This is a genomic window from Gilliamella sp. B3892 (genome assembly GCF_026536305.1).
Classification (GTDB): Bacteria; Pseudomonadota; Gammaproteobacteria; order Enterobacterales; family Orbaceae; genus Gilliamella.
The window spans coordinates 1-115,343 of the sequence record NZ_JAFNOK010000007.1 but is presented as its reverse complement, the minus strand read 5'-3'; the positions used below and the strand labels follow the sequence as shown (position 1 = coordinate 115,343).

103 protein-coding genes, 1 rRNA gene and 1 riboswitch (1 of these 105 running past the window's edge) are annotated in these 115,343 nt (G+C 38.9%); of the genes, 52 read left to right on the top strand and 52 right to left on the bottom strand.

All coding sequences use genetic code 11. The features are described from left to right. From J3U74_RS08585 to pgk, 19 genes are all read right to left on the bottom strand, one after another. Positions 1-158 carry the beginning of an amidohydrolase/deacetylase family metallohydrolase gene (locus J3U74_RS08585; protein ID WP_267328802.1) on the bottom strand. Its footprint begins 997 nt before the window's first position, so only the first 158 of its 1,155 coding nucleotides appear in the window; it begins with the start codon at positions 156-158; its stop codon lies off the left edge, out of view. Positions 159-209: 51 nt separating this feature from the next. After that, the gene (locus J3U74_RS08580; protein ID WP_267328801.1) at positions 210-863 is read right to left on the bottom strand and encodes a DUF4310 family protein; all 654 of its coding nucleotides are present in this window, start codon (positions 861-863) and stop codon (positions 210-212) included. 13 nt (positions 864-876) lie between these two features. Further along, positions 877-1,629 carry a DUF4311 domain-containing protein gene (locus J3U74_RS08575; protein WP_220218200.1) on the bottom strand — a complete coding sequence of 251 codons (753 nt, stop codon included), beginning with the start codon at positions 1,627-1,629 and terminating at the stop codon, positions 877-879. Positions 1,630-1,644: 15 nt separating this feature from the next. After that, the gene (locus J3U74_RS08570; RefSeq protein ID WP_220218201.1) at positions 1,645-1,941 is read right to left on the bottom strand and encodes a DUF4312 family protein; all 297 of its coding nucleotides are present in this window, start codon (positions 1,939-1,941) and stop codon (positions 1,645-1,647) included. Positions 1,942-1,955: 14 nt separating this feature from the next. Beyond that, positions 1,956-2,324 (bottom strand): glycine-rich SFCGS family protein, encoded by a 369-nt coding sequence (locus J3U74_RS08565; protein WP_220218202.1) that lies wholly within the window; start codon positions 2,322-2,324, stop codon positions 1,956-1,958. Positions 2,325-2,350: 26 nt separating this feature from the next. Then, the gene (locus J3U74_RS08560; RefSeq protein ID WP_220218203.1) at positions 2,351-2,698 is read right to left on the bottom strand and encodes a PRD domain-containing protein; all 348 of its coding nucleotides are present in this window, start codon (positions 2,696-2,698) and stop codon (positions 2,351-2,353) included. A gap of 412 nt (positions 2,699-3,110) precedes the next feature. Further along, positions 3,111-4,052 (bottom strand): TPM domain-containing protein, encoded by a 942-nt coding sequence (locus J3U74_RS08555; RefSeq protein ID WP_267337971.1) that lies wholly within the window; start codon positions 4,050-4,052, stop codon positions 3,111-3,113. Positions 4,053-4,622: 570 nt separating this feature from the next. Next, positions 4,623-5,525, bottom strand: coding sequence for a TPM domain-containing protein (locus tag J3U74_RS08550; protein WP_267337970.1), 903 nt, complete (start codon positions 5,523-5,525; stop codon positions 4,623-4,625). A gap of 188 nt (positions 5,526-5,713) precedes the next feature. Beyond that, positions 5,714-6,706 carry a TPM domain-containing protein gene (locus J3U74_RS08545; protein WP_267328799.1) on the bottom strand — a complete coding sequence of 331 codons (993 nt, stop codon included), beginning with the start codon at positions 6,704-6,706 and terminating at the stop codon, positions 5,714-5,716. Positions 6,707-7,092: 386 nt separating this feature from the next. Beyond that, a complete protein-coding gene (locus J3U74_RS08540; protein ID WP_267328798.1) occupies positions 7,093-7,689 on the bottom strand; it encodes a LemA family protein in 597 nt (198 codons plus the stop codon). Between the two features lie 442 nt (positions 7,690-8,131). Continuing rightward, a complete protein-coding gene (locus J3U74_RS08535; RefSeq protein WP_267328797.1) occupies positions 8,132-8,443 on the bottom strand; it encodes an antibiotic biosynthesis monooxygenase family protein in 312 nt (103 codons plus the stop codon). A gap of 81 nt (positions 8,444-8,524) precedes the next feature. Beyond that, positions 8,525-12,742: a DNA-directed RNA polymerase subunit beta' gene (rpoC, locus tag J3U74_RS08530; RefSeq protein WP_220218209.1), complete on the bottom strand. Its 4,218-nt coding sequence runs from the start codon at positions 12,740-12,742 to the stop codon at positions 8,525-8,527. A 90-nt stretch (positions 12,743-12,832) separates the two neighbouring features. Then, positions 12,833-16,861, bottom strand: a complete 4,029-nt coding sequence (gene rpoB / locus J3U74_RS08525; protein WP_220218210.1) for a DNA-directed RNA polymerase subunit beta — start codon at positions 16,859-16,861, stop codon at positions 12,833-12,835. A 248-nt stretch (positions 16,862-17,109) separates the two neighbouring features. Further along, complete coding sequence (rplL, locus tag J3U74_RS08520; RefSeq protein ID WP_034901671.1) at positions 17,110-17,478, bottom strand: 50S ribosomal protein L7/L12; 369 nt, start codon at positions 17,476-17,478, stop codon at positions 17,110-17,112. A 58-nt stretch (positions 17,479-17,536) separates the two neighbouring features. Then, positions 17,537-18,034 carry a 50S ribosomal protein L10 gene (rplJ, locus tag J3U74_RS08515; RefSeq protein ID WP_220218211.1) on the bottom strand — a complete coding sequence of 166 codons (498 nt, stop codon included), beginning with the start codon at positions 18,032-18,034 and terminating at the stop codon, positions 17,537-17,539. A gap of 231 nt (positions 18,035-18,265) precedes the next feature. Continuing rightward, positions 18,266-18,967: a 50S ribosomal protein L1 gene (gene rplA / locus J3U74_RS08510; RefSeq protein WP_065635706.1), complete on the bottom strand. Its 702-nt coding sequence runs from the start codon at positions 18,965-18,967 to the stop codon at positions 18,266-18,268. A 3-nt stretch (positions 18,968-18,970) separates the two neighbouring features. Beyond that, positions 18,971-19,399 carry a 50S ribosomal protein L11 gene (rplK, locus tag J3U74_RS08505; RefSeq protein ID WP_034884321.1) on the bottom strand — a complete coding sequence of 143 codons (429 nt, stop codon included), beginning with the start codon at positions 19,397-19,399 and terminating at the stop codon, positions 18,971-18,973. Between the two features lie 191 nt (positions 19,400-19,590). Continuing rightward, entirely contained in the window at positions 19,591-20,670 is a 1,080-nt protein-coding gene (gene fbaA / locus J3U74_RS08500; protein ID WP_220218212.1) for a class II fructose-bisphosphate aldolase, read from the bottom strand. Between the two features lie 73 nt (positions 20,671-20,743). Beyond that, a complete protein-coding gene (pgk, locus tag J3U74_RS08495) occupies positions 20,744-21,907 on the bottom strand; it encodes a phosphoglycerate kinase (protein ID WP_267328796.1) in 1,164 nt (387 codons plus the stop codon). A gap of 227 nt (positions 21,908-22,134) precedes the next feature. Here pgk and rpsT point away from each other — a divergent pair, with 227 nt between their 5' ends. The 4 genes from rpsT (at position 22,135) to dtd (ending at position 24,432) form a co-directional block, all read left to right on the top strand. After that, positions 22,135-22,398, top strand: coding sequence for a 30S ribosomal protein S20 (rpsT, locus tag J3U74_RS08490; RefSeq protein WP_220218214.1), 264 nt, complete (start codon positions 22,135-22,137; stop codon positions 22,396-22,398). Between the two features lie 122 nt (positions 22,399-22,520). Continuing rightward, positions 22,521-23,135 carry an SPOR domain-containing protein gene (locus tag J3U74_RS08485; RefSeq protein WP_267328795.1) on the top strand — a complete coding sequence of 205 codons (615 nt, stop codon included), beginning with the start codon at positions 22,521-22,523 and terminating at the stop codon, positions 23,133-23,135. An 11-nt stretch (positions 23,136-23,146) separates the two neighbouring features. Then, positions 23,147-23,989 carry a virulence factor BrkB family protein gene (locus tag J3U74_RS08480; protein ID WP_267328794.1) on the top strand — a complete coding sequence of 281 codons (843 nt, stop codon included), beginning with the start codon at positions 23,147-23,149 and terminating at the stop codon, positions 23,987-23,989. A gap of 8 nt (positions 23,990-23,997) precedes the next feature. After that, positions 23,998-24,432, top strand: coding sequence for a D-aminoacyl-tRNA deacylase (dtd, locus tag J3U74_RS08475; protein ID WP_220218217.1), 435 nt, complete (start codon positions 23,998-24,000; stop codon positions 24,430-24,432). A gap of 152 nt (positions 24,433-24,584) precedes the next feature. Here dtd and J3U74_RS08470 read toward each other — a convergent pair whose 3' ends face one another. Further along, positions 24,585-25,964: a histidine-type phosphatase gene (locus J3U74_RS08470; protein ID WP_267328793.1), complete on the bottom strand. Its 1,380-nt coding sequence runs from the start codon at positions 25,962-25,964 to the stop codon at positions 24,585-24,587. A gap of 358 nt (positions 25,965-26,322) precedes the next feature. On the opposite strand from J3U74_RS08470, the gene dauA reads away from it, so the two are divergent. Both dauA and J3U74_RS08460 read left to right on the top strand, forming a co-directional pair. After that, a complete protein-coding gene (dauA, locus tag J3U74_RS08465) occupies positions 26,323-27,996 on the top strand; it encodes a C4-dicarboxylic acid transporter DauA (RefSeq protein ID WP_267328792.1) in 1,674 nt (557 codons plus the stop codon). Between the two features lie 190 nt (positions 27,997-28,186). Next, entirely contained in the window at positions 28,187-28,735 is a 549-nt protein-coding gene (locus J3U74_RS08460; protein ID WP_220218220.1) for an HdeD family acid-resistance protein, read from the top strand. 140 nt (positions 28,736-28,875) lie between these two features. On the opposite strand, the gene rsgA is transcribed toward J3U74_RS08460, so the two are convergent. Continuing rightward, positions 28,876-29,904, bottom strand: a complete 1,029-nt coding sequence (gene rsgA / locus J3U74_RS08455) for a small ribosomal subunit biogenesis GTPase RsgA (RefSeq protein ID WP_267328791.1) — start codon at positions 29,902-29,904, stop codon at positions 28,876-28,878. Between the two features lie 79 nt (positions 29,905-29,983). Between rsgA and orn the strand changes: the two genes are divergently transcribed. The 5 genes from orn to J3U74_RS08430 all read left to right on the top strand — a co-directional run bounded on the left by orn (position 29,984) and on the right by J3U74_RS08430 (position 35,941). Further along, positions 29,984-30,547 (top strand): oligoribonuclease, encoded by a 564-nt coding sequence (gene orn / locus J3U74_RS08450; protein ID WP_267328790.1) that lies wholly within the window; start codon positions 29,984-29,986, stop codon positions 30,545-30,547. Positions 30,548-30,552: 5 nt separating this feature from the next. After that, positions 30,553-31,818 carry a lipid IV(A) 3-deoxy-D-manno-octulosonic acid transferase gene (gene waaA / locus J3U74_RS08445; RefSeq protein WP_267328789.1) on the top strand — a complete coding sequence of 422 codons (1,266 nt, stop codon included), beginning with the start codon at positions 30,553-30,555 and terminating at the stop codon, positions 31,816-31,818. 15 nt (positions 31,819-31,833) lie between these two features. Continuing rightward, positions 31,834-32,820, top strand: coding sequence for a ferrochelatase (gene hemH, locus J3U74_RS08440; protein WP_267328788.1), 987 nt, complete (start codon positions 31,834-31,836; stop codon positions 32,818-32,820). A gap of 184 nt (positions 32,821-33,004) precedes the next feature. Then, on the top strand, positions 33,005-34,336 hold the full coding sequence (locus J3U74_RS08435) for a CoA-disulfide reductase (RefSeq protein ID WP_267328787.1): 1,332 nt from the start codon (positions 33,005-33,007) through the stop codon (positions 34,334-34,336). A 186-nt stretch (positions 34,337-34,522) separates the two neighbouring features. Next, positions 34,523-35,941: a cation:dicarboxylate symporter family transporter gene (locus J3U74_RS08430; protein WP_267328786.1), complete on the top strand. Its 1,419-nt coding sequence runs from the start codon at positions 34,523-34,525 to the stop codon at positions 35,939-35,941. An 82-nt stretch (positions 35,942-36,023) separates the two neighbouring features. On the opposite strand, the gene galU is transcribed toward J3U74_RS08430, so the two are convergent. From galU to J3U74_RS08405, 5 genes are all read right to left on the bottom strand, one after another. After that, entirely contained in the window at positions 36,024-36,938 is a 915-nt protein-coding gene (galU, locus tag J3U74_RS08425; RefSeq protein ID WP_220218227.1) for a UTP--glucose-1-phosphate uridylyltransferase GalU, read from the bottom strand. Between the two features lie 341 nt (positions 36,939-37,279). Further along, the gene (locus tag J3U74_RS08420) at positions 37,280-37,702 is read right to left on the bottom strand and encodes a hypothetical protein (protein ID WP_267328785.1); all 423 of its coding nucleotides are present in this window, start codon (positions 37,700-37,702) and stop codon (positions 37,280-37,282) included. Positions 37,703-37,839: 137 nt separating this feature from the next. After that, positions 37,840-37,989 (bottom strand): entericidin A/B family lipoprotein, encoded by a 150-nt coding sequence (locus tag J3U74_RS08415; RefSeq protein WP_255556151.1) that lies wholly within the window; start codon positions 37,987-37,989, stop codon positions 37,840-37,842. 30 nt (positions 37,990-38,019) lie between these two features. Further along, positions 38,020-39,213, bottom strand: a complete 1,194-nt coding sequence (locus tag J3U74_RS08410) for an aromatic amino acid transaminase (RefSeq protein WP_267328784.1) — start codon at positions 39,211-39,213, stop codon at positions 38,020-38,022. A gap of 722 nt (positions 39,214-39,935) precedes the next feature. Beyond that, positions 39,936-40,319, bottom strand: a complete 384-nt coding sequence (locus tag J3U74_RS08405) for a RidA family protein (protein ID WP_267329062.1) — start codon at positions 40,317-40,319, stop codon at positions 39,936-39,938. Between the two features lie 187 nt (positions 40,320-40,506). On the opposite strand from J3U74_RS08405, the gene ffh reads away from it, so the two are divergent. Then, positions 40,507-41,874: a signal recognition particle protein gene (gene ffh, locus J3U74_RS08400; protein ID WP_220218231.1), complete on the top strand. Its 1,368-nt coding sequence runs from the start codon at positions 40,507-40,509 to the stop codon at positions 41,872-41,874. A 104-nt stretch (positions 41,875-41,978) separates the two neighbouring features. On the opposite strand, the gene J3U74_RS08395 is transcribed toward ffh, so the two are convergent. Next, positions 41,979-42,848: an EamA family transporter gene (locus tag J3U74_RS08395; RefSeq protein WP_220218232.1), complete on the bottom strand. Its 870-nt coding sequence runs from the start codon at positions 42,846-42,848 to the stop codon at positions 41,979-41,981. 172 nt (positions 42,849-43,020) lie between these two features. After that, on the bottom strand, positions 43,021-44,007 hold the full coding sequence (gene ispB / locus J3U74_RS08390; protein ID WP_267329061.1) for an octaprenyl diphosphate synthase: 987 nt from the start codon (positions 44,005-44,007) through the stop codon (positions 43,021-43,023). Positions 44,008-44,164: 157 nt separating this feature from the next. Here ispB and J3U74_RS08385 point away from each other — a divergent pair, with 157 nt between their 5' ends. Continuing rightward, the gene (locus tag J3U74_RS08385) at positions 44,165-45,007 is read left to right on the top strand and encodes a TonB family protein (protein ID WP_267329060.1); all 843 of its coding nucleotides are present in this window, start codon (positions 44,165-44,167) and stop codon (positions 45,005-45,007) included. 106 nt (positions 45,008-45,113) lie between these two features. Here J3U74_RS08385 and pepP read toward each other — a convergent pair whose 3' ends face one another. Both pepP and J3U74_RS08375 read right to left on the bottom strand, forming a co-directional pair. Further along, positions 45,114-46,424 (bottom strand): Xaa-Pro aminopeptidase, encoded by a 1,311-nt coding sequence (pepP, locus tag J3U74_RS08380; protein WP_267329059.1) that lies wholly within the window; start codon positions 46,422-46,424, stop codon positions 45,114-45,116. Between the two features lie 27 nt (positions 46,425-46,451). Then, on the bottom strand, positions 46,452-46,994 hold the full coding sequence (locus tag J3U74_RS08375) for a UPF0149 family protein (protein ID WP_220218236.1): 543 nt from the start codon (positions 46,992-46,994) through the stop codon (positions 46,452-46,454). Positions 46,995-47,123: 129 nt separating this feature from the next. Here J3U74_RS08375 and J3U74_RS08370 point away from each other — a divergent pair, with 129 nt between their 5' ends. The 4 genes from J3U74_RS08370 to crr all read left to right on the top strand — a co-directional run bounded on the left by J3U74_RS08370 (position 47,124) and on the right by crr (position 50,162). Further along, positions 47,124-47,468, top strand: a complete 345-nt coding sequence (locus tag J3U74_RS08370; protein ID WP_267329058.1) for a hypothetical protein — start codon at positions 47,124-47,126, stop codon at positions 47,466-47,468. A 144-nt stretch (positions 47,469-47,612) separates the two neighbouring features. Then, a complete protein-coding gene (gene ptsH, locus J3U74_RS08365) occupies positions 47,613-47,870 on the top strand; it encodes a phosphocarrier protein Hpr (RefSeq protein ID WP_220218238.1) in 258 nt (85 codons plus the stop codon). 51 nt (positions 47,871-47,921) lie between these two features. Beyond that, positions 47,922-49,649 carry a phosphoenolpyruvate-protein phosphotransferase PtsI gene (gene ptsI / locus J3U74_RS08360; RefSeq protein ID WP_220218239.1) on the top strand — a complete coding sequence of 576 codons (1,728 nt, stop codon included), beginning with the start codon at positions 47,922-47,924 and terminating at the stop codon, positions 49,647-49,649. 9 nt (positions 49,650-49,658) lie between these two features. Continuing rightward, the gene (gene crr, locus J3U74_RS08355; protein WP_220218240.1) at positions 49,659-50,162 is read left to right on the top strand and encodes a PTS glucose transporter subunit IIA; all 504 of its coding nucleotides are present in this window, start codon (positions 49,659-49,661) and stop codon (positions 50,160-50,162) included. Between the two features lie 93 nt (positions 50,163-50,255). On the opposite strand, the gene pgi is transcribed toward crr, so the two are convergent. Further along, a complete protein-coding gene (pgi, locus tag J3U74_RS08350; protein WP_267329057.1) occupies positions 50,256-51,905 on the bottom strand; it encodes a glucose-6-phosphate isomerase in 1,650 nt (549 codons plus the stop codon). Positions 51,906-52,163: 258 nt separating this feature from the next. Here pgi and J3U74_RS08345 point away from each other — a divergent pair, with 258 nt between their 5' ends. Continuing rightward, positions 52,164-52,913, top strand: coding sequence for an IclR family transcriptional regulator (locus J3U74_RS08345; protein ID WP_220218242.1), 750 nt, complete (start codon positions 52,164-52,166; stop codon positions 52,911-52,913). Between the two features lie 55 nt (positions 52,914-52,968). On the opposite strand, the gene J3U74_RS08340 is transcribed toward J3U74_RS08345, so the two are convergent. Continuing rightward, positions 52,969-54,111: an iron-containing alcohol dehydrogenase gene (locus tag J3U74_RS08340; RefSeq protein ID WP_220218243.1), complete on the bottom strand. Its 1,143-nt coding sequence runs from the start codon at positions 54,109-54,111 to the stop codon at positions 52,969-52,971. Positions 54,112-54,333: 222 nt separating this feature from the next. Here J3U74_RS08340 and J3U74_RS08335 point away from each other — a divergent pair, with 222 nt between their 5' ends. The 7 genes from J3U74_RS08335 (at position 54,334) to yfaU (ending at position 63,019) form a co-directional block, all read left to right on the top strand. Then, the gene (locus tag J3U74_RS08335) at positions 54,334-55,251 is read left to right on the top strand and encodes a dihydrodipicolinate synthase family protein (RefSeq protein WP_267329056.1); all 918 of its coding nucleotides are present in this window, start codon (positions 54,334-54,336) and stop codon (positions 55,249-55,251) included. A 14-nt stretch (positions 55,252-55,265) separates the two neighbouring features. Next, positions 55,266-56,534, top strand: a complete 1,269-nt coding sequence (locus J3U74_RS08330) for an MFS transporter (protein WP_267329055.1) — start codon at positions 55,266-55,268, stop codon at positions 56,532-56,534. A gap of 28 nt (positions 56,535-56,562) precedes the next feature. Continuing rightward, complete coding sequence (gene ilvD, locus J3U74_RS08325; protein WP_267329054.1) at positions 56,563-58,275, top strand: dihydroxy-acid dehydratase; 1,713 nt, start codon at positions 56,563-56,565, stop codon at positions 58,273-58,275. Positions 58,276-58,762: 487 nt separating this feature from the next. Beyond that, positions 58,763-59,521 carry an IclR family transcriptional regulator gene (locus J3U74_RS08320; protein ID WP_220218247.1) on the top strand — a complete coding sequence of 253 codons (759 nt, stop codon included), beginning with the start codon at positions 58,763-58,765 and terminating at the stop codon, positions 59,519-59,521. Positions 59,522-59,548: 27 nt separating this feature from the next. Further along, entirely contained in the window at positions 59,549-60,754 is a 1,206-nt protein-coding gene (gene rhmD / locus J3U74_RS08315; RefSeq protein WP_267329053.1) for an L-rhamnonate dehydratase, read from the top strand. A 138-nt stretch (positions 60,755-60,892) separates the two neighbouring features. Continuing rightward, positions 60,893-62,158 carry an MFS transporter gene (locus tag J3U74_RS08310; RefSeq protein WP_267329052.1) on the top strand — a complete coding sequence of 422 codons (1,266 nt, stop codon included), beginning with the start codon at positions 60,893-60,895 and terminating at the stop codon, positions 62,156-62,158. Between the two features lie 54 nt (positions 62,159-62,212). Beyond that, complete coding sequence (gene yfaU, locus J3U74_RS08305; RefSeq protein WP_267329051.1) at positions 62,213-63,019, top strand: 2-keto-3-deoxy-L-rhamnonate aldolase; 807 nt, start codon at positions 62,213-62,215, stop codon at positions 63,017-63,019. Between the two features lie 237 nt (positions 63,020-63,256). Here yfaU and metA read toward each other — a convergent pair whose 3' ends face one another. The 8 genes from metA to J3U74_RS08265 all read right to left on the bottom strand — a co-directional run bounded on the left by metA (position 63,257) and on the right by J3U74_RS08265 (position 72,367). Further along, positions 63,257-64,189, bottom strand: coding sequence for a homoserine O-acetyltransferase MetA (gene metA, locus J3U74_RS08300; RefSeq protein ID WP_220218252.1), 933 nt, complete (start codon positions 64,187-64,189; stop codon positions 63,257-63,259). A 278-nt stretch (positions 64,190-64,467) separates the two neighbouring features. Beyond that, entirely contained in the window at positions 64,468-65,280 is an 813-nt protein-coding gene (locus tag J3U74_RS08295) for an ATP-binding cassette domain-containing protein (protein WP_267329050.1), read from the bottom strand. A gap of 22 nt (positions 65,281-65,302) precedes the next feature. Beyond that, positions 65,303-66,292: an oligopeptide/dipeptide ABC transporter ATP-binding protein gene (locus tag J3U74_RS08290; protein ID WP_220218254.1), complete on the bottom strand. Its 990-nt coding sequence runs from the start codon at positions 66,290-66,292 to the stop codon at positions 65,303-65,305. 2 nt (positions 66,293-66,294) lie between these two features. After that, positions 66,295-67,155, bottom strand: a complete 861-nt coding sequence (locus tag J3U74_RS08285; RefSeq protein ID WP_267329049.1) for an ABC transporter permease subunit — start codon at positions 67,153-67,155, stop codon at positions 66,295-66,297. Next, positions 67,148-68,077 (bottom strand): ABC transporter permease subunit, encoded by a 930-nt coding sequence (locus J3U74_RS08280; RefSeq protein ID WP_220218256.1) that lies wholly within the window; start codon positions 68,075-68,077, stop codon positions 67,148-67,150. Before J3U74_RS08280 ends, J3U74_RS08285 begins: the two co-directional genes overlap by 8 nt. A gap of 75 nt (positions 68,078-68,152) precedes the next feature. Next, complete coding sequence (gene rne, locus J3U74_RS08275) at positions 68,153-70,918, bottom strand: ribonuclease E (RefSeq protein WP_267329048.1); 2,766 nt, start codon at positions 70,916-70,918, stop codon at positions 68,153-68,155. Between the two features lie 788 nt (positions 70,919-71,706). Continuing rightward, on the bottom strand, positions 71,707-71,847 hold the full coding sequence (locus J3U74_RS08270) for a hypothetical protein (RefSeq protein ID WP_267346930.1): 141 nt from the start codon (positions 71,845-71,847) through the stop codon (positions 71,707-71,709). Between the two features lie 316 nt (positions 71,848-72,163). Next, entirely contained in the window at positions 72,164-72,367 is a 204-nt protein-coding gene (locus J3U74_RS08265; RefSeq protein WP_267346931.1) for a hypothetical protein, read from the bottom strand. 262 nt (positions 72,368-72,629) lie between these two features. Here J3U74_RS08265 and syd point away from each other — a divergent pair, with 262 nt between their 5' ends. Both syd and J3U74_RS08255 read left to right on the top strand, forming a co-directional pair. Further along, a complete protein-coding gene (gene syd / locus J3U74_RS08260; protein WP_220218259.1) occupies positions 72,630-73,169 on the top strand; it encodes a SecY-interacting protein in 540 nt (179 codons plus the stop codon). A gap of 108 nt (positions 73,170-73,277) precedes the next feature. Next, positions 73,278-74,453, top strand: a complete 1,176-nt coding sequence (locus J3U74_RS08255; protein ID WP_220218260.1) for an aromatic amino acid transaminase — start codon at positions 73,278-73,280, stop codon at positions 74,451-74,453. 196 nt (positions 74,454-74,649) lie between these two features. Here J3U74_RS08255 and J3U74_RS08250 read toward each other — a convergent pair whose 3' ends face one another. Then, a complete protein-coding gene (locus J3U74_RS08250; RefSeq protein WP_267346932.1) occupies positions 74,650-74,868 on the bottom strand; it encodes a hypothetical protein in 219 nt (72 codons plus the stop codon). Positions 74,869-75,695: 827 nt separating this feature from the next. Between J3U74_RS08250 and purB the strand changes: the two genes are divergently transcribed. The 5 genes from purB to J3U74_RS08225 are packed head-to-tail and all read left to right on the top strand — an operon-like array spanning position 75,696 to position 79,793. After that, positions 75,696-77,057 (top strand): adenylosuccinate lyase, encoded by a 1,362-nt coding sequence (purB, locus tag J3U74_RS08245; RefSeq protein ID WP_267329158.1) that lies wholly within the window; start codon positions 75,696-75,698, stop codon positions 77,055-77,057. After that, entirely contained in the window at positions 77,054-77,587 is a 534-nt protein-coding gene (locus J3U74_RS08240) for a GNAT family N-acetyltransferase (RefSeq protein ID WP_267329159.1), read from the top strand. Before purB ends, J3U74_RS08240 begins: the two co-directional genes overlap by 4 nt. Then, entirely contained in the window at positions 77,575-78,360 is a 786-nt protein-coding gene (locus J3U74_RS08235; protein WP_220218263.1) for an amino acid ABC transporter substrate-binding protein, read from the top strand. Before J3U74_RS08240 ends, J3U74_RS08235 begins: the two co-directional genes overlap by 13 nt. After that, positions 78,357-79,028, top strand: a complete 672-nt coding sequence (locus tag J3U74_RS08230) for an amino acid ABC transporter permease (RefSeq protein ID WP_267329160.1) — start codon at positions 78,357-78,359, stop codon at positions 79,026-79,028. The genes J3U74_RS08235 and J3U74_RS08230 overlap by 4 nt, the downstream gene beginning before the upstream one ends. A 12-nt stretch (positions 79,029-79,040) precedes the next feature. Beyond that, positions 79,041-79,793, top strand: coding sequence for an amino acid ABC transporter ATP-binding protein (locus J3U74_RS08225; RefSeq protein WP_267329161.1), 753 nt, complete (start codon positions 79,041-79,043; stop codon positions 79,791-79,793). A 55-nt stretch (positions 79,794-79,848) separates the two neighbouring features. Here the strand turns inward: J3U74_RS08225 and J3U74_RS08220 are convergent, their stop codons facing one another. Next, entirely contained in the window at positions 79,849-81,198 is a 1,350-nt protein-coding gene (locus J3U74_RS08220; protein WP_267329162.1) for an MmgE/PrpD family protein, read from the bottom strand. Positions 81,199-81,370: 172 nt separating this feature from the next. Between J3U74_RS08220 and folK the strand changes: the two genes are divergently transcribed. The 3 genes from folK to gluQRS all read left to right on the top strand — a co-directional run bounded on the left by folK (position 81,371) and on the right by gluQRS (position 83,382). After that, positions 81,371-81,856: a 2-amino-4-hydroxy-6-hydroxymethyldihydropteridine diphosphokinase gene (gene folK, locus J3U74_RS08215; RefSeq protein WP_267329163.1), complete on the top strand. Its 486-nt coding sequence runs from the start codon at positions 81,371-81,373 to the stop codon at positions 81,854-81,856. Positions 81,857-81,991: 135 nt separating this feature from the next. Further along, a complete protein-coding gene (gene dksA, locus J3U74_RS08210; protein WP_220218268.1) occupies positions 81,992-82,447 on the top strand; it encodes an RNA polymerase-binding protein DksA in 456 nt (151 codons plus the stop codon). Positions 82,448-82,485: 38 nt separating this feature from the next. Beyond that, a complete protein-coding gene (gene gluQRS, locus J3U74_RS08205) occupies positions 82,486-83,382 on the top strand; it encodes a tRNA glutamyl-Q(34) synthetase GluQRS (protein WP_267329164.1) in 897 nt (298 codons plus the stop codon). On the opposite strand, the gene moaA is transcribed toward gluQRS, so the two are convergent. From moaA to J3U74_RS08185, 4 genes are all read right to left on the bottom strand, one after another. Beyond that, positions 83,362-84,336 (bottom strand): GTP 3',8-cyclase MoaA, encoded by a 975-nt coding sequence (moaA, locus tag J3U74_RS08200; protein ID WP_267329165.1) that lies wholly within the window; start codon positions 84,334-84,336, stop codon positions 83,362-83,364. The genes gluQRS and moaA overlap by 21 nt on opposite strands. After that, positions 84,329-84,454, bottom strand: a riboswitch (molybdenum cofactor riboswitch). It overlaps the preceding gene by 8 nt. 32 nt (positions 84,455-84,486) lie before the next feature. After that, positions 84,487-84,900 carry a hypothetical protein gene (locus J3U74_RS08195; protein WP_267329166.1) on the bottom strand — a complete coding sequence of 138 codons (414 nt, stop codon included), beginning with the start codon at positions 84,898-84,900 and terminating at the stop codon, positions 84,487-84,489. Beyond that, entirely contained in the window at positions 84,837-85,490 is a 654-nt protein-coding gene (locus J3U74_RS08190; protein ID WP_267329167.1) for a hypothetical protein, read from the bottom strand. Before J3U74_RS08190 ends, J3U74_RS08195 begins: the two co-directional genes overlap by 64 nt. A 32-nt stretch (positions 85,491-85,522) precedes the next feature. Continuing rightward, positions 85,523-86,266: a hypothetical protein gene (locus J3U74_RS08185; protein WP_267329168.1), complete on the bottom strand. Its 744-nt coding sequence runs from the start codon at positions 86,264-86,266 to the stop codon at positions 85,523-85,525. Between the two features lie 224 nt (positions 86,267-86,490). Between J3U74_RS08185 and ppnN the strand changes: the two genes are divergently transcribed. After that, a complete protein-coding gene (ppnN, locus tag J3U74_RS08180) occupies positions 86,491-87,867 on the top strand; it encodes a nucleotide 5'-monophosphate nucleosidase PpnN (protein WP_220218273.1) in 1,377 nt (458 codons plus the stop codon). Between the two features lie 79 nt (positions 87,868-87,946). Here ppnN and radA read toward each other — a convergent pair whose 3' ends face one another. The 3 genes from radA to J3U74_RS08165 form a co-directional block, all read right to left on the bottom strand. Next, a complete protein-coding gene (gene radA, locus J3U74_RS08175) occupies positions 87,947-89,329 on the bottom strand; it encodes a DNA repair protein RadA (protein ID WP_220218274.1) in 1,383 nt (460 codons plus the stop codon). Between the two features lie 9 nt (positions 89,330-89,338). Then, the gene (serB, locus tag J3U74_RS08170) at positions 89,339-90,313 is read right to left on the bottom strand and encodes a phosphoserine phosphatase (RefSeq protein WP_220218275.1); all 975 of its coding nucleotides are present in this window, start codon (positions 90,311-90,313) and stop codon (positions 89,339-89,341) included. Positions 90,314-90,522: 209 nt separating this feature from the next. Next, positions 90,523-90,864, bottom strand: coding sequence for a winged helix-turn-helix transcriptional regulator (locus J3U74_RS08165; protein WP_267329169.1), 342 nt, complete (start codon positions 90,862-90,864; stop codon positions 90,523-90,525). Positions 90,865-90,969: 105 nt separating this feature from the next. On the opposite strand from J3U74_RS08165, the gene J3U74_RS08160 reads away from it, so the two are divergent. Further along, on the top strand, positions 90,970-91,512 hold the full coding sequence (locus J3U74_RS08160; protein WP_267329170.1) for an NAD(P)H-dependent oxidoreductase: 543 nt from the start codon (positions 90,970-90,972) through the stop codon (positions 91,510-91,512). Positions 91,513-91,567: 55 nt separating this feature from the next. Here the strand turns inward: J3U74_RS08160 and rsmB are convergent, their stop codons facing one another. Continuing rightward, positions 91,568-92,860 (bottom strand): 16S rRNA (cytosine(967)-C(5))-methyltransferase RsmB, encoded by a 1,293-nt coding sequence (gene rsmB / locus J3U74_RS08155; RefSeq protein WP_267329171.1) that lies wholly within the window; start codon positions 92,858-92,860, stop codon positions 91,568-91,570. A gap of 30 nt (positions 92,861-92,890) precedes the next feature. Continuing rightward, the gene (locus tag J3U74_RS08150) at positions 92,891-94,234 is read right to left on the bottom strand and encodes a Na+/H+ antiporter family protein (RefSeq protein ID WP_220218278.1); all 1,344 of its coding nucleotides are present in this window, start codon (positions 94,232-94,234) and stop codon (positions 92,891-92,893) included. A 421-nt stretch (positions 94,235-94,655) separates the two neighbouring features. On the opposite strand from J3U74_RS08150, the gene J3U74_RS08145 reads away from it, so the two are divergent. From J3U74_RS08145 to J3U74_RS08075, 15 genes are all read left to right on the top strand, one after another. Beyond that, positions 94,656-95,477: a sugar phosphate isomerase/epimerase family protein gene (locus J3U74_RS08145; RefSeq protein ID WP_220218279.1), complete on the top strand. Its 822-nt coding sequence runs from the start codon at positions 94,656-94,658 to the stop codon at positions 95,475-95,477. A gap of 46 nt (positions 95,478-95,523) precedes the next feature. After that, on the top strand, positions 95,524-96,396 hold the full coding sequence (locus J3U74_RS08140) for a shikimate dehydrogenase (RefSeq protein ID WP_220218280.1): 873 nt from the start codon (positions 95,524-95,526) through the stop codon (positions 96,394-96,396). A gap of 177 nt (positions 96,397-96,573) precedes the next feature. Next, complete coding sequence (aroD, locus tag J3U74_RS08135; protein WP_267329172.1) at positions 96,574-97,338, top strand: type I 3-dehydroquinate dehydratase; 765 nt, start codon at positions 96,574-96,576, stop codon at positions 97,336-97,338. 193 nt (positions 97,339-97,531) lie between these two features. Next, positions 97,532-98,380 (top strand): SDR family NAD(P)-dependent oxidoreductase, encoded by an 849-nt coding sequence (locus J3U74_RS08130; RefSeq protein WP_267329173.1) that lies wholly within the window; start codon positions 97,532-97,534, stop codon positions 98,378-98,380. Between the two features lie 111 nt (positions 98,381-98,491). After that, a complete protein-coding gene (locus J3U74_RS08125) occupies positions 98,492-98,782 on the top strand; it encodes a putative quinol monooxygenase (protein WP_220218283.1) in 291 nt (96 codons plus the stop codon). Between the two features lie 197 nt (positions 98,783-98,979). Further along, positions 98,980-101,022 carry an FAD-dependent oxidoreductase gene (locus J3U74_RS08120; RefSeq protein WP_267329174.1) on the top strand — a complete coding sequence of 681 codons (2,043 nt, stop codon included), beginning with the start codon at positions 98,980-98,982 and terminating at the stop codon, positions 101,020-101,022. 233 nt (positions 101,023-101,255) lie between these two features. Continuing rightward, positions 101,256-103,682 (top strand): glycerol-3-phosphate 1-O-acyltransferase PlsB, encoded by a 2,427-nt coding sequence (gene plsB / locus J3U74_RS08115; protein WP_220218285.1) that lies wholly within the window; start codon positions 101,256-101,258, stop codon positions 103,680-103,682. 324 nt (positions 103,683-104,006) lie between these two features. Then, positions 104,007-107,075 carry a formate dehydrogenase-N subunit alpha gene (fdnG, locus tag J3U74_RS08110; RefSeq protein ID WP_267329175.1) on the top strand — a complete coding sequence of 1,023 codons (3,069 nt, stop codon included), beginning with the start codon at positions 104,007-104,009 and terminating at the stop codon, positions 107,073-107,075. A 16-nt stretch (positions 107,076-107,091) separates the two neighbouring features. Further along, positions 107,092-108,066: a formate dehydrogenase subunit beta gene (gene fdxH / locus J3U74_RS08105; protein ID WP_294834285.1), complete on the top strand. Its 975-nt coding sequence runs from the start codon at positions 107,092-107,094 to the stop codon at positions 108,064-108,066. Next, a complete protein-coding gene (locus J3U74_RS08100) occupies positions 108,059-108,760 on the top strand; it encodes a formate dehydrogenase subunit gamma (RefSeq protein ID WP_267329176.1) in 702 nt (233 codons plus the stop codon). The genes fdxH and J3U74_RS08100 overlap by 8 nt, the downstream gene beginning before the upstream one ends. Before the next feature lie 86 nt (positions 108,761-108,846). After that, positions 108,847-109,755, top strand: coding sequence for a formate dehydrogenase accessory protein FdhE (fdhE, locus tag J3U74_RS08095; RefSeq protein ID WP_267329177.1), 909 nt, complete (start codon positions 108,847-108,849; stop codon positions 109,753-109,755). Between the two features lie 225 nt (positions 109,756-109,980). After that, positions 109,981-110,943: an ABC transporter substrate-binding protein gene (locus tag J3U74_RS08090; protein WP_220218290.1), complete on the top strand. Its 963-nt coding sequence runs from the start codon at positions 109,981-109,983 to the stop codon at positions 110,941-110,943. A 319-nt stretch (positions 110,944-111,262) separates the two neighbouring features. Next, positions 111,263-112,240, top strand: a complete 978-nt coding sequence (locus J3U74_RS08085; protein ID WP_267329178.1) for an ABC transporter substrate-binding protein — start codon at positions 111,263-111,265, stop codon at positions 112,238-112,240. Between the two features lie 59 nt (positions 112,241-112,299). Next, complete coding sequence (locus J3U74_RS08080; RefSeq protein WP_220218292.1) at positions 112,300-113,244, top strand: ABC transporter permease; 945 nt, start codon at positions 112,300-112,302, stop codon at positions 113,242-113,244. 1 nt (position 113,245) lies between these two features. Then, complete coding sequence (locus J3U74_RS08075) at positions 113,246-114,040, top strand: ABC transporter ATP-binding protein (protein WP_220218293.1); 795 nt, start codon at positions 113,246-113,248, stop codon at positions 114,038-114,040. 968 nt (positions 114,041-115,008) lie between these two features. Here the strand turns inward: J3U74_RS08075 and rrf are convergent. After that, positions 115,009-115,124, bottom strand: a 5S ribosomal RNA gene (gene rrf / locus J3U74_RS08070). Positions 115,125-115,343: the final 219 nt, after the last annotated feature.

The following is a 115,343-nucleotide window of genomic DNA, read 5'->3' as shown; positions in this document are numbered from 1 at the left end:
CAACCGGCACTGATATAGTGTTTATTGCGTAGATCCAACACCCGTTTTGATCGAGCTAAAATCGAATTTGCAATCTCAGCAATTTGACCTTGTTCTATAGCGATATCGACACACGTCTCATCAATGAGTTTGGCATTTTTTATTATTAAATCATACATACGTTGTTCCAAATCCGCTGTAATTTAACCAACGACAGCGGAGAGTTAACATCAGACAATAGGAAATATTCCACCGAAAATCATCGCACCTAAAATTGCGCCACCAGTAATTGGCTTTTTCCAAATATAGAAAATGAGTGCGCCTAGTAAAGACCCTATGCCAATTGGAATAGAAGCAGCCATTGCAGATAAAATAATCATTGGTCCTAAAAAACGCCCCGAAGCATTACCCGCCCCCATCATGACATCAGCGCCAAAAGTTGAACCACCAGCGCTGTTAATGGTGAATTTTCGGATCCAAATGATAACTAAACCAATTAAGGCGCCTAACACGAAGCCAGTTACTAAAGCGATAAAGAAGTTTTCAATGGGTAGTGTATAACCACCGGCCAATAATAAGGCGGGTACGCCAAGCCCAATACCGGTTTGTAAAGCGCCACCTATATCGAGTATGCCAACTAAAGAGCCTTCAATCACACGAGCAAATAAAAAACTTGCCCCAAATGCGGCCACTGCACCATAATCCCCGGTGCTCATACCCGATTTGAGCATGGCAACAAAGGCAATTTCGTTAAAAGCGCCGATACCATAAACATAAAAGGTATGTGTCCCGGCAAAAATTCCGGCGGATAATAATCCACAAAGAATAGGAAACGACCAATCGGCATACCAGAAACTTTTATTTAGTGCTGTTTGTGTATTCATAATCATTCCTATATTATTTAAACCAATAAGATAAACCGTCGCTAAATGCGTTTATCATCTTCATATCAAAGCCCCGGAAGTAGCCACTCATCACAAATAGCAAAATGACAGCAATTAACATAATTTTCATCATTCGATTCCAACCACTATCATCGACACCTTTACCGATAAGTATGCCTAACACCAGACCGGGAACGGCATTGCCCATAATTAACTGTGCCAGACCACCAAATAATGTTCCCCAAAATCCACTACGTCGCCCTGCATCTAAAGCTGCCAGCCAGAAAATAACCGGCATCACTGTTGCGACTAGCAAATTGGCAGCAGGCACAAGAACTTTTGTGGCAGTTATCTTTAACGAATCGGGAATAACCGATGTTGTTGTATTTAAAAACAGCACCACTATCATGCCGATGATTGCGCAGGCAATGGCCATTTTTTTAGGATCATGCAACGTTTCGCCAAGATTACGATTTTTAATCATCAATAAAGCGGCGCCCCAGTTTGGAATAATGCGATGATCAACATCTTGGGTAAACGAACCTGCGGCAACGGATGATGCCCAGGCATTAAAAAAGAACCCTAAACCAAATGAAAAGTGCGCAGCCGGATCGCCTTCACAAGCATTGAGCTCACCCAATGTCCGAAATGCCCCCATACCTTGATAAGTTGGGGCGTGAAACATCCTTGCCGCCCCGGCTCCAACCCCTAAACCACAAAGTCCACCAATAATGATTGACTTAAATGCAATGATGAGAATTTCCATAACTTTCCTTTTTTGTTATTGAGAAGTAAATTCAATATGACTTAAATCAACAAAACAAACATCAACAGCCACATCGAGTGTAATGTCATAAATGGCCTTTTTTCTGGGTAAAAAGATAAATAAAAATCGTTCAGTGGTGATCTTCTTTATTGCTGATACGATTCGAATATTCAGCGGCTCTATACGCAACATCATATTGGATGAATTTTTAAGCACCTGTTTTTGTACCTGACTTAATGCATTAGCAAATGCACGTTGCTTAGAATCACCTTGACCACTTACTCTTACTATTTGCTGTTGATTTTGTTTCATGCTGATGCGCCCTTTTACTCACGAGGATTTTTTTTCAAAAATGCTTTGGCGATACGTTGCCCTAGTTCTTCGGTATCCATAAAACCAAAACCCAGCACTTTACAGCCATCATTGATTGCCGTTTCTCCTTCTTCAATCGAACGCATTCCATGACGTTGGGTATAACCATATTTATTTTGGGCGGTAATTGCGCCAGCCCCACCACTACCACAAAATGAAAGACCTAAATCGGCATTTTCTTGATTCATCACATCTCCCAATTTCATATCGGCTGCCATACCGGGGATCACAATTGCTTGGCAGCCTTCTACCGAATTAATGCCTTGGGCAATTTTTTGTCCTTTTCCCATTCGATCGCCTATTACAATGATCACTTGAGCCATAATGTTTCTCCTTTCCATTTATTTTTTTAATTTTTGTTTATCGATTCATTTGCTTTGGCTACGTCATAGTGAATAGCCAATAAATATGCTTCTTCTATTGGTAAATTATCGAATAAATTTACTGTTTTTTGCGCTAACGCTAAGGACTCTTCAGATAGTTGGTCAAATAAAGTGAGATCGAGTTCAGGTAATTGTTCTAAAGTTTTAGCCCGTTGAACCATGGATTTAATATGGGAATAGAGCATCAATTTTTGCACCTCATTTTGTACAATTTGATGCTCAGCTAACCAAGTATTAATAATGTTGATTGTGTTTTCTGTCACCTCTTCAAGCGTCAGATCATCTTCGATCATGCGAAATTTTATTTGAGTCATAACCACTAGCATTGTCTGTTTTGAGAATGAATAAAGCCTAAATCAAACCATAAGCAATGTGGATAGAGAGTTTTTCCTTCAACAATAGGAAATTTTTTATTATGGGGGTTCTATCGTGGGACAAGCAGACTTAATCTTGCTTGATAGGTCAATTTTGATAAATAAATGATTGTTAATTTTGTGAGTTAGATCATAAAAATTAACACGATTTTTCTAAAAAAGACGATGAATCAATGGGCATATCAACACTGTTTTAACCAAAATTAAAGGCTACATAAATCAGAAAATGTTATCGCTGATTGCAGCGAGATATGTTGTGGCTAAATTTTTAAATAGGGAAGGATGGTAAAAAATAAACTACCATTAATCGATATAATTAAGGCGCATCTAGCGCCTTATTTTTTTATCCCATTTACCAGCTACCGGAAGCGCCACCGCCACCACTGCGGCCACCACCGCCGCCACTAAAGCCGCCGCCTCCGCCGCCTCTTCTGCCGCCTCCACTGCTTCTGTCGCCTCCGCTAGAACCACCAAAATAGTCACTTCTTCCGCGATTATTTCTTCGCCCTCTTCTTCTGCCAGCTCTGCGAATTACATAGTGGCTAGCAATGGTACTCAAAATAAATACCACAAACATGATATATACTATTATAATATGTAGATTGCGCACATGCCAAAAGGTGAGTCCACCAACAGATAGTGCATTAAATAAACTTGCACATAAACATTGTTTGGTTTTATCTTTACGATAAAATAAGTTAGCAAGTATAAGACAAATAAAAAATGACACCAGTGCATAATAAGCAAAGTTTTCTGTAAATAACCATCCAATGTTAAGGTTAGAGCCTTGTTCGTTATCTTCACTTTTCGGGGAAGGATTATCGATTTCTTGTTTCAGCACAGATAAGGCATTATCAATACCCTGATAATAGTTATTTTGTCGAAATTGTGGTGCTAATTGCTCACGAATGATTTTACTGGCAACTAAGTCGGTAATAGTTCCTTCAAGCCCATAACCAACCTCAATTCGCATGAGTTTATCATCTTTAACAATAAGTAATAAAATACCATTGTCTTGTCCTTTTCGACCGATTTTCCATTGAATAAAGACTCTATCTGCGTATTGTTCTACCGTTTCATCATCAAGTTTGGGAATCATTAAAACCGCTATCTGGGCACCATCTGTTCGAGGCTTTTCAAAGCCAATTAGGCTTGATTCTAATAACTCTTTTTGAGAATCGGTTAAAGTATGAGTCGTGTCGATAACACGATGTGCAAATTCCGGGATGTCAGTTAGCCCATAACAAAACCAACTGAATATTAACAATAAACTACTTAGAAAATATCTTTTCATTATATTTTCTGCCTCATGACTAACAACACTAAATAAAACTATTATATAGTTAAATCAAAATCTTACTATTAAAACTTAATGAGTATGATCTTTGTTCATCTCATTACCAACGACCAGATGCACCACCACTGCGGCCGCCACCTCCGCCTCGGCAAATTCTACTCGAATGGCTATATGAAGATCGACTGCTTCTGTCACTCCCGCTACGACTTCTTCATATGCCGTTTTTACGACAAATTCACTTTTTTCGAATTTAACCGTGAAAACGAACAAACAAAAAAAGAAAACACTTTCCAGCTTTGTTGAATAATCCAGTTAAACATCATATCTAACATTTCACTTAACCCAATTCTATGATTATTCTGGGCTTGTTTCTCTGGATTAATTTCATTACCTATTATGACATCTTTTAATACCGAAATTGCATCATTAATACCCTGATAATAGTTCTTTTGCTTAAATTGTGTGGCTTACTGTTCCCGAATGATGTGGCTAGCGATTGTTGTAAAAAATAAACTGCTATTAATCGATATGATTAAGGCGCATATAGCGCCTTATTTTTTATCCTATTTACCAGCTACCGGAAGCGCCACCGCCACCACTGCGGCCACCACCGCCGCCGCTAAAGCCGCCACCTCCTCCGAAGCCACCGCTAGAACCACCAAAACCGCCTCCTCCTCGATGATTTCCTCTTCCGCCACCAGCTCCGGGAGTGACAATGCGGCTGGCAATGGTACTCAAAATAAATACCACAAACATGATAAATACTATCATAAATATATCGCGCATATGCCAAAGGGTGAATCCACCAACAGATAGTGCGTTAAATAAACCTGTATATAAACATCGTTTAGTTTTATCTTTACGATAAAATAAGTTAGCAAGTGTAAGGCAGATAAAAAATGACACCAGCGCATAATTACTCAACATGGAAGTAAAATCTTCTGATGATAACAAGTTAGAGCCTTGTTCGTTATCTTCACTTTTCGGGGTAGGATTATCAATTTCTTGTTTCAGTACAGATAAGGCATTATCAATTCCTTGATAATAGTTATTTTGTCGAAATTGTGGTGCTAATTGTTCACGAATAATTTTACTGGCCACTAAGTCGGTAATAGTTCCTTCAAGCCCATAGCCAACCTCAATTCGCATACGTTTATCATCTTTTACAATAAGTAATAAAATACCATTGTCTTGTCCTTTTCGACCGATTTTCCATTGAATAAAGACTCTATCTGCGTATTGTTCTACCGTTTCATTATCCAGTTTGGCAATCATTAAAACCGCTATTTGGGCGCCATCGGTTCGAGGTTTTTCAAAGTCAATTAGACTTGATTCTAATGACTCTTTTTGAGAATCGGTTAAAGTATGAGTCGTGTCGATAACACGGTGTGCAAATTCCGGGATGTCGGTTAGCCCATAACAAAACCAACTGAATATTAACAATAAACTACTTAGAAAATATCTTTTCATGGTATTTTTTGCCTTATGATTAACAACGCTAAATAAAATTTTACTTTTTCTGTTTTACAACAAACAGTTAATTGCGATCCATTTTATAAAGCGTTGAGACAAGATATCGTTGGTTAACTAAAACTATTATATAGCCAAATCACAATCTTACTATTAAAACTTAATAAGTATGATCTTTGTTCATCTCATTACCAACGACCGGATGCACCGCCACCGCCACTGCGGCCGCCACCTCCATCTTGGGAATTTCTACTCGAATGATCAGATGAAGATCGACTGCTACTGTCACTCTCGCTATGACTTTCTATAGTACCGTTTTTACGACTGATAGCGGTAAATAACAAGTTAGCAAACACATAATTTATAGTGCCGTTTTTACAACTGATAGCGATAAATATAGCGATGATTAACAAGTTAGCAAACACATAGTTTATAACAAAAATAAAAACGACATCGGTCAGATCTAAGTCACTAAAACCGTCAACACACCAAGTTACAAAAAGGATAAACAAGCTATTTGATAGTGATGTGATAATAATGCGTTTAAATATATTTTTTTCGAATTTAACCGTTAAGGCTAAACACACAAGAAAAGAACACACTTTCCAACTTAATTGAGCGATCCAGTGAAACAACATATCTAACATTTCACTCAAGCCAATTGTCTGATTATCCTGGGTTTGATTCTCTAAATAAATATTATTACCAATTATGGCACTTTTTAATACCGACACTGCATCATCAATGCCCTGATAATAGTTATTTTGCTTAAATTGTGGGGCTAACTGTTCCCGAATGATGTGACTAGCGACTAAATCGGTAACAATGCCTTCAAGCCCATACCCCACTTCAATACGCATCTGTCGGTCATCTTTTGCCACTAACAATAAAATGCCATTATCCAGATCTTTTTTACCAATTTTCCATTGGTTAAAAACTCTCTGCGCATACTGTTCTATGGTTTCATTGTCGAGTTTTGCGATCATCAAAACGGCTATTTGTGCGCCATCAGTCCTAGAGTGTTCAAATTGAATTAGGCTCGATTCTAAAGAATTGACTTGCGATGCACTTAAGGTATTGGTTGTATCGATAATATGGCTATTAAACGCAGGAATTTCAGTCAAACCATAACTAAACCAACTCAACATTAACAACATACTCAATAAAACATATCTTTTCATTACATTTTGTCCAAAATGACCTGCTATAGAATAATATTATGACTTTTCAAAAGCGCATATCAAAAGCTAATCGACTCTATTTATTTCAGGTTTAAGTTATACAAGACATCAATTGATAGAAATGACTATTATATAGCCAGATAACAATTTTGCTATTAACATCTGCTTTTTTTATCAAGTTTTGCCGTCATGGATATTTGGCACGATTTATTTTGTATTGGGGAAACTCAATAGAGCATTATTGTGAAGTATATCTATGTGATCGAGTTAACGTATGGTCATAACGATAACTCGATTTTAAAGGAAGAGAATTTCAGTTGATTGATAGCTAAACCAACTGATGATTCACAGCAAACTCAACGCTCAATATTTTTTGACAATCTTGATTATTGAAAGTTAACTGCGGGTGCATTTGAAATTTCCTTTTCATTATCAACCGTAAATTGTTGTTTTGGCCCGGTACCTAAAAAGCCTGCTATCCAGTTATTCGGTATTTGGCGGATATAGATATTAAATGATTGTACTGCTTGTATATATCGTCCACGGGCAACAGCGATGCGATTTTCGGTGCCTTCTAGCTGACTCATCAGATCCTGAAAAAGTGAACTGGCTTTAAGATCCGGATAGTTTTCACTGACAGCAATTAAGTGGCTTAAAGCAGTGCTTAATTCAGATTGTGCTTGTTGGAATTTGGCAAATAAAGCCGGATCGGTTAGCTGATCAGCATTGATTTGAATTGAGCCAACTTTACTTCTTGCATCGGTCACTTGAGTTAACACTTCTTTTTCGTGTGTAGTATAACCTTTAACCGCATTAACTAAATTTGGGGTTAAATCTGCCCGACGTTTATATTGGTTAACGACTTCTGACCACGCAGCAGCCACGCCTTCGTCACGGGTTTGGATACCGTTGTAACGGCTAAAGCAGAAAAATGCCGCAATAATAACTAACACCAAAACAACTAATAATAATTTTGATTTCATTGTAGATTCCTATAAATAGTTGAATTTATGGATAGCTTAACAAATGAATACATCAAAAATAGAAATAAAATAAGCTATCTACGTACGTAATTAATAAACACTCAGTTATCACTTGAATTCAAATTTCATCAACAAATTTATTTACCCTATTTCAAAAAAAGAAGAATTAACTCGGTAAAATTAAAATATGTATGTTAATAATAGATAGTCTAACCAATACGTAATCGGTTATGTTGCAAGCTAATGTCAGCTAAATCCATTTAGTTTAGGATAATTTATTTCATATTATATCCATTTTTACATTGCATGCTATTTATATTGCTAATTTACTCATAAAAATAAGCCGCTTATTTTGTATTGTAGATCACAAAATGACGATTAATTATGATTAATGTCGATTTTATAAATTCACAAAAATAAGCGGCGTTCTATTTGAAATTAATTACAATACACTTTCAAAGCATTCTAATTGCGCTGGCTCATAATAGATATCATTATTGTTTGGTCTATTGCCAGTATTACGATGTGTATGTTTGAATTGTTCAGAATTCACCCAAGCTTCGAAATCGGCTTTCGATTCCCACTCGGCAAATGATGAAAATAACGTATAATTTTCGTCAGTTTTCCCTTTTAAAAAATAAAAACGATTAAATCCTTTCATCTCTTTTAAATGGCTATCACGGTTACGCCATATTTCAATAAAAGTATCTTCGCTACCTCGTTTTATTTTAAAGCGATTCATGACAATATACATATTAAAACTCCTTTTTTTATTATAGAGATAAAAAAATAGCACGTGCTTACACGTGCTATTTTAATAACTTAGTCTTACTGACTATTGGTTTTCTTCTGCAGAATTAAGTAATTCAGCTAAGTTAGCGCTTGCTTCTTCAGCAGAAACAGTTGTTTGAATTTCATCGCTTGCAGGTACTGCACGTTTACGTAAACGTTCTTTATGGTAAGCATAACCTGTACCAGCAGGAATCAATCGACCAACAATGACGTTTTCTTTCAAGCCACGTAATTCGTCGTTTTTACCTGCAACAGCTGCTTCGGTTAATACGCGAGTCGTTTCTTGGAACGATGCCGCAGAAATAAACGATTCAGTTGTTAATGATGCTTTAGTAATACCAAGTAGATCGTGTAAGTAAACAATAGGTTCTTTACCTTGCGCTTCAAGTTCACGATTAATAATCTTCAAGCGTGAAACTTCAAGTTGTTCACCGTCAAGTAGACGAGAACCGCCCGGATGAATAACTGTCGCTTTACGTAACATCTGACGAACAATAACTTCAATGTGTTTATCATTGATTTTTACACCTTGTAGGCGATAAACTTCTTGAACTTCGTTAACGATGTAACGTGTCACCGCATTTACACCACGTAAGCGTAAAATATCATGCGCTGATTCAGGACCGTCAGAAATCACATCACCACGGCCAACTTGTTCACCTTCAAATACGTTAAGTTGACGCCATTTTGGAATCATCTCTTCATATGGCTCACTACCATCTAATGGCGTGATAATTAAGCGACGTTTACCTTTGGTCTCTTTACCGAACGAGATAATACCGTCGATTTCAGCAAGAATTGCCGGTTCTTTTGGTTTACGTGCTTCAAATAAGTCAGCAACACGTGGTAAACCACCGGTAATATCTTTAGTACCAACCGATGCTTGTGGAATACGAGCAAGGGTATCACCGACATTGATTTCAGCGCCGTCTTCTAACTGCACTAATGCTTTACCCGGTAAGAAGTATTGCGCAAGCATTTCAGTGCCGGCAACATAGATATCTTTACCTTTAGCATCAACAATTTTGATTGCTGGACGTAAATCTTTACCGACACCTGTTCTTTCTGCTACATCTAAAATCACAATAGATGAAAGCCCAGTTAATTCGTCGGTTTGACGGGTAATAGTTTGACCATCAACCATATCAACAAATTTAACAAAGCCTTTCGCTTCAGAGATAACAGGCATTGTATGCGGATCCCAGTTTGCAACTGTTTCACCAGCATCAACCGCAGCGCCATTACCTTTAGTTAAAATCGAACCATAAGGAACTTTGTAAGTCTCTTTCATTCGACCTAAATCATCAATAATGGTTAACTCAGCATTACGAGAAGTAATAACCAGTTTCTTATCCGGGTTAGTCACAAATTTAGCATTGGTTAATTTAATGCTACCTTTATTTTTAACCTGAACACTAGATTCTGCTGCCGCACGTGATGCCGCACCACCAATGTGGAACGTACGCATGGTTAACTGTGTACCTGGCTCACCGATTGACTGAGCAGCGATAACACCGATTGCTTCACCTTTATTTACCAGGTGACCACGGGCTAAGTCACGACCATAACATTTCGCACACACACCAAAATCAGTATCACACGAAACCACAGAGCGAACTTTTACGCTATCAACAGATTCTGCTTCCAGTAAATCACAATAACTTTCATCAAGTAATGTGTTACGTGGAATTAAGATATCTGCACTACCCGGTTTTAATACATCTTCAGCTGCTACACGACCTAAAACACGTTCACGAAGTGGCTCTTTAACATCTCCACCTTCGATAACTGGTGTCATTACTACGCCTTCTAATGTGCCACAGTCATCTTCGATAACAACTAAATCTTGTGCCACATCAACTAAACGACGAGTTAAGTAACCTGAGTTCGCAGTTTTTAACGCCGTATCAGCAAGACCTTTACGTGCACCATGGGTAGAAATAAAGTACTGTAGTACGTTTAACCCTTCACGGAAGTTTGCTGTAATTGGTGTTTCGATGATAGAACCATCCGGTTTTGCCATCAAGCCACGCATACCAGCTAACTGACGAATCTGCGCCGCAGAACCCCGAGCACCTGAGTCGGCCATCATATAGATGCTGTTGAAAGAAGATTGAACTTCTTCTTTACCTTCACGGTTAATCACTTTTTCGGTTGATAAGTTATCCATCATGGCTTTAGCAACACGTTCATTGGCTGCCGCCCAGATATCGATAACTTTGTTATAGCGTTCGCCAGCGGTAACTAAACCTGATTGGAACTGCTCTTGAATTTCAGCAACTTCGATTTCAGCTTCATTGATGATTTGTAATTTCTTCGCCGGAATTTCCATATCATCAATACCAACCGATACACCTGAACGTGCTGCATAAGCAAATCCTGTGTACATCACTTGGTCAGCTAAAATAACGGTTTCTTTCATGCCTAGTTGGCGATAACAGATATTTAAAATACGTGAAATCGCTTTTTTACCTAATGGCTGATTGATAACTGAAAAACTCATACCTTTAGGCATGATTAACCATAAAATAGCACGGCCAACAGTGGTATCAATAACTGATGTTGTATCTTCCCATTCGCCAACGCTATTACGATGACTTTCAGTGATACGTACTTTAACTTTTGCATGTAATTCAACTAAACCTAAACGATACAGTTTTTCTGCTTCTTTAGGTCCGGTTAATACCATGCCTTCACCTTTAGCATTAATTTTATCACGAGTCATATAGTAAAGACCTAATACCACGTCCTGAGAAGGAACGATGATAGGCTCACCACTCGCAGGTGAAAGAATATTGTTAGTTGACATCATCAACGCACGCGCTTCTAATTGCGCTTCTAACGTCAATGGAACATGCACCGCCATTTGGTCACCATCGAAGTCAGCATTGAATGCCGCACAAACCAATGGATGTAACTGAATCGCTTTACCTTCAATCAAGATAGGTTCAAACGCTTGAATACCTAATCGGTGAAGTGTTGGTGCACGGTTTAGTAATACCGGATGTTCACGGATAACTTCATCTAAGATATCCCAAACAATTGCATCTTCACGTTCAACCATTTTCTTGGCTGCTTTAATGGTGGTTGCATAACCACGACGCTCTAATTTACCGTAAATAAATGGTTTGAATAATTCAAGTGCCATTTTCTTCGGTAAACCACATTGATGTAATCGTAAGTATGGACCTACAGTGATTACTGAACGACCTGAGTAGTCAACACGTTTACCTAATAAGTTTTGACGGAAACGACCTTGCTTACCTTTAATCATATCGGCAAGTGATTTTAATGGACGTTTGTTAGAACCGGTAATTGCACGACCACGACGACCATTATCAAGTAATGCGTCAACAGATTCTTGTAACATACGTTTTTCGTTACGTACGATAATATCCGGCGCCGCCAAATCTAATAAACGTTTTAAACGGTTATTACGGTTAATCACACGACGATATAGATCGTTCAAATCTGATGTTGCAAAACGTCCGCCGTCTAGTGGTACTAATGGACGTAAATCAGGTGGCAACACAGGTAATACGTTTAAGATCATCCATTCCGGTTTATTTTCTGATTGAATGAATGCTTCAATAATCTTAATACGTTTAGTCAGTTTTTTACGTTTAGTTTCAGAATTGGTAGTTGCAAGCTCATCACGTAGTGCTTCACATTCAGCTTGCACATCGATATTACGTAATAATTCTTGAATTGCTTCGGCACCCATACGAGCATCGAATTCATCACCAAACTCTTCTAACGCATCTAAATACTGTTCTTCTGTTAAAATTTGACCGCGTTCTAAGTTTGTCATTCCGCCGTCAAGAACCATAAATGATTCAAAATAAAGCACACGTTCAATGTCACGAAGTGGCATATCTAATAAAAGACCAATACGTGATGGTAATGATTTTAAAAACCAAATATGTGCAGTTGGCGATGCAAGTTCAATATGCCCCATACGCTCACGACGTACTTTGGCTTGAGTAACTTCAACACCACATTTTTCACAGATCACACCACGGTGTTTTAAACGTTTATATTTTCCACATAAACATTCATAATCTTTTACTGGTCCAAAAATACGTGCACAAAACAATCCGTCACGTTCCGGTTTGAACGTACGATAGTTGATTGTTTCAGGTTTTTTCACTTCACCAAAAGACCATGAACGGATCATATCAGGAGAGGCAAGGCCTATCTTGATAGCATCAAAATCTTCTGTTTTTGTTTGTGCTTTTAGAAACTTTAGTAAGTCTTTCACAATTGACTCCTATGGAGTTAAACCAATTAGATAACTTATTATTGCTAATAAGTTATCCCTATAAATAGAAATCATTTAAGTTAGCGAAGATTACTCTTCGTCTAACTCGATATTAATACCTAACGAACGAATCTCTTTTAATAATACATTAAACGATTCTGGGATCGCAGGTTCCATACGATGATCACCATCTACAATATTTTTATACATCTTAGTACGACCGTTCACGTCATCTGACTTAACAGTTAACATTTCTTGTAAAGTGTAAGCTGCACCATATGCTTCAAGTGCCCACACTTCCATCTCACCGAAACGTTGTCCACCAAATTGAGCTTTACCGCCCAATGGTTGTTGAGTAACAAGACTATATGAACCAGTAGAACGAGCATGCATTTTGTCATCAACTAAGTGATTTAACTTAAGCATGTACATGTAACCAACGGTAACCGGGCGTTCAAATTGTTCACCAGTACGGCCATCATACAATGTAATTTGACCTGAAGTTGGTAAATCACCCAGCTCAAGTAATGACTTGATTTCTTGCTCTTTTGCACCGTCAAACACTGGTGTAGCAAGTGGCATACCATTACGTAAGTTTTGTGCTAAAGTCATCACTTCTTGATCGGTAAATTCAGCTACATTGACTTTTTGTGCCGCACCTAGACCAAGATCATAAGCTTTTTGGATAAATTCACGTAACTTAGCTAACTCTTGTTGCTCTTTTAGCATGGTATCAATTTTTTGACCAATACCTTTAGCAGCCATACCTAAGTGAGTTTCCAGGATCTGTCCAATATTCATACGAGACGGAACCCCTAGTGGGTTTAACACGATATCAACCGGACGGCCTTTGTCATCATATGGCATATCTTCAATTGGGTTAATTTTCGAAATAACCCCTTTGTTACCATGACGACCCGCCATTTTATCACCTGGTTGGATTTGGCGTTTAACCGCTAAGTAAACTTTAACAATTTTAAGCACACCAGGTTGTAGATCATCACCTTGTGTGATCTTCATGCGCTTAGCTTCAAGTTTCTTGTTAAACTCAGCTTTGATCTCTTCGTGCTGCTCAGCAAGTTGCTCTAATTGCTCTTGCTTGCTTTCGTTTGAGATACCAATTGTTAGCCATTTTTCACGTGGTAGTGCATCTAATTTTTCTGCCTTAATTCCACCTGAAATTAACACATCACGAATACGAGCAAATAATGCTGCTTCTAAGATCTTAAGCTCTTCAGTCAGATCTTTTCGTGCTTGTTTAAGTTGCATATCTTCAATTTCAAGTGCACGTTTATCTTTTTGTACACCGTCACGAGTGAAGACTTGAACATCAATAACCGTACCGGAAACACCATTAGGTACACGTAATGAAGTATCTTTAACATCAGATGCTTTTTCACCGAAAATAGCACGTAGTAATTTCTCTTCTGGTGTTAATTGGGTTTCGCCTTTAGGCGTTACTTTACCAACCAGAATATCACCACCTTTTACTTCAGCGCCGATATAAACAATACCGGATTCATCCAATTTAGATAGTGCTGCTTCACCCACATTAGGAATATCGGCAGTAATCTCTTCCGCACCTAATTTAGTGTCACGAGATACACAAGATAACTCTTGAATATGAATCGATGTGAAACGGTCATCTTGTACCACTTTTTCAGAAACTAAAATAGAATCCTCGAAGTTATAACCATTCCATGGCATAAATGCCACGCGCATATTTTGACCAAGTGCTAACTCACCTAAATCGGTTGATGGACCGTCTGCAAGTACATCGCCACGTTCAACTTTTTCGCCTAATTCCACGCATGGAATTTGGTTAATACAAGTATTTTGGTTAGAACGGGTATATTTGGTTAAGTTGTAAATATCAATACCTGTTTCACCGGCATACATTTCATCATCGTTAACGTTAATAACAATACGTGAAGCATCAACATATTGTACTGTACCGCCGCGACGAGCAACCGCTGTTACACCTGAGTCAACCGCAACCGCACGTTCCATACCAGTACCAACAAATGGTTTTTCAGCTTTTAACGTCGGCACAGCTTGACGTTGCATGTTCGCACCCATCAAGGCACGGTTCGCATCATCGTGCTCAAGGAATGGGATTAATGAAGCACCAACAGAAACGATTTGTTGTGTTGATACGTCCATATAATGAACTTGTTCCGGGCTGTATAAACCAGATTCACCATTTAAACGACAAGTCACTAAATCTTCTTTAAAGCGACCATTGTCATCAAGGTTTGAGTTAGCCTGTGCGATAACAAATTCACTTTCGTCAATTGCTGATAAATAGTTAATTTCATCAGTTACAATACCGTCAATCACTCGGCGGTACGGCGTTTCTAAGAATCCGTATTCATTGGTACGTGAATAAACCGCTAATGAGTTAATCAAACCGATATTTGGACCTTCCGGCGTTTCAATCGGACAGACACGACCATAATGAGTTGGATGTACGTCACGCACCTCAAAGCCTGCACGTTCACGAGTTAAACCACCCGGACCTAACGCCGAAATACGACGTTTATGTGTTATTTCAGATAATGGATTGTTTTGATCCATAAACTGTGATAACTGGCTAGAACCAAAGAACTCACGGATTGCCGCTGAGATTGGTTTAGCATTAATCATATCTTGTGGCATTAATGAATCAAGATCGCCTAAAGATAGACGCTCTTTCACAGCTCGTTCTACACGAACTAAACCAATACGGAATTGATTTTCTGCCATTTCCCCGACGCTACGAATACGACGATTACCTAAATGGTCGATATCATCCACTTCGCCATGGCCATTACGGATAGCGATAAGTTTCTTCATAACATCAACGATATCACCTTTCGTTAAGACGCTTTCGCCTTCAATATCGTCACGTCCTAAAGAACGGTTGAACTTCATTCGTCCAACAGCAGAGAGATCATAACGCTCGTCAGAGAAGAATAAGTTGTCAAATAACGCTTCGGCAGCCTCTTTTGTTGGTGGCTCGCCCGGACGCATCATTCGATAAATTTCAACTAATGCACCTAAACGATCACGAGTTGAATCGACATTCAATGTTTCAGAAATGAATGGACCATGATCTAAGTCATTAGTGAATAAGGTTTCAATTTTCTTATGACCTGCGTTGGTTAATTCCAATAATAGTTCTAATGAAATTGGTGTATTAGCAGCGGCAATAATTTCGCCCGTTGCTTCATTGACATAATTTTTTGCCAGAACTTTATTAACGATATATTCAACAGGTACATCAATTTTAGTAACTTTGTCTTTTTCCAGTTCACGGATATGGCGCGCAGTGATTCGACGACCTTTTTCAGCATAAACTTTGCCTTTAGATTCAATATCAAATAGCGCTGTTTCACCACGTAAACGCTCCGGAACAAGATCCATTTTTAATTTTGATTTGCCAACTTCAAAAATGGTCTTTTCAAAGAATATATCTAAAATTTCTTCAGTTTCATAACCTAACGCACGTAGAATGATTGTTGCTGGTAGTTTACGACGACGGTCAATACGAGCAAAAAGATTATCTTTTGGATCAAATTCGAAATCAAGCCAAGAGCCACGATAAGGAATAATCCGAGCATTATATAAAACTTTACCAGAAGAGTGTGTTTTACCTTTATCACTATCAAAGAACACACCAGGACTACGATGTAATTGTGATACGATTACACGTTCTGTACCGTTGATCACAAATGTTCCGTTGTCCGTCATTAAAGGAATTTCGCCCATGTAGACGTCTTGCTCTTTAATATCTTTTACTGTTCCTTCTGGCGCATCTTTATCATAAATAACTAAACGTAATTTTACGCGCAACGGTGCTGAGTAAGTGATCCCTCTAATTTGACATTCTTTAACATCAAACACAGGTTCGCCCATTTTAAAGCTCACGTATTGTAACTCAGCGTTACCACTATAACTTTTTATCGGAAATATTGAACGAAAAGCGGCTTCTAGACCATATTGACCTTCCGGGTCTTGCTCAATAAATTTCTGGAACGAATCAAGTTGAATAGAAAGAAGATACGGTATATCCAAGACTTGTGGACGCTTACCAAAATTCTTACGAATTCGTTTTTTCTCGGTATAAGAGTAAACCATTAGTTCCTCAACTTGCTTATCTGCTATTTTAGCATGATTAAATATTCATCAGGGGGTACTACCTTTAAATAATAACGCCTGACACCTCATCGAAAATATCTATAAATATCAATTGATTAGGCTTAATAAATATACTATTTCTTTATTACTTCTTATTGATAATCTTAAAATAAAATTCTTTGACTTATTACAGCGCAAAAAGGCTGGAGGTAAAAAACCCCCAGCCATTTAGCTTGCTTTTGATAAACTTATTTAAGTTCGACAACTGCACCAGATTCTTCAAGTGCCTTTTTAAGTTCATCTGCATCAGCTTTGCTAACGCCTTCTTTAACTGTTGCTGGAGCTGATTCAACAAGATCTTTAGCTTCTTTTAAGCCTAAACCAGTTGCACCACGAACGGCTTTGATAACCGCTACTTTGTTAGCGCCAACATCTTTTAAGATTACATCAAATTCAGATTTTTCTTCTGCTGCTTCAGCTGGACCAGCTGCTGCAACTGCTACAGCTGCTGCTGCAGAAACGCCAAATTTTTCTTCCATCATTGATACAAGTTCAACAACGTCCATTACAGACATTTCAGCAACTGCATCTAAAATTTGTTCTTTAGTGATAGACATAATATAGTTTCCCAAATTTACATTTTTTTAATTGATAAAATTCACAATCACAGCGCTATTAAGCAGCTTGTTTTTGATCGCGAACCGCTGCAAGAGTACGAACCAATTTGCCAGCTGCGGCTTCTTTCATGGTTGACATCAAGCGAGCTAATGCTTCTTCATAAGTAGGTAATGTTGCTAAGCGATCAATGTTCGCTGCGGTAATCAACTCACCTTCAAAGGCTGCGGCTTTAATCTCAAAATTATCATTTTCTTTAGCGAACGCTTTAAAAATACGCGCTGCGGCACCTGGGTGCTCGTTTGAAAATGCAATTAGAGTAGGACCAACAAACGTATCTTTTAAACACTCATATTGAGTGTCCTCTACAACACGGCGTAATAGCGTATTACGAACAACACGCATATAAACACCAGCTTCACGAGCAGATTTACGTAATGCAGTCATTTTTTCTACAGTTACGCCACGAGAGTCAGCAACAACTGCAGATAGCGCACCTTTGGCGATTTCGTTAACTTCAGCAACAATTTCTTGTTTATTTTGAAGATTTAGTGCCATTGGTATTGCTCCTGGATTAAACTAGGCAAAGCCTAGACTGATTTTAACTAGTTACACACGTAACTAGCATAACCACGATGAGCAGAATTCCTGTATTATATCTTATCAGGTTCTGTCACCGTCTACGTAGGAAAATTAAGTAATCAAATATCAATTACACCTACGGTCTTGGACGGGGTCTGGTTAAGGCCAGACACCAACCGATTTTTTGTTTAACTGGCTAACAGCTAATTAAACAGTTGCATTTAATGTTGCTTGATCGATAGCAACACCAGCGCCCATTGTTGTAGAAAGGCTTACTTTCTTAATAAATACGCCTTTTGATGAAGCTGGTTTTGCACGTTTTAATGCAACAAGTAATGCTTCTAAATTCTCTTTAAGCTTATCTGCATCAAAATCAGCTTTACCGATAGTAGTATGGATAATACCATTTTTATCATTACGGTAACGGATTTGACCAGCTTTAGCGTTTTTCACTGCTTCAGCAACGTTAGGTGTTACAGTACCGACTTTAGGGTTTGGCATTAAACCACGTGGCCCTAAAATTTGACCTAATTGACCAACAACACGCATAGCGTCTGGAGATGCAATAACAACATCAAAATCCATTTCGCCTTTTTTGATTTGATCAGCAAGATCGTCCATACCAACTAATTCAGCACCAGCTTCTTTAGCGGCTTCAGCATTTGCGCCTTGTGTGAACACAGCAACACGAACACTACGTCCGGTACCATGTGGAAGCACGATTGCGCCACGAACGTTTTGATCTGATTTACGTGAATCGATACCTAAATTAACAGCAACGTCAACGCTTTCAGTAAATTTAGCAGTAGCAAGCTCTTTTAATAAAGCGATTGCTTCATTGATTTCATATTGTTTAGTCGCATTCACTTTTTCGCGGATAAGTTTAGCTTTCTTAGATAATTTAGCCATGAATTAACCCTCCACTTCCAAGCCCATTGAACGTGCAGTTCCTTCGATAGAACGCATCATCGTTTCAATGGTAGCACCATTCATATCTGCAGCTTTTAATTCAGCGATTTCGCGAATTTGCGCACTCGTTACTTTACCAACTTTTTTCTTGTTAGGTTCGCCAGAACCAGACTTGATTTTTGCAGCTTTTTTCAATAATACAGCTGCTGGTGGGGTTTTAGTAACAAAAGTAAATGAACGGTCAGAATATACTGTAATAACAACAGGAATAGGTAGACCTTTTTCCATGCTTTCTGTTTTAGCGTTAAATGCTTTACAGAATTCCATGATGTTAACACCATGTTGACCAAGTGCTGGACCAACTGGTGGACTAGGATTTGCTGCACCAGCTGCAACTTGCAACTTGATGTAGGCTTGTACTTTCTTTGCCATTTTAGGTTCCTTTTCTCGGGTGCAAACGCCTCTATTAATAACCAATATTAATAAATAGACAGCTCCCCTAAGTTAAATGAGGGCAGAATTATCCTACAACAAATAAAAAAATGCAAGTTTTATTTATTAAAGGATAAACCAAAAGCAGGGCTATCACCCTGCCTTAAGTTAATATGTTTAAAAACAATAAGTTAAAGTACGTTTACTGCATTAAGCTCTTTAAATGCAAGTTCTAAACGTGAAACTAAAGACTCTTGACCTTTACGTAACCATACGCGTGGATCATAGTATTTTTTATTTGGCGCATCGGCACCTTCAGGGTTACCTAATTGACCCTGTAAGTAAGCTTCGTTCGCTTTATAATATTCTAAGATACCTGCCCAGTTAGCCCATTGAGTATCAGTATCAATGTTCATTTTAACAACACCGTAACTTACTGCTTCAGCAATCTCTTCTGGTGTAGAGCCAGAACCGCCATGGAATACGAAGTTTAGTGATTTTTCAGGTAAATTGAATTTTTCTGATATAAATTTTTGAGAGTTATCAAGAATTTTTGGCGTTAATTTAACATTACCTGGTTTATAAACACCATGTACGTTACCGAATGCAGCCGCAATGGTAAAACGTGGGCTAATTGCGCTTAAACGTTCATAAGCGTAAGCAACGTCTTCTGGTTGAGTATAAAGTGCTGAACTATCCATATGGCTATTGTCAACACCATCTTCTTCACCACCAGTACAACCTAATTCAAGTTCTAATGTCATTTTCATTGCAGACATACGAGCAAGATATTGACAACAAATATCAATATTATCTTTTAATGTCTCTTCAGATAGATCGATCATATGTGAAGAAAATAGTGGTTTACCGGTTTTAGCAAAATGCGTTTCGCCAGCATCAAGTAATCCATCAACCCATGGTAATAATTTTTTTGCACAATGGTCAGTATGAACAATAACAGGCACGCCATATTTTTCAGCCATAAGGTGAACATGTTTAGCACCAGAAATCGCACCTAAAACAGCAGCTTCTTGCCCATCTAATTTCAATCCTTTACCTGCGATAAATTGAGCGCCACCGTTAGAGAATTGAACGATAACAGCAGAACCAACTTTAGCCGCAGTTTCAATTACTGCATTAATTGTATTAGTGTCAACACAGTTAACAGCGGGTAATGCAAAATTATTTTCACGAGCAACTTGAAACACTTTTTGAACATCATCACCGGTTACAACACCAGGTTTAACGACATCAGAAATCTTTGTAGCCATTTTAATACCTATAAATTTATTTATATAAAAATTAAAGGATGAGTGATTGACTCATCCTTCATATAGAAAACTATTACGCTTTTGCTCTCTCTTCTAGCATTGCAACAGCAGGAAGTTTTTTACCTTCTACAAACTCTAGGAAGGCACCGCCACCAGTTGAAATATAAGAGATTTTATCTTCAATACCAAATAAATCAATCGCAGCTAATGTATCACCACCACCAGCAATTGAGAAGCCATCGCTATCAGCAATTGCTTTAGCAACAATCTCAGTACCACGACGGAAATTAGGGAACTCAAATACGCCTACAGGGCCATTCCATAAGATCGTTTTGGCTTTTTTGATAATGTCGGCTAATGCTTCAGCTGATTTGTCGCCTAAATCAAGAATTTGTTCATTTTCTTTAACATCGGCAACTGATTTTTCAGTCGCTGTTGCTGTTTCGCTAAATTCAGTTGCAACACGCACATCAGTCGGGACAGGAATATGGCAGTTAGCCATTAATTTTTTCGCTTCAGGGATTAAATCAGCTTCATAAAGTGATTTACCAACATTGTAGCCTTCTGCTGCGATGAAAGTATTAGCAATACCACCACCAACGATAATTTGATCGGCAATTTTTGATAAAGAATCAAGTACAGTTAATTTAGTTGATACTTTTGAACCGGCAACAATTGCAACCATTGGGCGAGCTGGATTATCTAGCGCTTTACCTAACGCATCAAGTTCGGCGGCTAATAAAGGACCGGCACAAGCGATCGGGGCAAATTTACCAACACCATGAGTTGAAGCTTGCGCACGGTGAGCAGTACCAAATGCATCCATGACATAGATATCACAAAGTGCCGCATATTTTTTTGATAAAGCTTCGTCATCTTTACCTTCACCCACATTAAAACGAACGTTTTCAAGCACAACAAGTTCGCCTTCTTTAACATCAACACCGTTTAAGTAATCTTTAACTAAACGTACAGGGAAAGAAACATGCTCTTTTAAGTAATCAACTACAGGTTGTAATGAAAACTCTGGGTTATATTCACCTTCCGTTGGACGCCCAATGTGTGAAGTAACCATTACTTTAGCGCCTTTTTTAATTGCTTCTTCAATAGTTGGTAATGATGCTTTAATACGTGCATCAGAGGTTACCTTACCATTTTTGACTGGCACATTAAGATCTGAGCGAATAAATAAGCGTTTTCCTTTTAGATCAAGATCTTGCATTCTAATAATAGACATGAGACTTCCTCTTATAAATATAGATATAATAAAATTTTCACTATTCTAACATAAAATTTCTAATTAGGTTATAGCCATTATTGGCTGAATAGTAAACATTTATCATAATGATAAAAAATAGCAATTCTTAATTTTTTTTGTACAACGCCATTGACAATAGGCAGAAAATCAGGCATATTTTGCCGCCTTATTAATATGTAATTTTTTTCTAAACTTGGGAGTTGACTTTGGCTAATATCAAATCAGCTAAGAAACGTGCGGTTCAATCTGAAAAACGCCGTAAACATAATGCTAGTAACCGTTCAATGATGCGTACTTATATTAAAAAAGTTTACGCAGCTGTTGCAGCTGGTGATAAACAAACAGCTGAAGTAGCATTCAAAGACATGCAAGCAGTTGTTGACCGTCAAGCAGCTCGTGGCTTAATCCACAAAAATAAAGCTGCACGTCATAAAGCGAATTTAGTTAAACAGATTAAAGCATTAGCGTAATGTTTTATTGATCTGTTAACTATTAAAGTTAAAGAAAATTAAAAAAAAGTGGTGTAAGCCACTTTTTTTATTTGTAAACTACTCATCTAATAATTATTAACTAAAATACAAGAGAGTATATTGTGGTTCAGCGTGATTATGTGAGAAAAAAAAAGCGCCAAACAAAAAAAAATAAATCACAAAGCTTTTCCGGTTTAATGATTTTTCTTGCAATCATTATTATTGCGCTATTTTCTGCTATTTTATATTTTGTTTCGAATAATCATCCCAACAAACCCGTTGAGCCACCTAAAGTAAAAACGGAACCACCGGCGATAACCTTGCCAGAAAAACCGCAAGAACGCTGGACGTATCTTAAAGAGTTAGAGACACCAAACGCTAATCCTGGTACTAACGCAATTGCCAGCGAAAGACAACAGATCTTAGACAGTTTTGTGAATAATTCCCGTAATGTTCCAACAACGTCATCACAGCCAAAACCACCGACTACGTCTTCTCAATCGGCAACAGATAGCAAAGATGCAAATAAATGGTTATTACAATGCGGAGCCTTTAAAGAAAAAGCGAATGCTGATACGTTAAAAGCACAACTTGCTATGATTGGAATAAGTGGTAATATTGCCTCTGGACAGTTGTATCGTGTTACCGTCGGCCCATATACCAGTAAAAGTAACGCAGAGAAAGCACTAAATTCATTAAAAGGTAATGGGATCAATAATTGTATTATTTCTAACTAATAAGAAATTATATGAATATACTCAAACAAATACAGTCCTTTTCGATGATGTTGTGGTCTCGCCTTAATCATGACCGCTTGACCACTTCAGCAGCCGGGCTTGCTTACACTACGATTTTGGCTTTAGTTCCGCTTATCACTGTCATCTTTTCTTTGCTTTCTGCTTTCCCAATGTTTGATGAAATAAGCCTTTCATTAAAAAAATTAATTTACAGTAACCTTGTCCCTACCGCCAGTGATACGATACAAAATTATCTTGAACAGTTTATCGCCAACACCAAAAAGATGACCTTTGCTGGGGTCATTGGCTTAATAGTCACTTCGTTATTATTAATCAACACTATTAATACAGCACTTAACCATATTTGGAAAACTAAGCGTAAACGCTCGTTTATGTACAACTTAACCATGTACTGGACGATTTTAACATTGGGGCCGATTTTAGTCGGATCAAGTGTGGCAGTAAGTTATTATATATTTTCACTTAAATGGTTATCCGTCGCTGCCACCAGTAATATTTTACTGAGTATATTACCGTTTTTGATTTCTGTGGTTGGATTTTGGTTACTTTATAGCATTATTCCGACCGAATCGGTACCACTTAAAGAGTCGATGATTGGCGCAATTGTGGCAGCAATACTTTTCGAATTAGGAAAGCGCGCATTTGCACTTTATGTGACCTCCTTCCCAACTTATCAACTTATTTACGGTGTTGTTTCGTCGATTCCTATCATGCTGGTTTGGATTTACTGCTCCTGGTGCATTGTACTTTTTGGCGCAGAATTTGCCGCAACATTGACAGAATTTAATCGACAAAAAAAGCAGCCCTTTGAAAACCAGCCTCAACCGGAGTAAATCGTATTATGATCGCCTTAATTCAACGTGTTAAACAAGCTTCTGTTACTATCGATGATCACATTGTTGGACAGATTAAGCATGGCTTACTTATTTTACTTGGCGTTGAACAAGGCGATGACGAACAAAAAGCCAAACGTTTATGTGAAAAAGTGCTGGGATATCGGGTTTTCAGTGATAGTGACGGTAAAATGAATTTGAATGTCAGTCAAGTAAATGGCGAAGTGTTAGTGGTTTCCCAATTTACTTTAGCGGCCGATACCCAAAAAGGGATGCGTCCGAGCTTTACTAAAGGTGCTAACCCACAACTAGCCAACCAACTCTATCAATTTTTTGTAGAACAATGCCAAAAACAGATAAACACCCAAACCGGTCAATTTGCCGCCGATATGCAAGTGGCATTAATTAACGACGGCCCGGTCACTTTTTGGCTACAAGTGTGATCATCTGATTAAAACGCCTTAAATCTTACCAATAGTTAAAAATCCACCCATTAAAACCAACACTGATAGAATAACGTGTTGGTTAGGCAACATTATCTTTCTGTCACAAAATTTAGCGAAACGGTGACAAAACCGCTTTGGCAGCGGTCAAATCACTGCAAATTTTGTAACATTTTCATCATATTTTGGTTTTGCATTAAGCCCAATTTATTGAGCTTGTCGGTATAAAACTGTTTAACCTCATCCCAACGATAGTAAGGATAATTGACGGTGCTAATTGGCAGATGAACTTCTCGCTCATTTAATAATACCTTCACCAGTATCGGTTGGTTAGCCTGCTCGCTACGATAAAAAATCCATTGAATATTGGCGCCCATGGGCACAATTTTATCGGCTTGCCAAACGTTTGGATAATCAAAAATTGATGCAGCCACCGTTGCCGCCCCTTCGATTTCTAGTAATGTGGCTAACGGCGAGACAGTTTCAGCGTGAGCAAAGCGTAAATTGGCATCAATATGACCATTTTCAATGGCTTTATCGGCACTTGTTAACATATCCCATAATAGCGGCGCAGCGATTTTAATTTGAATACCATTTGCATCCCACGCCGGACCAATTTGCAGATAGTTTTTAGCTGTGACAACGGTATTTAGCCATGCGTTATCATCTACTGAAAAATAATCATCAAAATCAAGATGATTATCGACTAATACCTGTGAAGGTAATGCTAACAACTCTTGATAAAGTTGGAAAAGCGCAATCACAAAATCTTCCGTCTTAATCGGCGATTTATCATTAATTGAGATACCTTCATTTAACTGTGATAAAAACGCATCAGTAAAGATTTTTTTGCCTACCGTTCGACTAATTTCAATCGTTTTTGGGTCATGCTCAAGTGATGTTAAAGCCTGTTTAACAAGACCGCTTTTTTTATATTCATCGTAAGCCGGCGCATAGTTAAAAAAGCGCAGTAAAAATTGCTGATCTTCCGGCTGAGTGGCTATTTCAATATCAGGATATAGGGCTTGAAAAGCTTGCATAAAAATTTGAGCGGTCTGTTTTGCTCTTGATGACGTTGAGCTGAGCACCTCGATCTTCTGCCCTTTAAATACGGTTGGATTATTGGCTAGCATGCGCTTGCTAATTAACGCAATATCGTTGCGACCAAGATCGGTCAGCTCACCATAGTGCTTATTATTGAGCTGTTTAATAGCAGCAACTTGAGTAATTAACGCTTTACCTGCTGGGGTTAGCTGGTTATTTTTTTCTGCCAATATTAAAACACTATAGGCAATATCTTCATATTTTGCTTTACTGATATAGCGTGAACCATGCCGACCAACATGATCGATATAAAATGCACTATAGCCTTTTGGTGCCGGCGTTAGCATTTGCTGATTATCATATTGATAAGCCGATTTTGAGCCAGCTAATTGCGCAAGCGCAAACACCGATGAAGATAAAGCAAGTAACATAATTAATCCTATCGCTTTAAATGAATGTTTAAAAAATTGCTGCTTTGCAAACACCATAAATCGCTCCTACAAATCATGCAAGACAAGTGATAAAAAGAGAGGGTAGTTTTTATTTTTTAATAGTGACGAGTTAAGAAAGTACTCGGTAATAGATTAAAGCGAAAAGTGGCGCTAAACAAGCGATTTAATAAAACAATATTATTTACCACGGCTGATTGATTCATTAAATTAAACGGCAAATAGTTTTAATCAAATACCATTTTGTCGATCCTCAGCTTTTTACTCTCCAAAGCTAAATTTATTCACTTTATTTAATTACAAAATAGATTTTATTTTCACAACACTCTTTTAATTTTTTTAAAAAAGATTATCTTATTAGTATTCAAGTTATACCTCACTAATTGATTAAAAGATAATGAAATTATATGGCTTTTCCGGAACGCTAATTAGCAGTGCATTAATATCATCATGTATTAAAACCCCTTATACCACAACACGTTTTTTTAAAGACTTAATTGCAGGCATTACTGTTGGTATTATTGCTATACCGCTCGCCATGGCGTTAGCTATCGCTAGTGGTGTTCCCCCTCAACACGGTCTATATACGGCAATTGTTGCAGGATTTGTTATTGCCATAACTGGCGGTTCACGCTTTAGTGTTTCAGGCCCGACTGCGGCATTTGTGGTTATTTTATATCCGGTTTCGTTGCAGTATGGCTTATCCGGACTCTTAGTTGCCACCCTGCTTTCCGGTTTTTTTCTTATTTTAATGGGGATAATTCGTTTAGGGCGCTTAATTGAATATATTCCTTTGCCAGTGGTATTAGGTTTTACTTCCGGAATTGCAATCACCATTGCCACCATGCAGATCAAAGATTTTTTTGGATTAACCCTTGAGCATATGCCGGAAAGCTATGTCGGCAAAGTGATCGAACTGGTTAAAACTTTTCCAACAATTAATCTGGCTGATACTTTAGTCGGTTTAGTGACATTAGTTGTGTTAATTGTATGGCCAAAACTGAGGGTAAAAATTTCCGGTCACTTACCGGCATTGGTTGCCGGCATGATAGTGATGTTTATTTTAAATCAATTTAATTGTCATATTGAAACAATAGGATCTAAATTTAGCTATACTTTACCGGACAACACTATCGGTCATGGTATACCGTCTGTGTTACCGGAATTAATCTTACCTTGGCAACATGCCGATTTTAAATGGGATTGGTCAACGATTTCTGCCCTTACGCCAATCGCTTTAACAATGGCAATGCTTTGTGCGATCGAATCACTACTTTGCGCAGTTGTGTTAGATGAGATGACCCACACCAAACACCACTCAAATAATGAGCTAATTGGTCAAGGTTTGGGCAACATTATTGCACCATTTTTTGGTGGCATTTCAGCAACCGCCGCAATTGCACGCTCAGCGGCAAATGTAAAAGCGGGTGCGACATCACCAATTGCGGCCGTATTGCATTCAGTCATTGTCTTACTGGCGCTGGTCTGTTTTGCGCCAGTATTGTCGTTTATACCCCTTTCGGCAATGGCGGCTTTACTGTTAATTGTGGCATGGAACATGAGCGCTGTTCAGCGAGTAATTTATATTATCAAACGTGCGCCTAAAGATGATATATTAATCATGCTTATCTGCATGTCATTGACGGTATTGTTTGATATGGTCATTGCTATAACATTAGGCATTGTGCTTGCTTCAATTCTCTTTATGCGTCGCATTGCCAGCATGACTCGCTTAGTTGAACTTAACCGAAGTGATGATAAAACCTTAGTTCTTCGTATTAGTGGTCCACTATTTTTTGCTGCTGCTGAGCGAACATTTTTGGAACTGTACCAAAAAATAAATGGATACGAAAATATCGTATTACAATGGGATGCGGTGCCAATACTCGATGCAGGTGGACTTAATGCATTAATACATTTTATCGATGAACTGCCCGAACAGGTAAATTTATCGATTTGTGAATTACAATTTCAACCGTTAAAAACGTTGGCACGTGCCAAAATTTTACCTATTCCCAATAAATTAATGTTTTACTCAACACTAGATGAAGCACTGAAAGATAAAAATTAATTTTACAATTCGCTTTATTATGCTGAGTGATTTTTGTACAATTTAAATGCACTTAATCTTGCTATTTATCGTGTCTTTACGTTATCAATTAGTATTTTTCAATTCAGATTCAAGGCGTAACAACGTTAAATATGAAATGAAAAATACTGTTATTAACAACCATAAATCAATTATAAAATAGGAAATTAACATGATATCAAACACAAATAGTATTGAAGAGCTTAAACAAAAATCAGGCTGGTTTATTGTTATTGGTATAATTTTAATGATATTAGGTGCCTTAGCCTTAGGCTACCAGTTTATTGCAACCGTTTTTTCCGTCTATTTTATTGGAACTTTAATTTTAATTGCCGGTATTGCCCAAGCAGTCCATGCTTTTACGGTTAAAGGTTTCGGACAATCTGCGCTATGGGCAATAATGGGGATTTTATATATCTTTATTGGCGTAATGTCTTATTTCCAACCGGTGGCAGTATCTTCTGCATTAACGTTAGTTATCTCAATCTTATTAATTATGAGTGGTTTTACCCAAATATTTGCCGCCATGAATAACCGCCACTTACCAAGTTGGGGTTGGGTGTTAACCTCAGGTATCATTACACTAATTTTAGGCGTGATGATTATCGTCGGTTGGCCATATGATAGTCTTTGGGTGTTAGGCATGTTCTTAGGGATAGACTTAATATTTCAAGGTTGGGCATATGTGGCTATTGGTATTGCTCTGAAAAAACGCCCATAAGAGAGTAGATTAACTTGTTGCCCACCATTAATCACTGGTAGTTTGTGGGCAACAGTTCATGATAGCCATTCCCCCTCACCGCTTTAATCACCCGACGGTCAAACGTCTGGCTAGTGCAACAACCATTATTTTATAGCTAGCTATTTATAGCTTTTATTGGTTTTTGCTTTGACTTCTTTCATCGATTGTAAAATGCGATGATAATTATCTAATCTTGATGAAGCAATTTTCCCTTCAGCGACGGCTTGTTGCAGTAAACAACCGGGCGTATTTAAGTGATTACAATCACGGAACTGACAGCCCCCTAAATAGTCACCAAATTCAATAAAACCGGCTATCACTTGTTCCGGCTCCAAATGCCACAAACCAAATTCACGTATACCGGGTGAATCAATAATATCACCGCCATTAGGTAGATGATAAAGTCGGGTTGCTGTAGTGGTATGTTGCCCTAGTCCGGATAGTTGTGATACATCACCTGTCATGGCCGATTGCGTTTGATGCGGTAACAATCGATTAATAATACTCGATTTCCCCACCCCCGATTGCCCCACTAAAATTGAGATTTTACCTTGCAAAGCGGCTTGTAAAGGTGCAATACCCTGTTGATTTTGGCAAGATACATACAGCACTTGATAGCCAATTTTGCTATAAATAGCTAACTGTTTTTCAACAGCTGCTCGCTCATCGGTATTGAGCAAGTCGATCTTGTTTAGCACGATAATCGGGCGAATGTCGGTTGCTTCACAAGCAACTAAGTATCTGTCAATAATATTTAATGATAACTCGGGTAATACGGCTGAAATAATAACAATTTGATCGACATTGGCGGCAACCGGTTTAACGCCGTCATAAAAATCCGGACGAACCAGCTCCGAATGGCGAGGATGTACCGCCTCGATGATGCCATTGGTATTAGGCTCGAGGCTTTCACGCCACAAAACTCTATCGCCGGTCACCAGTGAAGGTAATGTACGCCGAATACTGCAACGGTAGATAAGCCCGGCATCGTTTTCAACGTCAGCAGATTTACCATATCGACTCACCACCACACCTTCGTAAGGCGATGAAAAGTTGGACAAGTTCTCATCTTGCTTCGTTGCTAAACGTTGTTGGTGCTTAGCTGCCACTCGCCGTTTCTGATTTTTTGATAGTTGTATTTTTGCCACGTCACTAATTTTGCTAAAACAGAGATTGACAGTTATGCTACACTAATGAGCACTAAAAAGAAAATTTCTGACGCAAATTATGACTAAACCATCACAAGCAAATAGTAATAATCTTATATGGATTGACCTTGAAATGACCGGACTTAATCCGGCGGTTGATCGCATTATCGAAATTGCCACTATCGTTACCGACACAAACCTCAACATTCTTGCAGAAGGGCCGGTAATTGCTGTTTATCAGTCAGATGAACAATTAGCATTAATGGATGATTGGAATAAAAATACGCATGGAAACTCGGGACTTATTGATCGAGTGCGTCAAAGTAAAATTAATGAACAACAAGCTGAGAGACAAACACTGGCATTTTTAAAACAGTGGGTACCGGAAAATTGCTCACCGATTTGCGGTAATACCATTGGTCAAGACCGCCGATTTTTATTCAACTACATGCCCGATTTAGAGCGCTATTTTCACTATCGTTATTTAGATGTCAGCACGGTGAAAGAATTAGCAAAACGTTGGAAACCGGAAATTTTAAAAGGCATCAGCAAAAAGAGTTCACATCAAGCGCTCGATGATATTCGTGATTCCATTGCTGAGCTAGTTTATTATCGCCAACATTTTTTTAACTTATCTCATTAATTGCTATGCAAATTTTATACACTGTTTTACTCTATCTTATTCAGCCGTTGGTATGGTTAAGGCTTCTTTGGCGTAGCCGAAAAGCACCGGCTTATCGTCAACGTTGGCTTGAGCGCTATGGTTTTTGTCAAAATAAAGTCAAAGCCGGTGGCATTTTAGTGCATGCCGTATCAGTGGGCGAAACCATTGCGGCTGTGCCACTAATTAACGCGTTAAAACAGCAATATCCACATTTACCTATTACTGTCACCACAATGACACCAACTGGCTCCGAACGGGTAAAATCACTGCTCAAAGATAGCGTTAATCATGTTTATTTACCTTATGACCTACCTTGTGCGCTTCGTCGTTTTTTAAACACTGTTCAACCAAAGCTGGTGATAATTATGGAGACAGAACTATGGCCAAATTTTATCAATCAGTGTTATAAACGGCATATTCCTTTAATTGTCGCTAATGCCCGACTCTCTGAGCGTTCGGCGAAACGGTACAGTAAACTTGGCTCAGCAATCAGTCGCCTACTGCGTAAAATCAGTGTGGTTGCTGCACAAAATCAGCAAGACGGCGAACGATTTATCCAGTTAGGTTTACCGGCAGATCACTTAGCCATTACCGGTAGTATAAAATTTGATATTGATTTAACCGCTAAACAACATCAGCGCATTGCTGAGTTGAAACAGCAATGGCAATTAAATCGACCGGTATTGATAGCAGCCAGCACCCACAGCGGTGAAGATGAAATTATTTTATCGGCATTTAAACGCTTAGTCCAAAACCACCCGAATCTGTTATTAATTTTAGTGCCTCGCCACCCGGAGCGTTTTAAAACAGTAGAAAAATTGATTATCGATAACCGATTGCGCTATATTAAGCGTAGCGCTGATCAAACGCCAAACGATCAAACGCAAGTGATATTAGGTGATACCATGGGTGAATTACTGGAGCTTTATGGTGTTGCGGATATTGCCTTAATCGGTGGCAGTTTAATTGAGCACGGCGGTCATAATCCGTTAGAGCCGGCTTTGCATCATATACCGATTATTATTGGCGAGCACTTTTTCAATTTTAAGGTTATTTGTGAACAACTAAAGGCAGCCAATGGACTGCTTGTTTGCCGTAACTCAGTAGATGAACTCTATTTAACCGTAGATGATCTGTTAAATCACCCAACTAAACGTAAACAGATTGGCGAAAATGCGTATCAAGTCTTAAAACAAAATCAAGGAGCATTAGATCGGCTTCTTGCCATTATTAACCGATATCTTAGCTAAATATAAGGATTGCTTGTGAATAAAAAGCATGGTTTATTACTAGTTAATTTAGGCACCCCTAGCGCCGCAACACCGGATGCAATAAAACAGTATTTAACTGAGTTTTTATTGGATCGGCATGTGGTGGATCTACCGGCCTTTTTTTGGTATCCACTACTAAAATATATCGTGTTACCTAAACGAGTGCCGTATATCATCAACCATTATCAAAAAATTTGGATCGACGGCTCATCACCTTTACTGCATTACAGCCGCTTACTGTGCGACAAACTACAATCGCAATTAACCGATGTGCAGTGCGAGCTTGCCATGACGTATGGTCAACCAGATATCCAATCCGCATTCAATAAACTTAAGGCGTGTAAAAAAATTACTGTATTGCCGCTGTTTCCACAATATTCCACAACCACCACATTGGCGGTTTTAGATAAATTAAGACAGATTGTGGCGAGCGAAAAAAGCAAACAAAAAATCCACTATATTCGTGATTATGCCGATCATCCAAGTTATATCCAAGCCCTATATCTACAAATAAAACAGGCTTTCAATGAGCATGGTCAGCCACAAGCACTTTTACTTTCTTATCACGGTATTCCGGAGCGATATATCCGCCAACGTCAAGATGATTATATAGAGCGGTGTGAACTGACCACGTTACTCCTTATTGAAAAATGCCAAGCAAAGGGTATCACCATACCGATACATATGGCTTATCAATCGGAATTTGGTAAAGGAAAATGGGTCAAACCTAAAACCTGCGATATGTTACAAGAAATGGCGAAAAAACAGATACATAATGTGCATGTTATCAGCCCGGGATTTTCGGTTGATTGTCTTGAAACGATTTATGAAATCGATCAAGAAAATCGGCAACTGTTTTTCGATGCCGGCGGTAAGCAATTTCATTATATTCCGGCACTTAATGACGAACAATTACAGGTAGATTTAATCAAAGATTTAATTAATTATACTAAAACATATAATGTTTCTGAAACTTCTTGACAAAATCGGTTACTATCAACATCAATTCAAACTATTTAATAGTCAGTTATTATTAGCTTAGCGTGAAACAGACAGCTTAAATTGACTAATAAAGATACCAAATCTTCATCAAAGTTAACCATAGGTTATAACCTATGATAGGATGATAGATAAGATTCTATCTGAGCACTAAGGAGAATAATAGATGAAAATAATCATTATTGGCGCTCAAGCTGCCGGAGCAAGTGCTGCGGCAAAAGCCAAACGGATGGCTCAAAATGCAACAATTCGTATTTATGAAAAGTCTGATATTGTATCGTTTGGAGCTTGTGGATTGCCTTACTTTATTGGCGAGCATTTTAACGATGACAACGAAATGATTTCCCGCACACCTGAACAGTTCGAAAAAGACGGTATTGAAATCAAAACTCGCCATGAAGTGATTGCTATTGATGCCCAAGCTAAAAAAGTGACGGTGAAAGATCTTAGCACCGGTCATAGTTTTGATGACAATTACGATCAACTACTACTTGCCGTTGGCGCAAGTCCTATTATGCCAAATTTTTCAAATGGTCATCTAAAAAATATCTTTACTCTACGTGATCTTTACGACGGTCAAGCCATTAAACAAGCGCTATCTAACCCTAACGTTGCTAATGTGATTGTGGTTGGTGCTGGCTATATCGGGCTTGAGATTGCCGAATCGTTGGTCGCTTTAAAGAAAAAAGTCAAACTGATCCAACTCGATGACAGAGTATTAGTCGATGCATTTGATAGCGAAATGACGGCAATTATTCAAGACAATATCAAACAGCACTGCGATTTACATTTGCAAGAGCGAGTACAAGGCTTTGAAGGTGAACACGCTGTCACCGGTGTCATAACCGATAAAGGACAATATCGAGCTGATCTGGTCATTATCGCCACCGGAGTTAAGCCAAATAGCCACATTTATCAGCACCTTGGCATGAATATGCTGGGCAATGGCGCCATTATTACCGACAGTTTCGGGCGAACAAACATAACCAATATTTATGCAGCAGGCGATTGCGCCGCAATCGAGCATCGAGTAAGCCAATCAACCGTCTATATCCCTTTAGCAACCAGCGCCAATAAACTGGGCAAAGTCGTTGGGGAGAACTTAGCCGGCGGAAATGCCCAATTCCCGGGCACGTTAGGCACCTCAGCGCTCAGAGTATTTGATAGTGAAGCCGGGCGAACAGGTCTGAGCGAAAATGAAGCGATAAAAGCACAAGTTCCCTATAAAACGGTTATGGTTAAAGATAAAAACCACAGTAATTATGTCGCCGGACAAACCACGATTGTGGCTAAATTGATTTATCACGCCGATACCCGAGTGATATTAGGCGGACAAATTGCCGGCGGCCATGGCGCTGCATTAAGGGTTAATGTGCTGGCTTGCGCTATTTGGGCAAAAATGAAAATCGATGAATTATCCATGATGGACTTTTTATATGCGCCCCCATTTTCCAGACCATGGGACATTTTAAATATTGCAGGTTCGATCGCAAAATAGAGAAGGTTACCGATAAACAGCAAATTGTGTTTATCCCCCTTTTCGATTTTAAGACAAGTTATGAACATGCCGCTATCTTAACCAGATAGTTTCGCTCAATTAGTCTACATGTCATTTCAACAAATAGACTGATTATTAAATAGGATTATTAGATAATTAAATTTATCACTAAACGGCGGAGGTATTATGTCAGAAGCCATTTTTCATGGAGTTTTTTTCGAAAAATTCCTATCGATTACCTACTATCAAACATTAATTGGTATAGGGTTACTACTCATCTGTTTTTTTGCGGTGTTAAAACCATTACAAAATAAAAAAGTCAGTTTTTCAATCCGCATGTTAGTGGGGTTAATCCTTGGTGCTGTGCTTGGCTTAGGCATTCAAGCTATGGCGGGATTCCCAACAACCCCGAAGACATGGATGCAAGAAATCGCCAATTGGTACGGTCTGTTTGGGCGGGCTTTTATCGCCTTTATTCGCATGTTGGTTATTCCGCTCATTTTTGTCTCAATTGTCAAAGTGATTATTGATTTTTCCGGCAAAAAAAACCTGCCACAAATTGCCTTCCGTGGAATTTTTTGGTTACTCTTCACCACCGCTATCGCTTGTATTGTCGGCATTATTTTAGCCAACTTATTTGAACTGGGTGAAATGAGCTCAACATCGGTACATCATGCTGAAGCTAAACAATATACCAGCATCATTGATACTTTTGTTAATCTTATTCCTAGCAATATTATTGCATCAATGGTTAAAGAAAATATTGTTGGATTAGTTATCTTTTCAGCATTAATGGGGCTGGCAGCTAATCGCATGGAAAAGAAAAACCCTCAACCTATTGCACTATTTAAAACCTTTATTGAGGCACTATATAAAATCGTCATGTCAATTGCCATGACAATCATCAAATACATGCCTTATGCAGTTGTTGCATTGCTGGCACGTACGATTATTTCAAATGGTATTCCTGCCATTATTGAAGTCTCAAGCTTTGTCGCAGCGGTCTATATTGCAATGCTCATTATGCTTGTTGTGCATATTGCCATTGTGATGCTACACGGTATCTCACCTGTTATGTTTATTAAAAAAGCACTGGGCACATGGCTGTTAGCTTTTACCAGCCGCTCATCGGTTGGCACTTTACCGATGACGATCTCAACGTTAACCGTGCGAATGGGTGTAAATAGCGGTACAGCTAACTTAGTTGGCTCGCTTGGCAGTACTATGGGGATGAACGGTTGTGCCGGCTTTTTCCCGGCGCTACTGGCGGTCATGGTGGCGCATATGGTGGGAATCGACACCAATTTTCAATTTTACATCATGTTAGTGATTGTTGTGGTCATTGGCTCAATTGGTATTGCCGGCATTCCAGGCACAGCAACGGTTGCTGCAACAGTGGTTTTATCCGGCATGGGTATGGCGCAGCACTTTGCTCTTATCGGTATGGTACTGGCTGTTGATCCAATTATTGATATGGCACGGACTTTAGCCAACGTATCGGGCGCCATGACAGCGGCTGTGGCAACCGACCGTGAGGTGGGAACAATGGATATGGACGTGTTTAACGATCCTAATGTCATACTGGACAATGATAATTCCGCCTAATTAAACGTAAGCCACAAAAAAGGACGCCACATTGCGTCCTTTTTTTGGTTGTTACGCTCGTAACAACAGTCGTATTAGGAGATTAAAGCGTTTTTAACCAAGCTTTCACATCATCGCCTAAACTTTTATGACGCATTGCGTATTGCACAAATGTTTGGACATAACCCAATTTATTACCACAATCGTGGCTACGACCTTTAATGCAATAAGCATCAACCGGCTCTTCTTCAAGTAACATTGCAATAGCGTCAGTTAATTGAATTTCTCCGCCTGCACCTAATGGCGTTTTCGCAAGCAACGGCCAAATTTTTTCAGATAAAACATAGCGTCCAACAACAGATTGATTGGAAGGCGCTTCTTCAATTGAAGGTTTTTCAACCACACTATACATTTGGGTAACATTACCGGCAGATAGCGCTTCACCACGACAATCAACAATACCGTAAGATGAAACCAACTCTTTAGGTACCGGCTCAACCATAATTTGACTGTGCTTTGTTTCATGATAGTTTTTGATCATCGCCGCTAAATTATCAGTGGCAAGATCACTGTCATACTCATCAATAATGACATCGGGTAAAACCACGGCAAATGGCTCATTACCAACTAAAGGATACGCACACATTACCGCATGCCCTAGCCCTTTAGCTAAACCTTGGCGAACACTGGCAATGGTCACATGTTTAGGTAGAATGCTTTGCACCTCTTGCAATAATTGACGTTTAACCCGAGCTTCTAACATCGCTTCTAATTCAAAACTGGTATCAAAATGGTTTTCAATCGAGTTTTTAGAAGAGTGGGTAACAAAAATAATTTCGGTAATACCAGCAGCAATACACTCTTTTACGACATACTGAATAAGAGGCTTATCAACCACCGGCAACATCTCTTTTGGAATTGCCTTGGTTGCAGGTAACATTCGCGTACCCAAACCGGCAACCGGAACAACTGCTTTTTTCACTTTTCCATTTAAAGAAGATTCAAAGTTTAATGACATTTTATTTCCTTAAAAACAAATTAACTAACAATACCGTTAATGCTTGGTACACAACCGCTACGATTAACTAAGGCATGTTTAACACGTATAAACTTTAGCATATAAGCTATCGAGATACACGCACCAACAACACTTCTTACTAAACTTTTATATTTTTTCTGACTGACTTAATTTACTCACTAATCGATATAATGATAAAACAATCTTTATACTATTTCGATAACAATCAATTTATTATTTATAGCTAAAAACAGATAGATTAAAAATGCACCACATTCCAAACGTTAACATCCATAAATCCAGCCTGTTTTATTTCGCTTTGCTAACATTGTGCATTGAGCTTACTGAATAATTGAAACTTCCGGTGAAACAATGAGCTTTGGATTGTCACTATCTTCAGCTAAAGAATCAATCACGATATAAATAATTTGGCAATTTTGTAAAATGGCTTCCCTTGCCACAAATTTTGCTTTACGGTCACGTGCTGCTCGTTGCGCAGGGCTAATGTAGAGATCATCATAGCCATCATCATACAAAGATGCTCTTTCTAATAAACTTGGTGCCCGCCAAAATGTCTCTTTAGGATAATGACGAACGATAATATTACCGGTTAATTTACCTTTCATCCCGGCATAAGTTGCCGATAAGTGCCGACTGGATCGGCTAGGTGCGATATTGATGTGCTGATAACTGGTGATATTGGAAGAAAGTGGATTTAATTGAAATTGAATCTGATTAAGCGAGGCATAATGGCAGTTTTCCATAGTTAAAGGTGCAGTTCGAAAATTTAACGAACCGCACCCAACCAAAAAAAATAAACTAATACAAATAAGTATAAATCGCATTTTTACGTATTATTTTTATAAATATGGGTTATTTATAAAAATGGTTATCATCCTAATTATAATTTATCGCTTACCGATTCAGCAGTATTTGTAATCGCTTTACCGCCTGATTGAACATCTTTACCAACACCACTAAATGTATTACATCCAGTTACCAGCGTTGTCATGACAATCCCTAACACCAAAATTAATATTTTATGGAACATATTACATACTCCTCTATAATTAATACACGGTTAGTTTAAGGTAGCAAATGCCTCTGCTACGCGATGAATATTTTGGTGATTCAAACCTGCCACACACATCCTTCCACTGCCCACCAAATAAACAGCAAAATTATCTTTTAAATGTGTGACTTGTGCTGCTGAAAATCCGGTATAACTAAACATGCCACGCTGTTTGACTAAATAATCAAAATTTTGATTAGGCGCCGCTGTTTTCAATAATTGAACTAAAGTTGAACGCATAGTCACAATACGGTTACGCATTGACTCGACTTCGTCAAACCATTGTGCTTTAAGCGCATCATTATTTAATACGTAAGCCACTAACTGCGCACCATAGGCCGCAGGACTAGAATAATTTCGACGTACGGTCGCTTGAAGTTGACCAAGTACACGATTTGCTACTTCACTATTATCACATAAAACAGATAGTCCACCAACTCGCTCGCCATATAACGAAAATGTTTTGGAAAATGAGTTACTTACAAACCCGCATAAACCAACTTCTGCGGCTTTTCTAATGGCATAACTGTCATCTTCGATACTCTCGCCAAAGCCTTGATAAGCAATATCCATAAAAGGAATAAGATCACGTGCACGTAAAACATCTATCACCGTATCCCACTGCGCTTTAGTCAAATCTGCGCCGGTCGGATTATGACAACACGGATGTAGCAATACAATGCTTTTAGCCGGTAACTGATTTAACCTTTCAAGCATTGCATCAAAATTTACCCCACAAGTTTCTGAATCAAAATAGGGGTATTTATTAACCTTAAAGCCTGCCCCGCTAAAAATAGCAATATGATTTTCCCAGGTCGGATCGCTCACCCAAACTTGCGAATCTGGAAAATAGCGAAATAAAAAATCGGCACCGACTTTAAGCGCTCCTGATCCACCTAATGTTTGAATAGTTGCAATTCGTTTATCTTTATAGGCACTGTGCGTTTGACCAAATAATAACTTTTGAATCGCTTGACAATATTCGGGCATTCCACTCATTGGTAAGTATAACTGCGCACCTTGATTATGGTGATAAACATAATCACGAGCAGTCTTAACGCACTGTAATTGAGGTACCACACTATTATCATCATAATAATAACCGATACTTAAGTTAACTTTGTTTTCACGGTTATCATGATTAAACTCTGTAACTAATGATAAAATTGGATCCCCGGCATACGGCTCTACTTTCTCAAACATATTTGCAACCTGATTACACATAAACTGACAATCGATAATTGTAGATTATTACACCAACTTCATTGGCAATCAATCTCTAAATAGCAGTTTAACAACAAATCATTTAATAAGATTTTAATTAATCGTGACAAGAGAATAAACATTATAAAAAAGAGAAAGAAAATAACGGTTTTTTAACCGGGTTTTATACTAAAACATATACATTTTCTGAAACTTCTTGACAAAGATTAGCATATAACAATGCAGATTATATCTGTAAAATTGCCCTGTCGGTGCTTACGTCTATTTGAACTTTGGAATCTTTGGCGATTTAGCTTAGTTATTGGATAAATATTTTCAATTTAGCTTTTATACTTAAACGTATACATTTTCTGAAACTTCTTGACAAGCATTAACACCTAATAATGAGATTATATCTGTAAAATTGCCCTGTCGGTGCTTACGTCTATTTGAACTTTGGAATCTATGGCAATTTAGCTTTTATACTTAAACGTATATATTTTCTGAAACTTCTTGACAAGCATTAACACCTAATAATGAGATTATATCTGTAAAATTGCCCTGTCGGTACTTACGTCTATTTGAACTTTGGAATCTTTGGCGATTTAGCTTAGTTATTGGATAAATATTTTCAATTCAGATTTTATACTCAAACGTATATATTTTCTGAAACTTCTTGACAAGCATTAGCACCATAACGGTGCTAACTGAAGCGAGATAAGTTACTTAGCGGCTATCACTTCTATTTCAACTTTGGCATCTTTTGGAATTCGGGCAACTTGTACACAAGAGCGAGCCGGGAAAGAGGCATTATTTTCGACGAAAAAGGCTTGATACACCTCATTAACGGCGGCAAAATCATTCATATCGGCTAAAAAGATAGTGGTTTTAACAATATCACTGACTTGATAACCGGCCGCTGTCACAATCGCTTTGACATTCGCTAAACTCTGTTTTGTTTGCTCTTTCACACAAGCAGGCATTTCCCCGGTTGCCGGATCAAGCGGAATTTGCCCGGATGCAAATAACATATTACCTAAATTGATTGCCTGAACATATGGTCCAATCGCCGCAGGTGCTTTATCGGTATTAATTACTTTTGCCATGTTCGATACTCTCCTTTTGATTTAACATTCAGTTAGATTGTAAAAATCTGAAATCATTCTACTTTTATCTCTGCCCATTTCAACAGGAACACTATTGGGTGTCAAGCAAAGGGGTAACGATGATCATGGGACTTCTTTAAATTTTCTGATATGATAACCAAAATTTTTCCGTATATTGAGAGTTAATATGTTTGAGAATTTAACCGAACGTTTATCACAGACATTTCGCAATCTAAGTGGTCGTGGGCGTTTGTCTGAAGATAATATTAAAGAAGCACTGCGTGAAGTGCGAATGGCACTGCTTGAAGCTGACGTTGCGCTACCGGTCGTCCGTGATTTTATCAACCAAGTAAAAGAAAAGGCCGTTGGATTAGATGTCAGCAAAAGCCTAACGCCGGGTCAAGAGTTTATCAAAATTGTGCAGGCTGAACTGACCGCCGCAATGGGCGAAGTCAACAGCTCGCTCAATCTGGCCACCCAACCACCTGCGGTTATTTTAATGGCAGGTTTACAAGGTGCCGGTAAAACCACCAGCGTTGCGAAATTAGCCAAATTTTTAAAAGAAAAACAGAAAAAGAAAGTATTAGTTGTTTCTGCCGACGTCTATCGTCCGGCAGCGATTAAACAGTTAGAAACGTTAGCCAAAGCTATCGATGTTGCGTTTTTCCCGTCTGATATTAAAGAAAAACCGATAAACATTGTTAACAATGCCATTTCGCATGCGAAATTACAATTTTTTGATGTGCTGATTGTCGATACTGCCGGTCGTTTACATATCGACGGTGAGATGATGGATGAAATCAAAGCCCTTCATCAAGCAATCAACCCAATTGAAACGCTATTTGTTGTCGATGCGATGACCGGGCAAGATGCCGCTAACACGGCTAAAGCCTTTAATGATGCACTTCCTTTAACGGGTGTGATACTGACCAAAGTCGACGGTGATGCGCGTGGTGGTGCGGCATTATCTATTCGCCACATTACCGGCAAACCGATTAAATTCTTAGGTATGGGTGAAAAAACCGATGCCTTAGAGCCATTCTATCCGGATCGCATTGCATCACGTATTTTAGGCATGGGCGATGTTATCTCTCTGATTGAAGAACTGCAAAATAATGTTGATCGTGAAAAAGCCGAGAAAATTGCCAAAAAGCTTAAAAAAGGCGATAAATTTGACTTTAACGATTTCCAAGATCAGCTTAAACAGATGCGCAATATGGGCGGAATGGGCGCCATGTTGGCTAAATTGCCGGGTGTAGGTCAGCTTCCGGAGCATATCAAAGCACAAATGGATGATAAAATCACCATTAAAATGGAAGCGATTATCGGCTCAATGACATTAAAAGAGCGAGCTAATCCGGAGATCATAAAAGGCTCACGTAAACGCCGAATCGCTGAGGGTTCCGGTACTCAAGTACAAGATGTCAACAAACTGCTTAAACAGTTTGAAGATATGCAAAAAATGATGAAGAAGATGAAAGGCGGCGGCATGATGAAGATGATGCGCCAAATGAAAGGCCTTATGGGTGGCGGAATGGGATTACCCCGACGCTAAATTAGGCTAATCTTATCGGCAAGCAAAAACCGCTTGCCACTCAACAATTAATCTATCTCAATTTTACATCGCACTTTATTAATTCATAGTGCGATGTTTTTATTTTACTGCTGTTTAAGCGATTTGATTTTGGTAGGACGGCTCATAGACAGCACGGTACCAATTGAAGACAAGATAATCAACCCAATGGCTAACCACTGATAATGCGTTAACTGCTCGTGTAACACAATCAATCCCGAAAAAGCGGCAAATACCGGCGAAAGGCTCATTAAAGTACTAAATGTTTGAGCAGGTAACCGTGGAAGTGCCACCATATCTAACCCATAAGGAATTGCAGACGCCAGCAACGAAACGAGAAAAATCAACGGCAACAGCGAGATCGAAAACATCGCACTACCGCTTTGCCAAACACCAATTGGAAATAACAGTATTGAAGCAATAATTGCGCCCAATGCCACACTTGACGAACCATGTATTGCGCCGGCTTTGCGCCCAAAAAGAATATAACATGCCCAACAAGCACCGGCAGTTAATGCCATTACTATACCGATCGGATCTAATTCGCTCGAGGCTTGATGAATCGGCAATAACATCCCCAGACCAACTACCGCAATACCCAACCAAATAAAATCAGCTAATCGCCGCCCAGAAAACATTGCCACCATAATCGGGCCGGTTAACTCAATGGCAACAGCAATTCCTAACGGAATGCGTGAGATAGCATTATAAAAACTTAAATTCATGCACCCCATTGCCAATCCGTATAAGATGATATACCGCAAAGCTTGCTTAGTTATCGCTTTGCGCCACGGCTTAAAAATCATCGCTAACATTACCGATGAAAAGGTTAAGCGCCATGCAGTCATACCTTCTGGCCCAAGAACGGGGAACAGATATTTAGCAATAGAAGCACTGCCTTGAACCGAAATCATTGAAATAAAAATTAATAAAACTGGCCAAGATCTTTTAAACATAAATGATACCTTGTTCAAAAGGTACCGCCATTAAATAACACACGCTGTGATAGTGTGTATAAATGACAGTACCAAAAAATAATTGATGAAAAGATTGGTAACGCTGAGAAAGTAAAAGCAGTTAAATTAAATTGAAAAACAGCACTTTTAAATCTTTAACGACACATAACAACTAGTTATCCCTTTTAACCGATAACAACGCAAGATCCTGCAATGCTTTTTTATAAGGAGAGTCAGGTAGAATCGCAATCACATCAAATGCTTTTTTTGCCTCTTGCTGTGCCACTTCTAAGGTAAATGCCAATGATCCGCAGGCATCCATGACCTGTAAAATACGATCTAACAAATGGCGTCCATTACCTAGCTCAATCGCTTGACGAATCATTGCCCTGTCATCAGCATTTGGCGCATGATGCATGGCATGCAGTAATGGCAGTGTTGGTTTGCCTTCGTTTAAATCATCCCCCAAATTCTTTCCTAATTTTTGATTACTGTCAGCACTGTAATCAAGTAAATCATCAATAATTTGGAAAGCAGTGCCTAAATACTTGCCATATTGTTGTAAGGCATACTCTTGTTGCTCATTTGCCTCAGCCAACACCGCTGCCGAATGTGAAGTGGCTTCAAATAGTCGGGCTGTTTTACGATAAATCACCTCTAAATACTGCTCTTTAGTGATATTAGGATCATTGCAATTTATCAGCTGTTGTACTTCGCCTTCCGCAATGACATTTGTCGCTTCTGACATAATGGTTAACACTTTAAATGATCCAGTGCGCACCATCATTTGAAATGAGCGGGTATAGATATAGTCACCCACTAATACACTGGCGGCATTACCAAACAGGGCGTTTGCTGTTGATTTGCCTCGTCTTAAATCAGATTCATCAACAACATCATCATGCAATAATGTTGCGGTATGAATAAATTCAATAAACGCAGCGGTAATAATATGCTTATCACCATGATAATTTAGTGCCTTTGCAACTAGCAAAGCAATAATTGGACGGATGCGCTTACCGCCACTGCTAATAATATAATTGCCCAGTTGATTAATCAATGCCACATCAGAGTTAAGCTCTGCTTGGATTGCAGCATTAACTTTAACTAAGTCATCTTTTACAAGTTCAAGAATTTGATTCATTGATGGATCATTCATCCCTATAACCACTACCAATAATTACGATTTTGCTCTCTATTATCTGCTAAATATTTTTAAGCAACAAGTTATTGGTATATCATATTTAAAAAATATGCTACAAATGATACGCATTTTCATTTAGAATAGCTAACTTAAGTTACAAATAAACACTGTTATGAAGATCAACTTTAATATCGATATCAACACTGACAAAGCGCCCCAAGTACCTGCAATTAAAAAGCAAGGTGGCTATTTCTATACGTCACTTTCGGTCATCACGCACTTATGTTTATTTGGATTATTATTCAGTTCAGCGCTGTTTGCCAATGATATTGTTATTGATGAAGGGGATAACTCAATCAAAGCGGTAATGGTCGATCTTACCCAAATGGCAGCGCCGCAACAATCCTTAGTTGAAAACACGCCGGATATTAAAGGCGTTGAAGATAGTGAAATTATTGATAACAAACCTATTGAAGAGCCACCGGTTGAGCCAGTTAAAGAGCCGGAAGTTGTCAAAGAACCTGAGCCTGTAGTTGATACGCCTATTCCCTTGCCGGAAAAAGAGGTAGTGGAAAAAAAAGAACCGGAACCGGAGCCAAAACCGAAACCAAAGCCAAAACAAAAACCGAAACCAGAGTCGAAACCAACGCAACGATCGTCACGCCAACAAGTTCGTCAGGAAGCAATCACTCAAAATATTGCCAATACCGCCGTTGCACCGCAAATTTCAGAAAACCGACAATATTCAGGCAATCCTTCGCCAATTAGTCGCAATCAACCCGAATACCCACGTCGAGCGCTGGATATGCGTTTAGAAGGTTATGTTATTGCACTATTTGATATCAACAGCGACGGACGAGTGGAAAATATCAGAATTATCGAAGCTCAGCCTAATAACATCTTTAATCGTTCGGTTATCAATGCCATGAAAACATGGAAATATAAACCGATTGTGGCCAAAAATTTAAAAATTAAAATCGTCTTTAATCGAGACCGTTCCATTAAATTAAATTAACGATCCGATTAACATCGTCCAACAAGTTACACCCAAACAGTTCAAGCGTTCGCTATTATCACCATTTTGCTGATAATAGCGATACCAAAGCATTATTCCAAAAACGTTAAATTGGCTTTTTCATCAAAGCTTCGATGGCTAAAGGATCTTTAGGCACCTTAGCCGTTAATACTTCGTTGCCTGACGGTGTAATTAAAATATTATCCTCAATACGAATACCAATCCCTTTATAATGTTCGGGTACATCAGCATCTTTGTTGATATACAGCCCCGGTTCAACGGTTAGCACCATGCCGGGTTGTAAAATGCAATCTCGCCCTTGCCCCACATCGTGCACATCTATCCCCAGCCAATGCCCTAAACCATGCATATAAAATTCGCTATACGCTTTATTGGCAATTAAACTATCGACATCGCCTTGCATAATACCGAGCTTAACTAAACCTTCAACCATAATACGTACAACCAGTTCATTAACAGCTAAAATGGTCGTTCCGGGTTTAAAGAGTTCAATTGCATGATATTGTGCCGCCAGCACAATGTCGTAAATGTCTCGCTGAGCTTGACTAAACTCGCCATTAATAGGAAATGTTCGGGTAATATCCCCAGCATAATATTGGTATTCACACCCTGCATCAATCAACACCAAATCGCCATTTTTCAATTGATCGCAATTGTTCTCATAATGCAATATACAACCATTATTGCCACTGCCAACAATGGTATTGTAAGACGGAAAACGAGCGCCATGCCATGCAAATTCATGTAAGATTTCGGCTTCTAACTGATATTCATACAACAACGGCTGACATTTTTGCATCGCACGCATGTGCGCCTTTGCGCTAATGTCACACGCCTTGCGTAAAATCTGCAACTCATACTCCGATTTAAACATTCGCATTTGATGAACAATTAGGCGCCAGTCAATGACTGTACTTGGCGCAACGCGTTTAACGCGAGCGCCTTCTCTTAAAGTCATCAGTGCTTGTTTAACAATGGTGTCAGCATAATCATAATGCTGATCAGCATGATAGATAGTGGTTTTGCCATCTAAGATATCGGGTAAAACAGTTGCGATGTCATCAAAAAGGTAAGCTTCATCCACCAATACCGCTTCGAGCGCCGCTTGTTGTCCTAAACGATAACCTGTCCACGTTTCAGCCAGTGGGTCTTTTTTGCGATTAAATAGCACATATTTGGCATCATTAGACTGTTTAATGATTGCCAGTACCGCTTGTGGTTCACTAAACTGAGTAAAATACCAAAAATCACTATCTTGTCGATAAGGATAATGGGTATCATTACTGCGGGTCATTTCTGGCGCAGCAAAAAAGAGTGCCACACTATTTGGCACCATTTGAGCAAGCAGTTTCTCCCGACGGGCAAACAGCTCTGTTTTGATATCTGTGTTTGGCATGGTTATGACCTTAGCGATAAATAGAGATTAATGGATAGTTGGCATAATATCAGGCTCGTTAAACTCTTCAAAGCAGAGCATCGCAGTAATGCGTACATACTCTTTGATCTCTTCAAAAGCAAAACCCAGCTCTTGCTGATCTTCATCTTCATCAAAACCTAACTTAGCAATTTCTCTTAGATCATAAATCGCTTCGCCAACATCGCCTTTTATGCGACTTAATTTTGGCTGAACAAGCCCAATCCCTAACAGAAAATGATTGACCCAACCAACAAGATCATTGATTTGAGTAAACAGGTCTTGAGAGCTCAGTTGCAATTGGAACTCAAAATCTTCATCGGTTAACTGCTGCTTAGTTAAATGATATAAATTTTCAATCTGCTTATTTAATGGCTGAGCAATAGCCTGCCCATTATTTAACATATCTTCAACTAAAGGACGCCAGCTCTCATCGAGATTACCACCAGCTAATATGCCTGAAATAAAACCATGCAATTCGGCCGCACTTACCCCTATTTTATTTTGCATTAATTGGCGATTAAGTTCGTCATAATTGATCATATCAGTCATTAAATCCACCCTGATTTTCAGTTATATCAGTAAAAAATACACCCCCTGCACTTTCACTGATTATTAGTATATAATTCGTACCCAGTTAACAATAATAAACAGGTTACATTGCTTAATAAAGGAATTATTTTGAACATTTTAAGATTAGTTGTGAAATTTCCTCTACTATTATCACTGATTGCTTTATCATTAACCGCTTGTAGTGCATGGTTTACCAATCAAGGCATTATTATTCTTGATGTGCAGAATAAAACTCATACCTATGTAAGTAGCCAGAATTTACCTAGAAATTATCAATTGGGTAATGGCGAACAAGAGTTACAAAAATTTGAAACATTCTGCCGGGAAGAGATTAGAGCATCACAGCTTGACGGCAGTGAAGAGGTCGTCTTTGAAAATATCAAACATGGTATTCATGGACAGGTTGAATTTAATAAATGTAGTGACAAAGTCACTCGAATTTACCGATATTAAGATAATATCAGCTAGCTTTAGCAATAGAAGTGTAAATAAGATTGATTAATTGTAAAAGATCTATCAAATCTTACTAGCCTTTCTAGCTGTTTTTATTTATATTGGTTGTGTAAAAATGAAAATATTTTTGGGAGTAAAAATACTATGTACAAGCAAGATGTAACCATTACTGCATCTAACGGTCTTCATACCCGCCCTGCTGCACAATTTGTAAAAGAAGCAAAAAACTTTAACGCTGAAATTACCGTCACTTCAAACGGTAAAAGTGCCAGTGCTAAAAGTTTATTTAAATTGCAAACTTTAGGTTTAACACAAGGGACAACAATTACAATTTCTGCTGAAGGTGAAGACGAGAAAGAAGCAGTAAATCATTTAGTAAAATTAATTCCTGAATTGGAATAAAACTCCCAATAAGCTATAAACGGTTTTAATATTGAATAAGGATTAAATGTTATGGTATCAGGTATACTTGTTTCTCCGGGTATCGCTTTTGCAAAAGCGCTATTATTAAAAGAAGAACCTATTGTGATCAATAATAGGCCAATTCTTGATAACAAAATCGATGCTGAAATAGACCGCTTTAAACAAGCTCGTCAAAAATCAAGCGAGCAACTTAATGCGATTATGGAACGAGCAAAAACGACTTTAGGCGAAGATAAAGCAGCCATATTTGAAGGTCATATTATGCTTCTTGAAGATGAAGATCTTGAGCAAGAAGTTATCTCTCGCATTAAAAGCAAACATTCAAGTGCTGATGCCGCAGTTCAAGCTGTATTTGAAACCCAAGCAAAAGAGCTAGAAAATTTAGATGACGAATATTTAAAAGAGCGTGCAGCTGATATTCGTGATATTGGTAAGCGATTACTAAAAAATATTTTAGGCATTGAAATCGTTGATTTAAGTGCGATTAGCCAACCATGTATTTTAGTGGCAACCGACTTAACACCGTCTGAAACAGCGCAACTTAATTTAGACATGGTATTAGGCTTTATTACTGATGCTGGTGGACGCACTTCGCACACCTCAATTATGGCACGTTCATTAGAAATTCCAGCCATTGTTGGTACATCAAATGCAACGCAAATGATTAAACAAGGTGATTTTGTTATTTTAGATGCGATCAACAACGCAATTTATATTAACCCGGATCACGCCACTCAAGAAAAACTTAAACAAGTTCAAGCAAAATACATCAGTGATAAAGAAGAGTTAGCCAAATTAAAAGATCTCCCTGCGGTCACGCTTGATGGTCACCAAGTCGAAATTTGTGGCAACATCGGAACTGTTCGTGATATTGCCGGAGCTGAGCGTAACGGCTATGAAGGTGTGGGGCTTTATCGTACTGAATTTTTATTCATGGATCGTGATGCGTATCCAAATGAAGAAGAACAATTCAAAGCTTACAAAGAAGTGGCTGAAGCGGCTAAAGGTTTATCGGTCATTGTGCGTACAATGGATATCGGTGGTGACAAAGATGTCCCTTATATGCACCTGCCAAAAGAAGAGAATCCATTCTTAGGTTGGCGTGCAATCCGTATCTGCCTCGATCGTAAAGAGATTTTACATGCGCAGTTACGTGCTATTTTACGTGCTTCTGCATTTGGTAAATTACGTATTATGTTCCCGATGATCATATCGGTTGAAGAAATCCGTATCTTAAAATCTGAAATTAATATTCTTAAAGAACAACTTACCGCTGAAGGTAAAGCGTTTGATAAGGGTATTGAAATCGGTGTTATGATTGAAACCCCAGCTGCTGCGGTGATAGCTCGCCATTTAGCGAAAGAAGTTGACTTCTTTAGTATCGGAACTAACGATTTAACCCAATACACCCTTGCTGTTGACCGTGGTAATGAACTAATTTCTCACCTGTATAACCCACTGTCACCGTCAGTGTTAACATTAATTAAAAATGTTATTGATGCTTCTCACAAAGAAGGCAAATGGACGGGTATGTGTGGTGAACTTGCTGGCGATGAAAGAGCAACAGTTTTACTACTCGGTATGGGACTTGATGAATTTAGTATGAGTGCGGTATCGATTCCAAAAATCAAAAAACTGATTCGTAACACTAATTACGAAGAAGCGAAGAAATTTGCTGAAAATGCATTAGAAAAAGCAACAGCGAAAGAAATTCTTGATTTAATTGAAAAATATACCGCTGAAAAACAAATCTGTTAGGAGACAATAATGGGTCTATTCGATAAAATTAAGCAATTTGTGTCCGATGGTAGCAAAAATAGCATCGAAATTATTGCGCCACTAAGTGGAGAAATTGTCAAAATCGAAGATGTACCAGATGTGGTTTTTGCTGAAAAAATCGTTGGTGATGGCGTAGCTATCAAACCGTCTGGTAATAAAATTGTTGCACCATTAAATGGTAGAATTGGCAAGATTTTCGAGACAAATCATGCATTTGCAATTGAATCTGACGAGGGTATCGAGCTATTTGTTCACTTTGGTATCGATACTGTTGAGCTTAAAGGTGAAGGCTTTACTCGTATTGCAGAAGAAGGGCAACAAGTAAAAATTGGCGATACAATTATTGAAATTGATCTGCCATTACTTGAGAGCAAAGCCAAATCAGTGTTAACACCAGTTGTGATATCTAATATGGAAACTGTTGTTGAACTGACTAAGTTATCTGGCTCTGTTGAGGCAGGTAAAACACCAATTATGCGTGTAAAAAAATAACATCGCAAAAAGTTACTACTCATAAAAAAACCTTCAGTTTTCGCTGAAGGTTTTTTGTTGCAAAAACTCAAACACAGAGTTCAAATAATTGGTTTAACGCCATTTTTTGTATTGATTAATCAAGCTGTTGGTTGACTGATCATGTGAGCTAACGGGTTTATCATCCGCAAGTTCAGGTAAAATTCGACCGGCTAACTGTTTACCTAATTCAACGCCCCACTGATCAAAGCTAAAGATATTTAAAATAACGCCTTGCGTGAAGATTTTGTGCTCATACATCGCCACTAATGCACCTAAAGTATATGGCGTGATTTTTTTCACTAAAATAGAGTTGGTCGGTTTATTACCTTCAAAAACTTTAAATGGCACTATCGACTTAACGTCATCGAGTTTTTTACCGGCAGCAATAAACTCTTGTTCAACTTGCTCAGCGGTTTTACCAAAGGCTAACGCTTCTGTTTGCGCAAAGAAGTTAGATAATAATTTAGGATGATGATCACCAACTGGGTTATGGCTGATTGCCGGTGCAATAAAATCACAAGGAATTAATTTTGTGCCTTGATGAATTAATTGATAAAAAGCATGTTGCCCGTTAGTACCCGGCTCACCCCAAATAATTGGGCCAGTGGTATAAGTTGTTTTCTTACCATTACGATCAACGCTTTTACCATTTGACTCCATATTGCCTTGTTGGAAATAGGCAGCAAAACGGTGCATATACTGATCATAAGGTAAAATAGCCTCAGTTTCTGCGCCAAAAAAGTTGTTGTACCAAATACCAATTAAAGCAAGCAGCGTCGGAATATTTTTTTCAATCGGTGCACTTTGGAAGTGCTTATCCATGGCATGACCACCCGCTAAAAACTGTTTAAAATTATCAAAGCCAATGGATAACACAATCGATAAACCGATTGCCGACCAAGAAGAGTAACGACCTCCAACCCAATCCCAAAACTCAAACATATTAGCAGTATCGATACCAAATTTTTCAACCTCTTTGGCGTTAGTTGAAAGCGCCACAAAGTGCAAGGCAACTGCTTTATCGTCTTTAGCGGCATCAAGCAACCAGTCACGTGCGGTTTGGGCATTGGTCATCGTTTCTTGTGTGGTAAACGTTTTAGAAGCAACCAAAAATAGGGTCGTTTCCGGATTTAAGCCCTTAAGTGCCTCAACAATATGTGTCCCGTCTACATTTGAAACAAAGTGCATGGTTAAATGATTTTTATAAGGGCGTAACGCTTCGGTAATCATCACCGGCCCCAAATCTGAACCGCCGATACCGATATTTACCACATCAGTAATTGCTTTACCGGTGTAACCTTTCCACTCACCGCTAATGACTTTTTTACTGAAAGATTCCATTTTTGCTAATACTGCATTGACCTCATCCATGACATTTTTACCGTCAACATAAATCGGCGTATTAGACACATTTCTTAATGCTACATGCAAAACAGCACGATCTTCAGTGCGATTGATTTTTTCACCGCTGTACATCGCATTAATTGCGCCGTTTAAATCACACTCCTCAGCCAACTGATAAAGTTGCTTAAGGGTTGCTTGAGTAATACGGTTTTTAGACAGATCAACCAAAAACTCATCTTCAAAAGGGATACTGAGTTGTTCAACTCGGTTTGGCTCCTCTTTGAGGATTTGGGCAATGGTTTTATCTTTTTGTTGTTGATAGCTTGCTTGAAGGGATTTCCAAGAAGAGGTGGTAGTTGGATCAATTGACTTTAACATAAACTTATTCCTTAAATAATATTGCACTATTAACCATGATATAACTATGCATAACATGATGCAAGATAAGGATTTATCCTTCAAAATGAAGTAAGTAGAAAAAATAATAAAAGTTATTTTCTTTTCCTAATCAAATAACTTGAATATAATGTTAAAGATAAGATATTTGATACATTTAACCTTTCAAAAAAAGATTTTCTAACGAATGATAACCAATAAAATAAATAAATTTCGTAGATTATTATATTAGGATATTTCATGCCCAATATTCAGACGCTAGTACCAGCCTTAGATAAAATCGTTCGCATTTGTGATTATTTAGATAGTCATAAAGGTGCAACTTTTAGTCAAATATTTCAAGACCTTAGTTTACCTAAAAGCAGTACTTCAACACTACTTAATGCATTAGTTATGCATGGTATCTTACGTCAAGATCAAAATAAGTTTTATCTTGGATTAAAATTGCATCAATGGGGTGATAAATCGTTGGAACAGTTCGATATCACCCAAATCGCTCAGCCATTGATGACTAAATTAAGAGATCAAACCAACTTAACTTGTCATCTAGGTGTTCTTGACGGGCTCTATTCTGTCTATATTGCTAAAATTGAAAATGATCAGGCAATTGGCATTCGTACCTGGATTGGCAAAAAATTACCATTACATAGTTCAGGTATTGGTAAAGCCTTAATAGCTTGGTTACCGGATGAGAAAATCGACCAACTGATACCCGAAGACAAATTGCCCAAATATACCGACACCACCATAACCAGCAAAAAACAGTTAAAAAAAGAGCTGGCTAAAATCCGGTCGCAAGGTTGGGCGTATGATAATCAGGAAGATGTAAAAGGCGTACATTGTATCGCTGCGCCGATATTTAATAAAAATCATGAACCAATTGCGGCGATAAGTATTTCCGGCGTTCTTTTTCAGCTACCGGTAGAGAAGATCGAAAAATACTCCGAGCTCGTCCGTAAAGCCTGCCAACAGCTAACCAATAAGTTTTAACAATATTGAATCATAACGATTCAATATTATTTTAACGCTTTTACTCAATACATTATTAAGCGATCTGCTTAAATAGCTCAATCAGTTTTTGTTTATCAAAAAATACCGGATTGGCACCAGCACAGGCATCTTTCATTGAATTTTCAGCCAATAATTCAAAATCAGGATTATTAACACCTAATTCCTTCAACGATTTAGGAATGCCGACTTCTTGCGCTAAATCTTCAATTCTTTTAATCACATAATCAACACACTCTTGATCACTTTTATCTTTTGTATCAAAGCCAATGGTTTGTGCAATCACTCTAAATTTTTGTGGTGCATGTTTAGCATTTTCTTTCTCAACTACCGACAACAGCATCGCATTACAAACACCATGCGGTAAATCATAAAGCCCGCCTAATTGATGCGCCATAGCATGCACATTGCCTAGCCCAGCATTACTAAAAGCGATACCATTTAAAAAGCAGGCATAGCTCATCTGCTCTCTGGCTTGAATATCATTACCATTTTTAACCGCTCTGGCTAAATATTTAAAGGTTTGAGCGATAGCATATAATGCTGTTGAATCAGTAACATCCATCGCCCCTTTAGCAACCACCGCTTCAATTGCATGAGTTAACGCATCCATTCCGGTTGCAGCGGTTAAATTGGCAGGTTTGGAAATCATTAAATCCGGATCGCTAACGGTTATTGATGCCAGCGTATTAGGATCGACCATAATCATTTTTACATGTCTACTTTCATCGGTAATAACATAATTAATGGTGACTTCAGCAGAAGTGCCCGCTGTGGTTGCTATTGCCACAATAGGCAAACATTTTTGTTTACTTTTATGCATCCCTTCATAATCGGTAATTTTGCCACCGTTGGTCGCCAAAACCGCAACGGCTTTACCACAATCTTGTGGAGAACCGCCACCGATTGAGACGATAAAATCACATGCCGATTCTTGACATAACTTGAGTGCATTTTCAACATTGGCAACGGTTGGATTAGGTTTCACATCATAAAAAATAACTGATTCGATACCCTCTTTTTCTAAAATATCAACGACTTTATCGACCGTACCATTACCAAATAAAAACTTATCGCTAACAACAAATGCCTTTTTGCAATTCAATTTTTTTACGGGTACACCTAATTCAGACAGGCAACCTTTGCCTAATAAATTAACCGGCGGAATGTAATAAATCATATTTACCTCTTAAATTAATAACACCTTAAATAATTCCTAGAAAAGAACTTAATTTCATTATACGGAAAAAATAAACATGCAAAAAAAATAATTTTTACAATGAGAGGAGGATCACAAAATTTATTTTCTTTTGTATTTTCGGATTGCAATTGAAAATTTTTTCACCAATAATCCGTTCAAGACAAAGAAATAAAGTTCTATATCATGAACAAAGGAGAAAAGATGAGTCTGGCAAAATTTAAAGGAATATTCCCACCCGTTCCGACGATCGTCGATAAACACGGGGATCTTGATAAAAAAGGGATGGCTAATTTATTAGATCATCTGATTAACAATGAAGCTGACGGAGTTTTGATTTTAGGTAGCGGTGGTGAGTTTTGTCATATGCCACCTAAACTCCGATTTGAAGTGGCTGAATTTGCGGTTAAGCATATCAAGCAACGTATTCCGGTCATGATTGGCATATCCAGCCCGAGTACCAAAGAAACAATTGAATACGGTCAACATGCAGCACAAATCGGCGCTGATGCCGTTTTAGTTGTCAATCCTTATTATGCTTTATTGAATAGTGAGGCAATTTATCACCATTATAAAACTGTCGCTGAAAATATTAATATACCGATTCTACTTTACAATTTTCCCGCATTAACCGGTCAAGATATTGGTATTGATGTCATTACCCGATTGGCAAAGGATGTGCCAAATATTATCGGGCTAAAAGATACCATTGATAACATTAGCCATACACGGGAAGTGATCAACCAAGTGCATGCTTTCCGGCCTGATTTTATCATCTTCAGTGGATTTGACGAGTATATGCTAGATACGCTGATTTTAGGTGGTCATGGCGGTATTCCGGCTACATTTAACTTTGCCCCTAAAATTACCAAGGGAATTTATAAAGCGTTCAAGCAAAAGGATTATGAAACAGCATTTACATTACAACGTCAATTAGCAAAATTGATGCCTATTTATGCAATTGAAACCCCATTTTTTGCTGTTATTAAACAAGCGATCAAACTCACCGGTATCGATATTTCAAATGAAGTTTTAGCGCCGGTAAAAAAACTACCAAACAACAAACAAGACTTATTAGTTGAACTATTAAAGTCGGCACAAATTCCTATTATCAATAAATAATTGGAGGGATCCATATGAATAATATTGAAAATAAAACCATTCCTAAAGGTCGTTGGAAACATATCATTCCAGCAACCATTTTGGTTTATATTGTGGCATACATGGACAGAACCAATATTGCCATTGGTATTGCAGGCGGAATGAATAAAGATTTAGGTATGACAGCATCGTTTGCCGGTCTTGTCGCAGGAATCTTTTTTATTGGTTATATCTTTTTACAAATTCCGGGTGGTCAAATAGCTGAACGATACAGCGCCAAAAAATTTATTGCATGGACGATTGTTGTTTGGGGAGGTTTTGCGGCGATAACAGGGTTTGTTCGTGATCCGATTCAACTACTTATCATCCGTTTTATATTGGGAGTTGCTGAAGGTGGCGTTTATCCGGCTATATTAGCATTAATTGGGCATTGGTTTCCTAACCATGAAAGAGCTAGAGCAATAGCATTTTTCCAAATGAATTTAGCGGCAGCATCTATTATTACCGGTCCGTTATCTGGCTGGTTAATTGAAGTTTGGGGCTGGAGAGAGATGTTTATCATTGAAGGCATTATCTCGTTAGCACTGCTGTTTGTTTGGATGCCACTGGTTTGTGATTATCCACATCAAGCTAAATGGCTCGATCCAAAAGAACTCGATTGGTTAAATCAGCAATTTGCCAAAGATAAAGCGCTGATAAAATTAGATGATAAAGCCAGTGTCAAAACCGTATTAAGCAGTATCAACTTATGGAAACTGGTGGCTATCTATTTCTTCTTCCAAATCGGTTTTTACGGTTTTGCCCTTTGGATGCCAATGTTAATTAAACAATTGACCGGTAGTGGTATGTCTATTGTAGGGCTATTAACCGCAGCGCCATACATTTTATGTATTTTCGGACAATATTATATTGCCAAATTATGTGACCAAACATTGAATCGTAGACTCTATACCGCCATTCCAATGATTGGATTTGCGATATGTTTAACATTCTCAATATTATTAGAAAATTACACATGGCTGGCTTATGGAATGATGGTTTTATGTGGCTTTTTCCTACAAGCGTATGCCGGTCCATTTTGGACTTTACCCCCATTATTATTCCCGGCAAATGTGTTAGGCGGAGTACGAGGAACAATCAATGCGCTAGGTAATCTAGGCGGATTTATCGGTCCATACCTTGTTGGTTTATTAACCGTAACCGTAAGTAAAAATGCAGGATTGTATACCTTAGTTGGGGCGTTAATTATGGCAATACTGTTATTGTTCACGCTACCGGCTATCACCGCAAAACCAACAAAATAAAAAAATTAAAACTGCATTGGAGGATATTATGCAACAGAAATGTAAATTTGCCAGGGATCTATGGTCACAATTAGACGCATTACGAATGGGAATGAATTATACCGTTGAAGATACTGAAAAACCACAAGTGCTAATTGACGACTGTTATGGAGAAAGCCACCCTGGAAGTTATCACCTCGATAGTTTAGGTTATGAAGTTATGCTTGGTGTACATGAGCGGGGTGGACGCTCTGTACGTAGTCATGTCACCGATATATGTGACGGCTGGGGGCAAGGTCACGACGGCATGAATTATATACTAGCATCAAGAGAAGCTATCGCAAATATGGTCGAAATTCATGGATCGGTCATACCCTATGATGCCGCGGTACTTATTTCAAGTTGTGATAAATCTGTACCGGCTCATCTTATTGCCGCAGCACGACTTGATATACCATTAGTGCATGTTCCGGGCGGATCGATGCGCCCTGCTCCCAATATGACAACCTCAGACCTAGGCGGTGCCACTGCACAATATAAAAAAGGCGAGATTGATATTAAACAAATTCAAACCTTACAAAGATGTGGTTGTCCTACCGCTGGGGCATGTCAATTTATGGGTACCGCAAGTACCATGCAATGTATGTCCGAAGCGCTGGGATTAGCGCTTCCGGGAAGTGCATTAGCGCCATCGACTATGTCTGAAATTCGAAGAATGGCCAGATCGGCCGGACACCATGCCATGTATCTAGCCAAAGAAGGGATAACAGCAGGTAAAATCCTTACACCTGCAGCATTTGAAAATGCCATAAAAGTCCACGCAGCAATCAGTGGTAGTACTAATGCGCTCATTCACTTACCGGCAATTGCCCATGCAGCAGGCTTCGAGTTAACAGCAGATGTGTTTGATCGAATCAACAATACCGTACCTTACCTCACCAATGTACAACCTAGCGGGCAATATGTCACCGAATTATTATGGTTCGCCGGCGGTATCCCTATGGTGCAATGGATGATTAAAGACTTACTTGATCTGGATGTTATGACCGTGACCGGACATTCATTAGGTGATAATTTGGAAATGATGCAGCAAACCGGTTTCTTTGACCGAAATTTAGGCTATTTGCATAATTACAAATTACAACGAAATGATTTAATCCGCCAACCTAACCAAGAAAAAATGGGATCTATCGCCGTTTTAAAAGGCAATATTGCTCCGGACGGAGCCGTTATCAAATACACGGCTTGTAGTGCTGTTATGCACAAACATACAGGACCGGCAAAAGTTTATAATTCTGAAGAAGCCGCTCAAGAAGCTATTATTAATAATCGGGTTAACCCTGGCGATGTTATTTTTATCTGTTATGAAGGACCAAAAGGATCAGGTGCGCCAGAAATGCTAATGACCACGGATGCGATTGTCTTTGATAAACGTCTCAATGGAAGTGTTGCGTTGATCACTGACGGTCGTTTTTCAGGTGCGACACATGGGCCATGTATTGGTCATGTATCGCCGGAAGCTGCTGAAGGTGGTCCAATTGCCCTTGTTGAAGATAATGATATTGTCGAAATTGATGTCCACGCAAGAAAACTCAATATTATAGGTATTAATGGCGAGATGAAATCTGCACAAGAAATTGCTGAAATATTTTCTCAACGAAAACAACAATGGACGCCACCGGATTATTCCAACCGAAAAGGCGTGTTTAAGCAATATACCCAAAAAGCTAAGTCATTAATGGCGGGTGCATATATAGAATAACAATAACAATAACACAAAGTGCCGCCTATCAACATTCGTGGCACTTTAAAGTCAAGATCGTATTTACAGTAGGCAACAGCGATAAAATACCGCCCATGGCGATATAGAAGATCCTATCGGCAAACAGATACTAAATAAATGCAGCGTATTGATACAAACTTTTTAAAACGGTTTAGCCGATAAAACCTTAAATAGAAACAGATCAACTAAAAATGATCTTATTTGTTACCACTAAATCGATTCTAACTAAAACCAATTTAATTTAAGACAAAACACAAACAAAAAAATTTAATCAATCAAACTTGCTGAAATTCCTCTATATTGGAATAACAACAAAAATTCCAATATAGAGGAATAACCATTTGTTAATTATAGATTTTTTATGATCAAGTTCACAATTATGCAATCAAATAGTTGTTCCGGAATTTGATAATCGTAAAATCGACTTATCCAATATACAGGATAAAAGTACAATATATGGGAATGTATGTCTAAAGTACCCGCTTTACAAAGAACAGTTAAAATTCTTACTTTAATCGCTTCTAAAGGTAAGTGTAGTGCCGCCGAAATAATCAGTAATCTACAAATACCTAAGAGCTCCGCTTATCTATTATTAGAAGAACTAAAATCGTATCAATTTATCAAACAAGATCAGAACGGTGATTATTTTTTATGGATAAAATTAGTTGAGTTAGGTGAACTGGCTTCAAATTGTTTTGATATAAGAGAAATAGCCAAAAAACATCTTGCCCGATTAACCAATCACACCGGGCTTTTAACTCATCTGGGCATTTTAGACAACAATACCGCTTACTATATTTTGAAATGTGAATCACACAGCACAATCAGTGTGCGTTCTTATGTCGGCAAACAAGTATCCCTTTATCGTTCCGGCGTCGGAAAATGCTTATTAGCATTCCAACCTAGTGAAAAAATAGCCGAAATTGTTAAGCAACTGTCCTTCGAACAAAAAACCGCAAATACAATCATGACCACCAGCGCCTTACATACAGAATTAGCAAAGATTCGTCAACAAGGCTGTAGTTTTGATAATCAAGAGGATTATATCAATATAAGATGTATAGCTGCTCCCATATTTAATGCACAAAACAATATCGCAGCGGCCATATCTGCTGTAGGAACAACATTTCAAATAACCGATAAAGTCATACCGGAAATCACAACTAAAATTAAGGAGTGTGCAAAAGATATCTCAAAAGAGTTGGGCTGTCTTATGTACGAATAATTTTTGTAACACAAAAGGAGAAAGTAGATGAAACTACCTAAAATAAAAGAAATAAGGGCTTATTTTATGGGAGGAGCAACCGCCGAAAAAGGGAGCGGCGGGGCAGACTATCACGATCAGGGCGGCCACCACTGGATCGACGACCATATCGCCACGCCAATGAGTAAGTATAAAGAGTATGAACAATCGCGTCAATCTTTTGGTATTAATGTCCTTGGCACACTGATTGTTGAAGTTGAAGCTGATAATGGTCAAACAGGATTTGCCGTATCAACCGGCGGAGAAATGGGATGTTTTATTGTAGAAAAACACCTAAATCGATTTGTTGAAGGAAAATGTGTTTCTGATATCAAATTAATTCATGATCAAATGCTCAACGCAACCATGTATTACGCCGGATCCGGTGGATTAGTGATGAACACCATATCGTGCGTTGATCTTGCCCTTTGGGATCTATTTGGAAAAATCACGGATCTGCCTGTATACAAATTATTAGGCGGTGCCGTCCGTGATGAAATTCAATTTTATGCAACCGGCGCTCGTCCGGATTTAGCCAAATCAATGGGATTTATTGGCGGTAAGATGCCAACGCATTGGGGACCGCATGACGGTGATCAAGGAATAGAGAAAGATGCGCAAATGGTTGCCCAAATGCGTAAAGCATGCGGTGAAGATTTTTGGTTAATGCTAGATTGCTGGATGAGTCAAGATGTCAACTATGCAACAAAACTCGCTCACGCATGTGCGCCTTATAACTTAAAATGGATCGAAGAGTGTTTACCTCCCCAACAATATGAAGGATATCGGGAATTAAAACGCAATGCCCCACCGGGTATGATGGTCACATCCGGTGAACATCATGGAACGATTCAATCATTTAGAACATTATCTGAAACAGGTATTGATATCATGCAACCCGATGTTGGCTGGTGTGGCGGTTTAACCACGTTACTGGAAATTGCAGCCATTGCAAAATCAAAAGGACAACTGGTTGTGCCTCATGGTTCATCGGTGTATTCCCACCATGCAGTAATAACATTTACCAATACCCCATTTAGTGAATTTTTAATGACAAGCCCCGATTGTTCAACGCTACGCCCTCAGTTTGATCCAATACTGATTGATGAGCCTGTTCCTGTGAATGGAAGAATTCATAAATCAGTACTTGATAAACCGGGTTTTGGTGTTGAATTAAATCGTGAATGTACATTCATTCGTCCTTATTCTCATTAATGATATGAAGAAAAAAACGATTGTTGATTAATGATTGCAGTTTTACAAAAACGTTAAAACTGCAATTTAAGATCCAATAATCTTCTTCATATGAACACTATCTACATCTCTATCATATGTATGGAGAGGGGGGTTTTTATGTCTAATATTCTTGAAAAAGCGGTAAGTAAAACCCGTTTAAGACTTGTACCATTTATGTTAGTGCTTTATGTATTAGCTTTTTTAGATCGTGCAAATATTGGTTTTGCTAAATCTGCCTATCAAATAGATACCGGACTAAGTAACGAAGCATTTGCGCTTGGCGCCGGAATATTCTTCGTCGCTTATGCTTTTTTAGGTGCACCCGCCAATTTATTAATGCGCAAATTTGGCGCTCGCTATTGGATTGGTGGAACAACTTTAGTATGGGGATTTTTATCCGCTGCAATGGCTTATGCAGATTGTGAATGGAAATTCTTAGCGGTACGGGTACTACTGGGTATGGCTGAAGCGGGCTTCTTCCCCGGTATGATCTACTTAACTTCGCAATGGTTTCCGCAAAAGTATCGTGCCGGAATAATGGGGCTATTTTATATGGGAGCACCTTTAGCGCTCACATTTGGATCACCGCTATCCGGCGCTTTGTTAGAAATGCATGGCTTTTTAGATCGCCCGGGTTGGTACTGGATGTTTATTATCGAAGGCGTGCTTGCCGTGATAGCCGGTGTTATTACCTTCCTTTATCTTGATGACAACATCAGTGATGCCAGATTTCTCAATGAAAATGAAAAACAGGCATTACAAGCAAAATTATCATCCGAAGAAAGTGTAAAAACCACATCTAAAATAATCGATGCTATCAGTAATATTACCGTTTGGCATCTGGCCATTATCTACATGATAATTCAAATAAGTGTTTATGGACTTATTTTCTTTTTACCCACTCAAGTTGCCCAATTAATGGGAACAACGGTTGGATTTAAAGCATCTTTAGTGGCAGCCATTCCATGGATTGCCGCATTATTTGGCACTTATTTTATTCCTCGATATTCTGACAAAGTAGGCGAACGACGAAATATCGCCGCAATAACCCTACTCATCGCCGGTTTAGGCATCGGGATTTCAGCCCTTGCCAGCCCTACCATTGCAATTATTGCGCTGTGTTTTGCCGCTATTGGTTTTATTGCCGTGCAACCTGTTTTTTGGACGATACCAACTAATCTGTTATCCGGCGCAGCGCTTGCCGCTGGTATCGGATTTATCAACATGTTTGGTGCATTTGGTGGTTTTTTTGCGCCAATCATCCGTGTAAAAGCCGAAACAGTTTTTAATAACAATATGGCTGGTTTACTCACTTTAGCGTTAATCACGATAATCGGTACCTCAACCATATTTATGCTAAAACAGACTAACAAAAATAGTTAATAAACTGAGCTTATTGATTTTATCAATAAGCTCCTAAAAATTTGGAATAACACAATGAAAAATTTATTGGAAAACGAATTTAAACAACAAATTACAAAGGGAAATTTACAAATTGGGCTTTGGTTATCGTCCGCAACATCCTATATGGCTGAAATTGCAGCCACATCACAATATGACTGGTTGCTTATTGACGGTGAGCATGCACCAAACACTGCACAAACACTACTGACACAACTCCAAGCAATCGCTCCATATAAAGCGCATCCGGTCGTACGCCCTTTAGAAGGTCAGCAAGCAAATATTAAACAGATTTTAGATATTGGCTCACAAACATTATTAATTCCCATGGTCGAAACGGCCAAACAAGCTAAAGAAATCGTTTCAGCAACACGTTATCCGCCGGAAGGGATTCGCGGTGTCGGGGCGAGCGTGGCAAGAGCCGCCCGGTGGGGAAAAATTGAAAACTACATGCAAAAAGTGAATGATTCGCTTTGCCTGCTGGTGCAAGTAGAAAGTAAAAAAGCATTAGAAAATCTGGATGAAATTGTGATGACTGACGGAATTGACGGGGTATTTATTGGTCCAGCCGATTTATCCGCCTCCTTAGGTTATCCCGACAATGCAGGACATGAAGAAGTTCAAAAAATCATTGAAAAAACGATCAAAAGAATTAGGCAATTAGGTAAAGCGGCAGGATTTTTAGCGGTCGATATCGAAATGGCCAAAAAATGTATTTCATGGGGAGCAAATTTCGTTGCCGTTGGTGTTGATACCATGCTGTATATGCAAGCGCTTGATGAAAGATTAAGCCACTTTAAACAGCTAGAAAAAACAAATCAATCATCTAATGTTTCTTATTAATAAAAAAGGACTACAAATTTAACGGGGATTGATATGAGCAAAAAATACAAAAGCATTAGCACAAGCAGCATATGCAGTAATCACTACACCTGCAAATCCCAAAGAAACAAGCATATCAATCATGGATAAATGACATTATGCTGCTTTTTCGCTTTTCGTTGTTTACTAAAATATCACTCATAATATTTAATTATCATTTCACAAATGGACTTATGCATTTAAGTCCATTTATTACTATTAATCATCAATCGTCAAATTACGAGTGGTTAAATCAAACGGTGTCAATTGATACACATAGTAGTTAAGCCAGTTGCTAAAGAGTAAATAAGCATGGCTTCGCCATGTTGCTTTGGGGGTTAAATCGGGGTTATTTTCCGGAAAATAGTTATAAGGAATATCCGGATTTATTCCTGCTTTCAAATCCCGATAATACTCATTGGCTAAGGTAAACGAGTCATATTCCGGATGACCGGTGACAAATGCCATTCGTTTATCGGCGGTTGCCATTAAGTAAGGACCGGCTATATCTGATTCGGCCAAAATCATTAAATCGGTATAGTTTTTAATTTTATCAATCGGAAAATCGGCATACCTTGAATGTGGTGCTAAAAAAGCATCGTCAAAACCACGGGTTAAAATCGCATTAGGTTGCAATATTTGGTGTTGATACACGCCCGATAATTTATGGTTACGGGTGAATTTTGGCAAATCATAAAGCACATTTAATGCCGCTTGTACCGCCCAACAAACAAACATCGTTGAGGTCACATGCTCTTTTGCCCAAGCGATAATTTGAGCAAGCTTAGGCCAGTAAACCACATCAGAAAATGCGACTTTACCTAGTGGTGCACCGGTAATAATCAATCCGTCAAAATTTTGCTGACAAATATCATCAAAATCACAATAAAAGCTATTTAAATGTTCAACCGGAGTATTTTTTGATTCACGTTGATCGATACGTAATAACTGGATATTGACTTGTAGTGAAGAGTTAGACAGTAACCGTAAAAATTGATTTTCGGTCTCTATTTTCTTAGGCATTAAATTGAGGAACAGGAGCTTAAGCGGTCGAATTTCTTGGGTATTGGCACGAGACGACGTCATCACAAATACATTTTCATTACGAAGCACATCAACAGCAGGTAATGAATCAGGAATACATATTGGCATAACAAAACTCCTAAAAAACAATAAATAATTTTAAACCTCTAAAATAGACGTCTAGAAATCTTTATAGCTAAATATAATGTGTTTTAGCAAGTTTGTCGAGAATTTTATCAGATATATTCGATAAGATATTTCAAACAAAATCAGACAAATAGTCATGATTACTGATGATTATTCGCACGGATTAATCATGCTTATATTACGATATGATTTGACCGGTGAAACAGCGTAGTAAATAACGTATTTAAGTGCATGTTAAAAAGAATGATTAAAAAATATGGTTAAAAAGCCCGTGTATCGGTACGCCAGGTATCGGCAGTCAATGCTTCACCAAAATAGCTATTGATCAGCTTTTGGGTGATATCACTTAATGGCGAGGCTAATACTTCTGCGGTATTACCGGATTCGACAAGATCGCCATTATGCATCACTAAAATTTCGTCGCTGATATGTTTCATCATGCCGATATCCTGAGTAACATACACATACGAGATATTTTGCTCAGCTTGCAGTGAGAGCATTAAATTGACAATCTGCGAACGCATAGAGATATCTAAAGCGGCTAACGCCTCGTCGAGAATAATCACCTTAGGTTTTAAAATCAGTGCCCGAGCCAGTGCAACACGCTGTTTTTGCCCGGCGGCCATGACTGACGGATAATAAGAAGCATGTTCCGGCAATAGTCCGACTTGTTTTAATACGTCACTGATCATCTTTTCCCGTTCAAAAGCATCATACTGAGTATTGCACTTTAACGGTATTTCCAGCAATTGACCAATGCGTAGTCTTGGATCGAACGAGCTTTCAACATGTTGGAAGATCATACGAATTAATTGAGAACGGGAACTGAAATCACCATACTCGACTTTGCTACCGTCGATCCATATATCACCGCTATCGGGTTTAATCATACCGACCAACATTTTAGCCAATGTTGATTTACCGGAGCCATTTTGCCCAATAATGGCTAAGGTTTTGCCTTCGTTTAATGAGAAGGATATCGGTTTAACAGCATCGATATACAAATGCCCAAACAGACCTTTTGGGATCTTAAATCGCTTTGATAAGTTACGCACTTTTAATATTGGATTCATGTTATCTTCCTACTATCTATGGTTACTCATCAATATTTAAAGGAAAGTGGCAAGCAACAGCATGATCTTTTATTGGAATAAGTTCGGGTGCTTGAATACATTTTTTTTGCGCATACGGACAACGAGGACCCAACCGACAACCGATCGGTAAATGTTCTAGTGAAGGAATAACACCGGGCAAAGTATTTAACGGACTTTTGTGCGGCATTGATTTACCAAAATCGGGGATCGCATAAATCAAAGCTTGAGTATAGGGGTGATAAGGCGACTTGATCAGATCTTCACTATCAGCAACTTCTACCGTTTGACCACAATAAAGGACATTAATGCGATCTGTCCACCTTGTTACCATTTGTAGATCATGACTAATGAGCAAAATGGTGGTCCCCATATTTTGATTCATACTCGCCAATAACCGAAAGATTTGGGCTTCGGTTGTGGCTTCCATTGCGTTAGTTGGCTCATCGGCAATCAGTAATTTAGGCTGATTTGCCAGTGCAATGGCTATCATGACTTTTTGACATTCGCCTTCGGTTAGTTCAAACGGATAAGATTTTAAGATCTCTTTATGATCTTTAATCCCAACCCGATGTAAAAGTTCGATCGCCCGATTTTTTCGCCAAAATAGGCGTTGCCAAAAGTGTCCTTTAAACGTTCGACGAGGAATCGCTTCAATTAATTGTTGCCCGATTTTCATGGAAGGATCTAAGCACGACTGAGGCTCTTGGAACACCATTGAGATATTGGCACTGATCACTTTACGACGCTGTTTTGGCGTCAATTTAAGCAGATCAATGTCATTAAAATAGAATCTATCGGCCGAAATTTTCCAATTATGATTGGTGACCCCTAAAATAGCTTTAGCAATCAGGCTTTTACCCGAACCAGACTCACCCACTAGCCCACGAATTTCACCTTCAGACAGTTTTAAATTTACCCGATCAATGGCTCGCAACAGACCGTCAGGCGTGATAAATTCTATGGTTAAATTTCGAATATCTAACAATGCCATAATTATTGCCCTGCTCGTTGGCCATATAATCCATAATTGAATAAATAAACCAGTGTAATTGTAGCAGAAACAGCCAATCCCGGCGCTAAAAATGCTAAAAAGTTGGTGTCGATAATATCTTTCATGGTATACATCATCATCCCTAAATCAGGCCGTGAATAGTCATTGGCAAAGCCTAAAAAAGTGATAGTGGTCATCGCTAAGATAATTGACCCAAACAGTGAAACAATTTCCGTTAAATAAAGCGGTAAAATATTTGGCAAAATATAGTGATTTAAAATGGTAAAACGTGACAAGCCGTCTAGTCGATAGGCGGTAATGTATGTCTTATTCCACTCTTTTATCACTCGCTGATGAATATTATAGATAAAGCGTGGTGCATAAGATAAACCGATAATAATTAATACGTTGGTAATATCATCTCCCAGCAATAAACTGACAACAATGACCCCCAGCAGTGGCGGTACCACCATAAAGAATCGAAAGATAAAAAGAATGAATGGCCGTATAAAAGCGACAAAAAACATCAAATAATTAATTATCCCGCCAATTACAACCACATAAAACACCGCTTTTAAAGTCATGGACATTGTGGAGCGATAACCGATTAGCAGATAATCAAAAATATCTTGCCCTTGATGATTGGTGCCCAATATATGATTGATATCACCATTTGCCCACCATGCCGGCGGTAACGAAGCAACATAAATTGGATTTAAATGGGCATGGAAAAACCATTTAGTCGACACTGCCACAAAGGTGATTGCTAATATGCCATAAAAGCCGACAATCGAGTAAAGATTACTATGAAGCTTATTAAAAAATAACCTAATGTTTTTTAATATATTAGCTGAGTTATACATAATGCTCCTTACGGCGCAGTGGATAAATCGCAACAGCGGTTATTTCACCTAATAGGGTTAATAAACTAATCACTGTCCCACAAGCAAGAATAGCAATGGAGATAATAAAATAGTTGTGATGACGATATGCTATCATCACCCACTGCCCTAAGCCAACCCGATTAAAGAGAATTTCGATCACCATAGTTGAAAATAACAGTGTCGTGGTGTTATAGGTCAACTGCGGTATCGTGTTCGGAATTGAATTAGGTAATAAATGACGTCGTAACACTCTAAAGGGTGAACGTTCCCGAATAATCGCCATTTTAATATAATTTTGCCGTGAGGTACTTTTGACATTTTGGCTAATTAATTGAATTGTCATAATACTTGGCTGAATGGCAAGTATAATTGTTGGCAGCATCAGATAATGTAGTTGATCAAGTATCGCACTTAGCTTATCTGTTCTTGATGAGGTAAAAATATCCAACAAAGAAACGCCGGATACCGAAGGCGATACGTTATAGTTAATCAATACCGTCCAATTTGGTGATATTAAGTGCATCACCACCACAACCAGCATGACTATCGGGCAAGAATAAAATAGCAGACAGCTCAACCGAATCGAACTATTAAGCCAATTAATGTTACTAAGACCCAATAAAATACCGAGCGGTAAACCAATGAGTAACGCCACGATTAACGCCAAAATACACAGCTCAAAAGTCGCTAATAAAGTGTGTAAAAATGGCACGGTTTCACCCGACATCAATCTAAATTGTCCTTGTAGCAATTGCTTGAAAAAAGCTATATAGGCATCGCTAAAATTCAGATTTTGAAAGGTGGAATGAGGAACAAAATAGACAAGACAAAAGCTAATCTGAGCCAGTACGCAGATAATAAATAAAAACGTTACTATTTTTTTAAATATATAGGTAATCATTGTTTATCTTTATCGCTTTAGTGATTGATAAAATAACGGTGAAGATTATCACCGTTATTTTAGATGAAGTATCGATTAGTCATCCGATACCATTGGTTTGCCTGCGGCGGCATAAGCATGGTCTTGAGCACTTAAACCACCAGCATTCCCTTTACCGGCATAATTATAATCTGACTCTTGTCGTGATTTTATTTCTGCTTCACTGACAACATAATCAGGCGCTGGCGCTTTGGTCATTGCTGAAGAGGCGCTACCGGTTGATGAATGCGTGGTGTCAGTCGTTTGCTCAGTTTCAATTTTAGTTTCAGTTGCCGCTTCTTGCTCAGGCTCTGATACCAGTTCGAGTTGTTGCGGTACTTGTTGCTCAGACTTTTGCTCACTTGCCACAACGCTTTTTGTTGTTTGCGGCGCAACCGCTTCACTTACCTCAACTGTTTGCTCAACAGCATCCCCATTGCTACTCACTTCATCTTCCGGTTTAACAATAACCGGTAATAAGAGTGAAGGGATCACAACTCGTGTTGGTGTATTGGATTGAGTTTGGCTGACCACTTGACTGTAGTCAATAGCAACCCGACCCAAAGCCAACTCTAACGATGCCGCAGCAAATGGTAATGGCATTGGTGAGGTTTTCAGCTCATTATTTTTCAACCGACGCTTATTACGTGGCCCATTCATACGTAAATGACGGGATGTACGACGTTGGCGTTTAGGTTGAGCGTCCGATGCGGCCGCTTGAGTCTCATCACGCACAATTACCGGTAATAATAACGACGGAATAACAACACGCTCTTGCTGAGCAGGTGCGGCAGCTTCGCTATTTTTTACCCGAACACTTTTGGTTAATGCACGTTGCTGACGTCTTGGTTTAACCTCTTTAACCTTCGGTTGCGGCGCTTCATTAACGGTTTTTTCTGCTTTAACATTGTTATTGGCATTGTTATTAGCATTAGCATTGTTGTTCGCATTATTATTTTGTTTACTGCGACGATTATTGCTACGAGTTGTCTCTTTTACTTCATCGCTCGCGGCATTATTGCTATTGTTCGCTGTATGATTATTTTTGTTGTTACGTCGACGATTATTCGAACGTTGGTTATCACGTTTACGGGTCGGTTTCGGTTTAACTTCTGGTTCCGGCTCCGGTTTTTTCGCAACAAACAGGTTACGAATTTTGCTAAACAGACCACCAAATAAACCGGTCGATTTTTCAACCTTCGGCTCGTTATTCGCTTTGCCGGTACCACACGCTTCAACTTTAGGACCGGATAAGACCGCTTGTTCAACCACAACTTCGGCAACTTGCTCTTCTTCTTCGTCTTCAAGTTCACGAATCAATTTCGGTAGATTGTAACTTAACACATCAGTTTCTTCGCCGGTACGCTTACGGATCACTTTATAAAGCGGTGTTTCCATTTCTTCATCAGCGGCAATGACGATTTTGACATCCGGATGCATTCTTTCAATATTGGTAATGGCTCGTCTTTTTTCGTTCAGCAAGTAACTGGCGATCGGCACCGGCACAATCACATCGATTTGAACAGTATTATCTTTCATCGCTTCTTCTTGAATTAAACGAAGAATCGAGAGCGATAATGAGTTGTTATCACGTACCGTACCTGTACCTTGACAACGAGGACAAATATGATGCGTTGCTTCACGTAACGACGGGCTTAATCGCTGGCGAGACATCTCAAGTAAACCAAAGCGAGAAATACGGGTTGTTTGTATTCTTGCTCTATCGGTTTTCATCGCCTCTTTTAAGCGGTTTTCAACTTCACGTTGATTACGTACCGGCGTCATATCGATAAAGTCGATAACAATTAAGCCACCTAAGTCACGTAAACGTAACTGGCGGGCAATCTCTTCTGCCGCTTCTAAGTTAGTATTAAATGCGGTCTCTTCAATATCACTCCCCCGAATTGATTTAGCGGAGTTAATATCAATTGCAGTTAATGCTTCAGTTGCATCAATCACAATCGAACCACCAGAAGGTAACCTGACTTCACGTTGGAAAGCCGATTCAATTTGCCCTTCAATTTGGAAATGGTTAAATAAAGGCACATCACCGTCATACAATTTAAGACGATTAACATACTCAACCCGCCCTAAATCAACTAAACGTTTTTTAGCAATTTCGAGCACTTTCGGATTATCGATTAAAATATCACCAACATCATCACGTAAATAATCACGAAATGCACGGGTGATAATATCACTTTCTTTATGAATCAAACTCGGTGCCGGGTGATTTTTAGCTTCGTTTTGAATGGCTGTCCAATAGGTAACCAGTGCATTTAAATCTTGTTGTAACTCTTCCTGACTTTTGCCCACACCAGCTGTTCTAGCGATAACGCCCATACCTTTTGGCTTTTCTAAGGCATCAATGATACGTTTTAAATCATCACGATCTTCACCTTCAATACGGCGTGATACACCGCCGGCACGTGGATCGTTTGGCATTAAAACAAGATAACTACCGGCAAGGCTAATATAGGTTGTTAATGCCGCCCCTTTTTTGCCTCGAATCTCTTTTTCAATTTGAATTAAAACTTCCTGACCTTCTTGTAAATGTTTAATACTACGACGACCAGAAATATTAGACGGGAAATAACTTTCAGCGATCTCTTTTAACGGTAGGAAACCATCTCGCTCACCACCATAAGAGACAAAAGCGGCTTCTAAACTTGGATTGATTTTAGTGATTTTACCTTTGTATATATTGGCTTTTTTTTGCTCATGTCCAAGACTTTCGATATCTAAATCATACAAGCGTTGGCCATCAACAAGGGCAACACGCAGCTCTTCTTGCTGGGTTGCGTTGATCAGCATTCTTTTCATTATTCTACACTCTTAATTAATCTTAATTAATTGTAGGTAGGATTTTATTATTAATAAATGCTTATTTTAACAATGATAAATAATGCTACTGACTAAATATTCTCGTATACGGCATTCATTATTTTATTTGTGTTATTTTTGTTATTATTTTATGTGAATCCTGTATAACGCAAACAATATCAATACGATACTTCACTTTAGAACTAATGGTTGCAAAAACTAACTTTTAATTCAAAAGATTGGTGCAATTTGTCAACACCATTAAACTTATTACTATTGATATTATTGCTATGATTAATTTGCAAACTTCGGTTTGTAAGCGACTTTTGGCAAACCAATTAAATCTTTATATGATTGTTTAAAATAAACATATTATTTAATTATAATAATTCTACTTACGCTATTTTATTTTTTGATAAATTGTAATGTCTAACGCCATTGCTGCATTACACGGATAAAATTATCCCCGCTTATTATTCACGTTTCAGCGAAGGATAGCAAGTAAATTAAACTTGCTATTTTATCGACAGTTAGCCAATCTTTTTTTAATTTTGCCAAGATACTATTGATAATATTGACAATATATTTTCTATATCGGTAGTTTTATACTGAAACACAGGTGTTTTCTGAAAATTCTTGTCAAGATTTTGTGTTTTTTGCTTAAACACCTATATTTTCTGAAACTTTTTGACAAGGTTTTTATTTCGTTAAAAGTTGCGGTTTTTTGGTTTGCAGGTTTCGGACGTTGTTGATCGGTTGATATTTTCATTATGGTGTCTGCGTCCGAATTAGGGGGATTTTATGCGAAATCCCCCTAATAACCCCCTCGCAGCACCACCCAAAGCGGTCTTCGACTGCCCTCCGCCTTCGTTCGGTCTTAACGCACCGGCGCTGATTTGTTCCGGACAAAGCAGCGCCTCGCCAAACATCCCTGTTTGGCGTGCTAACCTCTCTCAGTTGTCGGCGCTTTGTGAAGGTGCGGTCTGGTGCACTTGTTTGCTTTTGTGGAAGATAAGGATTAGGGTTTGGGAATATTTTGGAAATATCTTAAACTTTTGTTTTTATACTTAAACATGGGTATTTTCTGAAAGTTCTTGTCAAGGGGTTGTATTTTTGCTTAAACACCTATGTTTTCTGAAACTTTTTGACAAGGTTTTTATTTCGTTAAAAGTTGCGGTTTTTTGGTTTGCAGGTTTCGGACGCTGTTGATTGGTTGATATTTTCATTACGGTGTCTGCGTCTGAATTAGTGGGATTTTATGCGAAATCCCCCTAATAACCCCCTCGCAGCACCACCCAAAGCGGTCTTCGACTGCCCTCCGCCTTCGTTCGGTCTTAACGCACCGGTGCTGATTTGTTCCGGACAAAGCAGCGCCTCGCCAAACATCCCTATTTGGCGTGCTAACCTCTCTCCGTTGTCGGCGCTTTGTGAAGGTGCGGTCTGGTGCACTTGTTTGCTTTTGTGGAAGGTAAGGATTAGGGTTTGGGAATATTTTGGAAATATCTTAAACTTTTGTTTTTATACTTAAACATAGGTATTTTCTGAAAGTTCTTGTCAAGGGGTTGTGTTTTTGCTTAAACACCTATGTTTTCTGAAACTTCTTGACATTTTGGTGCACTTTATCATGATGCGAGAAAGATTATCGTGTATATCGCAACACAATCAGTATAATACAACAATAATATAGCAATAAAAGAGATTTAGATTGTTAATGAGTGTTCCTGAAAAAAAAGCCTTAATTGATTTTACCACACGCTGGATAAAGCAGTTTGACAACGCCCCTAAAAGTGAAGAGTTGCATGCCATACCTTCACCTTGCATAATCAAAACAGAGCAGCTAGCGGTTTACTGGCAACCTTTTTTACTACAGCCGGCAAAAACGTTAGCTATTGCCGAACAACTGGTCGGCATTACCCTTCAACAAAGTGCCCATATTTTTTATGGCACGCAATATGCCGGCAATATGTCTGCAAAATTTGAACAAACAAATTTAGTGTTGCTCCAAGCGTGGAATGATGATGACTTCTCTAATCTTGAACAAAATATAATCGCCCATTTATTGCAACAAAAAAAATTAAGACGATTACCGACAATATTTATTGCCGCTACCGATGAAAGTACCGAAATTGTGGCATTAAATAACCTAACTGGCGAAGTGGTAATTGAAGACCTAATTAGCGGTGAAGTGCGCCCATTGGCAGAAAATTTAACTTGTTTTCTCAATAAGTTAACCGTTTTGCCAGCAGCGTAAGTTGACCCCTAAAAATTATTTATCGGTTTAACATCATTAACGAAATTGTAAAGTACAAAATAATGTGTTTATAATGCGTTGAGAGTCATTAAAGGAAATAGGTGAATTATGTTTGAATATTTACTCCAAGCACCAGCTGATCCCATTTTAGGACTAGCGGATCTCTACAACAGTGATGAACGTACCAACAAAATAAATCTTAGCGTTGGGGTTTATAAAGATGAAACCACCAAAACACCTATTTTAGAGAGTGTGAAAAAGGCAGAACGTCTATTATTAGACGAAGAAACAACAAAAAGTTATTTGCCTATTGATGGCGTCCCTCTATTCAACCTTGCAACTCAAAAACTGCTTTTCGGCAGTGAAATGGAGCGAGCACGTACCGCCCAGGCACCCGGCGGAACAGGCGCTTTACGCATTATGGCGGACTTTTTATCACGCCGCACAAAAGTAAAACGCATCTGGGTAAGCAACCCTTCATGGCCTAATCATCGCAGTGTTTTCCAAACCGCCGGACTTGAAGTGCGTGAATACCGTTATTACGATGCACAAAATCATGGACTTGATTTTGCCGGATTAATGGAAGATTTAAACCTTGTCACCGCTGGTGAAGCGGTACTATTTCATGGTTGTTGCCATAATCCAACCGGCATCGACCCTACACCAGAGCAGTGGCAAGCTATCTCTGAGCTAGCGCTAAAAAATGGCTGGCTACCGCTATTTGATTTAGCTTATCAAGGATTTGGACAAGGGATTGAAGAAGATGTCTATGGATTACGACTTTTTGCCAATCATCATCCTGAACTGTTGATTGCCAGCTCATATTCGAAAAACTTTGGACTTTACAATGAACGGGTTGGCGCATTTACCTTAATTGCTGCTGATGCTGAAATTGCCGATCGTAGCTTTAGTCAAGTTAAAACAATTATTCGAGCCAATTACTCTAATCCACCGGCACATGGCGCTAAAATTGTCTCTTATATTTTAAACAATGATGAACTAAAAGAAGAGTGGATCGACGAATTAACCAGCATGCGCCAACGTATACACCGTATGCGACAACTGTTTGTCAAAACACTGCAAGATAAAGGTGCCAATCAAGACTTTAGTTTTATTGCAAAACAAAACGGTATGTTTTCTTTTAGCGGACTGAGTGAAGAACAAGTACTGAAATTACGTGATAATTATGGGATTTACATTGTAAATTCCGGACGTATTAATGTTGCCGGTATGACGCTGGATAATATGTCCAGACTTTGTGAATCGATCGTTGATGTATTATAAACCGTAGCCAGTGGCTTGATAATATTTTGATGTTATCAAGCCGTGAAGATCACATCCTTTAAGAGGCGTTATAGTTTAAAACCATACTGGTTTTATACTTAAACGTATATGTTTTCTGAAAGTTCTTGTCGGTGATTTGTGTTTTTTGCTTAAACACCTATGTTTTCTGAAACTTCTTGACAAGGTTTTTATTTCTTTAAAAATTGCGGGTTTTTAGTCCGCAGGTTTCGGACGCTGTTAATCTGTCGATATTTTCATTATGGTGTCTGCGTCCGAATAGGGGGATTTTATGCGAAATCCCCCTATACCCCCTCGCAGCACCACCCAAAGCGGTCTTCGACTGCCCTCCGCCTTCGTTCGGTCTTAACGCACCGGCGCTGATTTGTTCCGGACAAAGCAGCGCCCCGCCAAACATCCCTGTTTGGCGTGCTAACCTCTCTCAGTTGTCGGCGCTTTGTGAAGGTGCAATCTGGTGCACTTGTTTGCTTTTGGGAAAGGTAACGGCATGGGAATTTGGATATTTTAAACAATATCTTAAAATTTTGTTTTTATACTTAAACGTATACATTTTCTGAAAGTTCTTGTCGGTGATTTGTGTTTTTTGCTTAAACGCCTATATTTTCTGAAACTTTTTGACAAGGTTTATACTTTCTTTGAAAGTTGCAGGTTTTTGATCTGCGAGTTTCGGACGCTGTTAATTGGTTGATATTTTCATTTTGGTGTCTGCGTCCGAATAGGGGGATTTTTTGCGAAATCCCCCTAATAACCCCCTCGCAGCACCACCCAAAGCGGTCTTCGACTGCCCTCCGCCTTCGTTCGGTCTTAACGCACCGGCGCTGATTTGTTCCGGACAAAGCAGCGCCTCGCTCAGTTGTCGGCGCTTTGTGAAGGTGCGGTCTGGTGCATTTGTTTGCTTTTGGGAAAGGTAACGGTATGGGTTTTGGGATATTTTGGAAATATCTAAAACTTTTGTTTTTTTACCGAAACATGGGTGTTTTCTGAAAGTTCATGTCAGCGGTTTGTTTTTTTGCTTAAACGCCTATATTTTCTGAAAATTTTTGACGGACACTAACTTTTTTAAGCTTTCCGCCAGGGATTAGTTGGCTTTTTAAACAGATCCCTTCGTTAATGTTTAGAATATTCCATTTAGTTATATCCATAGGCAAACTGGTTATTAGACGATACCTCGATAATTATTAATAATTGTGCAAAAGGATAACAAGAATTATTGAGGATTGTTGGGTGGCTTCACATATTTTAGATTTTTTAGTTTTAGGTAATAACTTTGGCACCAGTGAAATGCGAGCGGTTTGGTCGGAACAAAATCGCTTAGAAAAGCAAGTTGAGGTGGAAGTTGCGTTAGCACAAGCGCAAGGTGAATTAGGTGTTATTCCTGTCGATGTAGCAAAAACCATTGTGAGTAAAGCCAATGCCGCTCAATTATCCCTTGAAGAAATTGCCGAACAAGCGGCTAAAGCTAAGCACTCGTTAATGTCTACCATTAACGCCCTTCAACAGCAAGTTGGTCAAGCCGGTCAGTTTATCCATTATGGCGCAACCACTCAAGATATTGTCGATACCGCAACGGTGTTGCAGTTAAAACAATCTTTTTCCATTATTGAACGTGATACCAAGCTGGTCGCTCTTGAGTTAAAACGTTTAGCCAAACAGTATCAATATCTACCAATGGTTGGGCGCACCCATGGTATGCAAGCGTTACCGACGACCTTTGGTTTTAAGCTGGCAGTCTGGCTTGATGAGTTTGTCCGTCATCTACAGCGGTTAAACGAAATCAAACAACGGGTGCTGGTGGGGAATATCAGTGGCGCAATTTGTACTTATGCCTCAATTGGTAAACTGGGATCGCAAGTTGAAGAACGTGCTTTATCTCGACTAGGACTTAATACCCCCAATATTGGCTGGCAAGCAGCACGTGATCGCTTTTCCGAATATGCCTCAGTCATTGCACTTATCAGCGGCAGTTTAGGCAAAATTGGCAATGAGTTTTATAACTTAATGCGCACTGAAATTAATGAAGTGGAAGAGCCGTTTTCTGACGGTAAAATCGGTTCAACCACCATGCCTCATAAACGCAATCCCGCAGCTTTAGAAGGCCTTGCCAGTTTAACTGCGCCTTTATTAAAAAGTGTGGCATTGATCCATGAATCGATGAAAGTTGAACATGAACGTGACGCCATGAGTTGGCGAGCGGAGTGGATCGCCCTGCCAGAAATTAACCTCTATATTTCAGCACAATTACAAACAGCGTTAGCGGTGCTTAAAGGTTTGAAAGTCAATGCCGATCGTATGTTAGCCAATTTATCTCTACAAAATGGCTTACTGCTGTCAGAAAAAGTGATGTTTGAAATAGGTAAACGGCTAGGCAAGCAGACTGCACATCATTTGGTTTATCAATGTGCGATGCGAGCGTTTGAGCAAAATCAACCGTTTAAAACCGTGTTACTGGCCGATCCAAATTTAAATCAGGAATTTAGCGAAGCCGAACTTGATAGCTGGCTCGACCCAATTAACTATCTTGGTTTGGCACCGGAAAAAGTCGATCAGGTTATCGATTATGCTGAGCAAAGTGGAGTATTAGCATGAGCGTTCGCCTGATCACCCACGCCGATATTCCTGCTTATCAACGGCTGTTACATGATGCCTATCAAGCTACCACGCAATTAGGGATCCATTTCGCTGCCGCAACGGTCACGCCAGAACAAATCGCCCGGCATATTGATTCAAATGCCGTTTATGTTTATGAAAAACAGGGGCAATTAGTTTCAACATTAAGCATCCGTTTTCCGTGGGGCAATAATCCCGGGCCTTATGGGTTACCGCATTTAGGTTGGTTTGCAACTTGTCAGCACTATAAAGGACAAGGTTTTGGCAATGCGTTATGGGAATTTGTTGAAAAGCAGATTTTAATTAACCAGCTAAAGTTACCCGCCGTCACCCTCGGCACAGCGGCAAATCACCCATGGTTAGCACAGATTTATATTAAAAAAGGCTACCATGAAATTGGTCAAGCCGATTTAACCGCTGATCACACCACTATCTATTTTGAAAAAATATTTAATCATCAAAGCTACAGCGAATGGCAAAACAGGAGTACCAAAGTATGCAAACCATAAAAACCCTATGTTCAGCAGCGTTAATCGCTAGCTTAACCTTATTAACGGCATGCGATAACCAATCGAAAACTCAAGCCCCCGAAAAGACCGTTATTAAAGTCGGTTCAACCGGTCAAAGTTATCCTAATGGTTATAAGCAGGATGATAAATTAGTTGGTTTTGATGTGGAAGTAACACAAGCCATTGCCAACGAGTTAGGCTATCAAGTTGAATGGGTGATTGCTGAATTTGGTGGCTTAATGGGGCAGTTTGATTCGGGGCGATTAGATACCATTGCCAATGCCGTTGCCATTACACCAGCCCGTCAAGCTAAGTATGATTTTTCCAATGCTTACAGCTTTTATGGTAGCCAAATTGTGACACATAAAGATAATCAAACCATTAACACTCTGCCCGACTTTAACGGCAAAACTATTGCCGGCGTTTTAGGGTCAAATCACATTAACAATCTGAAAAAAGCCTTCCCGAATAATGAGATCACCATTAAAACTTACGAAACAAGGGACGGAGCGATGTATGATACGGAATATCAGCGTGTTGACGGTTATGTGAATTCTAAACCGATTTTACTGGCCGAAATCAAACGCAAAAATTTACCGTTTAAATTAGTCGGTGATCCAATCACTATCGAACAAGTGGCGTTCCCATTTAGTAAAGATGAGAAAGGTCAGGCGCTGCGTGAAAAATTTAATCAAGCTTTAGAAAAGTTACGTGCTAATGGCACCTTGAAAAATCTATCGATTAAATATTTTGGCGAAGATATTACCTCATGAATTTTAATATAGACTATTTTTTTGGCGTGTTTGGACAGATATTACCGTATTTGCCGGTCACGCTTTTTATTGCGATAGTCTCAATATCATTTGCCATTGTTTTAGGATTGGCTATCGCCCTGTTGCGTAATAACAAGATAATGATTGTTGATGCGATTTTTTCGCTGTTTATTTCGCTATTTCGTGGTATACCGTCGGTCGTGTTACTGTTTATTATCTATTACGGATTACCGCAAATCTTTCCGGTATTAAAGCAAATGGGCGCAACTACGGCGGCCATTATCTGCTTTAGCCTAAAATATTCAGCCTATTTAGCCGAAATCTTTCGGGCAGGTTTGGCATCGGTCGATATCGGTCAGAAAGAGGCGGGGTTGACATCGGGTTTAACTATCTTTCAAGTTTATCGAGGCATAATATTGCCACAAGCAATGGTTAACGCCCTGCCCAATACCGGTAATATGTTTATCTCGTTACTTAAAGATTCATCAGTAGCTTTTTTTGTCGGTGTGCAAGAGTTACTTGCCGCAGGGAAGATGTTAACGGCCAACTCTTTTCTCTATTTTGAAACCTATTTAGCGGTGGGTATTGTCTATTGGCTTACTGTGGTCGCTTATTCCTGGCTACAAAAGCAGTTAGAACGAAAACTGACTAAGCCATATCATCGTTAAAGGAGGCGGATTATGATTAAGGTATCAGAGCTATCAAAAAGGTTTGCCAATAATCCAGTATTAAAAGAAATTAACCTAAATGTAAAACAAGGTGAAGTGGTGGCAATTATTGGTCCGTCAGGTTCGGGAAAATCCACCTTATTGCGTTGCTTAAATTTATTAGAAAAACCCGATAGCGGCATTATCCAAATTGGCGAGGTGACGCTTGATTGTCAGCACTATAATCACAGGCAAGAGACCGAATTGCGTAAACAGTCGGCAATGGTGTTTCAACACTATAACTTGTTCAAAAATAAAACGGCGTTAGAAAACATTACTTATCCGTTAATTGTTGGCCAAAAAATGGATAAGAAACAGGCGATGCAACGAGGGCTGTGGTTACTTGAAAGGGTGGGCATGGTTGATTATGCCAATCAATATCCGATCACGTTATCCGGCGGGCAACAACAACGCATTGCTATCGCCAGAGCGCTGGCAGTCAGACCGAAAGTGTTGTTATTTGATGAGCCAACCTCCGCACTCGATCCGGAGCGGGTGCACGAGGTGTTACAAGTGATGCTGCAACTTGCTAAAGAAAATATCACAATGATTATTGTGACGCACGAAATGGAGTTTGCTAAATATGTGGCCGATCGGATTATCTTTATGGCTAACGGCATTATTGTTGAGGAAGGCTTAGCAAAATCAATTATCGACAATCCCCAAAATGCCTTAACCCAACGCTTTTTACGGCAATTAACGGATGATATCGATTTTCAAATTTAGTTAACTGTTTAACCGCAGTTAATTAACCGCCAACTGAGGTAAAAACCGAGCTTGATTACAGCGTCAACCAATGGCGCTGTAAAAATTGATCTAAACTTAATCCATTTGCCAGTTGTTCAATATCGGCCAATAAATTATCGGTTTTTTGCTCATCCCCGACTGCTTGCAGTAGTTTTAAGCGCATCTGCTCACTGGTATAAGGATTTTGTGGTGATCCTTTTGGAAAATCAATCCGCTGTGAAAGCTTATTGCCGGACAAAAATTCGATTTCAACAACCACATAGCGATTTGAGGGCTTATGACAGGTATTTACCGTTTGATAATGGCGTTGCATTTTTTGCATTAACGACACAATATTGTCAGCAATCGGCTCAGGGGAAAAACGTTCAAAATCAAGTGGATAACCCAGCAGCGTCAAGGCTAAAATATATTCTGCGGAAAACCGCCCCTGCTCACCGGTTGTCGGGGATTGGTAAATTAACGCCGCATCGCTTTTCGGTGGCGCAAAACAGAGGGTAATGTTGGCAATGTTATCCGGCTTAAATTGTTGCTGATAAAGTAATTGTCCGGCATCGGCAATGTAAGCAGCCGCTGAACAATAAGAGTAGGTTTTAAACCATAGCCCAGGCTCAACGATTTTCCACGGTTTTGCCCATTGTTGTAAGGTCAATTGCTCATTATTCTGCCCATAAATAGCTAAAAAACCGAGGTTTTCATCTAAAAAATTTTGATCGGCAGTCAAACCCGCTCTTAACCATTCAACGGTTTGCAATGCTTGTTGAGCGGCTAGCCCGGCATGTAAAAACTTAATCGGTGTCCCCATTAACAAGCGCATGCCGGCGGCTTGAGTGGCTGCTAAAGCAAAAGCTTCGGTTAAAAAAGGTTCTTGATATAAGTAGCAAATGGCGACTGTTGCGGCAATGCCGCCTAAAGTGGCCGTCGCATGCCAACCTTTTTCATAATGGTAGGGATTGACACTTTTTCCCAACAATGCCATAACTTCAATCCCGATCACATAGGCGGTTAAAAAGCGCCGACCGTCAATATTTGTTGGTGGTTTATCTAACCGTACACTGGCAAATAGTGCAGATAAAATGACGGCTGAAGGGTGACCTCGTACATCGGCATGGACATCATCATAATCCAGACAGTGCGCTTGAAAACCATTAAACAGCGCCGCTTGACGAGCGGTCGCTAACTGCTTACGACCAACCAGCCATGCTCGTTGATGCCCGCCTTCATCGGTTAACCACGCCAGCAATTTTTGCGCATCTGCATCATTATGCGCTTGTAAGCTACTGGCAAAATAGTCAGTAACGCCAGCAATGGCTCGACGGATAACAATGCGATCACTGATTACTGGTGTCTGTTCGATAATCTGCGCTAATTGTTGAGTTAAATTCATGGACTGTTCTCGTCATGGGTTAATGGCTGCTTATATTTTTAATAAACGCTATTTGGCTAGGTTTAATGAATCATATCACTTAATCGGTTTAGATAAATATGTTTGATCACGATTTTCTATGTTAAAATGCTCGACCTTCGTTAATCATAATCTGATAAAGTCACCGGTTATTATGTCAATTTGTTATATTGCTTTAGGTAGCAACCTTGATGATCCTTTTGCTCAAGCTAATCGTGCTATTGCGGCGTTAAAACAGTTACCTAATTCCAGCGTGTCTGCGGTGTCGCCTTTTTATCGCAGTAAACCTTTAGGGCCGCAAGATCAAAATGATTATCTTAATGCAGTTATCAAACTGACCACCACGCTATCACCCATTGAATTACTCGATCAACTGCAAGCGATTGAAAAATCGCAAGGGCGTGTTCGTAAAGATAACCGTTGGGGCGCAAGAACGTTAGATCTCGATATTTTACTTTATGATGATTTAATCATCGACAGTGAAAGATTAACTATCCCACATTATCATATGAAAAACCGAGAATTTGTGCTTTACCCGCTGTTTGATATCGCACCCGATCTTATTCTACCTGATAACGATAACTTGTCTGATTTAGTTTCCAAATGTTGTGAAAATGGAATAAAAAAGTGGAATAAGTAATTATCTTTATTAATAACAGATAGTTGTCGTTTTTGATTTATTTTTCAGCAAAAAAATATTAAAAAAAATTTGCCAAAGGCTAATTTATTGCTATAGTTTAGCGCTTGCAAATAATCTGTACTTAAGGGGATTGCTGTGAAAAAGGAACAAAAATTAAATACATCTTCTCTTAGCCTACTTTCAATTGCTGGGCTAGAGCCTTATAAAGAGGCAAAAGATGAGGAGTATATGAATCCTAAGCAATTGAAACATTTCAAACTTATCTTAGAAGCATGGCTTTCACAACTTCAAGGTGAAATGGGGAAAACTGTGTCTCACATGCAAGATGAGGCTGCTAATTTTCCAGATCCAGCTGACCGGGCAACACAAGAAGAAGAGTTCAGTTTAGAATTACGTGCTCGTGATAGAGAACGAAAACTTATCAAAAAGATTGAAAAAACATTAAAGAAAATCGAATCCGATGATTTTGGTTATTGTGACTCTTGTGGTATTGAAATCGGTATTCGTCGTTTAGAAGCAAGACCAACAGCGGATTTATGTATCGACTGTAAAACGCTTGCAGAACTCCGCGAAAAACAAATGGGCATATAATTCCCATTTAATCAATAAATTATCTTCATTAATCCGATATGCCTAAACGCTATATTGGTCGTTTTGCCCCGTCGCCTTCAGGGCCACTTCATTTTGGTTCATTGGTGACGGCTCTGGGTAGCTATCTTCAAGCCAAATCTTGCCAAGGTAAATGGTTAGTTCGGATTGAAGATATCGACCCGCCCCGTGAGGCGAAAGGGGCATCATCCCTTATATTAAAAACACTTGAAGCCGTTGGCTTACATTGGGATGACAGCGTATTGTATCAATCAGCTTGTAGCGAGCGCTATTTAGATATACTGCATTCACTGTTAGCTAAGCAGCAAGCTTATTATTGCAACTGCACCCGTGCGCGCATTCACCAACTTGAAAATGGTATTTATGATAATTATTGTCGCCAGCGATATTTAACCATTGGTCAGGGGCAACCTTTAGCGATTCGCTTAGCACAACATCATCCGATTTTTCAGTTTGAAGATAAAATTCAAGGTTTACAAACAGTTGAGCCAGCTAAGGCAAAGGAAGATTTTATTATTCATCGAAAAGACGGGCTATTTGCCTATAATTTGGTTGTGGTGTTAGATGATCATTATCAAGGCATTAGCGAAATTGTGCGAGGTGCGGATCTATTACCGGTTACCGCTCAACAAATTTCGCTTTATCAGTTGTTTGGCTATCCGGTGCCAACTTACTGCCATTTACCGCTCGTGTTGGATAATCACGGAAATAAACTTTCCAAGCAAAATCACGCTAAACCGATTGATTTAAACAATTTAACAGCGTTAACCGTTCAAGCTCTACAATTTTTAGGGCAACCTATCTTGCCGGATTGGCGAGATGCCAGCCAAACCGAACTGCTGCAATGGGCGATTGAACACTGGCAGTTAACCGATGTGCCACAACAAAATCGCCTATCACCCGCCAATATAGGATAGATTTGGTAACATACCGATCTGATGCTCTTGCAGTAAATGTTTTTCCGGTTTGATCATTAATGAAGCGAGGATTCGAGCTTTAAGTTGGGCTTTTTGCGCCGGACTAACCAATAGGTCACGCAAATCAACCGCCGCTTGCCCAAATAGGCAGTAATGCAACTGACCCAATGATGAGACTCGCAAACGGTTACAACTTTTACAAAAATCTTTTGAATACGGCATAATCAGCCCGATCTTGCCCTGATAATCGCTATGCGCATAAACCTTAGCCGGGCCGGATAACGGCGCTTTGGGTTGTAATTGCCAACCTTGCTCAATTAATTGCCGCTCAATCATTTGACCGGAAAAGTGATAACGTTGAAAAAAAGGCTGACTTTCAGCAGTTTCCATTAGTTCAATAAAGCGTAATTCAACTGGTCTATCTTTAAGCCAAATCAGGTAATCAGACAGGTTATCGTTAAGATTTTTCATCAATACAGTATTGATTTTAACTTTTTTAATGCCGACTTCTAACGCTTTTTCAACACCTAAAATTAATGAAGTTAATTTATCTTGCCCGGTGATGAGCTTAAACACATGTGGCGAAAAACTATCAATACTCAGATTAATGGCGTTCAGACCGGCTTGCTGCCAATGCGCAACATTTTTTAATAAACGTGATCCATTGGTGGTTATTGCCAGTTCAGTCACACTCGGATATGTGGCTATCAGCGATAGAATATCAATAAAATCACGACGTAAGGTCGGCTCGCCACCAGTTAAGCGAATTTTATGCACGCCAAGTTCGGTAAATGTTGAGACAACATTACCGATCTCATTAAGCGATAAAAACTGATGTTCTTTGTTGGGGCGATAACCGTCAGGCAAACAGTATTGACACTGAAAATTACACTGCTCGGTAATCGACAAGCGTAGATATTGAAATCGACGCTGAAAATTATCCATTAATTGCATATCACAAACACCTTATCCAAATCGGGAAGCATAGCCATTTCTGCGCTATACCGCGGCTAGTCCACCATATGAAATCCAAACTCACTTAGGTGAAAAAGCTTCAGAGTTTGTTTAAGTCTAGCATAGACACTATTTATTGACTACGGACAATTAATTGTTATCACTATTCGATGATTGATTAGAGGATTCAATTTCATCATTATTACTTTCAGTATGAATAACGGTGATGTAATTGGGTATAGTCGGCGCACAACGATAAAGATAGACCCACTGCATACCATTTTGTTCAATTTTTATGTATTGATTAATTAATTTGTCACTTTCAGTATCGCTAGGCGATTGTTGATCTTTATATTGATCAAGAAATTCTTTTATTATTTCCTCACCCTCGGTTAATGGGCCTTGATAATTTGCTATATAATCTGCACTTAACTGCTCTAATTTCTTTAAGAATAAGGCTTGCTCTTTTTCAATATTAAACTGCTTAGGATTATGATAGCCTAAAGTGGTATAAATCCTGTCTGCGATCGGTGAACCTGTGTTGACTTGTTTTTTTTGCCACAAAATATATTTAAAGGGAGCAACAATATTACCCCCAAAATAAAGAGATACGATGTCGGTACCAATGAGATTTGCAAATAGAGCTGTATCAAGCCCCAAATACAACTTGAAATGCCGATCAGCTCCAAGACCTTTACAATCAGTGATGTGCGAGTTTTAGGATTTTCAACGCTCGCTTCTGTACCCTCTATAACATAAGGATGCATCCATATTATATGATCAGCAGGTCGACGTAGCGCATAGGCAAAATAGCTACCACCGTCAATTGGGTCAACCACTACCTCAACATAATCACCGTCAGCAAAAGCAACACGACTACAAACCCCTTCAATTAGCTTATCACCTAATTTAAATCGGTAATATTGTTCAATATTTGGCGTATCGCCCTTGCCGGCTGAATCCTGTGCAGCAATCATTTGATTGATTTTATACACCACAGCGAGATAACCGATTGAGTTTAAATTAATATCCGCACACCCAGCTAATTGGCGGGCTTGAATAAAAGTCTCTCGTGATGAATAGACAGCTAAATCCGTGATATAACCAGTGATAATTTGATAATGTGCAATCGAGGTTGTGGTGCAAGATTTCATAAAATTCCTTCTTTGTTATTCGTTGATGCTATCTAGTCAATAATTGGTAGCCAGTTAGGTAATGTTGGCGTTTTACAATAATAATCACATTCGCCTTTAAATTGCGCTAACGGTTTAAATTCGGGTGTCTGCGGATCATTAAATATGTCACTGGCACCTGCACGATATAATTTTTTAAATCGTATGGTTTCGCCAGCAACGCTATGTCGCCAAGGTTTTGGATAACCCCAAGAAGCTAAAACTTGATTACCAAAAAACGAGTACCCGCCACCTGCCGCAAAGAAGATGAAAATAATGCTAAATATCCACCCCCAAAAACTATATTTAATTACATTAAGCAGGTAACTCAATGACGCATCATTGCAAAGGCTTATAATTAAAAATACAAGACAACAAATCACAACCATAATGGTAGTTAAAATAAAGTTTATTTTCAAAAATTCACATGTTGACATGCCAATATAACGGGGAAAAATCAACATGTGTTGCGCTGGAATTCGAATGGCATAGCATTGATAAGTATCGTAGTCTTGTGGCGGTTTGACCAGCATTTCAACATAGTCACCCTCTTCAAAAGCAATGCGGCTAACTCGCCCTTCGACCGCATGATTACCCACATAACAGGTGAAGTATTTTCCCTTTAACAACGGGCGAGATTTGAATAAATAACTAAAAAAAGCCAGAATGGATGAGATTAATAGCAGAGTTTGATCGTCCTTTTCTCCTTTCTTCAACTTACTGACAGTCCCTTTAAGTAAATAAAAATCTTTTTTCATTGATAACTCGCTAACTTTGATTAATACCTTGTAGTTTGAATAATATGACAATTTTTTACGTTTTTTGTTTATTATAGGGGGTTTATTTATTTCATAACTAGAAAATTTTTTTCATTCACTCTATTACCCTATATTTTTAGGTTATTTGCAGCTTTGCTTAGTATTCATTCTATTTCGGTATATAATGATTTCCTTGTCGATAAAACCGTCAAATGGAGGTTGTGATGATCACCCAAGTAAGCCCTTTTGGATCAATGGATTTGCTGGCACAAGCTGAGGTTGATATTTTAAAAAAATCAGCCAATAGTGAACTCTATCAGCTATTTAGAAATTGTGCGTTAGCGACACTTAATGCTGGCAGTAAAACCGATAGTACTAAAGAACTTTTAGATAGATTTAAATCGTTTGAAGTCAATGTTATTAGTAAAGAGCGTGGGGTCAAATTAGAGCTTATTGATGCCCCGGAAAGCGCTTTTGTCGATAAGAAAATTATTCGCTCAATACAGGCAAATCTTTTTGCGGTGTTGCGTGATATTCTTTTCTTAAACAGCCAAATTAGTGCGGTAAAACAGTTAGTTTCTAATGTGAAACTTGAAAAAGACCTCTCCTATTACATCACCAACCTTGTGTTTTCGATTTTGCGTAACGCCAATGCGCTACATGTTGGCGAAGAGCCTAACCTTATTGTTTGTTGGGGTGGGCATTCGATTAATGAAAACGAATACTATTATGCCCGTCAAGTCGGCATGCAGTTAGGGCTACGTGAGCTTAATATCTGCACTGGCTGTGGACCCGGCATTATGGAAGCCCCAATGAAAGGCGCTGCTGTTGGTCATGCTCAGCAACGTTATAAAGAAAGTCGATTTATTGGTATGACAGAGCCTTCAATCATTGCCGCTGAGCCACCTAATGCACTGGTAAATGAACTTATTATTATGCCGGATATTGAAAAACGGCTTGAAGCATTTGTCCGTATCGCGCACGGTATTGTTATTTTTCCAGGCGGTCCGGGCACCGCTGAAGAGCTGCTTTATATTTTGGGTATTTTGTTAAATCCGGCCAATAAAAATCAAACTTTACCGCTTATTTTAACCGGTCCAAAAGAGTGCGAAGATTATTTTACGGCAATCGATGACTTTATCCGTAATACCCTTGGTGAGCAAGCGACTCAACTTTATCAAATTGTGATTGATTCACCGGAAAAGGTCGCTCGGATTATGAAAGAAGGGGTCAAACAGGTTAAATCTTCTCGCTTAAAAACCGGCGATGCTTATGGATTTAACTGGCTGCTGAAAATCGATGAATCACTCCAGCATCCGTTTACGCCAATTCATGAAAATATGGCTGCGCTGAATTTACATAAAGATCAACCGGTTGAGCTATTAGCCGCCGACTTACGCCGTGCTTTTTCCGGTATTGTTGCCGGCAATGTCAAAGAGTTTGGCATGAAGCAAATTGCTGAACATGGTCCATACAAGTTGCAAGGGGATCGTGAGCTGATGAAACAGTTGGATAATCTGTTACGCAGTTTTGTTAAACAAGATCGGATGAAATTACCGGGTGGAAGCGCTTATCAGCCATGTTATGAGATCTGTTATTAGTCCTGTTAATTATATCCTTTAATGATATCACTACTCTGCCAGCAAAGATGTCGGCAGAGTAGTTAGCAAGTAGCTAAAATCATGACAAATCATTTAAGATATCTAACGCTTCAGATACTTTTTTCACACCAAAAACTTGCATATTTTCCGGTCTCTTTTTGGGCATATTGGCTATAGGGACGATCGCCTTTTTAAAGCCATGCTTAGCTGCTTCGGCAATTCGCTCTTGTCCACTAGGTACCGGTCTGATTTCACCACCTAAACCAATTTCGCCAAAAATGACCACATCTTGCGGTAACGGGCGATTGCGAAAACTTGAAACTAAGGCCGCGATTAAAGCTAAATCGGCGCTGGTTTCTGTCACTTTTACGCCTCCGACCACATTGACAAAAATATCTTGATCGGCCATTTGTAATCCACCATGTCGATGCAATACCGCCAACAACAGCGCTAAGCGATTTTGATCTAAGCCCACGGTCACTCGCCTTGGGTTGCCATACATGGAGTGATCAACCAGCGCTTGAATCTCTACCAGCAATGGACGGGTACCTTCCCATAACACCATAACGGAGCTACCGGGTAGCATTTCATCACCCCGACTTAAAAATATTGCTGACGGGTTACTTACCTCTTTCAAACCTTGTTCAGTCATGGCAAAAACGCCAAGTTCATTCACTGCACCAAAACGGTTTTTATGGCTGCGCAGCGTTCTAAACCTTGAATCGGCATCACCGTCTAATAATATTGAGCAGTCAATGCAGTGTTCCAGCACTTTAGGCCCCGCAAGCGAACCGTCTTTAGTCACATGACCGACCATAATAATGGCAATACCTTTGGTTTTGGCAAAGCGAGTTAAATAAGCGGCGGTTTCCCGCACTTGCGCAACACTACCGGGCGAGGATTGAATATCAGACAGATGCATCACTTGTATCGAATCAATCACCATAAGTTTTGGTTGAGATTGATCGGCCAGTAAACAGATCTGCTCGATACTGGTTTCAGACAGCATGTTGATATTATCGGTCGGTAAACCTAATCGGTGGGCGCGCATTGCGACTTGTTGTAAAGACTCTTCACCAGTCACATAAAGGGTGTTCATGTGCGCTGAGAGTTTACTCATCGTTTGCAATAATAAGGTACTTTTACCGGCGCCGGGATTACCGCCGATCAATATCGCACTCCCCGGCACTACGCCGCCACCGAGCACCCGATCGAATTCAGAAAATCCGGTTGAAAATCTCGGTAGTGCTTCTAAACTAATTTCAGATAATTTTTGGATTTTTGCTTGCCCGGCGACACTGCCGGCATAGCCTGTTAATCGTTCATTACGTGATGATGAGCTTGCAAGCCTAACTTCGGTTATGGTGTTCCAAGCATGACAAGCACTACATTGCCCTTGCCAACGTGGATAATCAGCCCCGCAATCATTACAAACATACGCACGTTTAACACTTTTTGCCAAATTATTCTCCTAACCTTCACTTAATAAACTTGTCGATAAGATACACCATAATCCAGTTAAATCTGCATAATTAATGCTAATTCTCGCCTTTTCTACCACTTTTGGTTTGCCATGATAAGCAACCCCAAGACCAGCAATACGAATCATCATTAAATCGTTGGCACCATCGCCAATTGCCACGGTTTGTTCAATAGGAATATTTAATGAGGCGGCTAATTGTTGTAAAGTGCGAGCCTTATATTTGGCATCGACAATTTGACCGATGACTTTACCGGTTAAGCGATTGTTTTTAATCTCTAACTCATTGGCATACGCATCAACTAACTTTAATTTCTGCTTTAGGTGATCTGCAAAATAGGTAAAACCGCCAGAGGCAATGGCAACATGCCAACCTTTTTTATGTAACTCTTTAACCAAATAGGTTAATCCCGATGTCATTGGTAGTGACTGTTTAACTTGCTGTAAGATATCTTGATGTGCACCTTTTAGGGTTGCGACTCGTTTACGTAGACTGGTTGCAAAATCAAGCTCACCTCGCATGGCTTGTTCGGTAACGGCTGCAACTTGCTCGCCAACGCCATGCAGTTTTGCCAGTTCATCAATGCATTCAATGGTAATTGCCGTTGAATCCATATCCATAACCAATAAGCCCGGTGAGTTTAAAGTTGGCAAATTATCGATAGGTGAAACGTCAATACCTAATGCCAGCGAAATTGATTTCGCTTTTTTGGGGATCATACCGGCAATACGGACAATTTGATAAGATTTCACTTTCCAAGATGACACTATCACCATTGGCATTGCCAATTGTCTTTGGAAGTTCGATAAAATCGTTTTATTTAATTTTTTACCATAAATAATCCAACCTGTTTTACCGGCATTATAGTCAAGCGGTACCACTTCACAGCCATTTAAAGATAAAGGTAAACCTTGCCAGTATTGAATATTTTCGGGGAGATCATTATAGGTTAATGTGTAAGCCATAACAAAAATCTTAATAACGCAAAACAGATTTGGAATTTATCATATCTATCAAAAATTGTCCAAGTAAGGATTATAAGATGTTATTAATTGAAATTTCGGACTAAAAACACCCCGCTCATCAATTTTTTTCAAAAAAATTGATGTCATTGTTAATCAATATTCATTGCCTTTAGTTTGTTTTGGTTTAGTTTAGAAATGACGAAAGAATACTAAACGGCTAATCCCCACAAACACAGCTGTTCAAGTGCCGGACCGATTTTTTCACCCAAAGGGGTTAATTTATATAACACTTTAAGTGGTGGTTTTTCACCATATACACGGCGAGTAATAAGTTGATCTTCTTCCAACTTTTTAAGCTGGATGCTTAGCGTCATATCAGTGATTTCTGGGATCACCATTTTTAACTCACTAAATCGTTTTTCACCAGAAAGCAAATAATAAAGGATAACACCTTTCCATTTTCCACCGATTAAATCCATAGCTAAACTTATTGGGCAATAATAAATTTTATTCTTATATCGTATTGATGATCGATGTTCACGACTTTGCATACACATTCCTACTATCAAATTTGATAGATATTGCTGAAAAAATATTAGTCAATAAACTAAATAGAGTAACTAAATTTTTTATAGTATAAAAACAAAGGAACAATTATGCCATTAATTATTTTAGGTCATCCCAATATTGAACAATCAATTGCCAATAAAACGATTGTTGAAACATTACAAGATAAAGTTAAGGATATTGAAATTCGTAATATTCACCAACTTTACCCAGATTACAAAATCAATGTACAAGAAGAACAAGCTGCTTTACTTAGACATGATCTTATCGTTCTACAATACCCTATGTATTGGTTCAACATGCCAGCGATACTTAAAATATGGTTTGATGAGGTATTAACCTACCAATTTGCTTATGGTTCAAAAGGAGATAAATTAAAAGATAAAAAGTTATTGCAAAGTTTAACTGTAGGACAAACAGAGCAAAATTTTCAAAAATATCCCCCTGAATTAATGAATCATTTACTTCAATCCGTTAAAATTTCAGCACTCTACACCCAAATGAAATACCTTTCCCCTGCCATTTTATATGGCGTGTCGCCTGTAATAGAGGGAGAAAAAACGACAATAAAAGCAAAAGCGTTACAACATAGCCAGCAATTAGCTCAATTGATTGAAAATTACAGTCAGTAGCGCAACGTTAATGCTTTATTCATTTTTTAATAGTGCATAGCTTTTTTAAAATGCACTAATTACTTTTTCTTAAAATAGCGTAGAAAAACCCATCGCCGCCGTTGTCGGTGGGTAAAAACTGTTTAACCTCGCCTTGCAATTTCGCATCACTATTTTCTTGTAAAAAACGCTCAATCTGCAATCTATTCTCGTCAGGGAGGATTGAGCAGGTAGCATAGACTAAAGTGCCACCTGTTTTTAAATAAGGCCAAATATTGGTTAAGATCGCATGTTGCAGTTCAGTCAATTGCGCTATATCGCTATCTCGCCGTAACCATTTGATATCGGGATGACGACGAATTACGCCGGTAGCGGAGCAAGGTGCATCAAGCAAGATACGATCAAAAAGTCGCCCTTTACACCATGTTTCCGGTGTTAAACCGTCGCCAACTTTCACTTCGGCATGTTGTCTTAAGCGAGCTAAATTTTCATCAATGCGTTTTGCTCGACTGGCATCCACGTCAACCGCTAGCACGTGAGCTTTTGGCGCCACTTCTAAAATATGGGTGGTTTTACCGCCCGGCGCGGCGCACATATCTAAAATCTGTTCGTCATTTTGTGGTGCCAATAGGTAAGCGGCATATTGCGCTGATAAGTCTTGCACCGTTACCGCACCTTGAGCAAAACCCGGTAAGTTAGTGACATTTACCGGTGATAATAAGCGAATAGCAGAAGGTATATCGGCAAAAACGGCGGATTGAATTTGTGCATCAGCCAGTAATTGTTGATACTCAGTTGCAGTATAGTGATTCAAATTCACCCGTAGCCACATGGGTGGCTTTTGATTATTGGCTTCAACAATGGCTTGCCAATCATCGGGATAAGCTTGTTTAAGGCGATTTAATAGCCATGTCGGATGCCATGTTCGGCTGGCTTGTTGTTGGCTCTCTTTACTCAATTGCTGGGTTAATGTTGTTTGCTGGCGCAAAAACTCACGCAATACCCCATTAACCAAACCTTTTAATGCCGATTTTTTGAGATCGTTGACCGCATTAACTGTCTCGCCAACAGCAGCATGTTCAGGAATTCGGGTATAGAGAATTTGATAAACTCCAACAAGTAATAAATAGTGCAAAACCCTATTTTTACCGGTCATGACTTTTTTCATCAAACGATGAATGTAAAAGTTAAGCTCCGGCAATACTCGCATCACGCCAAAACAGATCTCTTGAACTAAAGCACGATCTTTGTCGGCTATTTTAGGTTGCAAAAACGTTAAGGCATTACTTAGCGACTGCCCGTCTTCCAGCACGTTATAAATAGCCTGTGCGCAAATCGCTCGAATATTTTGTTGTAACTTTTTAATCATAAATAATAATAACCTTAACGCATTGATAAATTATAGTATTAATGACCCAACCCAACCGGCGATAAATAACGGAATATTAAAATGGGTAAATGTTGGGATCACACTATCACGTATATGGTCATGTTGCCCGTCACTGTTCAGCCCGGCCGATGTAGCTAAAATGGTATCTGACGGCGGTGAGCCGGCATCTCCAATTGCGCCCGATGCGCCAATTAAACAGACCGTTGCAATCGGTGAAAAACCTAATTGCACACAAAGCGGTACATAAATGGCTGCAATAATCGGCACGGTTGAGAATGATGAACCAATCCCCAGTGTTATCACTAATCCCACTAACATCATCATAAATGAGGCCACCACTTTATTACCGGCAAATAACGCTGCGCTATTGATAACCAGTGGCTCAATTTCATGGGTCTGTTTTAACACTTCAGCAAAGCCTTGTGCTGAAATCATCACAAAACCTATCATCGCCATCATTTTTATACCGTCAGTAAATACCCCGTCAGCTTCACCCCATTTTATGGTGCCAGAGACAATAAAGCAGATAAAACCAATCAGAGCACCTAAAATCATTGATCCGGTATAAAGTTGCACGGTGAAAGAGAGTACAATAGCCAATAAAGAGACGATAACTGAACGTTTATTCACGTTGTTAAGCGCATCAAGGTTTGTCTCTTCACGAATAATTTTATATTCACGTGGTTTACGGTAACTGACAAAAATTGCCCATAATAAACCACAAAACATACCTAAAGCCGGAATTGCCATTGCATGCATAACATTGACATGGCTCACATCCATACCTGATGAGATAATATTTTTTAACAATATTTGATTTAAAAAGATATTACCAAACCCGACCGGTAAAAACATATAAGGGGTAATCAGACCGAATGTCATGATACAGGCAATCATACGTCGGTCTAATTGTAGTCTCGACATGACATATAACAGTGGCGGAATTAACAGCGGAATAAAGGCGATATGGATCGGAATAATATTTTGCGAGGAAATACTCACTAATCCAATAATGACAATTAATGTCCACTTAATTCGGGTTTTTGCACTGCTCGATGTTAGCTGTTTTATCGCTTTGTCCGCTAATAATTCAGGTAACCCTGATTTGGATATCGCAACAGCAAATGCACCTAACATGGCATAAGAAAGTGCAATGTTGGCGCCATTACTGATGCCGGTATTAAAAGCATCGATTGTTTCTTTTAAAGTTAAGTGACTAAACAGGCCGCCGGCAAATGCGCCGATAATTAAACTAATTACCACATGCACACGGCATAGTGACAGCACTAACATTAAAATAACAGCAACGACGACAGCATTGATTGAAGATAAAAATTCAAGAATGGTATGCATAAAATGGATTCTTCGTAGCTCAGTAAAATAAGTTATTCTAGGCGATAGCCAACCAAAGTGCAATTGATCATGCCGACTTAACCGCCAGCCCTTGCCTATTTAAAAAATCATCGCTTTGCGTTTAAATAAAAAACAACCCGTCAAAAAATTAAATAAAAAAATAAAATCAATATGTTGATTGAATTTTTCGCAATTTAGATTTAATTATTTGATTATTCATTTGTTGATGTAGATCGCATTTTGCCAAAAAATCTTTTTTTTACCTTGCTAATCGCCCAATTAATCGATATTTTAAACAATAGAAATTTTTAATAGAAATCAACTTATTTATAGAAATATAATAATAAATACCAATATGGCTGATCTAAAAATTTACACAATTTATGTTTTAATGAATTGATTTTTGTTTAAGGAGAAAGATATGTCTAACCGTCCAATAGGATTGGCAGCGTTAACTGTCTTAGATGTTTCACCAGCCAATCAAGTTTTGGTTGCTGCCGAAGCCGGTTATACTCATGTTGGTTTACGGCTTATTCCCGCTACCCCAACCGAACCCGTTTATGCAACTGTTGGTGACACGCCAATGGTGCGCGAAATTGAACGTCGGTTAAAAGAGACCGGCATTAAAGTCTTAGATATTGAGATTTTTCGCTTAAAACCCGATACCCGTGTAATCAACTTTTTACCGGTACTTGAAACAGGTGCCCGATTGGGTGCTAGTCAGGTACTGCTGGCGGGCAATGATCCGGATCAAAATCGCCTGGCCGATAATTTTGCTCAGCTGTGTGAAATTGCCGCACCACTTGGCATTGCAATAAATATTGAGCCGATGCCATGGACTGATATTCCAACAGTAAATGCCGGTATTGAATTACTCAAAACAGCCAATCAAAACAATCAAGGAATGATTATCGATCCGCTACACTTTGATCGTGGGGCAAATACTTTGGATGATTTGAAAAAAGTACCTAAAGATTGTTGGCGGTATATGCAACTGTGTGACGGCACCAAAGAGAAACCAAAAGATATAGAAGGATTACTCTATCAAGCTCGTAACTATCGCCTGTCACCGGGTCGAGGTGGTATTGACCTTGTGTCACTGTTAAAAGCGTTACCGGAAATGCCAATTTCAATTGAGTGCTGTAACGATGAGTTAGCGTTATCCAAATCACCGATTGAACGCGCTAAAATGTATATTGAAGATGCACGTGCATTATTAAAACGTGTAGCAGAACAATCGTAAATGTGTACCCTTTGCTAAAAAGCAAAGTCAGTAGTGGAGAATTTTAATGAGAAATAATATCGACGGTCATTTTTTATTGATTGGTTTAATGGCCTACCCAATTCGTCATAGCTTATCGCCACAAATGCAAAATACCCTCTATGCTAAGCTTGATATCCCTTATGTCTATTTAGCCTTCGAAGTTGATCAAGAAAAGTTACCCGATGCAATAAAAGGGCTTCGTGCTTTAGGGCTACGTGGTAGTGCAGTATCGATGCCAAATAAACAATTGGTCTGCCAATATCTTGATAAATTAACCCCGGCAGTTGAAATGAGTGGCGCTTGCAATACGATCTCTAATGATAACGGCGTACTTACCGGTTACAACACCGACGGCATTGGGTATATGCGCATGCTTAAAGAAGCCGGTGTTGATGTGATAGGCAAAAAAATGACCATTTTAGGTGCCGGTGGCGCGGCAACGGCGATTGTGGTACAAGCAGCACTTGACGGTGTGAAAGAGATTGCAATCTTTAATCAGAAAGATGAGTGCTACGCCAAAATCGAAGCGGTTGCTAAAAAATTAAATGAAAATACGCAATGTAAAGTATCTGTCACCGACCTTGCCGATACGGAGCAACTTCGCCAGGCGATCGCCACAAGTCAAGTGCTTTGTAACGCAACCGGTGTCGGTATGAAACCATTAGAAGGTCAAAGTTTAATTACCGATCCAACCATGTTAAGACCGGATCTGGTGGTGACTGACTGTATTTATAGTCCACGAAAAACCAAATTACTTGAAATCGCCGAAAAGCAAGGCTGCAAAACATTAAATGGTATTGGTATGATGCTATGGCAAGGCGCTGCGCAAATTAAAATTTGGACGGGTGAAGATGCGCCAATCGACTATGTAAAAGAAAAAATGGGATTTAATGATTAATAATTACGCAGGCTAATAACTTACTTTTAACTGATTTATCATACGCTTTAACCGGCTTTTAGATTAAGCAGATAATTAAAGGTAAGTTATCAGATTAATCTATGCTATTGTCTTATTTGAAATAAGCTATGTGGCATTATTGATTATTAACCTAACTTTTGGCAAACAGGATTGAAAATGAAAACAGTTACTATTAAACAGCTTGAAATCGGTACCGGCGCACCGAAAATTATCGTACCTGTAGTGGGTAAAACCGAAGCAGAACTGCTCGATGAAATTAAATTTTTGCAATCTATTGATTTTGATGTCCTTGAGTGGCGTGTTGATCACTTCAGCCAAGTCGATGATATTGATGCAGTAAAAGCAGTTGCTAAACAAATCGGACAATTACTCCCCAATAAGCCGATACTCTTTACCTTCCGAACAGCAAACGAAGGCGGGGTAAAACCATGGCCACTTAGCGATTATATCCGGTTAAACAAAGAAATGGCCAGCAGTGGACTTGTCGATCTGATCGATGTTGAAGTGTTTATTGGTGATGAGTATGTCAAAGAGATTATTGACGTTGCACACCAACATCATGTCTTTGTGGTCAGCTCTAATCACGACTTTGAAAAAACCCCGGCACAAAGCGATATTGTCGCTCGATTACGAAAAATGCAGGACTTAGGGGCAGATATTCCGAAAATTGCAGTGATGCCAAAATCGACAGATGATGTGTTAACGCTACTTGCCGCCACCACTGAAATGAACGAAAAGTATGCAACCCAGCCAATTATCACCATGTCAATGGCAGGGTTAGGCGCAGTTAGCCGTATAGCTGGCACAACATTTGGTTCAGCAATGACATTTGGTGCGGCAAAAAATGCTTCGGCCCCCGGGCAACTTGATGTCAAAGAGTTACGTTATATTTTAGATGTGTTGTATCGAAGTCGCAGTTAAATAAATAGGTCGTTAAATAGATAGGTAGTTAAATAGATAGCTAAATAGATAGTTAAATTAATCGCGCAATAAATAATTAAATATTTAGCTAAATTATTATCGCAACACTGTTTAAACAATAATAAGCAATAAATAACAAGCAAAAACCGTTTACTTAGCGGTCGTTAACAAGTTTACGAAATAGGAGTTTTTTATGAGCCAAAGTTGGTTAGGGTTAGAAAATGATGTCTGTGTCGTCACTGGCGCTATGGGCGGTATGGGGTTAGAAATATGCCGTGAATTTGCTAAACAAAAAGCAAATTTGGTATTGATCGATTTAGATGAAGCCAAATGCCAACAATTTGCCAAAGAGCTCACAAAGCAGTATGGAATACAAGCGATCGGTATTGCGTGTAACACCACAATTGAAGAACAGGTTGATGCCGCTGTTGCCAAAGTAAAACAAGTATTCGGTCGCTGTGATGTGCTGGTTAACACCGCGGCTATTTTGCGTTTTTGTCCCATTGAGGATTTGCCACTTGATGAATGGAAAACGACAGTCAATATTAATTTAACCGGTTATTTTTTAATGTCACAACGCTTTGGGCGCTTGATGATTGAGCAAAAATCGGGGCGTATGGTGCATATCTCAACCGTTGCTTCTCATACACCCGAAACATACAGTGGCGCTTATAGTCCAACTAAAGCCGGGGTATCAATGCTATCTAAACAGTTTGCTGCAGAATGGGGGCAATTTGGTATTCGCAGTAATGCAGTATGCCCGTGCTTTGTCAAAACGCCGTTATCAAGAAAATTCTATGAAGATAAAGAAGTTGAACAGGGGCGAACACGTATGATAGCCAGCCGACGTATTGGTGAAACCATTGATATTGCCAACGCCGTTTTATATTTAGCCAGTAAACGTTCGGATTACTCTAACGGAACTGAGCTAGTTGTCGACGGTGGGTATGAAGTGATGTTAGGCGATTTAGTGCCTCGTCCGGGTGGGCGTCGTCAATTTGCCATTGAACAGCATGCAGCACTTAATGCGAATAAAAAATAGTAAACCGCAACGGCAAATAGCTATTGTCAAGATAGCTTATATTAGCGGTCATGAATATTAAAAGTTAACTCATAATCAATGATAACAAACGAAAGAATATAGGGAGCTTCGATGAGTGAATTGTCAATCATCGCAATACATCACGTTAAACCGGCTTTTGTTGAAGCATACCGCCAAGCGGCCGAGCAAATAATTGCGCTTAGCAGAAAAGAATCAGGTTGTGTTGCCTATGATCTGGGCATTGATTTGAGCGATTCTAATACGTTTATCTTTACTGAAACATGGGCGAGCAGGCAAGCGTTAGAGCATCATCAAAACACAGCGCATTTTTTAGCATTTAAAACGTTTCTCAATGACAAATTAGTCGGTAGAGAGTGTTATATAACAAAAAAATTTAATTAACTAAGTTAGTTATTTCACATGGCTCGCATCGAGCAACAGATGCGAGCCATTATCGTTTTAAGTGATTTATAGATAAAATGAATCGATTTAATAAAATTAATAAAATATATATATAAAATTTTTCATCAATAATTTTTTAAAACCCAAAAAATATTTAACGGATATTAAGAAAATTATTTAATAAAAAGGAGCCAAATATGCCTAATCTTTCAGCTATATTTGAACCGTTCGTGATTAACAGAACAACTATTCGTAACCGGATTGTTATGCCGCCTATTGGCACCAACTTCGCCACCCTTAACGGGGAAATGGTTGAAGACCATATTCAGTACTACGAACAACGAGCAAAAGGCGGGACTGGGCTTATTATCCTTGAAAATGTCTGTGTTGATTTTCCCTATGGTACCAATGGCACAACCCAACTGAGAATCGATAATGATCAGTATATCCCCGGCCTGTTTAAATTTACCGAGCGGATGCATAAACATGGCGCATCGGTTGCCGTGCAAATTAATCATGCCGGCGCATCAGCCTATCCCGGTCGTTTAAATGGTTTACAACCGATTTCATCGTCCAATATTCCGTCTAAAACCGGCGGTAATGTGCCAAGACCGGCAACGGTTGAAGAGCTTAATGAAATTGTTAAACAATACGGGCTTGCCGCTCAACGTGCTCAGCGGGCAGGCTTTGATGCCGTTGAAATTCATGGTGGGCACTCTTATTTGCTGAGTCAATTTTTATCACCAATCTATAATCGGCGTACCGATGAATTTGGTGGCAGCGCAGAAAATCGCTCTCGCCTTATTCGAATGGTTATTGATGAGATCCGCACAAAAGTTGGACCACATTTCCCAATTTTATTACGCATTAGTGCAGTTGATTTTGTCGACGGCGGCAATAGTTTAGATGATACGTTAGAAATTCTTCAATACCTTGCTGACGGGGTGGATGTGTTTGATGTGTCAGCAGCACAAAATGATACGATTCAATTTCAAATCGATCAGATGAACTTACCGGACGGCTGGCGTGCTTATATGGCTAAAGCCGTGCGTGATAAATTTAATAAACCAACAATTGCATCGGGTAATTTTCGCGATCCGGCAATTATTGCTAAAACCATTGAAGAAGGCACCGCTGATTTTGTGGTGTTGGGTCGTGGGTTGATTGCAGAGCCTTATTGGGTTGAAAAAGTGCAAAATAATGAACTTGATACGTTAAGAAAATGTATCTCGTGCAATATTGGTTGTGCCGATCATCGTATCGCTCGTTCTAAACCGATTCGCTGCACGGTTAATCCCGATATTATTAGCTACGAAGACTACAAACGTTATCAAATTTCAACACCAATTAATGTTGTGGTTATTGGCGGCGGAACGGCAGGTCTTGAAGCAGCATGCAGCGCAGCTGAAGTTGGCTGTAAAGTCACTTTATTTGAGGAAAAACCTTTTTTAGGTGGACTTTCAATGATGATTTCACGCTTTCCTTATAAAGCACGCATTGCCGATTTACCTAAATTTTTAATTAATCGGGCAAAAAAATTAAAAAATCTGACCATTAAGCTAAATACGACAGCAACACCAGAAGTTATCGAAAGTCTTAAGCCAGACTTAGTGGTGAGTGCTACCGGTTCAAAGCCCCTTTTGCCACCAATTAAAGGCTTGCAAGCTCAACTGCAATCGAATAATCGTAAGGTGTTTTCGATCTTCGATATTATGCAAGATTTTTCACAATTTACCGATATTCCTAATAAAAAAGTGGTGGTGATTGGTGGTGGCGCCGTCGGTTTGGATGTAGTGGAATATTTCTCAGAAAACAAGGCTAAAGATGTTTCGATTGTCGAAATGAAATCTGCTATGGCAGAAGATTTAGATTATATTGGTCGAATTTCCATGATGACAATGCTTAATCACAATGGAGTAAATGTTCATTTATCAACGACTTTATTAGAAGTTGCCGACGATTACTTTTTGGTAAGCGATAAAGACGGCAACCAATTTAAACTACCTTTCGATTACGGTTTTGTTTGTCTGGGTATGCAAAGTGAAAATACTTATAGCGCTGCATTTATTGAGCACGCCAAAGCACATAACTATATTTTTCATAAAATTGGTGATAATAAGCAGGCTCGCAAACTTATTGACGGAATGCGTGAAGGACGAGATGTGATCACCTTAATTCAACGCTTAGAAAGAATCAAAGCCAACAAAGTACGTGGAGTTGATATCAATAAACCTTTATAATACGCTGTTATGATAACCGAATTTTCAAGCAGTTGAACGCACATAGCTGAAAGATTGTGCAAATTTGCTTACGGTTGAACTTTAACAAGTATATACTTAATTAGGCTCTCTGATTGAAAATAATGAGAGCTAATAATTTTTTATGGCTTAAACGCTCATTTCATATCGGGTTGGCGAATTAACCTTAAGTTATTTAAGTATATCATTAGCAGTAAATTAAGAGGTTTATCTTTATGTTTCCTTGGTGGACTAAAATCTATTTGTCACTAATTCAGATCCCGGTTAAGCTTTTTGTCAAAAGCAAACCGATTCCGACCGATCCAATTACTGAATTAGATTTGGATACCAATAGACCTATCTTATATGTACTACCTTATAACTCTCAGATCGATTTAATGGTCGTTCGTTCGCTGTGTTTACGTTATGATTTACCTGATCCATTAAAAGGCATCGATATTAATGGCAAAATTGTGCCGGCTTTTATCTATATTGATAAAGGTCCTGGCTTTTTTGCTTCTAACCAGCTGCAAAATATGTCTATCGATATTTTAAAAGACTATATTTCGGCGCATCAGCAAAATGAAGATCTGGATATCCAAATGTTACCGGTTTCGGTTATGTTTGGACGTAGCCCGGATAAAGAAGGTAAAAAGAAACCTACGTTGCAAGTGCTTGGTGCAACTTATAAATTATATAAAATCATTGTATCAGGTCGAGACTGCTATACCCGTTTTTCCCGTACAGTATCGTTTAAAGCTTTACAGAATGATAAGCAGCAAGATATTTCGGTATTAGCTCATAAATTGGCTCGTGTTGCCCGCATTCACTTTGCTAAACAGAGAATGGCTTCAGTCGGACCTAAATTGCCGGTCAGACAAGAGATGCTCAACGGTTTACTTAAAAAACCGGGATTAGCTGAAGCGATCGAAGAAGAAGCGAAAAGTAAAAATATCAGTCAAGAGAAAGCGCAAAGAAATGCGTTAGCGATGTTAAATGAGATTGCCGCTAACTTTTCTTACCGAATGCTGCGTATCACCGATTTTGTACTGACTTGGGCATGGAATAGGCTCTATCAAGGCTTAAAAGTTACCAATGCTGACCCGGTGCGAGAACTGGCTCAAAATGGTCATGAAATTGTCTACGCACCTTGTCATCGAAGCCATATGGATTACCTGTTATTATCCTATGTTCTGTATCGTCAAGGATTAGTGCCACCACATATTGCCGCTGGTATTAATCTAAATTTCTGGCCTGCAGGTCCGATTTTTAGACGATTAGGGGCATTTTTTATTCGCCGTTCGTTTCGAGGCAATAAACTTTATACTTCTGTTTTTCGGGAATATCTTGCTGAACTATTTATCCGTGGTTATGCGGTTGAATACTTTATCGAGGGGGGCCGTTCACGTACCGGTCGATTGCTCGATCCGAAAACGGGTATGTTAATGATGACCGTTCAAACACTTTTGCGTGGCGATGCAAGGCCGATCACTATTGTTCCGGTCTATATCGGCTACGAGCATGTTTTAGAAGTTGCCACTTATGCCAATGAACTGCGTGGCGCTCAAAAAAAGAAAGAGAGTTTATGGCGCACCATTAAAGCCTTTTTAAAACTGAAAAAATTGGGTTATGGTTATGTCAATTTTGGCCACCCTATACCTTTAAACCAATTTTTAACGCAACAAGTTCCGCAATGGCGAGATGCTATCGAACCAACCGGCACAGTGCGCCCAAACTGGCTGACACCAACAACCAATTTGTTAGCTAAAGAGATTATGGAGCGCATTAACTCATCAGCGGCAATTAATGCGATGAACTTATGTTGCTCGATCTTATTAGCAGCCGATCAACGAGCGCTAACTAAAGTGAGATTGCTTGAGCATATCAGTTATTTGATTAAACTATTTAAAAGCATTCCTTATTCGGATTTGATAACCATTCCCGATCAGACGCCCGAAGAGTTATTCGAGCATGCTAAACAAATGGGTAAATTTGTCATCACAACCGATGAAGCGGGTGAAATTGTTGGGCTTACAGCCGAACAAGCCATTTTAATGACGTATTACCGCAACAATATTCAACATTTGTTAATTATTCCGGCCATTGTTGCCAGAATTTTGTTAAAGCATAATCGAATCTCATCACAAGAGGTTGTTGAGCAAGTGAAATTGCTGTTCCCGTTAATTAAATCGGAACTGTTTCTTTATCATAACGATGAGCAATTAACTCAATATGTTCATCAGATCATTGACGCTTATGCTGAGTTGAATTTGATCAGTTATTCTCCGGATAAATTAACATTGAATTATTTAAAAATGTCGGGATTGCAATTACTCTCTTCATCTTCTAAAGATACATTACAGCGTTACGTTATTGCTTTTTCGTTACTGCAAAAAGATCCAAGCATTAGCCGAGGCACGCTAGAGAAAGAAGCACGCCTTATTGCTGAAAGATTATCAGTTTTACATGGTATTAATGCACCTGAATTTTTCGATAAAGGCGTTTTTTCAGCATTGGTCAGTTCAATGCGAGAACAGGGTTACTTAGATGATAAAGGCGATGCTAACTTGCCGAAAATTGAGGCAATGAATAACATTCTTAAACCCCTTATCACCGCCCGAGTGATGCAAACGATTGATGAAATTAATCCACTTGATAAGTAGATAAATTAACGCCTATTTTGGATAATCTTGCTCATGAACTTCCCATGAGCAAGACAATAATACAATACTTCATTTTTTTACACTAAAACACAGCTTAAATCTTAATTTTTTGCATGAATAATCGAGATTATTCAACAGATTTCTATTTTTTTTATTAATTCAGCCCCATTTATTTGACATATGTCAAAACTTTACATTTTTGTACTTGTTTTTCCCTTTATTTCCGGTCAATTAAATATTATCATTACAATTAATAGGGATGTTTTTTACTGCTTCCAACATAATAAATTTAATAATGTAATGTCAGCTTTTTAAGGAGTTCATATGCTATTTAACCGTAGACAGTTCTTTAAGATCTGTGCTGGTGGCATGGCAGGAACAACGGTTGCTACGTTGGGATTTGCGCCCAATGTAGCGCTTGCACAAACTCGCCAATATAAACTATTAAAATCAAAAGAAACACGCAATAACTGCACCTATTGTTCGGTAGGATGTGGCATGTTGCTCTATAGTCGTGGGGATGGTGCTAAAAATGCCGAGTCTTCGATTTTTCATATTGAAGGCGATCCTGATCATCCGGTGAGTCGAGGTTCTCTTTGTCCGAAAGGTGCTGGTGTGCTTGATTATATTAAAAGCGAGCAACGGGTTAAATATCCGGAATATCGAGCGCCAGGCTCTGATAAGTGGCAACGCATTAGTTGGGATGACGCAATAGACCGTATCGCTCGCTTAATGAAAGCTGACCGAGACAAAAATTTTATCGAGAAAAATAAACAAGGTACCACCGTTAATCGCTGGACAACAACTGGTTGGGCGGTAACCTCAGCAGCCAGTAATGAAACAGGTTGGTTAGCGTTTAAAATTGCCCGTTCACTGGGTATGTTAAGCCTTGAAACGCAAGCTAGGGTCTGCCATGGTCCTTCGGTATCAAGCTTAGCGGCAACCTATGGTCGTGGCGCCATGACCAACAATTGGAATGATATTAAAAATGCCAATGTGGTTATTGTTATGGGCGGTAATGCGGCTGAAGCGCACCCGGTTGGCTTTAAATGGGCTATTGAAGCAAAAATTTCAAATGGCGCCGAACTGATTGCTATTGATCCACGGTTTCATCGAACAGCTTCGGTAGCTGACCATTATGTCCCCATTCGTTCCGGCTCTGATATTGCTTTTTTACTTGGGGTGATTAATTATCTGATCACGCATAACGAAGTTAATTTTGAATATTTAGTCACCCATAGTAATGCCAGCTTACTAGTTCGGGATGATTTTAATTTTGATGAAGCTTCCGGACTATTTAGTGGTTATGATGCGGCTAATCGTCAGTATGATCAGACCAGTTGGGCTTACCAAAAAGATGGCAATGGCTACGCCTTAAGAGATAAAACCCTTAGCCATCCGCGTTGTGTTTGGAATCTGCTTAAAAAACATGTCAGCCGCTATACGCCGGAAATGGTTAATCAAATAACCGGTAGCCCGATTGACAATTTTTTACACGTTTGTCGTTCTTTAGCTAGCACCAAAACCAATGATAGAGCTGCGACATTTTTATATGCGTTAGGTTGGACACAACACACTTATGGCACCCAAATTATCCGCACAGCGGCAATGATTCAACTGATTTTAGGTAATATTGGCGTTATGGGCGGAGGCATTAATGCCTTGCGTGGACACTCTAACATTCAAGGTTTAACCGATGTGGGCTTGCTATCCAATCGCCTGCCAGCTTATCTTGATTTACCAAAAGAATCGCAAGTTTCACTTGAGCAGTATTTAGATGAAAAAACCCCAAAACCGCTTGGTCCCAACGAGGTCAATTTTTGGGGGAATTATCCTAAATTCTTTATCAGCTTTATGAAATCCATGTATGGCGATAAAGCCACAAAAGAGAATAATTGGGGATTTGATTGGCTACCTAAGTGGGATCAAACTTACGACATGTTGCGATTTAGTAAAATGATGCGTGACGGCCAAGCTAATGGTTTTATCTGCCAAGGCTTTAATCCACTTGCAGCTTTACCGGATAAAAACAGCATTCGTGAAGGGTTATCTAATTTAAAATTTTTAGTGAGCATAGACCCGCTACCAACCGAAACAGCCGAATTTTGGAAAAATCATGGTGAGTCTAACGATGTTGATTCTAGCAAAATCCAAACTGAAGTCTTTAGGCTACCTTCGAACTGTTTTGCCGAAGAGAACGGCACAATCGTTAACTCTTCACGCTTGTTACAATGGCACTGGGCGGCGGCAAGGCCTCCATATGAATCCCTTTACGATCCGGAAATCATTGCTCGTATCTATTTAAGAATTAAAGAGCTATATGCCCTTGAAGGTGGAGCTTATCATGAAGCTATCGATAATCTAACCTGGGATTATCAAGATCCAGAAGGACCAGCAGCCGAAGAGTTAGCCAAAGAGTGTAATGGTCGAGCGCTAGCCGATCTCACTGATGCTAATGGCAATGTGGTACTGAAAAAAGGACAATTATTGAGCGGATTTGCTCAATTAAAAGCCGACGGTACCACCTCTTCAGGTATTTGGATTTTCTGTGGCTCATGGACTGAACAAGGCAACCAAATGGCGCGGCGAGATCCTAGCGATCCGTCCGGTAAAGGTGTGCATGCCGGCTGGGCGTGGGCTTGGCCAATGAATCGCCGAGTACTGTACAACCGTGCTTCTGCTGATGAGAATGGTAATCCATGGGATCCTAAACGGGTATTAGTTAAATGGAATGGCTCAAGTTGGGTGGGTAATGATGTCGCCGATTTTACCGCTACATTACCACCGAGTTCAGGCGCTGGCGCATTTATTATGAATAACGACGGTTTAGGCGGATTATTTTGCTTAAATCGGTTAGTTGACGGACCTTTCCCGGAGCATTATGAACCGTTTGAAACACCAATTTCAAATAACCCTATGCATCCAAAACAAGTCAGTAGTCCGGTTGCGAGAGTATTTAAAGAAGATTTAGCTCGCTTAGGTAGCGCCAATGATTTCCCTTATGTCGGCACCACTTACAGTATTACTGAACACTTCCATTTTTGGACTCAACATGCAAGGCTAGCCTCAATTACGCAACCAGAGCAATTTATTGAGCTTAGCGAGAATTTAGCAAGTAAAAAAGGCATAAAACTGGGCGATATGGTTAAAGTCACTTCATATCGAGGCTATATCAAGGCTAAAGCAGTTGTCACTAAACGCCTGCCAACTTTAACAGTTGACGGTAAAGAGATCGAAACTATTGGCATTCCTATTGTATGGGGATTTACCGGCCAGACGAAAAAAGGATTTTTGGTCAATGAGTTAACACCGCACTTAGGTGATGCTAATTCACAAACGCCTGAGTATAAATCGTTTTTAGTCAATATCGAAAAAGTTACCACAGCGGCATAGGGAGGAAGATTTAGTTATGTCATTACAAACTCAAGATATTATTCGCCGCTCAGCAACCAATGCTTTAACACCGGCGCCACGAGCTCGGGACTACCAGCAAGAGGTAGCCAAATTAATCGATGTCACAACTTGCATCGGCTGTAAAGCCTGCCAAGTTGCGTGTAGCGAATGGAATGATTTACGCGCTGAAGTTGGTCATACCGTTGGTGTGTATGATAATCCCGCTGATTTAGCACCCAAAGCGTGGACGGTTATGCGCTATTCGGAAGTAGAAGTAAATGGTAAATTCGAATGGTTAATACGCAAAGATGGTTGTATGCACTGTTCCGATCCGGGCTGTTTAAAAGCCTGCCCTTCAGAAGGGGCAATTATACAATATGCCAACGGTATCGTTGATTTTCAGTCAGAACACTGTATTGGCTGTGGCTACTGTATGGCCGGTTGTCCATTTAACATTCCAAGAGTCAGTAAAGAAGATAATCACTCCTATAAATGTACGTTATGTGTCGATCGGGTTTCAGTGGGTCAAGAGCCGGCGTGTGTCAAAACCTGCCCAACCGGCGCCATTCATTTTGGTACTAAGCAAGATATGATTCGCCATGCTGAGCATCGTATTGAAGATCTGAAAAAACGTGGGTTTGAGCATGCCGGGCTTTATGATCCTCAAGGTGTGGGTGGTACGCATGTTATGTATGTGTTACATCATGCTGATCAGCCAGAACTTTATCACGGTTTACCCAAAGATCCGCATATCAGTGACGTTGTTAAATTTTGGAAAGGTGTCTGGAAGCCGATTTCGGCTGCGGCCTTTGTTGCTACATTTGGTGGATTACTATTCCATTATATGGGTGTCGGTGCAATTGAAGTAGATGAAGATGATATTGAACACGAAAAACAAGCCGATCAACAAGCAAGAAAACGTTTAGGCCTACCTATTTTGGGTCGAAAAAATAATATCGATTCATCACAACAGGAGAATCACCATGAATAAAAAAGGAATGATATTAAGAACACCGCTTATTGTTCGCTTTTGCCACTGGTGTATGGTGTGCTTGTTTATTTTAACTGCGCTTTCAGGTTTATCTTTGTTTTTTCCGTCGATTAAACTATTTAGCTTAGTGCTCGGAACACCACAATTAGTTAGGGCATTACATCCAATTATTGGTTGTGTTGTTTTTGTACTGTTGATGTTAATGTTTTTAAAACTGGCTCATCATAACATCCCCAATAAAAACGATATTATTTGGATTAAAAACTTCAAAAGCGTCATTATGGGTAAAGAAGAAGGTATTCCGATAGGCAAATACAATATTGGGCAAAAGTTTTTATTCTGGTGCATTATGGGCTTAATTTCGGTCTTGTTTATTACCGGTATGATCATGTGGCGTAGATACGTTTCAGATTATTTCCCGGTTTATATTGTCCGTATTGCGATATTTTTCCATTCACTTGCCGCAATCGCTTTAATTCTACTTGCTATCGGTCACGCTTATATGGCTATTTGGGTTAAAGGCTCGATCAAAGGGATGATTACAGGTTATGTATCAAGAGCATGGGCACGTAAAAATCACTCAGCATGGTATGAGGAGGAAATGCAACAGCTTTATCAACAAGAACTGAAAGAAAATTCAGACAGCAAAACTGAGCAGGCAGCGCAAAGTGATCAAAAACCGGCTGAAATATAATTAAAACTATCCGCTGATACCTGTCGGCGGAAGTTTCTTAATTGACAATAAATCATGGTTAATATATCAATTACAGGTAAGCAATAATGAGTATAAAAATTGTTCCACAAGCACAACTCGAACAACACAATTTCAATTCAGTTATTAAACAAATCCCGTTAGTTTTTTATCCTTCTGCAAAAACGCTTTATACTCATCGAGTCAAACGTTTACAAGCATTAGCCCGAAAAAGCCCATTTAGTGATTATTTAAATTTCTGTCTTCAAATAGCCCAGCAACAAGCTAATTTAGTAAAACAACAACCAGTTGAGCTTCACCAATCAATCCCGTTAAATAACGATAATCCACCATTAAGTTTAAAAAATTTACCATTAAGCGATGTGTGGCAAAAATATTTAAATCAATTGTTACAAGCCATTTCCGACACAACCCCGCAAATTACATTGGTCATTGAGTCACTGCTTAAAAATAGTGCTGAGCAACTACAGCAAAAAGCGCTTTATTTACTCAATGGTAAGCTCAATAAGGTAGAAGGTAATGAATCGATATTTATTTGGTCGGCGCTTTCGCTTTACTATTGCCAGTTAGCTAGCCAAATTAAAGGTAAAGCGGTTGCGGAAAATACCGATAACAGTTGGTTATGTCCTGTTTGTAATAGTATGCCGGTGGCAAGTGTTATTCAAATTGGCGGTAATAATGGTTTACGTTACTTACATTGTAGTTTGTGTGAAAGTGAGTGGTATGTACCGCGAGTAAAATGTACCAGTTGTGATGATTTACAACATATAGAATATTTTTCACTGGATAATACATTAGCCGCCATTAAAACGGAATGTTGTCATGCTTGTCAAAGCTATCTGAAAATCTTTGATCAAGATAAAGACCCACATTTAGAAGTGATTGCTGATGATATCGCTTCATTAATTTTAGATATAAAAACCGAAGAAGAAGGATTTGCTAAAAGTGGGATCAATCCGTTTATTTTTGGTAACTAATCGTTGATTGCTTTATATTATTGCTATTAAACATTAGTCAGCGATTAGATGTTTGCCAATTGTATTTGGTTATTCAACATCCGATGATAGCTGATCGACAAATAATCGTTAGACGACCCAGTTATCTTAATTAAGTACAAAGTAAATAAAAATAAAATACAACTTAACATTTGCAAATAATAAGACTAGAATTAGAACCACTGTACTAGTTTATGAGTGTAATCTATGAAACGTTATTTTTTATTGTTTGTTATGTTAATCATTGCGCCATTTTTCAGTTCGGCCAATACGGTTAAAAATGTCGCTATAACGGCGATTGTTGAACACCCTTCGTTAGATCAGATTCGTGATGGCGTTAAAGACGAATTAGTAGAAAGTGGCTTTAAATTAGACCAAGATCTAAAAGTGCAATATAAAAGTGCGCAAGGAAGTAGCGCTACCGCAGCCCAAATAGCCAGACAATTTGTTGCAGCTAAACCCGATGTAATTGTCGCAATCGCAACGCCAAGTGCTCAAGCTACTGCGGCGGCAACGAAACAAATTCCGGTTGTTTTTGCCGGGATCACCGACCCGATAGCGGCAAAATTAATAAAAGATTGGCAACCAAGTGGCACCAATATTACGGGCGTGTCGGATTATCAAGAAATTGTGCCACAGGTCGATTTCATGAAAAAAATTGTCCCTAACGTTAAATCAGTTGGGTATATTTATAGCCCAAACGAAATTAACTCCACTGTCGTATTAAAAAATTTACAAGCTGAGTTAACTAAACACAATATCGCTTTAGTCGCCGTGCCAGCACAACGAACAGCCGATATTTCAACTGCTGCAAATACCCTAAAAGGTAAAGTTGATCTTATCTATACGACCACTGATAATAATGTGGTTTCTGCTTATGATTCTTTAGTAAAATTCGCTAATGAAAATAAAATTCCATTGTTAGCATCTTTCCCCGATGCGATTGAGCGTGGTGCCGTTGCGGCATACGGCATGAGTTATTATGATGTTGGGCGTCAATCCGGGAAACTTGTTGTGCGGATTTTGAAAGGCGAAAAAGCTGGCGATATCAAACCAGAAATTGGTGAAGCATTACGCCTTGTTATAAATACCCAAGCGGCGAAAAAACAAGGGATCACGCTTTCTCCCCAAATTATCGAGTCGGCTTATAAAGTCATTGGCGATAACTAATTGATAACGAAGCGATAACCAGGCGCGAACATTATCAATATCTTTTATACTTTGCTCACGAAACTGAGCAAAGTATAACTTATAGTCACCCCTGATTCACTTCACTAATCTTAACTTATCCCATAAAGTTGATGATGCGCTTAAATTGGTGTTATTTAATCTACCAATAATAGATTGCGTTTTTGCTATCCCCCACTCATAGTGTGTAATAAATTATTTACACCATTACTGTTCTTTTTTTCTAGAAAATTATCTGTTTTTGCTTTATAGTAAATCTATTAATCGCTTAATTGTAAAAAAATTCTTACAGGAGCACCTTATGCGTAATACGATTATAAAATTTTGTATGTTATTAAGCTTATCCATTATGGCTTTCTCATCTTCCGCAGAAACAAATGATGAGCAAAAAAATGTAGCTATCACCGCTATTGTTGAACACCCGGCATTAGATAATGTGCGAAAAGGTGTTGAAGATGAGTTAAAAGACAACGGTTATATTGCGGGTAAAAATCTTAAATTGCAGTTTTTAAGTGCACAAGGTAGTAGTGCTAATGCTGCTCAAATTGCCAAGCAGTTTGCGGCAAGTAAACCGGATGTGATTGTTGGCATCGCAACACCAAGTTCGCAAGCGTTAGTTGCCACAACAAAACTTATCCCAATTGTGTTTACCGCCGTTACCGATCCAGTTGCCGCTAAATTAACAACCAGTTGGGAAGCATCAAAAACAAATGTAACGGGCGTATCTGATGCGCTTTCACTCGATTCACAAATTGATCTGATGTTGAAAATTAAACCCGATGCGAAAAATATTGGCTATGTCTATAGCCCTAGCGAAGTGAATTCAACAATCATTTTAAAAGAGCTTCAAATAGCGTTAGAAAAACGTGGAATGAAAATCATAGCCGCCCCGGCACAACGCACTTCAGATATTTCTACTGCAGCCAGAAGTTTGAAAGGTAAAGTCGATTTGATCTATACTACCACCGATAACAATGTGGTTTCTGCCTATGAAGCTTTGGCTAAAGTTGCTAACGAAAGCAAAATCCCTCTTATTGCCTCAAACCCTGAATCAGCAGAGCGTGGTGCTATTGCCGCTTTAGGTATGAGCTATTATGATCTTGGCCGTCAAGCTGGTAGAATTGTTATTCGAATACTAAATGGTGAAAAACCCGGTGATATTCCGCCGCAAGTGGGGAATATCACACAATTAACAATTAATAAAAAAGCTGCTGAACGACAAGGAATCACATTGTCAGAAGAGGTGTTAAAATCAGCAGAAAATATTATTGAAAAATAACTGTTTATTCTTATTAACTAAACCGCCAATTTTGGCGGTTACTTTTAATGGATCTTTTCATGTCTTTTGAATTTTTATTAGGCTCAATTGGAATTGGACTTATTTATGCCCTTGTGAGTTTAGGTGTATTTATCTCCTTCCGTTTACTTGATTTTCCCGATTTAACCGCTGATGCAAGCTTTCCGCTAGGGGGCGCAGTTTGTGGATTATGTATCTATGTTGGTATCGATCCATGGATTGCAACCTTGCTTGGTATGCTTGCTGGCTGTTTAGCGGGTGCGATGACAGGTTTACTGTACGTTAAACTCAATATTTTACAATTACTTTCAAGTATTATAGTGATGATTGGGCTTTATTCGATCAATCTGCGGATCTTAGGTATTGGTCCATATGTTATGGGTGAAACACCTAGATTAGCAGGCTCACCAAATCTTTCGTTACTGGATGCTAAAACAATATTCTCGCCATTTATTGCGGAAGATTATAGTAATCAATACATCGTACAACCTTTAATGGTACTTGCTTTTGTTGTGGTATTTTGGGTATTACTGAATCTATTTTTAAATACTCAAAAAGGTTTAGCATTAAGGGCGACCGGTACAAATCCACGAATGGCAAAATCGCAAGGAATTCCAACCGGCAGTATCACAATTCTTGGCATGGCAATATCCAATGGCCTAATCGCATTAGGCGGCTCTTTATTTGTTCAAACTCAAGGTGGTGCCGATATTACTATAGGTGTTGGAACAATTGTGATAGGCCTTGCTTCGATTATTATTGGTGAAAGTATCTTTCCAACCAAACGTATATGGGCAGTGATGCTAGCGGTTATTTTTGGCTCTATTTTATATCGTTTATTTATTGCCTTTGCCCTTAGCAATCAATTCTTACAAGATATTGGCGTTGGAACGGAAGATTTAAATCTTATTACAGCAATTTTAGTTGTCCTTGCGCTGGTGTTACCTAAGCAGTTGCAAAAACGTTCAAAGAAAAGAGGAAGTTAACATGATTAAGGTTAGCGATATACAATTAACTTTTAATCAAGGAACACCGATTGAAAATCATGTTTTACGAGGATTAAATCTTAACGTCCGTAAAGGTGAATTTGTTACTATTATTGGTAGTAATGGTGCAGGTAAAAGCTCGTTACTTAATGTTATAAGTGGTGATTTATTTGCTGATTCAGGACATATTATTATCAATGATCAGGATGTTACCCGTTGCCCAGCTTGGAAAAGAGCGGGTATGGTTGCCCGAGTTTTTCAAGATCCTATGGTCGGTACTTGTGAGAACTTAACTATAGAAGAAAATCTAGCCATTGCTTATAACCGTGGTCATAGATTTAGATTAATCCCGGCATTAAATGGTAAACTTCGTGCAATTTTTAAAGACAAGCTAGCTACTTTGAACTTAGGACTTGAAAATCGCCTGTCCGATATGATGGGTTTGCTTTCTGGCGGTCAAAGACAAGCGGTCAGCTTGCTGATGTCGACTTTACAGCCTTCAAAATTACTGTTACTTGATGAACATACTGCCGCCCTTGATCCTAAAACGGCACAGTTTGTTTTAGAACTAACTAATGAAATTGTTGGTCAAAATCAATTAACCACAATGATGGTTACCCATTCAATGAAACAAGCTTTAGAGTATGGAAACAGAACAGTAATGCTTCATCAAGGACAGGTTGTACTTGATGTATCAGGAGAAGAAAGAAGTAAATTAACGGTCACAGACTTGCTTGAAATGTTTGAAAAAACCCGTGGTGAGAAAGTTACCGACGATGCCTTACTATTAGGTTAATCCTTCATATAATAAGCAATATTTCTACCGGAAATATTGCTTGCTACTCTCTATTCCTTTAAATTTTTCTCTAGCTGACGTAGTTTCAATGGCGATCTTATACGCTCACCGTTATCAAAACTAAACCTTATAAACTCTCATGAAAGTAAGTAGGTAGATACCCTCTAAAACATATTTATCAACATTTAAAGCTCATGCCTTATTGTTCCAATAATATGCCTTTCTCTTTGTGCCTGTAATCACTTTAGTTAACCAAAATAAATATATTCTCTCTATTCTTTCAAATTTTTCTCTAGCTGACGGTTTTTCAATGATGATCTTATACACTCACCGTTATCAGAACCAAATCTTTATAAACTCTCATTAAAGTAAGTTCATAAATTGCCTCTAAGACATATTTATCAATATCAAAAGCCCATGCCTTATTGTTCCAATAATATGCCTTTCTCTTTGTGCCGGTAATCACTTTAGCTAACCCAAATAAATACACTTTTGAATGTGAGTTTATTTAATGACAGATCTAATACTATATACTGACAAGATCTTAAATGTGCAACAATGAATAGTTAGTAGTTTACTTTTACAGCCATTCGTCTTATTGGTAGTTATCATAAGCATGACATAGATTTGTCTTAATTTAAATGAACTATATTTGAGATATAAAAAAATAGAAATAGGATAATTGGGTATTGGTTAATTAGGTAATTGATTAATTGAATAATTGAATAATTGAATAATTGAATAATTGAATAATTGAATAATTGAATAAATGGGAAATATCCAATTAAATGTTAATTATGCGGGAAACCACAAGTTAATGTGAACGATAATTTGGGAAAAAAGTGATGACTAATTGATTATCCAATGTTTTTATGTAATCAAATTAATAATCTATTCATATTCAGATTGGCAACAACAAATAGCAAAAAAGCCCAGCATTTCTGCTGGGCTTTCGCTCTAATTTAAAAGTCTGGCGGCACCCTACTCTCACATGGGTAATACCCACACTACCATCGGCACTACGGCGTTTCACTTCTGAGTTCGGCATGGGGTCAGGTGGGACCACCGCGCTATTACCGCCAGACATATTCTGTCTTCTCTTTCTTCAATTGATGCGCATTATCGCATGTCTGCATCAATCGCTCAATCCGGAACAAACTGTTTTATCAATCTTTCATCACCTTTCGATGAGTTCTTACTCTTTCAACTTCACGTAATCCAAAACAACTCCGAGTTGTAAGGTTAAGACTCTCGGTTCATTAGTATCAGTTAGCTCAATGTATCACTACACTTACACACCTGA

Bases quoted from the DNA above. Each gene is read 5' to 3' on its own strand.
- J3U74_RS08580 (WP_267328801.1), bottom strand. From the start codon at position 863: ATGAATACACAAACAGCACTAAATAAAAGTTTCTGGTATGCCGATTGG.
- J3U74_RS08575 (WP_220218200.1), bottom strand. From the start codon at position 1,629: ATGGAAATTCTCATCATTGCATTTAAGTCAATCATTATTGGTGGACTT.
- J3U74_RS08570 (WP_220218201.1), bottom strand. From the start codon at position 1,941: ATGAAACAAAATCAACAGCAAATAGTAAGAGTAAGTGGTCAAGGTGAT.
- J3U74_RS08565 (WP_220218202.1), bottom strand. From the start codon at position 2,324: ATGGCTCAAGTGATCATTGTAATAGGCGATCGAATGGGAAAAGGACAA.
- J3U74_RS08560 (WP_220218203.1), bottom strand. From the start codon at position 2,698: ATGACTCAAATAAAATTTCGCATGATCGAAGATGATCTGACGCTTGAA.
- J3U74_RS08555 (WP_267337971.1), bottom strand. From the start codon at position 4,052: ATGAAAAGATATTTTCTAAGTAGTTTATTGTTAATATTCAGTTGGTTT.
- J3U74_RS08550 (WP_267337970.1), bottom strand. From the start codon at position 5,525: ATGAAAAGATATTTTCTAAGTAGTTTATTGTTAATATTCAGTTGGTTT.
- J3U74_RS08545 (WP_267328799.1), bottom strand. From the start codon at position 6,706: ATGAAAAGATATGTTTTATTGAGTATGTTGTTAATGTTGAGTTGGTTT.
- J3U74_RS08540 (WP_267328798.1), bottom strand. From the start codon at position 7,689: ATGAAATCAAAATTATTATTAGTTGTTTTGGTGTTAGTTATTATTGCG.
- J3U74_RS08535 (WP_267328797.1), bottom strand. From the start codon at position 8,443: ATGTATATTGTCATGAATCGCTTTAAAATAAAACGAGGTAGCGAAGAT.
- rpoB (WP_220218210.1), bottom strand. From the start codon at position 16,861: ATGGTTTACTCTTATACCGAGAAAAAACGAATTCGTAAGAATTTTGGT.
- rplL (WP_034901671.1), bottom strand. From the start codon at position 17,478: ATGTCTATCACTAAAGAACAAATTTTAGATGCAGTTGCTGAAATGTCT.
- rplJ (WP_220218211.1), bottom strand. From the start codon at position 18,034: ATGGCACTAAATCTTCAAAATAAACAAGAAATTGTTGCTGAAGTTAAC.
- rplA (WP_065635706.1), bottom strand. From the start codon at position 18,967: ATGGCTAAATTATCTAAGAAAGCTAAACTTATCCGCGAAAAAGTGAAT.
- rplK (WP_034884321.1), bottom strand. From the start codon at position 19,399: ATGGCAAAGAAAGTACAAGCCTACATCAAGTTGCAAGTTGCAGCTGGT.
- fbaA (WP_220218212.1), bottom strand. From the start codon at position 20,670: ATGGCTACAAAGATTTCTGATGTCGTTAAACCTGGTGTTGTAACCGGT.
- pgk (WP_267328796.1), bottom strand. From the start codon at position 21,907: ATGTCTATTATTAGAATGCAAGATCTTGATCTAAAAGGAAAACGCTTA.
- J3U74_RS08480 (WP_267328794.1), top strand. From the start codon at position 23,147: ATGAATATACTCAAACAAATACAGTCCTTTTCGATGATGTTGTGGTCT.
- dtd (WP_220218217.1), top strand. From the start codon at position 23,998: ATGATCGCCTTAATTCAACGTGTTAAACAAGCTTCTGTTACTATCGAT.
- J3U74_RS08470 (WP_267328793.1), bottom strand. From the start codon at position 25,964: ATGGTGTTTGCAAAGCAGCAATTTTTTAAACATTCATTTAAAGCGATA.
- dauA (WP_267328792.1), top strand. From the start codon at position 26,323: ATGAAATTATATGGCTTTTCCGGAACGCTAATTAGCAGTGCATTAATA.
- J3U74_RS08460 (WP_220218220.1), top strand. From the start codon at position 28,187: ATGATATCAAACACAAATAGTATTGAAGAGCTTAAACAAAAATCAGGC.
- orn (WP_267328790.1), top strand. From the start codon at position 29,984: ATGACTAAACCATCACAAGCAAATAGTAATAATCTTATATGGATTGAC.
- waaA (WP_267328789.1), top strand. From the start codon at position 30,553: ATGCAAATTTTATACACTGTTTTACTCTATCTTATTCAGCCGTTGGTA.
- J3U74_RS08435 (WP_267328787.1), top strand. From the start codon at position 33,005: ATGAAAATAATCATTATTGGCGCTCAAGCTGCCGGAGCAAGTGCTGCG.
- J3U74_RS08430 (WP_267328786.1), top strand. From the start codon at position 34,523: ATGTCAGAAGCCATTTTTCATGGAGTTTTTTTCGAAAAATTCCTATCG.
- galU (WP_220218227.1), bottom strand. From the start codon at position 36,938: ATGTCATTAAACTTTGAATCTTCTTTAAATGGAAAAGTGAAAAAAGCA.
- J3U74_RS08420 (WP_267328785.1), bottom strand. From the start codon at position 37,702: ATGGAAAACTGCCATTATGCCTCGCTTAATCAGATTCAATTTCAATTA.
- J3U74_RS08415 (WP_255556151.1), bottom strand. From the start codon at position 37,989: ATGTTCCATAAAATATTAATTTTGGTGTTAGGGATTGTCATGACAACG.
- J3U74_RS08410 (WP_267328784.1), bottom strand. From the start codon at position 39,213: ATGTTTGAGAAAGTAGAGCCGTATGCCGGGGATCCAATTTTATCATTA.
- J3U74_RS08405 (WP_267329062.1), bottom strand. From the start codon at position 40,319: ATGGCAAAAGTAATTAATACCGATAAAGCACCTGCGGCGATTGGACCA.
- ffh (WP_220218231.1), top strand. From the start codon at position 40,507: ATGTTTGAGAATTTAACCGAACGTTTATCACAGACATTTCGCAATCTA.
- J3U74_RS08395 (WP_220218232.1), bottom strand. From the start codon at position 42,848: ATGTTTAAAAGATCTTGGCCAGTTTTATTAATTTTTATTTCAATGATT.
- ispB (WP_267329061.1), bottom strand. From the start codon at position 44,007: ATGAATGATCCATCAATGAATCAAATTCTTGAACTTGTAAAAGATGAC.
- J3U74_RS08385 (WP_267329060.1), top strand. From the start codon at position 44,165: ATGAAGATCAACTTTAATATCGATATCAACACTGACAAAGCGCCCCAA.
- pepP (WP_267329059.1), bottom strand. From the start codon at position 46,424: ATGCCAAACACAGATATCAAAACAGAGCTGTTTGCCCGTCGGGAGAAA.
- J3U74_RS08375 (WP_220218236.1), bottom strand. From the start codon at position 46,994: ATGACTGATATGATCAATTATGACGAACTTAATCGCCAATTAATGCAA.
- ptsH (WP_220218238.1), top strand. From the start codon at position 47,613: ATGTACAAGCAAGATGTAACCATTACTGCATCTAACGGTCTTCATACC.
- ptsI (WP_220218239.1), top strand. From the start codon at position 47,922: ATGGTATCAGGTATACTTGTTTCTCCGGGTATCGCTTTTGCAAAAGCG.
- crr (WP_220218240.1), top strand. From the start codon at position 49,659: ATGGGTCTATTCGATAAAATTAAGCAATTTGTGTCCGATGGTAGCAAA.
- pgi (WP_267329057.1), bottom strand. From the start codon at position 51,905: ATGTTAAAGTCAATTGATCCAACTACCACCTCTTCTTGGAAATCCCTT.
- J3U74_RS08345 (WP_220218242.1), top strand. From the start codon at position 52,164: ATGCCCAATATTCAGACGCTAGTACCAGCCTTAGATAAAATCGTTCGC.
- J3U74_RS08340 (WP_220218243.1), bottom strand. From the start codon at position 54,111: ATGATTTATTACATTCCGCCGGTTAATTTATTAGGCAAAGGTTGCCTG.
- J3U74_RS08335 (WP_267329056.1), top strand. From the start codon at position 54,334: ATGAGTCTGGCAAAATTTAAAGGAATATTCCCACCCGTTCCGACGATC.
- J3U74_RS08330 (WP_267329055.1), top strand. From the start codon at position 55,266: ATGAATAATATTGAAAATAAAACCATTCCTAAAGGTCGTTGGAAACAT.
- ilvD (WP_267329054.1), top strand. From the start codon at position 56,563: ATGCAACAGAAATGTAAATTTGCCAGGGATCTATGGTCACAATTAGAC.
- J3U74_RS08320 (WP_220218247.1), top strand. From the start codon at position 58,763: ATGTCTAAAGTACCCGCTTTACAAAGAACAGTTAAAATTCTTACTTTA.
- rhmD (WP_267329053.1), top strand. From the start codon at position 59,549: ATGAAACTACCTAAAATAAAAGAAATAAGGGCTTATTTTATGGGAGGA.
- J3U74_RS08310 (WP_267329052.1), top strand. From the start codon at position 60,893: ATGTCTAATATTCTTGAAAAAGCGGTAAGTAAAACCCGTTTAAGACTT.
- yfaU (WP_267329051.1), top strand. From the start codon at position 62,213: ATGAAAAATTTATTGGAAAACGAATTTAAACAACAAATTACAAAGGGA.
- metA (WP_220218252.1), bottom strand. From the start codon at position 64,189: ATGCCAATATGTATTCCTGATTCATTACCTGCTGTTGATGTGCTTCGT.
- J3U74_RS08295 (WP_267329050.1), bottom strand. From the start codon at position 65,280: ATGAATCCAATATTAAAAGTGCGTAACTTATCAAAGCGATTTAAGATC.
- J3U74_RS08290 (WP_220218254.1), bottom strand. From the start codon at position 66,292: ATGGCATTGTTAGATATTCGAAATTTAACCATAGAATTTATCACGCCT.
- J3U74_RS08285 (WP_267329049.1), bottom strand. From the start codon at position 67,155: ATGTATAACTCAGCTAATATATTAAAAAACATTAGGTTATTTTTTAAT.
- J3U74_RS08280 (WP_220218256.1), bottom strand. From the start codon at position 68,077: ATGATTACCTATATATTTAAAAAAATAGTAACGTTTTTATTTATTATC.
- rne (WP_267329048.1), bottom strand. From the start codon at position 70,918: ATGAAAAGAATGCTGATCAACGCAACCCAGCAAGAAGAGCTGCGTGTT.
- J3U74_RS08270 (WP_267346930.1), bottom strand. From the start codon at position 71,847: ATGTTTGGCGAGGCGCTGCTTTGTCCGGAACAAATCAGCGCCGGTGCG.
- syd (WP_220218259.1), top strand. From the start codon at position 72,630: ATGAGTGTTCCTGAAAAAAAAGCCTTAATTGATTTTACCACACGCTGG.
- J3U74_RS08255 (WP_220218260.1), top strand. From the start codon at position 73,278: ATGTTTGAATATTTACTCCAAGCACCAGCTGATCCCATTTTAGGACTA.
- J3U74_RS08250 (WP_267346932.1), bottom strand. From the start codon at position 74,868: ATGTTTGGCGGGGCGCTGCTTTGTCCGGAACAAATCAGCGCCGGTGCG.
- J3U74_RS08240 (WP_267329159.1), top strand. From the start codon at position 77,054: ATGAGCGTTCGCCTGATCACCCACGCCGATATTCCTGCTTATCAACGG.
- J3U74_RS08235 (WP_220218263.1), top strand. From the start codon at position 77,575: ATGCAAACCATAAAAACCCTATGTTCAGCAGCGTTAATCGCTAGCTTA.
- J3U74_RS08230 (WP_267329160.1), top strand. From the start codon at position 78,357: ATGAATTTTAATATAGACTATTTTTTTGGCGTGTTTGGACAGATATTA.
- J3U74_RS08225 (WP_267329161.1), top strand. From the start codon at position 79,041: ATGATTAAGGTATCAGAGCTATCAAAAAGGTTTGCCAATAATCCAGTA.
- J3U74_RS08220 (WP_267329162.1), bottom strand. From the start codon at position 81,198: ATGAATTTAACTCAACAATTAGCGCAGATTATCGAACAGACACCAGTA.
- folK (WP_267329163.1), top strand. From the start codon at position 81,371: ATGTCAATTTGTTATATTGCTTTAGGTAGCAACCTTGATGATCCTTTT.
- gluQRS (WP_267329164.1), top strand. From the start codon at position 82,486: ATGCCTAAACGCTATATTGGTCGTTTTGCCCCGTCGCCTTCAGGGCCA.
- moaA (WP_267329165.1), bottom strand. From the start codon at position 84,336: ATGCAATTAATGGATAATTTTCAGCGTCGATTTCAATATCTACGCTTG.
- J3U74_RS08190 (WP_267329167.1), bottom strand. From the start codon at position 85,490: ATGAAATCTTGCACCACAACCTCGATTGCACATTATCAAATTATCACT.
- J3U74_RS08185 (WP_267329168.1), bottom strand. From the start codon at position 86,266: ATGAAAAAAGATTTTTATTTACTTAAAGGGACTGTCAGTAAGTTGAAG.
- ppnN (WP_220218273.1), top strand. From the start codon at position 86,491: ATGATCACCCAAGTAAGCCCTTTTGGATCAATGGATTTGCTGGCACAA.
- serB (WP_220218275.1), bottom strand. From the start codon at position 90,313: ATGGCTTACACATTAACCTATAATGATCTCCCCGAAAATATTCAATAC.
- J3U74_RS08165 (WP_267329169.1), bottom strand. From the start codon at position 90,864: ATGCAAAGTCGTGAACATCGATCATCAATACGATATAAGAATAAAATT.
- J3U74_RS08160 (WP_267329170.1), top strand. From the start codon at position 90,970: ATGCCATTAATTATTTTAGGTCATCCCAATATTGAACAATCAATTGCC.
- rsmB (WP_267329171.1), bottom strand. From the start codon at position 92,860: ATGATTAAAAAGTTACAACAAAATATTCGAGCGATTTGCGCACAGGCT.
- J3U74_RS08150 (WP_220218278.1), bottom strand. From the start codon at position 94,234: ATGCATACCATTCTTGAATTTTTATCTTCAATCAATGCTGTCGTCGTT.
- J3U74_RS08145 (WP_220218279.1), top strand. From the start codon at position 94,656: ATGTCTAACCGTCCAATAGGATTGGCAGCGTTAACTGTCTTAGATGTT.
- J3U74_RS08140 (WP_220218280.1), top strand. From the start codon at position 95,524: ATGAGAAATAATATCGACGGTCATTTTTTATTGATTGGTTTAATGGCC.
- aroD (WP_267329172.1), top strand. From the start codon at position 96,574: ATGAAAACAGTTACTATTAAACAGCTTGAAATCGGTACCGGCGCACCG.
- J3U74_RS08130 (WP_267329173.1), top strand. From the start codon at position 97,532: ATGAGCCAAAGTTGGTTAGGGTTAGAAAATGATGTCTGTGTCGTCACT.
- J3U74_RS08125 (WP_220218283.1), top strand. From the start codon at position 98,492: ATGAGTGAATTGTCAATCATCGCAATACATCACGTTAAACCGGCTTTT.
- J3U74_RS08120 (WP_267329174.1), top strand. From the start codon at position 98,980: ATGCCTAATCTTTCAGCTATATTTGAACCGTTCGTGATTAACAGAACA.
- plsB (WP_220218285.1), top strand. From the start codon at position 101,256: ATGTTTCCTTGGTGGACTAAAATCTATTTGTCACTAATTCAGATCCCG.
- fdnG (WP_267329175.1), top strand. From the start codon at position 104,007: ATGCTATTTAACCGTAGACAGTTCTTTAAGATCTGTGCTGGTGGCATG.
- fdxH (WP_294834285.1), top strand. From the start codon at position 107,092: ATGTCATTACAAACTCAAGATATTATTCGCCGCTCAGCAACCAATGCT.
- J3U74_RS08100 (WP_267329176.1), top strand. From the start codon at position 108,059: ATGAATAAAAAAGGAATGATATTAAGAACACCGCTTATTGTTCGCTTT.
- fdhE (WP_267329177.1), top strand. From the start codon at position 108,847: ATGAGTATAAAAATTGTTCCACAAGCACAACTCGAACAACACAATTTC.
- J3U74_RS08090 (WP_220218290.1), top strand. From the start codon at position 109,981: ATGAAACGTTATTTTTTATTGTTTGTTATGTTAATCATTGCGCCATTT.
- J3U74_RS08085 (WP_267329178.1), top strand. From the start codon at position 111,263: ATGCGTAATACGATTATAAAATTTTGTATGTTATTAAGCTTATCCATT.
- J3U74_RS08080 (WP_220218292.1), top strand. From the start codon at position 112,300: ATGTCTTTTGAATTTTTATTAGGCTCAATTGGAATTGGACTTATTTAT.
- J3U74_RS08075 (WP_220218293.1), top strand. From the start codon at position 113,246: ATGATTAAGGTTAGCGATATACAATTAACTTTTAATCAAGGAACACCG.